Consider the following 115,343-nt stretch of genomic DNA (forward strand, 5'->3'; position numbering starts at 1 on the left):
TCAAATCAATATATACATTTTCAGCATCAGCATCTAAGGCATTCCATACCAACTCAGCGATTGCTTGTAATGCAGAAGATTTAGAAACCTTATCTAAATAATCTATCTGTACTTCTACATTAAATGATTTCTCTGCCATGTTAATCCCTTATTTTTTGTTAATGTTTTTAGCAGTTAAAAAATTAAATCAGCATAATAATTTCATCAGTACTTTAGATCACGTCAAATAATTAAGCCAGTATTTTTAGATAGCCATTCACAAAGCATAGTTTTTGACGATTGTTAGTCTGGAATTGATTCTTATTAGCTATAAACAATTGTTTTATCACTATTGAATTAGTGAGTTAAAAAGATATCACAACGTAGTTGTAAAATTAAAAGTATCTTTAACTTAGCGCGCAATGCTCTCCCCGCCACGCCTGCCCGCTTAAGGGGGCGCTTTTAATGCAGGTGCATGACCGACCTCAGGGCGCGCCAGTGCTGGCGCTGGCGGGGGGTTGAGTGTCGGTAAAACGCATGCAAAACCATGCACCTTATGCATGCATGGCTTTTATACGTAAAAATGGCGAGATTTTCGGTTTTTTTTTTACCGGGCTACTGCACGGCCAGTTCTGCACGGCGGCGGGTGTAATTCAGGTTCTGTGCGGGTGTGAATTTTTCACGATTATCATCGCGTGAAGCCGCGTCAGCCCTGAATCCGATGGCCGTTAAAATGTCATTATCCTGAACCGAATAATTGATTTTTTCACCGGCGGACAGCCAGAGCTGTAGCGCCTCGCGCAGATAATCGAGTGAGTGCTGCATAGCGCAGCGCTGAACGGCGGAATGTTGCCCGGAATAATTCATCAGTTCAGGGGCAAGGGCGGCGGCCAGCTCCGCGCCGTGCGCCTGCATAAAATCATTTAATCGGTCGCGGATGCTGATGCGCTGCGCCTCCTCATGCGAGCGGATGTAGCGACTGGCAGCCTGATTAATTTACCATTTTTTCACGTCAATAATTTCCCGCAGCGTTTGCAGGCTCCGGCCGCTGTGGCCGCCGCCGGCAAGCTGTTCGCGGTATGCCTGTTCGGCCTGCGTCAGTTCATCCCTGCGTTGCAGCCAGGTGGATTTATTTGCCTGACAGGCCTCAAAGGCTTCTGTAGCGTCAGTGTGGTCACGTATGTTTCTCCTGATGACTGGCCGTGCTTACGCACCGGCACGGTTAACGGTGGCCGCCGGTGCGGGTGCAGGGATGACCGGCTCTGTTGCCGGTGAACGAATAACACCGTCGATGGATTCAAGCGTGCGGAACGTGGCCGAGCACTCTATGTTCATGCACTGGTGATAGCGCTGTTTGACGTTATCGGACAGATACCGACTGGTGCGGGAATGCGCGCTGGTTTTGCAGAACGGACAGTGAAACACTGCTTACTCCTCCGCTTTTGTCTCGCCATTTTCAGCCAGCTTTCTGGCAAGCATCATCCTCTTCGCAGGGCTGCGTAACAGCTCCGTATCAACGTCAGTAATCTGCGGCCGGTGCATACCCGTCACGGAAAATACCGGCTCCTGATTCATATCGAAGCTGCCCTGACGACTTAGCGCATCGGCAGCTCGTCGATGGCCGCGGACTGCGGTGCGCTCTCCCCCTTCATTTCGAGAGCGCGAATGCGCAACAGGAAAGCGCGATCGAAAACACCGGAATCATCGGAATACGCATATGAAGGCTAACGGATACAGAAAGGTGCTCAGCCTGAAAATGTTCGGGCAGGGGCTGCCCATGATGCTGAAAGAGTACGGCCTGAATCATGAGAAGCGGAACATAAAGCAGGAGATACAGACCAACCCGTCACTGAAAGAAGAAAGCTACGACGACTGGCTGCCGACATGCGACGAGCCCGCAGCGACATAACCAACCTCAGACCAGCAACAGCCGTCTTTTTATCTCAGCTGAATATGATGAGTTCAAATAAATAAGAAAAGCCAGTAATTTACTCTTATCAACCGAAGAAAGTTTTGGCTATTATCGAGTCAGGATATGGAGGGATGGGATACTGTTATGGAAGAAGGTGGAATGGTCGTTGTTATGTCACCGGTACAGCTGGCGGCGGTGCTTTCAGATAAAAGCATTACAGAGGCGGAAACGCTGAGTAACCGACTGTTGGGGGGACTTGGCGTTTTACTCGGAGCGGTAGAAATGGCCGGTGCCACGGCACTATGTATCGCGCCAGAACCAACAGGACTAACGAAAGCGGGATGTGTGGTTGTTGGTGCACATAGTCTTGACGCTGTTCAAAGCGCAGCCAGACAGCTAATAACCGGTCGTGATACGCGCTCAGCCACCTGGCAAATTGCTGTAAGCGCGGCAAGAGAACTTGGTGCCGATGAAGACACCGCCCTCAATATCGGCATAACAGTTGATATAGCCGTTCCGCTTGGATTTGCAGCTGCTATTGGTGCCGTCCGTGTAGCTGCAATTAAAGCTGGTCGCATCAAATTGATCAAGCATGAATCAGTTACGGGTCTTAAACCCGGTGGCCATACACTCGCAAATCATGTCGGAAAAACTGACAGTGAGTTACTTGCCCGATTCGAGAAAAATAAGCGACTTGTTATGTCTTCAACGTTTAAAGACTTAAATGTTGCTGAAAATGTTATTTCGAGGGCGGTCTATCTTAACCGGGCAAATATCAAATCGTTACTCGGAGGTGGTAAAATTGGTGGACGCCTTACCATCAATTATCCTGCCGGTCAGGAGGTTGGGTATGGATTCACGCGAGGCAGCACACAGCGCATCAGCATGCGTGGAGTGAGGATTGTTATCGAATTGCAAGAATATAACGGAAAACCTTACTATATCCTTACAGCATTCCCGACCCCATAGGACAGGTGGATTATGCAAAGTTTCTATCATCTTGATCAGCTGATTCAGGGTTATTTCAATCAGGATCATGACCTCATAAATGAGGGAGAGGATACTATTGAAGGCACTGTTGAACTCTATAAAAAAACAGCTCCCGACTGGATGTTAAAAGAGTTAGCCGAAGAGGTCGATTCTTTCCTTGTGCTTTACGGAGACAGGCTGGATGAGGAGTTCAAAAGCCGGTATGGATTTGATTTTTCACCTGAGTTGTGGGATTCAACCCCATTCAATTTCCTGACGACTGTGCGCAAACTTGCCCTTTCTTCGAAGTAGCTACAGGCAGACAAACCCGCAGCGACTTAACCGACCTCAGACCGGCAACAGCCGGTCTTTTTCTTTCTAAACATAGCTAAGGGTGAACAGAGTGAACAGTTAAATGCGAAAAACCTTTTTCTTGATGTGATCCATTCAAAAAACAGGTTTCTTCACCGGTCCCGGCCTGACAGCACCACACTGTAAAAGTACGTTTTCTCCCCCCTTCCCATAAAGCACGTAACCCATTGATATAAAACCTTTAATACCTCATATATTTCCGTTTCCTTTTGTTTTGTCGAACGATCTGTGAACAACACCAAAACATTAACAACAAGGAAACAATAATATAACCACAGAGGTGACCTTATGCTCAATAAAGAACGGCATTATGCAATTTTGACCTGGCTTAACAGGTACGAACGGGCGACGGTGAATCAGCTTGCGAAAGTATTTAACGTCACCAGGGAAACGATTCGCAGCGACCTGAACTTATTAGCGCAGGAAGGCGGCATTGAGCGATGCCACGGTGGGGCAATTATCAAACGCCGTATTTTTCATACCCAATCAGTCAATAATTTAGATAGCAATATCATTCATTTTTTTGACTCCGCGCAGTCAAGAAAAACGATCAAATCCCGACATAAAGGGCGAAAGATGAAAGGTAAAGTCTGTATTCTGGGTTCATTCAACGTTGATATTATTGCTAATGTCGATCGTTTCCCGCAAAGCGGAGAATCTATTTTCTCCGAAAATACCATTATTGGACCCGGCGGCAAAGGCGCCAATCAGGCGCTGGCCGTAAGCAAATGCAATGTTAAAACCCATTTTGTCGGTAAGGTGGGTAACGATCAGTTTAGTCAGATGGCCTTTGAACATCTTTCATCTTCTGCTATCGACAGCTTCACGCTTTATCAGGATAAAGATCAGAAAACCGGCACCGCGCTTATTTATGTTTGTCAAAGTGATGGTGAAAATATGATTGCCATCAGCCCTGGGGCCAATCGGTCCATTACAGCCGATGAAGTTGAAGCGATTACCCCTGAAGTGAAAAACGCAGATATTTTTTTAACCCAGCTGGAAAATAATCTACCCGCTACCTTTCGGGCCATTGAAATTGCCCGCCGTAACGGGATTAAGGTGGTTTTGAACCCTGCCCCCTGGTCATCTGATGTGGTTAGCTGCCTGAAGAACGTGGACTTTCTGACCCCAAACGAGACTGAGGCCTCATTGCTGTCCGGCATTCATATCGTGGACCTTGCCAGCGCGAAGGAAGCCGCCAGAGCCATTAAAGCGAAAGGGGTAGGTCACGTCATCATCACCATGGGAGCGAAAGGCGCGCTTATTTATGACGGTGAGCAATTTATTCATATCCCGGCGCTGAAAGCCGTATGTGTGGATACCACCGGTGCTGGCGATGCCTTCAACGGCGCATTCGCCGCCGCGATGGCGAAAGGGGAATCCATTATTCAGGCAGCAAAATTTGCCTGTGCTTTCGCCTCTTTGGCCGTCGAAAAAGAAGGCGCATCAAATATGCCTGAATATAAAGATGTCCTGACCCGCCTCGCGCAATATAACGATAAAAACATTCTCACCGAGAAAATTTAACGCACGCATATTTCTGCAAACACAGATTATATTCACGACAACCATTTCAGTAATGGGAGTATGTCCGATGAAAGCCCTGACAGAATCTAAACCCGGCGGCGCGATACCGCAGGTAAATAACATGCCTCACCAGCAAACACTATCCCGCATGGCACGTTGCCGCCAGACGTTACGCCGGTGGTGGCCGTTCTACGTGATGGCCCTGCCTGGAGTTATCTATTTTTTTATCTGGCACTATTTACCCATTTGGGAAACCAAAATTGCGTTTGAGCAGTACCGTATTATCCCGCCGAATATCTGGGTCGGGATGCAGTATTTTGCCACGCTGATGTCATCCCCTGTTTTCTGGCAGGTGATACAGAACACCGTGATTATCGGCGCAATGAAGCTGATTTTTATTTTTCCGGTTCCCATTATCGTGGCGCTCTTGCTCAATGAAGTGCGCTCATCCGGTTACCGTAAATTTGTCCAGTCGGTGATTTATCTGCCGCATTATCTTTCCTGGGTGGTGATCGCCAGTATCGCGATTGCCACGCTCTCGCCGGTTGATGGCGCGGTTAACGACATCATTAAATCGATGGGCTACGATCCGATCCCCTTTATGACCGACAGCGGCTCTATCCGCTGGGTACTGGTGTTCACTGAAATGTGGCGCAGCGCGGGCTGGGACTCATTACTTTACATCGCGGCGATCCTCGCCATCGATCCACAGCTGTATGAAGCGGCGGAAATGGATGGTGCCGGGCGCTGGCGCAAAATCTGGCACATCACCCTGCCCGCTATCACCCCGACTATCGCCACACTGTTTATCCTCAACGTCGGGCTGTTCCTGAGCCAGGGTTTTGATCAGGTCTTCAACATGACCAACGACGTGGTGAACGGTCAGATAGACATCATCGACACCTACGTCTACCGCATGGGCCTGCGCACCGGGGAGTTCTCGCTGGCGACCGCCGCAGGGTTATTCAAAGGCGTGATCGGCATGGTCCTTATCGTGCTGGCACATAACGTTTCAAAACGCCTGACGGGTAAAGGAGTCTGGTAATGCGCATCTCATCACGAAGCACCCCTTTTGAGCGCATCGAATACGTGCTCATTCTCTCGGTACTGATGCTGCTGGTTGTCGTGACGCTACAACCGATCCTCAACCTGGTGGCGATATCCTTCTCCAGCCCGGCAAACGTGCCCGGCATGAGCGGCCTGGAAATTATTCCGCAGGGCTTTTCTCTGGACGTCTGGAAGCTGCTGCTGACCAACGAAGCCGTGCTGCGCGGGTTTGGCAATGCAATGCTGATTACCGTGGTGGGCACCATCATCAACGTAGTTTTCACCGTGCTGCTGGCCTGGGCGCTGGCGCAAAAACGCCTGCCGGGACGCCGCTGGCTGTTTATGTTTGTCCTGTTCACCATCGTCTTTGAGCCGGGCATCATCCCCGATTTTCTGGTGATGAAAAAGCTGGGGCTACTGAACAGCTACTGGTCCGTCATCCTGTATCGCGCCGTCTTCGCCTGGTACCTGATTATTCTGGTTCGCCTGTTCGAAGAGATCCCGGAGGAGCTGCTGGAAGCCGCGGAACTCGATGGCGCGAACCCGTTCCAGACGCTGTGGTACGTCATTATGCCGGTCGCCAAATCGTCCATTGCCATGATCACGTTATTTTACATGGTGCTGCACTGGAACGAGTTTTTCCGCGCCATGGTGTACCTCAACGACCCGGACAAATGGCCGTTGCAGGTGGTGCTGCGTCAGTTTGTCGTCGAGGGCGATAAGCTGGCGATGGTAGGCGTCGAAAGCATGTCGAACTACACCGATGCCAGCCAGATCAGCATTAAGGCGCTGAAAGCCGGGATGATCACCTTAACCATCGCCCCGCTGATTGCCATCTACCCGATTATTTTGCGCTTCTTCACCAAAGGGACCATGTCCGGCGCGGTGAAGGGTTAACAGGAGCGATGACGATGAAATTATTCACAGCAATCGCCTGCGGCCTGCTGTTATGCCAGGCCGTCTGGGCCGAGCCGGTCACTATCCGGATTGTGGAAAAAGATCTGCTGACCACCAACCGCGAAGATGTCGCGCATATTCAGTGAATCGAGCAGGCGCTGGCACGCCAGGGACACGATATCCACATTGAGATCGTCAACCTGTCGTCTTCCGGCTACTCCGACGTGCTGAACGTGATGCTGCTCTCCGCCACCATCCCTGACCTGATCTATTTCAACGGAAGCGACCAGAAGATGGTTGAACAGGGCATTCTTGAAGACTGGCGTCCGTGGATTGCGCAAACCCGCTATCTGAAAGAGGCGCTGTGGCCGCACAACCGGCTTCGCCTGCAAAACCATCCGACCCTGCTGTATGTCTTTCCCCTGCGCGCGCGCCAGCCGGTGATCCGTGAGGACTGGTTACAGAAGAGCGGATTCAGCGCATCACCCAAAACGCTGGCGGAGTACGTCACGCTGTTCAATGCGATCCACGCCGGCGACTACAACGGCGACGGTAAGACGGATAGCTGGGGGATCACCTCCGAGAAAGACCTGCGCGATCTCGACGGTTTTATGAACCCGGCGTTTGGCATTCACGCCACCTGGCTCAAGGACGACCAGGGCAAGCTGATCAACGCCCAGATAAGCCCGCAGGAGCGGAGCAAGCTGGAGTTCTACCATTCTCTGTATCAGAAAGGACTGCTCTCCTCCCAGTACATCACCACCAATTGGGAGCTAAAAGAAGATGAGTTTTATACCGGCAAGGTTGGCGTGGTATCCGTCTCATCGCCAGGCAACGTCGGCGTGTACCAGGAAAAGATGCGTCAGATCCATCCTGACGCCACCCTCACCCTGCTCGACCCACCCGAAGGCCCGGCAGGTAAAGGGCTGGCGGCGACAGATGTTTCCATGGAAACGCGCGGCTTTGCCATGTCCTCGCTCTCGAAACATAAAAAGGAAGTGATGATCCTGCTCGATTTTCTGGCAAGCCCGGAAGGGCAAATGATGGAGCAGATGGGCTTCGAGAACACGCACTACGTTCGTAAGGGCAACACGATAAACGTGACGCCAAAAATTAATGCCTGGTATCCGCGGTTTATCCAGGCCGCCAACTGGAAGCCGCCGGTGGAGTGGCGGACGCCCGCGATGCTGCGCTATATCGACAATTCACAACGTTATTTTACGGCGGATAACGCCTTTATCTTCCCGGCGTCGTTTGCCGCCGCCATCGACTCAACCAGCAGTATTTATAACCAGTGGGCGTACCAGTTTGTCTCTGGCAAAGCGTCATTTGATCAGTGGGATCAGTATGTCAGCGCCTGGAAAGCCGCAGGTGGAAACGCCATGACCGAATATGCAGAGGAAAAATTAAAATGACCGTTACTCAAGCCGCTGATTTATCGTTCACGTCCCGCATTCTGGGCATGCTGTATGGCGTGGCGTTCGGTGATGCCTTAGGCGGACCGGTTGAGAAACTCTCCGCCCGGCAAATCGCGGAGAAATATGGCCGCGTCACCTCCATCCACCAGCGCTGGCACCGGATGGACGAGCCGTCCGCACGGCGCAACAACCGCGTACGCGGCAACGGTATCATCACCGACGATACGCTGATGACACTCTGCCTGATGGAAGTTTACAGCGAGCTGGGCCGTCACGTTGATGCGTGGGATATGGGGGAGTCTTTTGTGCGGAAGATTGCCTGGGAACCGCGCTGGGTGCCGGAACTGGATCGGGAAGCGCTGGTTATTGAGCGCCTGTTTTATCCGGAAAAATGGATCTTCCATCGTCTGCAACTGGCCGCCTGCGATCCGCGCCAGGGCGGCGTGGGCAATATGGTGAACTGCGGCGCAGCCATGTATGCCGCCCCCATCGGAGCTATTAATGCCTGCAACCCTGAGGCAGCTTACCAGGAAGCCATTAATTTCACCCAGGGGCATCAGCAGAGCTATGGGCTGGAGGCCGCCGGGGTCTTCGCCGCCTGCGTTGCAGCGGCATTTATTCCTGGCATCACCATTGAGGCTATCACCAACATCGCATTGAAACTGGCTAAAGACGGCACCCGCCAGGCCATCGCGGCAACGCTTGAGGTCGCGCATCGCTACCGTGGAACCGCATGGGATTATCAACAGGTCGTTGACGCCCTGCACGATGCGCTTTTGCCCTTCTCACCGATGGGAGATGACCTGATGCACGGCCCGGAAAAAGCGGGCGTCCCGACCATGGCCTACCAGCCCTCGCGCCTGATGTCGATTGAGGAACTGCCAATGGCGCTGGCCTTCTGCCTGCTGCGCGAAGGCGAGTTTCGCGGGGCGGTGGAAGACGCCATCAATTCAGGCCGTGATACCGACTCTATCGGGGTGATGAGCGGCGCGATTTTAGGCGCGCTGCACGGGGAAGCCATTGTCGAACCTGAGGTGCTGGCGGGTATTGATAGCGCCAACCGCCTGGATCTGCGTACGGCCGCGCTGCGCTTCAGCGAATCAGCACAAAGCATTATCCAGCAGGATCTCGCTGCGGCGGCGCTTTACCGCCAGCACGTCATGCCATTATTGCAGCCAGGCCACACCGCCGGGCGAGGAGAGTAACATGAGCCAAATCGTTTTAAATAATCTCGGCAAATCCTACGGCAACGTCAGCATCATTAAAGGGATCTCGCTGAGCATTCACGAAGGCGAATTTATTGTACTGGTCGGCCCGTCCGGGTGTGGGAAATCCACCCTGCTGCGCATGATTGCGGGTCTGGAAGACATCACCTCCGGCGAACTGCTGATGCACGGCGAGGTGGTCAACACTCTGCCCGCCAAAAAACGCGATATCGCCATGGTGTTCCAGAGCTATGCGCTCTATCCACACATGAAGGTGCGGGACAACATGAGTTTTGCCCTGAAGCTTGCCAGCGTCTCAAAAGCGGAACGGATGGCGCGCGTGGAAGAGGCAGCGGAAATCCTCGGCCTGACGCATCTGCTCGATCGCCTCCCGCGGGATCTTTCCGGCGGCCAGCGTCAGCGCGTGGCGATGGGACGCGCGCTGGTGCGTGACCCGAAGGCCTTTTTGTTTGATGAACCGCTCTCCAACCTGGACGCCAAACTGCGCCATAAAATGCGCGGCGAAATTCGTAAGATCCACCAGCGGATGGGGCGCACCACCATCTACGTGACGCACGATCAGACGGAAGCGATGACCATGGCGGACAGGATTGTTGTGCTGAATGCCGGACATATTGAGCAGGTCGGCACCCCGGAAGAGCTGTACCGTAACCCGGATAACCTGTTTGTCGCGGGCTTTATCGGCACGCCGGAAATTAACACCCTTAAAGGCGTGATTCAGCACGGCGAGATTGTGCTCAACAACGGCTACCGCTTCCCCTGCCCCCTCCGCTCACATATTGAAGGGATGGAGATCATCTGCGCCACCCGACCGCACTATATCCGGCTCGGCGAGTCAGGGATGCCTGCGGAAATCGTGCTGATAGAAATGACCGGGGAAGGACAGGAGATCCGGGTGCGTATCAACGATCAGGAGCTGATCGTAGTGTCCCATGAAAAGCTGGATATTAACGTGGGTCAGAAGGTCTTCCTCACCGTAGACGCGGAAAAAATGTTCTTGTTTGATGCCCAGACCGGTAAGCGCCTGCGGTCATAGAATGCTTAATCAATCCCTCCTGCAATCGCAGGGGGATTTTATAATGGCGGTGGGTATATATCAGGCTAGGCCAGGCTAGTTTCCAGCATCGAATCCACCATATCCATCTCTTCACGGCTGAGCAGCATTTCGATATTGACCAGGATGATCATTCTGTTTTCCATCACGCCAAGCCCAAGAAGATAGCGGCTTGATAGCATGGACGCGAAGTCCGGCGTCGGTTTAATCTGATCCATGTCCATCGACAGCACGTCAACCACACCGTCTACCACGATTCCTACAACGCGATTATTGAGGTTAAGGATGATCACCACCGTACTGTCATCCTGCTGAACGTCAGGGAGACTGAAGCGCACGCGAAGGTCAACTATTGGCACTATCACACCGCGCAGGTTGGTCACGCCGGTGATAAAACCTGGCGCGTTCGGGATACGAGTAACGCTATCGCATCCACGTATCTCTTGTACCTTCAGAATGTCGATCCCATATTCTTCGTTACCGAGACGAAAAACCAGATACTCCTGCGCAATGGCGTCCGCGCCCGCAGGCTTTGTCGTTGTTTGGGTCATGCTGTTACTCCTTGCTTGCCGAACGTCGGCCTGACATGGTTTTCCTTTTGTCCGTTCATCGTCGACAGTTCAACCACGTCGAGGATTAGCGCAACGCTGCCATCACCGAGAATGGTCGCGGCTGAAACGCCCGGTACTTTGCGATAGTTCTGTTCGAGGTTTTTTACCACAACCTGTTGCTGACCAATGAGCTGATCGACCCACAGGGCGTAGCGGCATCCAGCGCTTTGGACGATCACCACAATGCCATCTTCAGGTGCGGTCTCGCCGGGCACCGATAGGCGCTGACGCAGCATCACCAGCGGAAGATATTCGCCACGAATTTGCAGCAGGCGTTCCTCCCCGACGAAGCGGCAGAGCATATCCTCGCCGGGCCTCAGCGATTCCATTACCGCGCCGAGCGGCAGAACATAGATCTCCTGTCCAACTTTCACCAGCATGCCATCAAGGATTGCCAGCGTCAGCGGCAGAATAATGCGTATCGTCGTGCCTTCTCCCGGCTTTGAAAGGACTTCGACATGGCCGCCCATGGCCATAATGTTACGACGGACCACGTCCATACCCACGCCGCGCCCGGAAACATCCGTCACGCTTTCTGCGGTGGAAAATCCCGCGGCGAAAATCAGCATCCATACGTCCTCATCGCTGAGGGTGTCGCTGATATTCATTCCCTGGGAGCGGGCTTTCGCGAGGATTTTCTCCCGGTTCAGTCCGGCACCATCATCAGTCACCTCAATGATGATATTGCCGCCATGATGTTCCGCCGAGAGGATAAGATTGCCCACTACCGACTTCCCCTTACGGGCACGTTCTTCTTTCTGCTCAATGCCGTGATCGAGACTGTTACGCACCAGATGAGTCAGTGGGTCGATAATGCGTTCGATCAGGCTCTTATCCAGCTCGGCCGAGCCGCCACGAAGAGTTAGCTCTACCTCTTTGTTCAGGCGTGAACCCAGATCGTGCACCAGCCGCGGGAAGCGGCTAAAAACATAATCCATTGGCATCATTCGAATTGACATGACTGATGACTGAAGCTCGCGTGTATTACGCTCCATTTGCGCCACGCAGCTGGAGAGCATATCGTAGCTTGCTGGATCAAGTTTTTTGGAAAGCTGAGATAGCATCGCCTGGGTGATGATGAGCTCACCCACCTGGTTAATGATCTGATCGACTTTACTGACCGCCACACGGATGCTGCCCGATTCCTGACTATTACTACGGGCTGGCACCGGCGCGGCAGGTCGTGAAGGCGGTTCTGAATGGTCCGCGACTACAGAAGCTTTGTCCGTAACAGGAGAAGTCACTTCAACCGACGCTGGTTGAACGACATGCTCGATAAGTATTTGCGACTCTTCAAGCACAAAACACAGCACCGCGGAGATATCGTCGGCAGAGGCGCTCGTGCGCAGCTGAACCACCATGCCATCATCAGCCTTCTCCGTAGCGACAATCTCTCCCATGTGGGATAACTCTTCCTGAAGCATTGCCCGCTCGCTTTCAGGAATTTTCTTCAACGTCACGCAGAGTAAAGGCTCACCATCAGCTGCCCCCTGCTGCGTCGCGGCTTTGTCTTGCAACTCGACTGCCGTCTGGGCATGTTTGTCTTCCAGAGCAATCTTGCGCAGGGCTTCACAAATATAGCGATAACTCGCTTCATCAGGTTCCTGCGAAGACTGATAGGCTTCCAGTTGCGCTTGCATAATGTCTTTACATTCCAGAAATAGATTAACGGTCGTTCGGTTAAGCGAGCGTTCTCCGGCTCGCACCTGGTCAAACAGGTTCTCAAGTAAATGCGTGGTCTCTTGCAGGGCATTAAAGCCAAAAGTCCCTGCCCCGCCTTTCAAAGAATGCGCTGCGCGAAAAATGGCATTTACCTGTTCAGGATTCGGCGATGCGGCATCAATCTCCAGCAAATGCTTCTCCATCTCGGCCAGCAGTTCTTCCGCTTCGGTAAAAAAGATCTCGGTGAAATCATTCATGTCCATCGCTATACCCCCTTACCTCCTGCTGCGTAGTGTTGTTCAGGACGTTTTCTGGGCGATGCATGCGCGTGTCTTCCAGACGGATATCCTGTTCTTTGGTTTTACTTAATACCAAAATGCTAATACGGCGATTCGCCGGACTTGAGGGATCACTGTTTTCTAAAGGCATACGGCTTCCCGTGCCGATCACGCGAAGAAAACGCTCATCGTCAAGACCTGCTTTAACCAGCACGCGGCGCGCGGCGTTGGCGCGTCCGGAAGAAAGTTCCCAGTTACTGTATCCGGAGGTGCCGCCCGCATAGGGAAGCGAGTCGGTATGGCCGGTGAGACTGATTTTATTGGGCAACTCCTGCAACAGCGGCACAAGCGCCTGCAAAATGCCGTTCATATAGGATTCCGGCAGCTCGCTGCCTACTCTAAACATCGGGCGATCCTGGCTGTCGGTGATCTGAATGAGCAGCCCGTCGTTGGTAAGACGCAGCATAATGTTGGATTTAAAGTTATTGAGCCGGGGATCGGTTTCGATCATCTGCTGCAATTTATCTCTGGCCTGTTTCAGGCTCTCCATCCAGCGCTGCCGCTCGCTCTGTACCCGCTTATGATTCGCCACTTCTCCGTCCTGCTTCATCAGATCGTCACCGCCGCCGGGGATGATGCTGTCGCTCAGGCTGGTTTTGTCGCCATTGGCCATAGATGGCTTAAGCGGCATGCGGAAGTAATCGGCGATCATCTCCCGCTGCACCGTGCTGGACTGAGAAATCAGCCACATTACCAGGAAGAACGCCATCATCGCGGTCATAAAATCGGCGTAGGCGATTTTCCACGTACCACCGTGATGAGCATGCTTTTTCTTCTTTCGCTTACGCGAAATGATTATCGGGGAATCGTTTTTCATGCCGTGGCATCCGCAGACTTAGACTTGAGGCTGGCGCTGGATTTCACTTCCCGCACATGCTCTTCAAGCTCCTCAAAGGAAGGCCGTTCGCTGGTAAAAATGGTTTTTCGGCCAAACTCCACGGCAATTTGTGGCGCATAGCCGTTTAGACTGGAGAGCAGCGTGACTTTTATACACTGAAGGATTTTGACCTGATCGGAACTCATCTGACGCAGCAGGGTTGCGAGCGGTAATACAAACCCGTAGGCAATCAAAATTCCGAGGAACGTGCCCACCAGCGCGTGGCCAATCAGCATTCCGAGCTCAGCTGCGGGTCGGTCCGCGGCACCGAGCGCGTTCACTACCCCCATGACGGCAGCCACAATACCAAAGGCCGGAAAGGCATCGCCGACGGTATTCAGACTGTGGGCCGGAACCTCAAGCTCCTCTTCGCAGGTTTCAATTTCCTCATCCATTAACGCTTCGATTTCATGCGAGTTCATACTTCCGCCAATCATCAGGCGGAAGTAATCGAGGATAAAGTTGCTTAACATCGGATCGCTCATCAGACGAGGATAAGCGCTGAAAATTTCGCTGCCCGCCGGATCTTCAATGTCTTTCTCAAGTGACATGAGTCCCTGAACACGACTTTTTGACAACAGCAAAAACATAAGCGCCATCAGGTCCATATAAACCGTTTTGTTGTAGCGTTTCCCCACGAACAGCTTCACGATAGCTTTACCCGTCGCCTTAAGGGATTTCATGTTATTACCAACAATAAAAGCGCCGACCCCGGCACCGCCGATAATTAACAATTCCAAAGGCTGGAACAGCGCGAGCAGATTACCACCAGACAGTACGAACCCACCAAATACGGTAGCAATAACAACAAGATAGCCAAAGATAACTAACACACTCTCTCCTTTTTACTCGCTGACCGATGTCGAGTGCCGTGGCATCGAATAAAACGCCATCCTGTGCATTGCCATCGAACATCCGTCAGGCTGTCATAATTTCCGGCGTGGCATAATTGCCTGCGATTCCGCTGAGGTTGACCTGCGATTTCTTAAATGCCCGCGAAGGAGGGCTACACAAACTACAGGTGAACGGGTTTTTGATGAATTCCGTCGTGACCACAAAACCACCGGAACAAACGCTACAGGCCTTACGGGAAATAATACCGCAGTCGATAAAGCGTAATAATGTCCAGGCACGCGTTAGCCCCAGGACAGGTTTATCGTCGCAGCAAGAACCACACTGCTCCAGATAAAGACGGTAGGTTTTCATCAATATTTCAATAGGACGCCCGCCCCCAGTTTTCTGAAGATAAAGGTAAATGTTATAGAACATGGAAGAGTGAATATTCTGCTCCCATGACATGAACCAGTCTTCAGAAAAAGGGAGCATCCCTTTTGGAGGCGGACAGCCGCGTAACTCTTTATACAAGCGCAGTAAACGCCGACGACTTAAAGAAGTTTCAGATTCCAGAACCTGCATTCTTGCCCCAAGGTTAATTAACCCCATGGCAATATTTACCTCTTCAATTTCTTGCAATAAACTTTTCTCGCACATTTTATGCCTCTCCCGTCACAGCAGCATCGGACTCGCTTAATGAATTAAGTAAGTTTGTCGATAAAATGATGCCGGTATGAATTTGCTGAAGAGCTTCAATACGCGAATCTTTCGTCAAATTTTCGATGACCACTTCGTCATCGACGCGTAAACGACAAATCAACTGATTGGTCGCAGCCAGTTTCATCAACTGTGGTAAAGACAACTCTTTTAAATTATCAATCGTGCCTTCGGATAAGCCGAGACGAAAACTGGCAGCAAACTTGTCCTGTCTGATCAGCTGCTGTGCCAGTAATAAATAAGAAAGATTAATATCGTGAATGTTTTGCAGATACTCGTCAAAATTGGACACAAAAAGCTCCCACTGTTTTTCAACCACAAACAAGGCTAAATAGTTAAGGCAAAATGTTTACCCGGTCGATGCAGAGAGTCTTTTGGCATTGATAATCGCTGAATTCAGTCAAGCTGATTCAATAAATTATCGAAAAGCTTTTCAATGCCAAAGGATGGCTACATCACAAATCTGACGAAATCATATTCATTAAGAATTTTCCTAGCAAGCTTTAAGAAAACAACGCGCACCAAAAAATTATCATAACTAAATGATTTACTTATAAAAACACGCATTGTTAAACATTCTTAATTATCACGCAACGTAATTAACTTTACTTAGGAAATATTGTTAATCTTGTTAATGTTATCGCTATGTTATTCTTTCCTTAACCGATCCATTCTGCTTCGTAAACGTTTTATCGCTAAACTGTGCAACTGGCTAACGCGCGTTTCTGTAACGCCCAAAATTAATCCAATCTCTTTCATGTTTAGATCCTGCTGATAATAAAACTGCAATATCTGCTGTTCACGCCTGGGGATCATTCGGATATGCTCAGCAATGTTGGCTATCAAATTTTCCTGAATGGCCTCATTTAACGGATTAAGCTGTGCATTTTCGCCGTCATTACTCTCCCAACTGTCAGAATAGTTTTCCTGAAGCTCATCAATAGAGTACATCTGGCTGCTATTATTATCAGCCAGCATTTGCTGAAATTCCTTTAGCGAAACGCCCATCCGTTCAGCAATATCAGCTTCGGTCGCTTCTCCCCCCTTTTCCTGTTCGATCTGCTGAATAAGTGACACAATTTCCCGCGAATGCGATCGCACGCGCCGTGGAACCCAATCACTTTCCCGAAGCTCATCCATTAATGCCCATTTCACACGCTGTGAGATCCAGGCATTAAGGGCCACCCCTTTTTTAGGGTCAAAGCTATCAATGGCACTCAAAAAACCCATGGAGCCCGCCTGAATGAGATCGTCTAATTCGACATTGGCAGGCAGTCTCTTATGCAAACGCAGCGCTTCTTGCCTGACGATAAAATGGTATTTTGACCACAATGCCGTTTTATTCTCCAGCCCTTCAGCTGTGTATATACCGTCCACGCATTTCTTCCACCTAATCTTCACATTCTCAATTATCAGTTGAAACCACATAATCAAAAAGTGCGATAAGCTTTTATAAAAATGCGCATTCTGTTAATTTAATCATCGCGCTGCCTGACAGGAATAATTGGCGGCACTATTGACGCCAATTATTCTCTTTCCGCAGATGTCAGAACGTTTCCCACTGCGCATTATCATTTTCAACGTGACGCAACGTCATTTTTTCCGACGCGGGCGTATGACGTTTTTCAACTTTTTCATCTCGCAGGGTAAACTGGGCAACAAGCTGCTCAAGCTCGTCCGACTGAGATTCCAGTTTGCCTGCCGCCATGGCCGCTTCTTCCACCATCGCCGCGTTCTGCTGAGTCACCAGATCCATCTCGTTCACGGCCTGCGAAATCTGATTGATACCCGCACTTTGCTCGTCAGAGGCCGAACTGATTTCGCCCATAATCTGCGTCACCTCAGCAACCGAAGTCACGATGTCCTGCATGACGCCGCTCGCCTGGCTTACCTGGCGCGAACCTGTATCAATATTGTTAACGCTGGTATTAATCAGCTGATTAATCTCTTTCGCTGCATCGGCGCTGCGCTTGGCGAGGTTACGCACTTCTTCCGCAACTACCGCAAAGCCACGCCCCTGCTCTCCCGCTCGAGCGGCTTCAACCGCTGCGTTCAAGGCCAGAATGTTGGTCTGATTGGCGATACTGTCGATGACGCCGTTAATATCAGCAATCTGACGGGAGCTTTCGGTAATCTGCGCCATGATAGCTTCCAGGTTTACCATCACCTCACCGCCATTTTGGGCATTCATGCTTGCCCCTTCTGCCAGACTGCGCGCCGCATGTGCGTTATCCGCATTCTGGCGTACGGTGGTTTTAATTTGCTCCATGCTGGCAGCCGTCTCCTGAAGGGCCGCAGCCTGTTCTTCGGTACGGGAGGAAAGGTCGCTGTTGCCCTGAGCAATCTCCTGGGCGTTAGAATGGATATTCACTACCCCTTCACGGATACCGGTAATGGTGTTGGTCAGGGAGACACGCATCTTCTCAAGCTCCCTGAGCATTTTGCCAATTTCGTTATCAGCGCCAGTCTCTATGGCATGACTCAGATCGCCTGCCGCTACGCGCTGAAGCATCTCAACGGTAGTTTCCATCCGGCGCACCAGCGCAATACGCAACCAGTAACGAACGGCTAACAATACGCAAATCGCGATAGCCATCATCACCACGCTTACCCAAATCATCATCTTGTAGCTGCTTTCAGCTACTGATACATATTCGTACCCCCGGTCAGATGAGATTTCTGAATACTTCTCAATTTTTTGACGCAGCTCGGTACGCAGTTCCATATCACCGTTCATCGAGCCCGGGTATCCTTCCGGTCGCTCAAGATAGCCGAGCTTGGTTTGGACGGTGTTATAAACCAGGTCAAATTTGGCGCGAAGCTCCTCAGCAGCCCTTGTCTCTGCCAGGCTGTTGAATTTCACCTGCGCGAAAGCATCCATCTCCTTGCGCGCCTCTTTCAGCAGGTTGTGGGTATGTTTGATCATCTCTGGCGACAGCGGTTTATGCAGCGACGTCTGAAGCATCATCCCGTTCGTATTCGCCACCACCGAGTTAATGTTATATGCGGCGTTAGTCATGTAGGCGTTGCTGTCATTAACGTCCACAACGCGTTTAAAATTTTTATTAATCGTCACCGAGTTATAAACGGAAAAAGCCGTAACGCCAAACAGCATGCAAGAGATCATGCCGATAATCAGGCTGATTACGGTATAGATTTTAAGTTTATTTAACATAGGTCCTCATAAGCCGCACATAAATATGCGGCTAAAACTTTCAGAAATAAGATGGAAAGATAATGTTATTTATTAAATAAATTCATTTTTTGCATTGACTGAAATACCATCATGGATGCGTTCAGTGCAAATTCTGACATTTTAGAATCCATAATGAGCGAGGTCATCGTGCTATAGTCAGCGCCAATGGCCGTCTGAACCTTGGTTATGGTGTCGTTGATCATGACGTCGCCACTCATATCAAGCGCGTCCAGTTGCTGAAGGTTGGTCCCCAGTTCCGCCTGCGCCTTACCCAGACGATCGATGCCGCCGGAAACCGCTTCGCTGGCGGCGCTCAACGCAGCATTCAGCGCATCACGGTCGATGGGATCGCGAGAAAGTTCTTCTACCGCTTTATCAAGAACAGAGAATATATCCCCGAAAACATCGCTGCCCAGGTGGCCCGTCTGCATATCCGTACCATCGGCAACGGTTTGTCGACGAGCGGTATCACCGCCGACATAGTTACCCGCATCGTCAAACGGCGCCGTATCGCTTTTAAATCCGCCAAAAATATAGCGCCCGCTCCCGTCGCGATTATTCGCGAGATCCATCAGATTGCCGCGAATACCTTTAATCTCTGCACCCAGCGCCCGACGATCTTCATCAGAGTAGCTTTCCGTTTTCGCCGCTACGATTTTTTCGGTGAGGGTGGTGGTCAGCAAATTGCCCACACCGTTCAGGATATTATCTTCATGCTCAAGTGAACTCCGCACCGTTGAACGTACGTTGCTGTAAAGCTCAAGCTTCGCCAGTGCGTCCTGATAATTTACCGCATCGGTAGCGGACTTTGGATCATCCGAGGCTCGCAGCAACGATTTTCCAGCAGAGAGTTGAAGATAAATATTATTATTATCACTCACGCGCTTTGACATGCTCTCGGCGCTCTGTTTAAACATATACAGCGTACTTAATCGCATCGGATAGCTCCTTATTTAATCGAAAGCAGCGAATCAAACATGGTGGTTGCGGTCTGTAGAATTTGCGCATTGGCCTGGTAATATTGAATAAACATCTGCATATTGACGGTTTCTTCGTTCATATCCACACCTGAAAGCGCCTGCTTTGCATCATATTTAGTTTGCAGGTCGATCTCAGCCGAGGAAATGCCCGATTTTACCGCCCGCGCGTTAGAACCAATGGTCCCCACCAGGCTTGAATAAGCCTCCGTCAGCGTGCTGCCGCCAATCAGTTTCTCATTCTGGATCTTAAGCATCTCTTCCAGATTAAGATTATTTCCCACCCCGCCCCCGGAGGCATCCGCTGCGGCAAAATCCTGTGCGCTGTTGATCGCGCGGCCAATACCCTCCGCAGCCCCAGCCATAGGATTAAAGGAAAAACTGTCCCCGGCGCTTGCGGTCACACCGGAGAGATCAATCTCAATGCCGTCAAACTCTAGCGTGGCGGAACCGGCCGGCACCTGCTTCACCAGGCGTCCGTCCTCCCCCATTACGTTCCAGTTTGTTCCATCAAAGTCGATGCTGTAATTTTCAGATTTTACGTTGGTGTAGTCCGTCACGCTGATAGCGTCGAGCGTTCCCCCACCGGCATTGCCTGCATTTGCCACCGCCTTCATAGGTGGCAGAGAGAAAAGATCGCCCCCCGGCACACCCGCTGGCGTCTCACCCAAACGGTGCTGCTCGTTCATGCGGCTCGCCATCATAAAGGCGATCTGGTTTAGCTCGTTTTTAGCGATCTCAAGATCTTCGCTGCGGAACTTAAACAACCCGGCCAGGCGGCCTTTGGTAATGCTCGCTTCGTTAACTGGCGTGGTAGTGCCGTTGCTATCAACGTAAGAGACAACGATTCTGTCAGGATCGCTTTCAGACGCTGTGGCCTGTAGCTTGCTGGCGTTTTCGCCAAAGACAAGGGGGCGACCATCCTGAAGCGTTACGTCGACGCGGCCAGATACGCTATTCTCGGTTACATCAATACCGATCTGCTCACTCAGTTTTTCCAGTAATGCATCACGTTGATCCAGCAGGTCCGCAGGCGGCGTACCGTTCTGCGCCTGTACGCGTTCCAGCTGTTTATTCACTTCTGCCAGCTGGTCGCTGATGCTATTAATTTCTTTAACGCTGGTTTCGATATTGGTGTTGGTGCTCTTTTCCAGCGCGGTGAGGCGCTTGCCGCTGTCATTGAAGCGCTGGGTCAATACGCCGAGTGAGCTGAATACTGCGGAACGGGCCGGGCCGTCATCTGGGGTTGCGCTCAGCGTCGCCATCGACTTGAACAGGTTATTGATGGAGACAGAGACGTTGTCGGATTCATCGCCCAACATATTATCAATGTCGCTCAATTGCTCCATGCGGCCGTTAAGCGAGGCCCAGTTTGAGACGGAGCCGCGTAGCTGCTTGTTGGCAAAAGCATCGTAAGCGCGATCGACGCCAGTTACCGTCGCACCGTAGCCATAAAATCCGTTTCCCGTGGTCATGCCACCGAGCTCACCAATCACAAGGCTGCGGCGGCTATAGGTATCGCTCATGCCATTGGTCAGGTTGCTGCCTACCACACTAAGAGCGGATTGCGCTACGCTAAGGCCACTTTTCGCGAGACTAAAGAGGTTGTTCATAAGGCACCTGGATATTCCGTTATTTCCAGCCCGATATTCGGGCAGGGTCAAAATTATTGCTCTGCTTTATTCATCGGTGATTGCGAATTTATCTAAAAACTTTTTTAAAATATTTTCGCGAGGTCGTTTTTATAGGCTTCTACACCCTGCTTAATATCACCTTTTACTTTCTGAATAATGGTGATCAGTTTTTTCGCATAGGCAGGATCGGTTGCGTATCCCCCCGCCTGAAGCGCTTTGGCCGCCTGCTCCGGCGAACGGGAATGCGCAACGCCCGCATAGCGCGGGTTCTTAGTGAGTAGCTTCGTATAATCGGCGAGCGCATGTTCATAGGAATCGTAAACGCGAAACGAGGCCTTTATCTTTTGCTTCACGCCGTTGATGTATTCGGTGGTCATCACCTCTGTGGTCTTGCCTTGCCAGTCACCTCCGGCCTTAATACCGAACAGGTTATGGCTGGGGCGGCCGTCAGCGGTGGGGATTTCACGCTGCCCCCATCCTGACTCCAGCGCCGCCTGCGCGAGGATCAGTTGCGGATGAACCCCGCTCTGCCTGGCGGCGATCTGTGCTGGACGCAGCAGACGAGAAATAAAGGATTGAGCCCCCTGCGCTACTTTGCCGAAGGAGACCGACCCAGACGGCGCCAGCGGACCGGTGGCGGATCTGACGGAGGAGGAAAGTCCCGGCAAATTAAGCGGACCGCTGCCGGGCGTCGACACCGATGGGCTATCGATCTCCCCGCCTGACTGGCGCACAATCATATCCGCAAACCCAAGCTGTCCGCTCCCGGCAATATTTTGCGCCACCTGCTGGTCGTGCATCGCGGTAAACATATCGGTGGACTGGCTGTGCATGAGGTCATCTTTGATGGTGGCATCGCGCATGCTCTTCATCATCATCTGCACGAAGATCCCCTCCATCTGCTGCGCCGCCGCCCTGAGCGCCCCGGGTTCAGCGCGGCGTGCATCGCGCTTTAGCGCGTCGAGAGAGCGAACGTCAAAGGCTGGCTTATCCAGACGATCGAAAGCATTCATCACTCCACCTCCAGCTTCGCACGCAGGCAGCCTGCATTTTTCATTGACTGCAAAATGGACATCAGCTCATTTGGCGTCGCGCCAAGCGTATTGAGTGCCCTGATCACCGCGTTCAGATCCGTGCTGCTGCGCACGCTTTGCAGCGAGCCGCCGCGGTCGCGTACTGAGATATCGGTTTGTGGCACCACGACGGTCTGCCCTCCCCCGAGGGGAGTATCCGGCTGGCTCACAACATTATTCTGTGTAACCTCTACCGTCAGCGATCCATAAGCTACGGCACAGGCATCGAGGGAAACATGGCGGTTCATCACCACGGCGCCGGTACGAGAGTTAACAATGACCTTCGCATCCTGTATCCCCACCCGCAGCGGAATATCCTGGATATTGGCGAGGAAACGCACCCGGGAAGGACCATCCGGCGGTGCAAACAAACGTACAGTACGGGCATCTTCAGGGATTGCCGCCCCACCACTATAGCGACGATTAATCTCGTCGCTGATCTGCTGCGCCAGCGAGAAATCTGACTCGTTAAGCTGTAGGCGCAGCGTGTTTTGCGTGGCGAAGTCATTTGGGACTTCGCGTTCAACCGTCGCCCCACCGCTAATGCGACCGCCGTTAAGCTGGTTAACCTGCACGCGACTGCCGCCAGCCTGCGCGCCAGCCCCGGAGATCAGCACATTGCCCTGCGCCATCGCGTAGATCTGGTTGTCCGCCCCTTTAAGTGGCGTCATCAGCAGCGTACCGCCACGCAGGCTCTTCGCATTCCCCAGAGAAGAGACCACGATGTCGATCTTATCCCCTGAGCGGGCGAACGGCGGCAGTTCGGCCGTCACCATCACCGCGGCAATATTTTTCAGCTGCATGTTGGTGCCCGCCGGTACGGTGATCCCAAGCTGGGACAACATATTATTGAGGCTCTGGCCCGTAAACGGCGCCTGCATCGTCTGGTCGCCCGTGCCATCAAGCCCTACCACCAGCCCGTAGCCCATAAGCGAGTTGGAGCGCACCCCCTGCACCGTGGCCAGATCGCGAATTCGCTCGGCCTGCGCCGGCGTGTACAGCATCGGAATGCTGAGCAGCAGGCCGAGAAATAACAGAATGGATTTTGTATTCATCGTCGTATCAAAAAGGAGAAAGGTTCAGGAACAGGCGTTGCAGCCAGCCCATCGTCTGCGCTTCGTTGATGTAGCCGTTGCCGACATACTCAATGCGCGCATCCGCCACCTGAGTTGAGGGCACGGTGTTGGCCCCGCTGATGGTGCGAGGGTTCACCACACCCGAGAAGCGTATAAACTCGGTCCCCTGGTTTATGGCTATCTGCTTCTCACCGACCACCTGTAAATTGCCGTTCGGCAGGAGTTTATTTACCGTCACCGTGATGGTGCCGGTAAAGGTGTTGCGCGCTGCCGCCCCGCCCTTGCCGGAGAAGTCGCTTTTGCCCTCCGCGTTAAAGTCAGCTTTGCCGTTACCCAGCCAGCTGTTCGAGCTGCCCGGCATGGCCAGTAATCCCATTCCGGCCGATCCATTACGGTTGGCACTGGCGGAGGAGCTCTTGCTGGCGCTAACGTTTTCCTGAAGCAGGATCGTCAACGTGTCGCCCACGCTGCGCGGCTTGCGGTCTTCAAACATCGGCTGATAGCCATAGTTCATGGCCTGTCCTGCCTGGAACAGCGAGCCGCCGGTTGTGACCGGTGCCATCGGTAATGGTTCTGCCGACGTTGGTCCGTCCACGAGCGGTTTTTGCAAAATATGCGCGCAGCCGCTTAGCAGCAGCACGCCCGCCAGCAGTGCAGGACGCGATAGCCCTGTTGGACTGTATGTAAAAAGTGTTTTCATTTACGTGTCGATAAACCATCTATCCGCCCGAGCCTGCGCCCGGAGCGGTAAGAGAGAGGAAATTAAAGCTGGGTAAGCCTCTGCAACATCTGATCGGATGCAGAAACGGCCTTACTGTTGATCTCGTAGGCGCGCTGGACCTGGATCATATTGACCAGCTCCTCAGCCACGTTGACGTTAGACGTCTCAATGTACTTCTGCTTGAGCGTACCCGCATCTTCAAGGCCCGGATTCAGTTCATTCGGTGCGCCGGAGGATTGCGTTTCACGATAGAGGTTGCCGCCAATGCTTTCGAGACCGGCATCGTTGACAAAGGTCGCCAGGGTCAACTGCCCCACCTGCTGCGGCTGAGCCTGACCCGGGAGCGTCACGCTGACGATACCATCAGGGCTTATCTGCATCTCTTTGGCGTCCTGCGGTACTACGACGCCCGGCAGAATGGGATGGCCTTCTGCGTTTACCAACTGACCGTTTTCATTTTTATCGAAATGTCCGTCACGGGTGTACGCGGTGCTGCCGTCGGGCAACTGCACCTGGAAGAAGCCTTTGCCTTCGATAGCGACATCGGTATCGTTGCCGGTCATGTTCAGGCCGCCCTGAGTATGCACGCGCTGGGTAGAGACCGGACGCACGCCGGTACCCAGCTGGAGGCCGCTTGGCAGCGTTGTCTGTTCGGAAGCCTGTGCACCGGGCTGGCGCATGGTTTGATAAAGCAAATCCTGGAACACCGCTCGCTGGCGCTTAAAGCCGTTGGTATTGACGTTCGCCAGGTTGTTTGAAATCACGTCCATATTGGTCTGCTGTGCTTCCAGACCGGTTTTTGCGATCCATAATGACCGAATCATCTGTACTCCTTGCGCGGGTTAGCCCACGCTTAATAGCTGGTTGGCCTTTTGCGCGTTTTCATCCGCGGTGCGGATCACCTTCATGTTCATCTCGAAGCTGCGTGCGGTGGCGATCATCTCCGTCATGGCCTTCACCGGGCTCACGTTACTTCCCTCAAGGGATTCAGGACTCAGACGCATGGCGTCATCCTGGGGCAACGCATTGCCCGCCGCCGGGCGAAACAGCCCATCGTCGCCGTGGATCAGGGTGCTCATGGGAGCATTAACCATTTTCAGTCTTCCGACCGGCACGACGGCCGTTGGCTCATCACCCGCGCCAAGTGCAGAGACGGTACCGTCCTCCGCAATGGTGATCTGCGAATGGGGAGGAACCACCAGCGGTGCGCCATCGCCCATCAGCGGCTTCCCGCCAACCTGCAATGCGCCGTCCCGATCGATCTCAATGCCGCCGTTACGGGTGTACCCTTCACTACCGTCTGGCAAGGCTACCGCCAGCCAGCCGTTCTGCGGAAGTGCAACGTCGAGACTGCGTCCGGTGTGGGTAATCGGTCCCATGGTGTCGTCGTTATACGGCGTCGATTCCGCTACCAGCGCGCGAGTTTTCAGGGTCTGCCCCTCAACCGGCACAGCGCGAAACGCGGCCAGTTGAGCACGAAAGCCCGCCGTGGCGCTGTTAGCCATATTGTTCGACGTCACGGCCTGGCGGTTGAGCGCCGCGTTGGCAGCACTCAATGCGGTATATATTGCGCGATCCATCCGCCGCCCTTATCGCAGGTTAACCAGCGTCTGGAGTAGCTCAGACTGGGTTTTGATGGTTTGCGAATTCGACTGGTAGTTACGCTGGTAGACAATCATATTGACCATCTCCTGACCCAGATCGACGTTAGACTGCTCAAGCATATTCCCGTTAATCGTACCGAAGCTGCCGGAGCCGGAAGTACCAAGGAAAGGCTGGCCGGACTGCGGCGTTTCGCTCCAGACGTTATTACCTTCAGCCGCCAGCCCACCGCTGTTGGCGAAATCAGCCAGTACGATTTGTGCCACGGTCTGGCGCTGACCGTTACTGTAGGTCGCGACCACTTCTCCGCTGTCGCCAATAACAAAGCTCTGATATTTACCCGGGGCCTGACCGTCGATGGTGTCAACTTTCACGAGGCTATCGGTGGCCCGGCGGGTCAAGCTGGAAAGATCCATGTCGATACTCAGCGGCGCGGAGCCATTAAACGCGGCCCCGTTAATGGTCATTTTGGTACTGGCCATCGCCGCCGTGTCCATATTGCCGTTGCTATCGAACTTTAAATCCAGGGAGGTCACATCAGGCGTGCCGGGCGCGGTTTCATCGCGCGCGTAAGCTTTCCACTCGCCTGCCGCGGTCTGCACGAAGTAGACCTTTACGGTGTGTTTATTGCCCAGCGTGTCGGTCGCCTCAATCTGGCTCTGGTAGTTGTAGGTTTTCGGATCGCTATAATCGAACGAGTCGGTGATGATGGTGGTGTCATCTGACTTCAGGTTACCCGTAAGGGATCCGGCGGTGGACGCCGCGGGGGGCATGTCTTCCGTCGGTATACGAATGGGTCCTACCGGTGCGCCAGGGGCGATTGTCGGCGGCGTACCGGTCGCCTGGTAGCCGGTCAGGTACAATCCATTGGTGCTGTTGATGATATTGCCGTTCTGATCCTGCTTAAACTGGCCGTTACGTCCGTAATAGACGGCGCCACCTTCGCTCACCATGCGGAAAAATCCTTTTCCCTGTAAGCCCATATCCAGCGAGCTATTGCCCGCCGTGAGGCCACCGTCGCCGAAGTTCTGGGTCACGCCCGCAACCTGAACCCCGAGACCCGTCGTTCCGGCGAAGATGTCGGCGAAGGCCACGGAGCCTGCTTTAAAACCTGCTGTTTGGGAGTTGGCGATATTGTTTCCAACCACGTCCAGCGCTTTGGCGGCTGCATTTAGGCCGCTAAGACCTTGTGAAAAGCTCATATTGAAGTTCCAGAGAGTAAATTATTCGCTATTTTTGGATAACAACCACTTCGCCCATGGTGATGGAGTCATGATTGAGCAGGTGCAGTACCGCGCCGTAGGCCGTCATCGTGACGCCAGACACCTGCTCCTGAATCAGGCCGGATATTTCCGGGTTATCGCCTTCCGGATTTTTCGCCTCAAAGGAGAGCGTGTATTCCCTGTCCTGAGGCGGCCCCGGCTCCGGCTGGAAGTTTTCCAGATCGTCGAGGGTGTAAGTCTTCACACCGGATTTCACGTCCTTCAGCTGCGCCGTATAGGCATTGCCTTCATCATCCGTCAGCGTGACGGTGACCGTTTCTGCATCCCCCGATAACAGGAAACTAAAGCTGTCTGATGGCTTCTCCTCCCCGTCCAGTGGCTGCGTGGCGTCACCAAAGGCGACTTTCGGATCGCCCTTGATCAGTACCCCACGGCCAACCCAGGAGGCGGCGCTCATACTGCCCAACTGCGCCATAAGCGCCTGAACGTTGCCGACAGATGCGTTGAGTTTTTCCACTCCCGCGGCGGTATTGAACTGTGCCAGCTGGGAGGTCAGCTGGTTGTTATCCATCGGGTTAGTCGGGTCCTGGTTTTGCATCTGTGCAACCAGCAGCTTCATAAACTGCTCGGAGAGGTCGGCTGCACTGCTGCCCGTGCCGTAGGTGCTGGTATTGCCGCTGGTGTCGTTTACCGTTGAAACTGTCATATCCTGCCTTACTGACCGAGGGTTAAGGTTTTCTGCATCAGGGCCCTGGCGGAGTTCATCACCTCCACATTTGCCTGATAACTGCGTGAGGCGGAAATGGTATTGACCATCTCATTGACCACGTTGACGTTAGGCATGCGTACATATCCCTGTTCGTCCGCCAGCGGATTACCGGGCTCATAGACCAGGCGATCGGGCGCTGTACTTTCCACTACGTCGCTGACTCTGACGCCGCCGATGCCCTGGCCGGCAGAGGTGTCCGCTTCAAACATGACCTGACGGGCGCGGTAAGGCTGTCCGTCCGGTCCGGCAACGCTGTCTGCGTTCGCCATATTGCTGGCACTCACGTTGAGACGTTTTGACTGCGCGGCCATCGCCGAGCCTGAAATATCAAATACGCTAAATAACGACATTTATTTACCCCTGACTGACTACCGTCATCATTTTCTTAATATCTGCACCGAGGAATGTCAGGCTCGATTGATATTTCATGGCGTTATCCGCGAAATTAACTCGCTCGCGGTCCATATCCACGGTGTTACCATCAGCACTTGGTTGATCCGGTACGCGATATAGCAACTGAGCATCATCAAAAGGCATTTTTTTACCCTGCATATGCTTGCTGGACGTTAAAGCCATTGTGACAGGCCCTGATGCAGGTTTATTCCCTAACGCATTTTTAAGTTGCTGAGAAAAATCAATATCTCGCGCCTGATAGCCTGGCGTATCGGCATTCGCAATATTCGATGCCAGGACTTCCTGCCGACGCGAGAGCAGACCTAACGCTTGCTGTTGGAAGCGAAACGCATCGTCAAGTTTATTCATCATGCACTCTGGCCTCTGCCTTGCTTTATATAAACCGCGATAGTGTAGACAGCGCTGATGAAATATCACACTGCAAAGACCTGACAGAAATAGGCGCTATTAGCGAAATTAAGATAGATATTTAAAACATGCGGAACTGATTCATGAAAACGGCAGCAGAAGTGTCATTATTTAACGCAATAAAAGCGTTTCTATCACGTATATAATTTAGTCAGAATAAGCATACCCGTTTACTTTACTGGTTTTACAATAAGGCAACAAGATGAAGCTTCCATTATTACGCGTAACGCTGGTAACGCTCCTTTTCGCGAGCCCGCTGTATGCCAGCGTGCCATCCGCGACAACGGCGAAACTTCGATTAGTGCAGAAACTGGAGGCGCTGGTTAAGCTCACGGAAAATCCAGGCAATATCGTTCGTACCGTTACGCTGCTGGCCTCGCCCGGACAGCTATCAGCGGTGTGCGAAAATCCTGACCTGAGCCTGGCCGGGCATGATGACCGCCTCACCGGCAAACGCACCGCAGTGGCGCGCTGCGGCATGCGTAAGTTCTATCTGCCGTTTAGCATTAGCGCCCAGGGAACCTTCTGGGTCGCCAGTCATAGTCTGAAGGGCGGGGAAATTGTGCAGCAGGGCGATATTTCTCCCATGACCGGCAGCATAGACGATTTGCCCGTTGGGTTAATGTTTGAGGCGAGGGACATTGTCGGCCAACGCCTTTTGCGCCCCCTTTCCGCGGGCAAACCGGTGCTGCAAAACCAGCTGCGCCAGCAGTGGCGTCTTCGCGCCGGGCAGACGGTAGAGCTGGTCATGTCGGGACCGGGTTTCTTTATCCGCAGCCAGGGCAAAGCGCTAAACAACGCTGCGGTTGACGATACGCTGCGCGTGAAAACTACGGGTGGACGTAACGTTACGGGAAAAGTGGGTCGTGACGGAGCCGTGACAATTTTTTTAGAACAATAATTTTAGTTTTTTCGTGTATTTCCGAAGACTAGTGTATAGGCAAGAGCAGTAACCATTACTGGCGAGGATAAACATGAGCATCGAAAGCACCCAACCCACCGCACCGATTGGCAATCTGGCTGGCGGACAGGAACTGCGTACACGCGGCACTACTCAGGAAAATAGTGTCGCGACGGGCGAAGCGCGCGGAAACAAAACCGAAGTGACCCTGAGCGCGCTGACAAAAAAAATTCAGACCGATGACAGCCGTGACGTGGATTATGCACGGGTGGATAAAATCCGTGCCGCAATGGCCTCCGGGGAACTCACTATCGAGCCAGAGAAAATTGCTCAGGCGCTGGTGCGACACATTTTTGAGTATTAATAACGGCAGGATTTTTTAACATTATGGATAAGCTGTACCCGATACTGACGCAAATGAAAACGTCCCTGGACGAGCTGGAAGCCATCATGATTGAAGAGGTCAATCAGCTCAGCCGCGTACAAATAAATCCCGTTTCGCTACAGGTATTATCGGATAATAAAAGCCAATTGCTTTCGTCGATTCAGTACTATGATGAAATGCGTCTCCAGCAGGAACAGCTTTCCGCCCTTCAGGCGCCCTATCACCATAACAGCAGGCTGTTCACCAGCTGGAAGCTGATCAGAGAACGGGTGCAAAGCACCAAAACGCTGAACGCGCAGGTCGAAACGCTTCTGCAAAACCATATGAAGAAGAATCAATATATGCAGAAGGTGGTAGACCGCGTGGGTCACGCCAACACGCTCTACGGCCCCGCCGGGGAATCCAGCCAGGCACCTGCGGGTCGTAAATACAATATCAGCATCTGATTCGCCTCTTGCTTACCCGTAACCGAGCTCGCCCATGGCGGGCTTTTTTTACGCGCTAACGTCATCTTGCAGAGGGATTGAGGCGGGACACGCTCCCGCCTTCAGGGGCGGGAGCGTCAGACAGTGTGGTATGCCTGGGCAGACGCGTTTGATTTAAGTAGAGCAGAAATGTTATTGCTGAGATGACCTAGCCGGACAGACATCCGCTGGCGCAGACGTTCGTCCTGGGCAAGAAGCTGCGCAAGCTGTGCGCGGGCGTCTTCAGCAAGCGGCGAGAGATCGAACTCACAGAGCGCCTGCATACCCCGGGCGTAGGCTGCAACCTCTTCGGTAAAGCACTCCCACGCCTCCTCGTCTGCTAACTGCTGTAGACGTTCGTTACTCTGCAACATCAGGGTGATTTGCCGCGTGAGTTTATCAGCCATGCTTCACCTGACGCGCCTGTGGGTCGATGGCTTTCCACGTCTCGGCCATATCCACCATCAGTGAGATAAGATGCGGGAGCATTTCCCCGGACTTATTAAGGTTCGCTTCCAGCAGAGAGCGCGAAATATACTCGTACAGTCGCTCCAGATCGGCGGCAATCTGTCCTCCAACCTCATGGTTAAGCCCGGCGCGCAGGCCATTATCAATAATGTTGATTGCACGGGAGATCATCTCACCCCGGCGAGCGATGTTTCCAGACTGGAAGTAGATCTCGGCGCGACGCATGGCATTGATTGCTCCGTCGTAGAGCAAAACGATGAGCTGGTGCGGGGTGGCGCCAGCAATCTGGCTGTCCAGAGAGACGGAGGAATAGGCGCTGTTGCCCGTTTTGGTGTACATCTTCGGTTCCTGCCGGGCAGTTGGCCTGCCCGGATGCGTTAAGTTTAACCCATGATCCCAAGCAGCGCGGACTGAAGCTGCTGGCTCGTACTGTTCATTTGCGTCAGGGCCTGGTCGAGACGCTGGAATTCCTTACGGCTGCGGTCAAGGCTGTCCTGAATGCGTTCCTGCATGCGGGCAATCTGTTTTTCAACGCGGGTATTTTGTTCCTTTACCCCCTTGAGAGCGGTAGAGATCGCCCCTTCAACCTTCGGGATCGAATCGTTATCGCCCAGATAGGTGGTGAACACCTCCTCCATGCGATCCTTGATCCCGCCCGTTGAGCCGGTGCCTAAAAACAGAGCTTCCACTTCCTTTGGATTTTTCTTCAGCGCTTCGTCGAGCTTTTTATTGTCGATGGTGAGTGTGCCCAGGGTCCCGGTACGCTCCTCGCCGGGTTTGGTTTCGTTGAACTTCACCTCAATACCGAGCGCACCCAGAGATTTGTACAGATCGTCGGCATCGCCATAGCTCCCGGCGACAGCGGACTTCATCTGGCTGGTCAAACGGCGCAGGGTACCGTCACCGAAAAGCGCGCCGTTTGACGCATTGGCCTGCGGCAGTTCATCGCCGGTCGTCTTTTCCGGTTCGTTGTATGCACTGGCGCTGGATGCCGCGCTAAGATAGGCGTTATAGACATTCACAAACTCTTCAATCAGGCTTTTAACCTTAGAGGTATCGGCGGTGATCGACAGTGTTTCTGATTTCAGTTTTGATGCGTCGTCAGGATCTTTTTCTGAGACCTCGCGCAGATCGAGGGTGATCCCGTCAATGGCGTCAGAAATGGTATTGGAGCTGCGTTCAATCTTCGTACCATCAACGTAGACAATGGCATTCTGCGCCGGCGTAATCTCCCGGGCATTATCTGCCCCCGGCGTGACTGCCGGGTCGTAATCCAGCACTTTTGCCAGCTTACTGTCGCCGCTTACGCTGATGCTAATTTCGCCGTCTTCGCCGGTCTTTTTCGACGTCACGACCAGCTGATATTTGCCATCTTCGGCAGGCATTACCGTCGCGGTAACATCGCCATTTTTAGCATTAATTTTTTTAGCAATCTGTACCAGAGAGGTTTCATCATCTTTCAGCTCCACCTCCATCGGCTTGCCTTTGCCTGCGGTGATGGTCACCGTACGCGGACCGGCGCCGTCACCCAGCTGGGTGTCGTTCGCATTTTGCGGTGCCGTCCCCACTTTATTGGCTTTTGCTAACTGCTCAACCTGGACCGAGTAACTATTCGGGATCGCTCCCTTACCTGCCGTTGCGTTAAATGCCTTGTTGGTGCCAATGCTGACCCCGTTGAACCCTTCATCCTCCAGTTTTTTCAGCGCCGTTTTCACCGCATCCAGACTGCTGGAGATTTTACCCCAGGAGGAAGTTTGTCCTTCATAATTGCTCTGCTTCTGCAAATAGGGGTTTAATTTTTTATTCTCAGCTACCTGGAGCTGCGAAATCATACTTTCAATATCTAACCCGGAGCCGCCGAGGCCTGACATAGAGAACGAAGCCATGATTTGTATTCCTGTTACAGTGAAGATAGATATAGCGATATCATCGGGGTTTCGGCCATAAAGTTTAATTTTTTACAGTTCAGGCGACAACGAAACCACCACATTAATACACTCTTACACGCTTATCAGGCTATTGACTGTGGTAATCGGGAGAATTGCCATCACTTGTGAATGCTTTTCCTGGAATATAAAAAATTATGAAAAAATAATTTAGTCATTTCTTTTTCATCCGATTAATTCAGTATGCGCAACAGACATCGCATATTTAACTGGCGAATGCCGTCGTTACTTTATTTAAAAGGATATTGATATGGCCCAGGTCATTAATACTAACGCATTGAGCTTGATGGCTCAGAACAACCTGAACAAATCTCAGACTTCTCTGGGTACTGCAATTCAGCGTCTCTCTTCCGGTCTGCGTATCAACAGTGCGAAAGACGATGCAGCAGGTATGGCGATCTCTAACCGCTTCACCTCTTCTATCCGCGGCCTGACCCAGGCAGCACGTAACGCCAACGATGGTATCTCCCTGGCGCAGACCACCGAGGGCGCGCTGGAAGAAGTAACCGAGAACTTACAGCGTATCCGTGAACTGACCGTTCAGGCAAAAAACGGTACTAACTCCTCTGACGACCGTGACTCCATTAAAAAAGAGATCTCTGCACGTCTGGACGAAATCAAACGTATTTCTGAAACCACCAACTTCAACGGCGTTAACGTTCTCGATGGCTCCAAAGATAAACTGACCATCCAGATTGGCGACAAAGATGGCCAGACCATCGACATCGATCTGAAGAAACTGGACATCGACTCTCTGGGTCTGGACGGCTTCACTGCTGCATTCGATAAAATTGCCGGCTCTGCGGGCGCCACCAGCCAGTACACCAAGGCAGCCACTGCGAAAGCAGCGGGCGACGATACGGGTATCAGCACAGCTGCCGGTAACTGGAAAGTTGACGCAGCTGACATCACCGCAATTGAAACGGCAGTGGGCGCAGCAGCAGGCGACGTCGAGCTGTACGTAGCTGATGGTGAAGCTTTCGCTTACGATAAAACTGCCGACAAAATGTTTAAACTGGACACCTCTGCCATCACCTTCAAGGATGATGGTGCTGGCAATGCGATCATTGACGGTGCTGTACCTGCTGGCGCCGTAACGGAAGTCAACGCGCTGGATGCCGATATCCTGTTGAACGGTCCATCTACGCTGAGCGATGCCACTAAGCTGAAAGAAGGCGCGACCTTCAAAGCTCAGGATGGTTCTGAAGTGACGCTGGATCAGGCTAAACTGGACGAGATCTCCAACGCGGCCTTTGGCGCTGACGCTGCTGACAGCAACATGCAGCTGTTCTCCGTGAAAGACGGTGCAAACACCAAATACTTCGCGCAGAGCACCGACGCAAGCGGTAACACCGTGGTGAAAGAGCTGACCTTCGCAGATAACGCAACTGCCCCTACCGTCGCGGATGCAGGCGCAGCGAACTCAGCGTTCATCAACACCGCCGCTAACGCTGCCGCAGCCGACGACCTGCTGGGTAACCTGGATGCAGCCCTGACCGAAGTGACTAACTTCCAGGCTGACCTGGGTGCGATTCAGAACCGTTTCAGCTCTATCATCGCGAACCTGAACACCACTGTTATCAACACCACCGAAGCCCGCTCCCGTATCCAGGATGCTGACTTCTCCGTGGAAGTGTCCGCAATGAGCCGTTCTAACATCCTGCAACAGGCCGGCGTATCCGTTCTGAGCCAGGCTAACCAGGTACCTCAGAACGTTCTGAGCCTGCTGCGCTAATCCCGAAAAGCCTCAACATTTTACGCGTATTTATTGCGCGTTAGCCCTCCCTGTCGGAGGGCTTTTTTCGTTTTGAACCTCGCTAATCGTCCTCAATCCTTCTCCCCTGCCCTGACCGTCTGTCAGGCAAGTCACAACCAACCAAAAACATTACAAATAATATGGTTAAAAAGGTCTCGCAAAACAATATAAAAACGCGTTTATCCTATTTGGAGACAATCGGTAATCGACCATAAATAGCATGCGTAAAGGGCCATTGAATACGAAATGAAAGAACGAACGCATCTCGTTTATTTATTATGAACGCAACCTTCCGCTAAACAGCTCATCTCAACATTGTTTAAATGATATGACCAGTGAGATAAAATTAACCAACTCATTTATAGCGACTGCCGATATTTAATGTTAAAATCGTTTTCGCTGCACAGCGTGCAAAAGGAGAAATTCCCTCCTGTTACTTATACATTTTTAAGCGTTTAGCTTATCTAACTTGAGCAGTCAGCAAATGCCCGTCAGTCATTGCCCTTCACGTACTAAGCCTCAGAAAAATAGGAATATAAGCGTCACCCCACTGCTATCGTGCCGCCAGGTTCAGCGAGAGGAATCACCGCATGCGCATCAAAATGGGAGGGCATTTACTTTATTTATCACACAAATACGCCAACCGAGGCCTGGCCATTTTTAACATCGGCATTAATAACATTAATATCGTTGAAATTTACCTTTAGCGATCCGCGAATAGTTGCGATATAAGCCTTAGGTAGCCCGAAATTGTTGCGCATTGTTAACGAAAAGACTTTACCCAATTAACATAAATACCCATTCAATTCACCTTATCTTTCATTACGAAGTATCAAGATATTATGGTCAATTACATTGCGATTGGATCGTTAGTGACGCTGGATTTACACACGAGGTTACTAACACGAACGCGCGACGGCGAGTGCGTGACGCTGCCTGCCAGCGCCTGCCTCTGCCTTGCCGCCCTGGTGGAAGCGCAGGGACAAATTTTGTCTCAGGAACAGTTAATGGATATCGGCTGGCGTAGCGCTGGCGTTGAGGTCACGGATAATAGCGTGCGCGTTATGGTGAACAAGCTTCGACGAGCGCTGGCCTCGCTAGAGTTGCAGGATGCTATTGCGCTGGTTGCCGTAACGCGAAGCGGCTATCGCCTGATTATTCGTGAAGAGAGCCCGCCGGAACCCTCGGCTGAAAGCGTTGAGATCCTCCCCCCACCACAGCCGCCTGAAAGGCCGGTGGAGGCTACGCCTTCTCCCCCCTCCGCTACGCCAGCACCGCGTCGAAAAAGGCTTTTGCGAAGCGCTGCGTTCGCGGTCTGCGGCATGCTGATCGGTATTCTTATTGCCTTGTCCGTCAAAAATGCGTTTGTCCCCAGCCCGCAGAGCATCGAGTTTATCCTCTGGCAGGGAGAAGGGATCCCCCCCGGCCATATCGTGATGGTGCAAAAAAACCGAATAAGCCAAACAGAACTTATCCAGGCAACGCTGCACACCTATAGCGAATATGTGCTGGAAAGACGCGTCCATTACAGACCGGGTAAAATTTTATACATCACTACCGGCACAGGAAAGATAGATAAATATCAGGCAGTTATTGCCTGTCAAAAACCCATTCAGGAGCAAAAGAATGACTGTGAATCGTTCTATTTTCATCTTTATTAAACGCCCGCAGATCCTCTTTGCTGGCGGCCTGATGACAGGTTTAGCGTTAACAATCGGGTACACGATCGCCACGTCGCCGCTGAAACAGACGTGCTTTGCCCCAGCCTCGTTTTACACTATCAAGGACGAAAACAACGTGACGCTGGCGCGAGGAATTTATCGCTCATACCGCGATGGACTTCATGAGGGACACACGACCTATATCGGTAACATCCGCCATTTTCAGGACGGAAAACGCGTAGGGCAAGCTTCACCCGTACAGCGCAGCGTGAATTATACCATGTCCTTCTCCGGCAACCTGCTGCATCTGACGATGCTTAGCCACGCCCGTCGGCTGGGCGATCAAAGCAACGAAAAAGAGGTGACGGATTATATTTTTCCGCAGCTTAAGAGCGGCGAAACCTCCACCAGTTCCCTCTATTTGCTGGAAAACAGCATCCTGGCATCGGGAACGGAGACGGTAGTACGGATAGCCTGCACGAATTAAGCCCTCAAACCAGCGCCTGTAGTAACCCGCTCAGGATCTCGAAGCCGTGGCTCATAAGACGTTCAAAAAATGGAGCCAGCGTTTCGTCGATGAGCAACAGTGCCAGCATGCCAAAGGTCAGCGTGAGCGGGAACCCTACTACAAAGATCGAGAGCTGCGGGGTAAGTCGGTTTAGCAGCGCAAGCACCATGTTTATGCTCAGCAGCAGGGCTATCACCGGGAGGCCCAGGATCAGTCCCTGACTGAAGATGAGTCCGGCATGATTAACGAGGTAAAACATCCCCCCAGCATGCAGCGGTTCTGAGTTAATGGGGAGAGCCTCGAATGTCTCTGCAAGCAGCGAAAGCAACCACAGATGGCCGTTAAACACCAGAAAGAGCAGCATCGCCAGCATGTTTAGCAGGCGAGCGATCACCGGGCTGTTACCGCTGCCCGGGTCGAAGAAGGTGGCAAACGAGAGTCCCATCTGCATCCCAATGATCTCGCCCGCCAGGCGAACGGCGGCAAACAGCAGTTGCATCGTCAGCCCCATCGCGGCGCCGATGAGCACCTGCTTAGCCATCGTCCAGACGCCCGCCCAGGAGTAAAGTCCTATATCCGCGTCAGAAACCAGCCCGCCCAGCAGCAGCGCGAGGGTTAAGGCCAATGCCGCACGCAGGCGGGCGCTTATCGCTTTTTCGCTAAAGACTGGCGCAACATGCAGAAGCGCCGAGATACGCACCATGACCAGAAAGTAATGGCTTATCAGGGCGTAAAGCTGCTCAAGGGGAAGATTAAAAATCATTAGCCGATGGCGTAAGGAATGCTGGCGAACAACATGCGCGTGTATTCAATAAAGATTTTCATCATCCACGGACCGAGCAGTACGCCGACACCCACGATCATCAGGATTTTAGGGATAAAGGTCATGGTCATTTCGTTCACCTGCGTCGCGGCCTGAAGAATACTGATAATCAGACCGGTTGCCAGCGCGACCAGCAACAGCGGCCCCGCAATCATTAGCCCAACCTTGATAGCTTCCATGCCCAATACCATGACGCTTTCGGGGGTCATATCAGGCTCCTATGAGTAAAAGCTTTGTGCAAGCGAACCGACCAGCAGCTGCCAGCCATCCACGAGTACGAACAGCATCAGCTTAAAAGGCAGCGCAATTGTCGCTGGCGGAACCATCATCATCCCCAGCGCCATCAGAATGCTGGCCACCACCAAATCAATAATCAAAAACGGAATAAAGATGGTAAAACCAATCTGGAAGGCGGTTTTCAGCTCGCTGGTGACGAAGGAAGGCACCAGAATACTCAACGGCACGTCCTCCGGGCCGGTAAGGGTCGGCGTTTTAGCAATGCGGGCAAACATCGCCAGATCGGCTTCACGCGTCTGCTCAAGCATAAAGGCCCGCAGCGGTTTTACGCCTTCCTTCAGGGCCGTTTCCATGGTGATTTTATTGGCCTGCAACGGCTGCCATGCCTGTTCATAGATCTGGTTGAGCACTGGCGACATCACGAAAAAGGTCAAAAACAGGGCCAGTCCCACTAATACCTGATTTGGCGGTGCGGTCGGCGTACCAAGCGCGTTGCGCATCAATCCCAGCACGATAACGATACGCGTAAAGCCAGTCATCATCAGCAGTACCGCAGGGATGAACGTGAATCCACTGAGCAACAATAGCGTCTGGATGGGTAGCGTCCAGCCAGCGCTCCCCGGCGAACTGGCCAGCGTAATGTCGCCGTTAGCGGCGAGCGCAGAGGCGACGGGCAGCAGCAGACCAACCCCCGTCGCAGCACGGGCAATCAACAGACGGTTCATTTTTGCTCACCACCCGAACGGTATTTATGAAGAAAGTTATCCAGCATGGCGGGGAAAGCCGCTGAAGGAGTCGCCTGCTCAGGCACCTCTGGCCTAACCTGTACGGTAAGACAGCTAATGTGGGTTGGGGTAACACCCAGCACCAGACGCTGTTCGCCCACGTCAACCACCACCAGCCGTTCGCGCGAGCCGAGAGGTTTACTTGCCACCAGCGATACCGCAGCCTGGCTTTCGCGGGTGCAACGCGCCAACCCGCTGCGGCGAGCGATCCACGCCAGCAGTACCATCAGCATAATAATGAGCATGAGCGTACCGATAACCGATAGCGCGATTGCGCCGCCAGAGAGCACGTTCGTGCTCCCTGCGGCAAAAGGAGGTTGTGCTGCGTTCATTAGCGGCTCAGGCGATGCATTCGCTCGGATGGGGTAATGATATCGGTAATACGAATCCCGAATTTATCGGACACGACCACCACTTCGCCCTGGGCAATAAGGTAACCATTGATCAGAATATCAAGCGGCTCACCCGCCAGACCGTCAAGCGAAACCACCGAGCCCTGGCTTAAGCGCAGCAGCTCCTTGATAGTCATTTTTGTGCGGCCCAGCTCAACGGTCATTTTGACAGGGATATCCAGAATCAGGTTCATCTCTTCAGAAAACTGAGGAACCGCCGTTTGCTCTGTACTTCCCGCAGCGTTCTGCTCGTTCAGCGCCTCACCCCAAAGATTGTCCATAGACTTATCTTCAGATCCCGACGAGTTATTCATGTCGCTCATGGGGAAATCACTCCTTATTGAAAGATTTTAATGCTGGCTGATTCATCCGATCGACCTTCAGAGCATATTGATTATTTACAGAGCCATATTTCGCGGTAAATACCGGCACGCTGCCGACGTTCGCTTCTATAAACTCCTGCTTATCCAGTGGGATAATGTCGCCTTTTTTCATCTTCATGACGTTTGACAACCGCGTGTTGATGTCGGCAAATTGCGCCACCAGCTCCAGCTCGGTTTCACGCATCTGGCTTGCCAGCATGCTGCGCCACTCAGAATCCTCATGGCGCGAATTATCCATTGGCGGATTGCTTAACAGTTCACGCAGAGGCTCTATCGTGCTGAAGGGAATACAAATATTGAACTCCCCGCGATGCGAGCCGATTTCCACGGAGAAAGGCGTGGTGACAACAACATCGTTTGGTGAAGAGGTAATATTGGTAAATTTCACCTGTATCTCTGAACGGATGTATTCCGTCTTAATTTTATAAATAGAGCCCCAGGCAAACTCATACGCCTCGCGTGCCATTGTCAGCATACGGTGGATCACCCGCTGCTCGGTTGGGGTAAATTCCCGCCCGTCTGCCTTCGTCGGGAAACGCCCGTCTCCGCCGAACAGGTTATCCACGGCCATAAATACCAGACCGGAGGAGAATGCCATCAGCGCGGTCCCACGCAGGGGATTAAGGTGCAGCAGGTTCAGGTTAGTTGGCACCGGTAAATTGCGGGCAAACTCATGATACGGCTGGATCTTTATATTTCCCGCCGTAATATCTGAACTGCGGCGCAGCAGGTTAAATAGCCCCATCCTGAACTGACGGGCAAAGCGTTCGTTAATAATTTCCAGAGAATGAAGCCGCTCGCGAATCACGCGTCGCTGAGTATTTGGATCGTAAGGTTTTATCCCCGCATCTCCCATGCTTCCATGGAGGTCATCGGGACTCTCCGTATCAGCATTGAGCAGGCGATCGATCTCATCCTGTGATAAAAAACTATCAGCCATTGTGTTTACCGCAGAATAAATTCATTAATCAAAACGTCAGTGACGTTAATCTTTTTGTTGAACGCCAGCGGTTTTTTAAGCTCATTATTGATGTTGCTAATCAGCTGGCGTTTACCTTCATCCGTTGAGAGCGTTTCATACGTTTGCTGAGAAAGCAGCATAAACAATCGGCTGCGATATTCCGGCAGGAATTTCTCAAGCACCTGTACGGACGACGTATCGCCAAGTCGTACGGACAGACCAATGTAGAGCACGCGATCCGACTCGTGCTGCGTCGGGGTCAGGCTAACGGTAAAGGTATTCATCGACACGTATAACGGTTCAACTTGCTGTACCGCCGGGGCTTCGTGCTCACTTCTCGAATTGTTGTCCGTCTGCACGTGTGCATATTTCATCGACCAGAACAGATAGCCTGAAAAACCGCAGGCTGCGAGGGCAATCAGAAACATTAGTATTAACAGAAGCGAGCGCGACCCTCCGCGAGCCGCAGCATTTTTATTTTTGTTACCCATTACGTAAACCCAATAAAATAAGAGAGGCAGCAACCTGCCCCTCGATAAATACGGCGGACATTGTAGTCCATTTAATCAGCAGAATAATCAGGAGATAAAATTTCATTCCTGTCGGCAATTCAGCAATTCAGCAATTCAGCAATTCAGCAATTCAGCAATTCAGGCAAAAGTGTTAATGCCGTATATATTTCCTTGCGTCGATGTTAATAATTCCGCCACAGTGTCTTCATCCACGAACACGTTATCTGCGCCTTGAGCGGTATGCTGCTCTCCGGAAGGATGACGTCCCTGCTCGCCACCGCCAGTATGTGGTCGATCGGGGCTCACGCTCGCCTGGCCCAACTGAAGCCCGGTTTCCGCTAAAGCCGCCCGCAGGTGCGGTAGAGCAGTCTCCATCATCTGCCGCACCTGGGCATGTTCGCTGACGATATGGATCTGCGCCTGGTCCTGCTGCACGCGCAAAGAGATATGCAATGAGCCCAGCTCCTGAGGATGCAGGCGGATCTCCGCATTGTGCAAATTGTCGCGGCTGAACAGGGCAATATGTTGGCTCACCGACTGTTTCCATTCGGGCGACTCCAGCGGATAACGGACGTTGACCACCTGCTGTGAGACAGGCTGACTGACCAGTCGCGCCGTTGATGGCTCCATCACGACGCTCTGAACCGTGGGATCGCACGTAGCGTGCTGCGATGCGTCTCCCTGATGAGCCGTTAAGCCTGGCATCACGGCGCTGGCGTCCGGGGCTTTCCCCCCTAACGCCTGTGCCTGCATCTGGAGAGGGGTATCTTCGCGTCGGGCGGGCTTCAGCTTAATATCGTCAACAGGGATCGTTAAAGGCGCCTTTTCGCCAGCGACCTCTTCACGTGGCAGACTCGCATCAGCAAGGGTCGCAGCCTCTGTAGCGCCCCTCGCCTGGCGGGTGACTATCTGCTGAAGCTGCCATTGCGGGCTTTCATCACCGGGAGAGGCGCTGATTCTGACCTCCGCCAGCGTGTCGTCACTCTCCCCCGGCTCAGCTACCGGCGGCAAAACCGGCTGCGGGAGAGGGTATCCTTCATGACTCAACAGCTGCGCCGGAACGTCCAGCCCAGGTAACAACAGTCCCATCTGCGCCAACCTGTCGTCGAGCGTGAGAGCAAAATCCTCGCCGATGAGTTTTCCTTTGCCTGCTCTCGTCGGCGCTCCGCCGGACAGCAGAGCCGTAATATCAATATTCATAGCCTTTCTCTTTTCTGTCCGGCACGCTGGGCGAATTCGTCCATCATTTTTTGCTCCTGGCGGCTCTGTGCCATAGCCAGTGCCGCTTCGCGGCGATCGATGAGCGTCTCAAACGCATTAAGGCGCTGCTTTTTCTGTAGCCACTTCTCTTTGACCCGATCCACGGCTTGTTCGCAGGTGGAAACATGTGATTCGTGCTGCTTCACCACCTGGTTAAGTGACAAAATGAAAGACTGTTGATTAACCAGATCCGCCATCGACATACCGCTGCCCAGCAGGCCCTGACGCAAAGATTGCTGGTACTCGCGCTCATAGTGCTGAAGCTGTTCATGCTGGGCCACGGCTGCCATAAGCGTCTGCTGGACGCTGCCGAGGGCGCGAGTGGTCTCCGTAAGCTTTTCCTGAGCCATATCACGCAGCATGACCATTGGATTATTCACTTTCACGTTTTATCCCGCCTGTTCATCGATGTCAGGGAAAAGTTGGCTCAGTGCGGCAATAGCCTCGTCGTAACCGCTCCGCTCGTGTATTGCCTGATGCAGGAAGGCTTCCAGCGCAGGATACTGGTCTATCGCTCTGTCGAGCAGCGGATCGCTGCCCTTCACGTAAGCGCCTACGCTGACCAGATCCCGGTTACGCTGGTAGGTCGACAACAGCTGCTTAAAACGCTGAACCTTGCGGTACTGGACATGCGGAATTAGCTCCGTCATCGCGCGGCTAATAGAGGCTTCAATATCAATAGCAGGATAATGGCCCGCCTCAGCCAGGCGACGAGAAAGCACGATATGGCCATCGAGGATCGCGCGCGCCGAATCGGCGATCGGATCCTGCTGATCGTCCCCTTCGGTCAGAACCGTATAAAAGGCGGTTATCGATCCGCCGCCGCGCATACCGTTACCCGCACGCTCTACCAGTGCGGGCAGACGCGCGAAGACGGACGGTGGATAACCTTTCGTTGCCGGCGGTTCACCGATAGCCAGCGCCACTTCACGCTGCGCCATGGCATAGCGCGTAAGAGAGTCCATTATCAGCAGGACATTCATCCCACGATCGCGGTAATCCTCAGCAATTCGGGTGGCGTAAACCGCACCCTGCATACGCAGGATCGGTGAGACGTCAGCAGGTGCGGCGATCACGACCGCGCGTGATAGCCCCTCTTCGCCAAGAATGTTCTCGATAAAATCTTTTACTTCACGTCCGCGCTCGCCAATCAGCCCGACGACGATGACGTCGGCGGTGGTGAAACGAGCCATCATGCCGAGCAGCACCGACTTACCGACGCCCGAGCCGGCAAAAAGGCCCATACGCTGTCCCCTGCCAACCGTCAGCAGGCCATTTATTGCCCTCACGCCCACATCGAGCACGGACTTGATGGGATCGCGGTGAAGCGGGTTAAACGAGGGGGTAAACAGGCCGGCTACGGGTTTTCCCGCCGGTGGACTACCATCCAGGGGGCGGCCCTGAGCGTCAAGCACGCGCCCCAGCAGGTGTAACCCCACCGGCAGCTGTTTACCCGCTCCCTTATCGGCCTCTGGCGCGTACACGCGCGCGCCGGGAAGAATACCGTCAACATGTTCAAGCGGCATAAGATAGAGCGTCTGACCGTTAAACCCGACCACCTCACACTCGACCGGTAAAATAGCCTGTCCGGTCTGACGTTCAACAATGCACAACGCGCCTATCGGCAGCTTCAGGCCTACGGCCTCCATCACCAGCCCGGTAGCACGCGTCAGCTTGCCGTACTGACGAAAGCGTGGGAGCTCTCCGAGCTTCTCTTCCACCCGATCCATGACCGAGAGCCAGTTTTTTAACTGCTGGCTCATTGGGACAATTCCTCTCGGGCGAGCTGACAGAGAGACTGCCAGCGCGTTTCCATGGTGGCGTCATACTCCACGTCCGGCGTGACCACACGACATCCCCCTGCGGCCAATTGGGGATCGCTTTGTAAGGACCACCCCATTGAGGAGAGCGTCTCACCGATCGCCTGGGAGACCATGGGCAGATCCTGCGGGTTCACATGCAGTTCTGTCGGGCCGTTGAGCAGGGTATCCTGCTTCATTAACTGGCGGATCTGCGCAAGCAGAGCATGGTTATCCGCCACGCTCAGGGTGCCATACAGCTGCTGTACCGCCGTCAGCGCCAGCTGAACCAGACGTCCGGGAATAAGGCTATCGAGATTCGAAAGCGCAAGCTTGCACTGCGTCACCCATTCTCCAGCCTGGAGCAGTAAAGCCTGCCGTTCGTCACGGGCCTGTTCCAGCCCCTGCGCCAGACCCGCCTCACGCCCCTCCTTCAGCCCGGCCTCATAGCCTTCGCGACGGCCTTCCTCTTTTCCTTGCGCCAATCCCTGAGCAATACCCTGCTGCTCAGCCTGCTTACGCAGGCGTGCCAGCTCGGCCTTAAACTGCGCGTCAGAATGGCCGGTATCCTGCGTCTGCAACGGTACTTCAACCGTTTCGTTTAACAGATCCTCAGGCTGCCAGCTGCGCCACTGAGCGGCGCTATTGGCATCAAACGTAGGCATCGTCGCTGCCTCCAATGATGATTTCCCCTGTCTCCGCAAGGCGACGAACGATGTTCAGAATAGTCTTCTGCTCGGCTTCCACCTGTGACAAACGCACCGGGCCGCGCGATGCCAGATCTTCGGTCATCAGATCCGACTGACGGCGCGACATGTTACGGAAGAATTTGGCCCGCAGCGCTTCGTCTGCTCCTTTGAGGGCGATGATAAGGGTTTCACTTTCCACCTCCTGCAACAGACGCTGGATGCTGCGATCCTCGACATCCACCAGGTTTTCGAACAAGAACATTTCGTCGATAATTTTCTGTGCCAGCTCACTGTCGAAATCGCGAACCGCCTCAATGGCGGCCTCTTCCTGCTGGGATTTCATCAGGTTTAAAATCTCCGCAGCCGGGCGCACCCCACCCATTTTGCTGCGCTTAAGATTCTGACCGTGGAGCAGGCCGTTGAGTACCTCCGTCAGTTCCTGCAACGCGGCGGGCTGAACCCCGCCGAAGGTGGCGATACGCAGCATAATGTCGTTACGTTCACGATCGTCGAATTTGCTCAGGACGTCCGCCGCCTGGTTACGCTTTAAGTGGACCAGGATCGTGGCGATAATTTGCGGGTGTTCTTCACGAATCAGATCGAATACCGCCAGCGGATCCATAAAGTTGAGCGTTTCGATCCCGTTTCCACCCTGGTGGGTATCCAGCAAATCCTCAAGCAGCGTTGACGCACGCTCTTCACCCAGCGCCTTGACCAGCACGCTGCGCAGATACTCGTTCGTGTTAAGGCTCAGCGCGGCATACTCGCTTGAGTCATTTTTAAAGTCGCGCAGCACGGAGGCCATTTGATCGTGGGTAAACCCCGCCATGTTGACCATAGAACTGCTGATGGTCTTCACCTCATGCGCGTTTAGGTGCTTAAAGACTTCGGCGGCCAGGACGTCGCCCAGCGTCAACATAACGATGGCGCTTTTCTCTGCGGCATTCATGATTTGAGCTCCTGATTCATCCACTGACGAATAACCAGCGCAATAACCCGCGGCTCTTGTTCCGCCAGTTCGCGCAGCTGCTGACTGTTAAGTTCCGTATCCACACGCTGCTGAGCGCGGTCACGCGCATCCTTTTCGGACGCTTTCTTGCGGGCGGCCAGCTCTTCCTGACGCGCCTCTTTTTCCATTTCCATGCGGCGCAGGCTGGTTTCCTGATGGCGGATCCAGGCCGGATGAACAAGCTTACGCCACATAACCCAGGCGATAATCGCAATAACCAGATAACGCGCAATCGCCATCATCAACTGATAAAACTTATCCTGTTTCCAGAATGGCGGGAGTTCCTCTTCCTCAACCCCGTTAAACGGCGAGTTCAAAATATTGACGCTATCGCCGCGTGAGGCCGTATAGCCGACAGCCTCTTTAACCAGAGCATTAATACGGTTCAGTTCAGCCTCACTCAGCGGACCCGGCTTGCCCTCAGCGCCTTGCGGCAGATGGTTTATCACCACCGCGACTGAAAGACGATCGATGCGCCCCATGGCATTTTTAATGTGGGTTAGCGTGCGATCGACCTCAAAATTGGTGGTCTCATCGTTGTGATTGTTGTAGGGCTGTGAGCGGTCATTTCCGGTACCAGCGGTACTGGTTTGAGCGGCAGGCTTGTCAAGCGGCTGCGTAAGTGGCGCAGTGGCAGGCGCTGGCGGCTGATTCGTCAGCGCGCCCGGTACGCCGCCATTGCCGCGTCCGTTACCCTGCTCGGACTGGCTCGTCTGGCGGCTTCGAATCACCATTTTTTGCGGATCGGCGTTGGGCTGATACTGCTCCTGCGTCTGCTCCTGCTGGGTAAAATCAATCTGCGCCGTGACCTGGGCGCGAATATTTTTGCTGCCCACCAGCGGCGCCAGTATTCGCTGGATGCGCTGCTGGTAATCACTTTCGATCTCACTGGTGTACTTCAGCTGTGACGTTTGCAGGCCGCGCAAACCACTTTGGGTGAGCAGCTCACCCCGCTGATCGACGATAGTGACATTTTCTGCCGTCAGCCCCGTCACGGCGCTGGAAATCAGATGGGTAATGGCAATGACCTGTCCTTCATCCAGGGTACGCCCCTGAATCAGGTTGACGGTAACGGAAGCCGTTGGCTGTTTTTGCTCACGCACAAACATCGTCTGCTTGGGTGTGGCAAGATGAACGCGCGCCGATCTGATCGGCCCCAGGTTTTCAATAGTACGCGCCAGCTCTCCCTCAAGCGCCCGCTGATAATTAACCTGTTCGCTAAACTGGCTAATACCAAACTTTTCCTTATCCAGCAGTTCAAACCCTACGGAGCCGCCTTTTGGCAACCCCTGTTGGGCCAGCTTCATACGCACTTCATGGACCTGCCCTTCAGGAACCAGAATAGCGCCACCCGGCGCGTCGATGCGGTAAGGGACATTCATCTGCGACAGCTGGGCAACAATGGCCCCACCGTCTTCATCACTGATATTGCTAAACAACACGCGATAGCCTGGCTCTTTTGCCCAGAACATAAGCGCAATTAATACCGATACGGCAGCCGCGGCGCAAATGACCAGCGATAGCTTCGGGCTGGCGCGAAGCCATGACAGAGCCGATTTAATTCGGTCAGCCGGATTATTCGTTAAATCATTTAATGTGGCACTCATGCCGTGATCCTGTAAGAAATAGCACGCACAATAATGCGCGTCAGCGCCTGTGATATCGCAGGGCTGATAACGACGATTTCAAATTAAGAGAAATTTTCAGGCGGGCATTATCGTCTGAAAGGCCGATTTTTTAAGGATAAATAAGCTTAAAGTAATGTTCGCTTATTGGATTTTATGGCCATTTTGCCTACGTGTTAAACTATCAACGTTTAAAAGATATGTAATAAATGTGTGCTTTTCCCTTATTAATTCAGGAAGTCAACAATGTCAGCAACTTTAATGCGTGGCGTACTCGATCAAATTAACACTCAGTCACAGCAAATAGCCGGCATGAGCCGAAACCAGCCTGCCGCGCTGAAAAACACGCCGTCGTTCTCTGACATTTTATTCAACAGTATCAATGAAATTAATGAAACTCAGGTTAACGCGAAAGAAATGACGCAGCAGTGGATGTCTGGCAGTAGCGATATTGGATTAAATGACGTAATGCTGGCAATGCAGAAGTCCTCAATTTCTTTTAGCTTCGGTGTGCAAGCGCGCAATAAAATGCTCAGTGCCTACCAGGAAATCATGAATACCCCGGTATAAGGCCTCGCCCTGTCTATGAGTGAATTTAAAGACATTCCCGTGCGCTTATCGCCAAATAAGCTTACGTTATCCGATTCTGAATTACAGCGTATTGGGCAACTGATCTATCGCCGCGCCGGGATTGTAGTCAACGCACAAAAACGAGAGATGATTTTTAATCGTTTATCACGGCGGCTACGGGCGCTGGGGATTGACACATTTCTTGAGTACATCAGCATTCTGGAATCCCACAGCGAGCATCCGGAATGGCAGAACTTTGTCAACGCGCTGACAACCAATCTGACCTCTTTCTTTCGCGAAACCTACCACTTCCCGGTGCTCGCAGAACACGCCCGTCAGCGGCCCAACGGCTACCGCGTCTGGTGTACCGCCGCTTCCACCGGGGAAGAACCTTGCTCCATCGCCATGACGCTGGACGAGACTCTGGGGAGCGCGACGGGAGGGCCACGCGTCTGGGCCTCTGACATCGATACCGAGGTGCTGGCCAAAGCGGAGGCAGGGGTATACCGCATGTCCGACCTACACTCGCTGACCCTGGTGCAAAAACGCCACTATTTTTTGCGCGGCTCGGGTGAGAACAGCGATCGGGTGAAGGTAAAGCCAGAACTGCTGGCCGCTATTCACTATCAGCGGCTCAACTTGCTGGACAACAGCTGGCCGCTGCCCGGACCGTTTGACGCCATCTTTTGCCGCAACGTGATGATCTATTTCGATGCGCCGACACAGAAGCGTCTGCTTGAGCGCTTTGCCCGCATGCTGAAGCCAGACGGCCTGCTGTTTGTTGGTCACTCTGAACATTTTAATCATCCGCACATTCCACTCAGGCTTCGCGGCCAGTCGGTGTATGAACTTACGGAGGCCTTACGGTGAAACGGATACGGGTGCTGACAGTTGATGATTCTGCGCTCATGCGCAACATCCTGAGCGCAGTGATCAATCAACAGCCAGATATGGAGATGGTCGGCACCGCGCCAGACCCGCTGATCGCACGCGAGATGATTAAGCAGTTGAACCCCGACGTGCTGACGCTGGATATCGACATGCCGAAAATGGATGGGCTGGAGTTTCTCTCCCGTTTGATGCGCCTTCGTCCAATGCCGGTGGTGATGATCTCCTCGATGACCACCCGAGGCTCGAAGGCGACAATGGCCGCGCTGGAACACGGCGCCGTCGATTTTCTGGCCAAACCCGATCAGCGTATCGCCGGAAATCTGGAACTGTGGGGTGTGCAGGTCGCAGAGAAGATCCGCATTGCCGCGAAGGCAAAACTGGGACGTCAGGCTGAAGTGGCCTCGCCGATACTGCGGGGCATTACCGTGGATCCACAAAGCATTGTGGCGATTGGCTCCTCGACCGGCGGGACGGAGGCGCTGCGCCAGGTATTAACGCCGCTGCCAGCCAGCGTCCCCGGTATCGTCATCGCCCAGCATATGCCTGCCGGATTTACCCGCTCCTTCGCCCAGCGTCTTGATTCACTTTGCCAGATAAAGGTGCATGAAGCGGATGACGGCGATCCGGTACTTCCGGGTACGGCATTGATCGCCCCCGGCGACAAGCATATGGAGATCGTCCGTCACGGAAAAGGGTACGCCGTCAGGCTGACCGACGCGCCCCCCGTCAACCGTCATCGCCCGTCGGTAGACGTTCTCTTTAACTCCGTTGCACAGCTGGTGGGCGCACATGCCAGCGCCGCCATCCTTACCGGAATGGGAGCCGACGGCGCACGTGGGTTGCTGGCGTTGCGCGAGTCGGGCGCGTTTACCCTCGCTCAGAGCGAAGCGAGCTGCGTGGTGTTCGGTATGCCTCGCGAAGCGATTGCCCTTGGCGCTGCCCGAGAAATCGTCGATCTCAATAAAATTAGCCAGCGTCTGCTGGAAAGTTTCAGCCATAAACCACGACGTTCAGGAGAGAACACACATGTCGGATAAAAACCTGCGTTTTTTGGTGGTGGACGATTTTGCCACCATGAGACGTATCGTACGTAACCTGCTTCAGGATCTGGGCTATTCAAATATTGAAGAGGCGGAAGATGGCCAGGACGCGCTGAACAAGCTGCGCGCCGGTGAGTTTGATTTCGTTGTGAGCGACTGGAATATGCCCAACCTTGATGGCCTTGAGCTGCTGAAAACCATTCGCCTCGACCCGGCGATGTCAAAGCTGCCGGTACTGATGGTTACTGCGGAAGCAAAGCGCGAAAACATTATCGCCGCCGCGCAGGCGGGTGCCAACGGTTACATCGTTAAACCGTTTACTGCCGCCACGCTGGAAGAAAAGCTTGGCAAAATTTTTGAAAAACTCGGGTGAATACTATGACCACTCAGCCTGGCGAGATCGCGGAACCGCCAAAGGATCTCTTTTTGCGTATCGGTCAATTAACCCGGCTGCTGCGCGACAGTATGGCAAATCTTGGCCTGGAGCAGGCCATTAAAGAAGTCGCGGACGCGTTCCCCAACACGCGCGACCGTCTCAACTACGTTGTTGGCAAAACGTCTCAGGCCGCCGATCGCGCGCTGACGGCCGTCGAGGTGGCACGACCGCTCCAGGAAAGATTAGGTGAAAATGCCGGTAAGCTTACTGAACGGTGGGACGCCTGGTTTGAAGAGCCACAGCCGCTTGGCGAGGCGCGAGAACTGGTGAAAGAGACACGTACCTTTCTGCTGGACGTGCCGGCCACCGCTCAGCAAACCAACCAACAGCTCACCGAAATAATGATGGCGCAAGACTTCCAGGATCTCACCGGCCAGGTGCTGCAAAGCCTGATGCAGGTGATTCAGACCGTCGAAACCGAGCTGATCAGCGTGCTGGTTGAAAACATGCGCGAACGTGACGCGGGTATCGAACAGAGCGGTGACGCCCATCTCAAGAACGGCCCGCAGATTGATACCAGCGTCGCCGGGATTGTCGCCTCTCAGGAACAGGTGGATGACCTGCTGGAGTCGCTGGGCTTTTGATGACCCCAGGCCAACACTATGTCTGAAGAGAGCGAGAGCGACAAAACAGAAGACCCCACACCCCACCGAAAACAGAAAGCGCGGGAGGAAGGTCAGGTTCCGCGTTCGCGCGAGCTGACCACCCTTGCCATGCTTCTGGTGGGCTGGGGGCTTATCGTCGGCGCAGGTAGCCATCTGGCGACGCAGCTTGAATCTATTCTGCACAACGGGCTGACCTTTGATCGACTGCTGATCCGCGACCCGCAGAATATGTTACATCGTGCAGCCTCGCTGTTGAGCATGGCTTTTCTCGCCATTCTGCCCTTCGCCGGCGGGCTGTACGTGACCGCAATAACGGCACCGTCGATTATCGGCGGCCTGAACGCAAGCAGTAAGGCGCTAAAGGTTAATCTTAAAAAACTTAATCCCGTCACCGGTATCAAGCGTCTTTTCTCTGCCCAAATGGTATCAGAGATGATCAAAAGCATCCTCAAGGTGCTGTTGGCCGCCACGGGGGGAGGACTGTTTTTACTGCTCAATAAAAGCAGGTTCATCAATCTAATGTATGAACCGTTGGGCGGCGCGCTAAACGACATCAGCAACCTGCTGATTGGCTGCATGCTGTACGTGATTTTGTCACTGATCCCCATGGTGGCCTTCGACGTGATTTATCAGCTCTGGAGCAACTTTAAGAAGCTGAGAATGAGCCGCCAGGAGATAAAGGATGAATTTAAAAACCAGGAAGGTGACCCGCACATTAAGGGTCGCGTCAGGCAGATTCAGCGCCAGATGGCACAAAGCCGCATGATGGCCGAGGTGCCCACCGCCGATGTGGTCGTCAACAACCCGACCCACTATTCCGTGGCGCTGAAGTACCAGGAAGGCACCATGGGCGCACCGATCGTCGTCGCAAGCGGCAGTGGACTTATTGCCCTGCGCATCCGCGAGATGGCTGAAGAAAATCGGGTTCCGATGCTGGAAGCGCCACCGCTGGCGCGTGCGCTTTACCGGCACTGCGAGCCGGGTCAGCCGGTGCCCGGTGAATTATATAACGCTGTTGCCGAAGTCCTGGCCTGGGTATATAGCCTGCGCCGGTGGCGTAAAGGCTTTGGCTTGCGCCCAACAGAACCTAAAGATTTGCCGGTTCCCCCGGCGCTCGATTTTGCACAAGAGAGTAAAGAGTAATGGCTAATATCGCCACCAAATTACGTTTGCCCGGCATCAAGGAGACCCAGTGGCAGGTACTGGCCGGTCCAGTCCTGATCATGACGATCCTTGCGATGATGATCCTGCCGCTGCCAACCTTCGTGTTGGACTTGCTGTTTACCTTTAATATTGTACTGGCGATCATGATCCTTCTGGTCGCCATGTTTACCCAGAATACGCTGGAGTTTTCCGCCTTCCCGACGGTACTGCTCTTCTCAACGCTGCTTCGCCTGGCGCTAAACGTCGCCTCAACGCGCGTTATCCTGATGCACGGCCATAACGGCGCTGACGCCGCGGGCCAGGTCATCGAAGCGTTCGGCCACTTCCTGGTAGGCGGCAACTTTGCCATCGGCATTGTCGTTTTTATCATATTGATAATTATAAACTTTATGGTCATCACCAAGGGGGCCGGGCGTATTGCAGAAGTGGGCGCCCGCTTTACCCTTGACGGTATGCCCGGTAAACAAATGGCAATCGATGCCGACCTGAACGCCGGTCTGATCGGCGAGGAGGAGGCCAAACGCCGTCGAAAAGAGGTGACTCAGGAGGCAGATTTTTACGGCTCCATGGACGGTGCGAGCAAATTTGTGCGTGGCGATGCCATCGCAGGCCTGCTGATCATGGCAATAAACATTATCGGTGGCCTGATTATCGGCGTAATGCAGCATGATATGACCCTCAGCGCAGCGGGAGAAGCCTACACGCTGTTGACCATCGGTGATGGCCTGGTTGCGCAGATCCCTGGTCTTGTGATCTCCACCGCGGCAGGTGTCGTTGTAACGCGTGTGGTCAACGAGCAGGACGTAGGCGAGCAGATGGTCGGCCAGCTGTTTACCTCGCCTCGCGTGCTTGCCCTCTCTGCGGCCGTAATTGGTTTGCTGGGGCTAATCCCAGGCATGCCCAATCTGGTCTTTTTACTCTTTACCTCCTCACTATTAGGGATTGCATGGTGGTTGCGGGGCCAGGAAGGTAAGGCGAAAAAAACGGGCGCCGCCCCCTCCGCCCCTACCCGAGCTGAAGCCGACGTGGCGCAGGTTAATGAAGCGACATGGTCTGACGTGCAGATGGAAGATGTACTGGGGCTGGAGGTTGGCTATCGACTGATCCCTATGGTCGATCATGAACAGCAGGGCCAGCTGTTAACCCGCGTACGGGGTATTCGTAAGAAGTTCGCGCAGCAGATGGGCTTTCTGCCGCCAGCAGTTCACATTCGCGATAATCTCGACCTGCCGCCGACTCACTATCGTATTCTGCTAAAAGGGGTGACGATTGGTAAAGGCGAGGTCCAGCCCGATCGCTGGATGGCGATCGATCCAGGCTGTGCAGAGGGAGAAGTGCCCGGTACGCCCTGTAAAGAACCAACCTTTGGACTTCCCGCTCTATGGATCGATGAAGTCCATCGCGAGCTGGCGCAGACGCTGGGCTATACCGTAGTCGATCCGTGTTCCGTCGTCGCTACGCACCTGAACCACCTTATCAGCACCCACACGGACGAACTTTTCGGTCGCCAGGAGGCGCAGCAGCTGCTTGACCAGCTCACCAAACAGTCGCCGAAGCTGATAGAGGATTTGATCCCGGGGGTAATCAGCCTGACCACGCTGCACAAAGTACTGCAAAATCTGCTCTCCGAGCGCGTGCCGATCCGCGATATGCGGACCATCATCGACACGCTGGCTGAGTATGCCACTCCTCAGTCTGACGCTGACGAGCTGACGGCCCGCGTGCGCGCTCGCCTCTCCCGGGCGATTACGCAGCAGTGGTTCCCTGGCGACGACGATATCCAAATAATCGGCCTTGATATGTCACTTGAGCAGTTGCTGGTACAGGCAACCCAGAGCGGAAGCGCTATCGAGCCGGGAATTGCCGAGAATTTAATGAAACAGACCGAGCAGGCGTTGCAGCATCAGGAAGCGCTGGGTGCGCCGCCGGTTCTGCTGGTGAACCCGGCGCTGCGTTTGATGCTGTCCCGCTATCTTCGTCGCATCTTCCCTCAGCTTGCAGTGCTCTCCAGCCAGGAGATAAACACTCAGCGCAACGTGAGAATGACGTATCTCATTGGAGGTAAATCGTGATAAGAGCCGCCTTGCTTGTTCTGCTGCTTGCGCCACCGGCGTTTGCTGCGGACGGTTCATGGAGCAGCCATAGTTTTGGCGGCACGCTGTCGCGCGGCAAGCAGGTACTGAAAAGTCGTCCAGTTCAGCCCGCCGCGCCCCTTCCGAAAGGGGTTACGCCGACGCATCTGCTGTGGAAGATTACACCGGACGGCCCCACGCCGCCGGGCTTTCGCATTCGCGTCTGTAACAACCTGCGCTGTCTGATGCTCAGGGAACTGGCGGGCGAAATCCCGTTGCCAGCGGGTTTCCCGGCCGCGGGCCCCTTTCGCTTTGAGTATCAGTCGGTAGCGCGCGGCGAAATGACGCCGCCGCTGACAATACTGAAAAATGAAATCACAATAAGGTATCGCGGCAAGGGGCCATCGGCGCCTTAAGAGAGGTTCTGACAAACGGTACCGCTCTGGCGATATCCTGCCTTAAACCTCAGCACCTCATTTATCCCGCCCAGCGCCCCCTCACACGCCAGCGCCAGCGTCATCAGCATCGTCTCATCCTCCTGCGCCGATAACATCTCCATCCCTACCGGCAGCCCGATACGGCTTACGCCACAGGGCAACGTAATGGCAGGCAGGCCGCTGATGGCGGCCAGTTCCGGCGCGCAGCCTGGCGGCATCTTCGCCATACTTTCTGGTAATCGTTGTACGGTGGGATACACAAATCCGTCGATGCGCTGCACCTCCGCCACCTGGCAAAGGTTCTGCCGCAACAGGCGCTGAAAGCGACGCCCCGCCAGCCAGAGCGGGGTTTTCAGCGTGTTACTCGCCAGCATCTGACGTAGAAACGGCGCAAACTCTGGCAGGAAAGCGCCGGAGTCCACAATGCTTGTCAGTCCGGAGGGAGCGCCAGGCTGTTTGCTAAGCCAGTCGTCAATCGCCACGCGAAATTCATACAGACTGAGGCAGGTGGCCTGCCTCACCTCTTCAAGGAGGGGGAGTGAAACCTCCACCAGCGTCGCTCCGGCACGGCGCAACGTGTGCAGCGCCGACTGCCAGACCTCCAGCTGTACCTCATCCTCTCCCTGTAACGCGGTCACCACGCCAAAGCGAACGCCTTTCAGCGAACGCACAGGAAGCGCAACCGGCGGCAGGCCATGGATCACCGCATGCAGCAAGGCGGCATCCTCAACGCTATGTACCATTGGCCCAACGGTATCTTTGCTGGGCGAGAGCGGCGCCACGCCGTCCAGCTGTGAACGGCGAAAGGCAGGCCGTAGCCCCACCAGCCCGGTATAGCTACAGGGAATGCGGATAGAGCCGCCGGTATCGGTACCCAATGCGCCATCCGCCATTCCAGCCGCCACCGCCGCGGCGCATCCTCCGCTGGAACCTCCGGCGGTGAGTGTCGGGCAAAGTGGATTCGCCACATCACCCCCCAGCGAGCTACGCGAGCGCACATCGAACGCGAACTCGGACATATTGGCCCTGGCAAGAATAATCGCCCCCGCTCTGCGCAATCGCTGCACGACCCGAGCATCCGCTGTCGCGTTAAGTGAGGCCAGCGCACGGCAGCCAAGGGTGATCGGCATCGGCGCGCAGGCAATATTATCTTTGACGATCAGCGGCACGCCGTGCAGGGGGCCGATCGGCTCTCCACGCCGACGCTGCTGCTGATGCTGTTCCGCCTGAGACATGGCGTCAGGGTTAACCCCGAGGATCGCGTTGAGCGCCCGGTGCTGCTGTATGACGTCGAGACGGCGGGCAATTTCCTCCGGACAGTCGTCTGGCAGTATCAGGCGCTTCATAGTCTCAGGCTCCCCGTGCTGAAAACCGGGCAGAAGGCTGCCCGGGATACGTTTTAGTCCCGCATGCCGGTAGTAATGGCATCAATGTCCTGCGGACGCAGACGAATTTCCGCCGCCCGTCGGTGCCCCTGCATCCCCTCGGTACGGCTCTGGCGGATCGCCGGTTCTGCGATTGCCGGGATACCCTGCTCGTCAATCCACTGATGGGTACAGATTTTGACGTATGCCCCTACCCACAGACCGCCGGTATAGCGTGCCGCCGCCATCGTCGGTAACGTATGGTTGGTGCCGCAGCATTTATCGGAGAACACCACGCTGGCGTTCTGACCAATAAACAGCGAGCCATAGTTGCGGATCTTCGCTGCCGTCGCGTGCGGATCGCGGGTATGCACCTGCAAATGCTCCGTCGCCATATGGTCAGCAAACGCAATCAGCTGCGCTTCATCTTCGCAGAGCACAATTTCACCCTGCCGACGCCACGCCTCGCCCGCCGTGGCGGCCGTTGGCAGAGTCGCAAGCTGACGCTCAACCTCCGCCAGGGTACGCTCAGCGATATCCCGGCTGGTTGTCGCCAGCCCGACGCGGGTATGAATATCGTGCTCTGCCTGCGCCAGCATATCGGCGGCCAGAATGCGCGGATCGGCGCTGTCGTCGGCGATAGTGAAAATCTCGCTCGGCCCGGCGAGGGCATCAATGCCGACTCGACCAAACACCTGGCGTTTCGCTTCGTTAACGAAGGCGTTGCCTGGCCCAACGATTTTGTCCACCGACGGAATGCTCTCCGTTCCCCAGGCCATAGCCGCAATGGCCTGCGCGCCGCCAACTTTGAAAATGCGGTGCGCGCCCGCCAGATGGCAAACGGCAATCATCGCCGGATGGGCGCCCGGGGGCAGACAGGCGATAATCTGTTCACAGCCCGCCACCGTCGCAGGAACAATCGACATCACGGGTGCGGAGAGAATCGGATACCGCCCGCCCGGCACGTAGCAGCCCACCGTCTGCACCGGGATGATCCGGTGACCGAGATGCACGCCAGGCAGCGTCTCTACCTCCAGCGGCAGCATGGTCGCCAGCTGCGCCTGCGCAAAACGACGCACCTGATTAATGGCAAACTCACTGTCGCGGCGCGTCTGGGCATCCATCCCCTCCAGTGCTTCGGCAATCTCCTGCTCGCTCACCTCAAACTGCGCCGGTACGACATGATCAAACTGCTGCGAAAAGGCTCTTAGCGCTGTATCGCCCTCGGTTTTCACGCGCTCGATAATGGCGCTGACCTTCTCCGTCAGGGAACGATCGGCCTGCGCATCCTGCCCCTGCGGGCGCTTAATCCAGCTCACCTGATTTAACATTTACGCGTCCTCCATCTGGCCGAGTTTGATCTGCGCCAGCAGCGCCAGATGGTCATAAACCACCCACTCATCAACAATTTTTCCGTTGACGATGTGGTAGTGCGACATGCCCATCACGAACAGTCGTTCTCCGGTCGGCTTGCCGAGTTCACCGTAACCCAGGTGATGTCCTTCGATAATCCAGCGTACGGCCACTTTGACGCCGCCTTCATCGCACGGGTTGGAACAAATATGCTGCGGCAGCCACGCGCCGTCAGGGATCATCCCCACCAGCGCCAGCGTCTGATGGGTTACCGCCGCGGTGCCGTACAGCTCTTTCATCAGCGGACCGTGCCACTGTACGTTAGGCGCATACACTTCTTTGATCTTGCCAAACATCCGGCGGTTGTAGATCTCATGCAGCCAGCGCAGGCACTGCTCCTCCGTATCGGTGTGCGCAATGGAAACATCGCACTCCATCTCCGGCGGATATTGCCCCAGCATGCGGCCGTTTTCGCCGATGTCCATCACGCGGAAGCCTTTATCGAACTGCTCCTTTGCCATATTAAATGCGATTTGATCGGTATTCAGGCCAAGCTGTTTCATCAGTGACATATTGTCGCTGACTACCCACTCCCGATAAATTTTATTCTCGTGGATCATGCAATCCGCCACGGTACGCGTCACAAACGTACGGTTCGTCGGTTTGCCTAAATGGCTGTACTGTGTATGCCGCCCGCTTCCCGTCACCAGGTGAGAGGTATAAAAACCGTCAACATCATTTCCGTTCCAGATCACCTGGGTTGCCATTCCGCGCCGTTCCGGGAAGGCAATTAAGCGTTGCAGCGTATCCTGCACCACCTGTTCGCGGTTATAGAGTGTCCCCAGCGCGTTATACAGCACGCAGTTATGGGTATAGTGAGAATAAATTAAGCCAACATCGCGCTCGTCCCATATTTTATGGGTGCAGCGAACGATATAATCGACAATATCGGTATAGCAGTCATCAAAGCCGCGTAATGATTGCACGCGCGGTCTTTTTTCCGGTACCAGATCGACAAAATCACGACGCTCCACCTGTAATACAGGTTCCTCTTTCAGCGATTTCACGCTGCTTTTTTCGGGTACGGCTGGTGCTTTATTTGTTGCTTCGGTGGAAGACATATAAACTCCTGCTCTGTTTTCAGACAATAAGAACCCGCACCCGTAAGTGAGGGTGAATTAAACACGGTTATTTTTTGCAGCCGGAATAAGGGGGCTGCCGCCCCATTAATTAAATATTTGCGACCAAATCGCTAATTCATCGATCCCCAGATATTCACGGAAAATTAAACCATCACGTAATTCAAGCTGGCTGATACCGGTAATTGATATGGGTTTACGGGTCGGCGCACCAAATTTGCCGTAACCGTCATGCCAGGTTAACAACGACCAGCGCAATGAAAGTCGAATCGGCTCATTAGGATCTTTACGCACAATCAGGTGATGAAGCTGCGTTTCGCTGTCGGCAAATGAAGCGCGATAGCCGGAAAGCTGTGCGCCAATTTCCTGTTCGCCGGTGCAGAGGCAGTGCCCCGGCGCGTACAGCGTCGCCGCCGGGTGATAGAGACCGGGCACCACGCCGCTGTTACCGCCCGCCCACATCGTTAAGTAGCGCTCAACGACCCCGGCCAGCGCCCCTTCAACGTCGTCGCCCTCAGGCCCACCCGCCCAGCGGGCGTCAAGCGTCTCAGCAGACACAGATTCCAGCCCAAGCTGCTGGCGCATGGTCGCCAGGTTAAAAGCAAAGTCGCGGACATCCAGCCCCAGTTGCGCCACAATCGCGGCACGATCCTGAAGCAGCCACTCCTGGCGTACGGCACCATCAACACAGATGCGATCGGCCCAGGTGCGGACCCAGACATTTTTCCCGGTCGGCGGGCCAAAAAATCCCTCCCCCTGGTGCTGAATGCGGGCTACGGTACGCTGCGCCGCATAGTACTCGTCCCCCGGGTTCTGGCTGCACAGAATATCCTCCGTCAGCACCGCTCGCTGCGGGAAGCTGTGCATCGCCTCAAGCGTCAGGCGCATAAACTGGGAAAGCTCATGCAGCTGTTTTTCGGGGGTAGTGAAAACCACCGGCGTGGCGTAAAAATCTGCCAGCTGGCCGATATCTTTCTGCTCCCACACCACGTGCGTCAGCGTCAAAATGAACTGCTGGATAGAGTCGAATTGAGGGCTGAAGCCCCGCAATCTGGTCATGTGCGCTCCTTAGACTGGAATAGCGTTAAACCATTGGTTTCGATAACGCCGCTGCGTGGGCGACGCGCCGAGTGGCGTATCACCAGCGTACCGGGCACCGTAATCTGTTCAGGCTCTATGGTTCCGCTGTCAATTTGCTTCATTAACAGTTCCACCGTGGCATCCACCATCGCGCCGACCGGCTGCGACGCCGAGGTCAACGCATAAGAGGGCCAGCCGGAAGGGCCGATGTCGTCATACCCGACAACGGAGACCTCCTCCGGAATGCGCAAACCAAACTCATAGCGCGCCACATCCATTACCGTGACGGCCATATGATCGTTGGCGACAAAGACCGCATCCGGCGCTGGCGACGTCGAAAACAGGGTATAGGCTGCCCGGGTGGTTTGCTGAGCGTCGTAATTCCCGTGCACCACCCGGACATCGGTGATGCCATGTTCTTCCAGCGTGGAAATGAACCCGCGCTGGCGGGCGATATTGACCGGGGAATCGGCCACGCCGCCCACGTAGGCAAAACGCTTGTGCTCCCCCGCCAGCAGAAACTCGGCAATCTGCCGCGCGGCCGCTTCGTTATTACTGTTGACGCTGGAGGCCATGCCACTCTCTTCGCTGCGGTTAAAGAGCACTACCGGGATCCCGGCGGCAAGGCACTCCTCGGATAACTCCAGCGACAGCGTCACCGAGGCCAGCACAATGCCATCCACCCGGTACTGCATAATCTGGTCAAAAATACGGTCTACGTTACCTTCCCGGTCGCCAACGAACAGCAGCAGGTGATAGTTCAGCGTATCCAGCTTTTGCGCCAGCGCCTCCAGCACCTGCGAGTAAAAGGGGTTATCAAAGTAAGAAATGACGACACCGATAATGCGCGAACGAGCCGTGTTGAGCGAACGGGCGATCGCATTCGGGCGATAGCCCAGCTCGCGCGCTGCCTTCAGCACTTTTTCACGCGTTGCCGGTGAAATGCTGGCCCCCGGCGTGAACGTTCGCGAAACCGCAGATTGCGATACCCCCGCCAGCTGAGCGACCTGTTGGGATGTGACTGCTGCAAAAGTCTTACGTTTCATTACCCCTGATTCCTTATCAACGTCCTGCCCATTTGCGCGTGCTTCAAACGCCTCAGCAAGTGGGTGTTTTTTATACTTACACCACCTTTGCATGCGTATGCAACACAAAAAATTAAAATTCTCACAACAAGATCGAGATCACTTTACAAATGTGAAACCTTTTCGTAACTTCAAATCTTGAATACGTATGCAAAGAGTTTTCATACCGTCAATGGTACCGGAGAGAACAGGAGTCGCCCAAAGGATTGAACCGGTAAACGTCGTCCCTGACTGGTTATAACCCATTAATTCTTAAGAGGTTCAAAACCATGTTTCAAGCACTGTTACGCCGTCGGGAAGCCCGGCTCTTTTTCATCATCAGCATCCTGTTCTTTATCTGCATTCATAGCATTGATGCATTCCTGGCCCCCATGATGATCAACCAGGGCATTGAGCCACAGATCATGGGCATCATCATGGGCGCGTCCGGTCTGGCAACCCTTCTGATACGCTTCCCGTTAGGCATTATTTCCGACGTGGTTAAAAGCCGCAGGATCTTCATCCAGATTGGCCTGCTGCTGCCAATTATCGCCTGGCCGATTGCCTGGCTTGAACCCAACGCCATTACGCTGTATCTGGCGAAAGCGGCAGACGGTGTCACGGCGGCGACCTGGGTGCTGTACAACATCCTGTTCATGCGTTACTTCGGTCGCAACGAAGCGCCTGCCGCCGTCGCGCTGCTGGCGCTGGCAGGGCCCATCGGCGTGTTTCTCGGTAACTGTATTGGCGCGGTGCTGATTCACTATTTCGCCAATAACATCGCCTTTTTTGTCTCCTGCATCTCCGCCCTGGTGGCGTTATTCCTGACGACCCGCATTCAGGACGTGCACGACCCGGTTCAGGCCCCCACGCTTAAAGCCTGCATTACCGGCGCGCGCCAGCAGCTGGCCGACCGTTCCGTCTGGCTGATTGGCATCCTGGCGACCGTCGTCATTCTGGTGCCCTTCGCCACCCGCGACACGCTGACGCCGGTCTATGCCGAGCAGCTTGGCGCCCGGGCAGGGATCCTCGCGCTGCTGGGTAACATTCACCTTCTTTTTTACGGGCTGGCCATCGCCCTGTGCAGCTCGGTGTTTTATCAGCGCCTTGGGCTGGTAAAAACCGCCGTGCTCGGCATCGTTTTACAGGTGATCTCCACTTTCGGCATTCCCTTTACCAGCAATATCTATGTGATTTACCTGTGGCAGGCGCTGGCGGGGTTCTCGTTCGGTATGGCCTTTGCCGCATTCATGTCGCTCAGCGTAGTGAATACCTCGTCTGATGAACAATCCACGCGAATGGGACTATTCCAGACCATTTATTCCTGCGGCATGTTTGTCGGGCCGGTAATGATGGGCGTAATGATGCAACATATTAACCTGTCGTCCGGTTATATATTGATTGCCGCCCTTTCCGTTGTGGCCGCTATTGCCACGCCGCTGTCCGCTCGATGGGTATATGCCCGTAAAACGCAAACCTCAGCCCAATTATTAAAAAACGGTGCGTACGCTGCCGCGCCGGATCAATAACCCTTTCTGAAGTAAACACCCTTTCCCGGCTCGCCGGGAGGACAACTGACATCTGAAAAAGGTAAGGAGAAGCGAGTGTCCTGGAAATTAAAAACCGGTAAATCTACCGAAGAGCGCCAGCAAGCCAACCAGCAAATAAGAGAAACGGTTGAACAAATACTTGCGGATATTGAAAAACGCGGAAATAAAGCCATTCGCGAATTATCCATTAAATTCGATCGTTATGACCGTCAGGATTATCGTCTGACGTCCGCGGAGATTGACCGCTGCATAAAACAGTTAAGCCGCCAGGATATTCAGGATATTGAATTTGCCCAACAGCAGGTGGCGAATTTTGCCCGCGCGCAGAAAGAATGTCTGCGGGACCTGGAAATTGAAACGCGTCCCGGGGTGATCCTCGGACATAAAAATATTCCGATTAACGCCGTAGGATGTTACGTGCCTGGCGGAAAATATCCCCTGCTCGCCTCCGCGCACATGTCGATCATCACTGCCAGCGTGGCGGGGTGTTCAAGAATCATCAGCTGTGCCCCACCGTTTAACGGTCAGCCCGCCCCGGCGATTGTCGCGGCGCAAAAAATGGCTGGCGCAACGGAAATCTATGCCCTTGGCGGCATTCAGGCGATAGGCGCCATGGCGCTGGGCACGGACTCGCTGGCACCGGTCGACATGCTGGTCGGGCCCGGTAACGCCTTCGTCGCGGAGGCCAAACGCCAGCTGTTCGGCCGGGTAGGTATCGATCTGTTTGCCGGTCCGACGGAAACGCTGGTGATTGCCGATGACACTGTTGACGCGGAAATGTGCGCCACGGATCTGCTGGGCCAGGCCGAACACGGCGTCACCACCCCTGCCATCCTGCTGACGAACTCGCTTCAACTTGCCAAAGAGACGCTCAGCGAAGTGGAACGGCTGCTGGAAAAGCTCCCTACCGCCGACATTGCCCGCCAGTCGTGGCAGGACTACGGGGAAATCATCGTCTGCGACAGCCACGAAGAGATGCTGCTGGAGGCAGATCGTATCGCTTCCGAACATGTTCAGGTGATGACCGACCGGGACGACTGGTTCCTGGCTAACCTGACCAATTACGGCGCGCTGTTCCTTGGACCGCGTACTAACGTGGCCTACGGCGATAAGGTGATCGGCACCAACCACACCCTGCCCACGCAGAAAGCCGCACGTTATACCGGCGGCCTGTGGGTGGGCAAGTTCATGAAAACCTGCACCTTCCAGAAAGTCCTCAGCGACGAAGCCACCGCCGAAATCGGCAGCTATTGTTCCCGTCTGTCGCTGCTGGAAGGGTTCGCCGGACATGCCGAACAGGCCAATATTCGCGTGCGCCGTTATGGCCAGACGGAAGTTCCCTACGCCACACCGGCCCCGGTCAGGGAAAAGGTGTAAGCCATGACGCTTTTGCAAACGCCCTCTTTCACCCTGCACGGCAAACGCGCGCTGGTGACCGGCGGGTCAAGAGGGATTGGCTTCGCCGCCGCCGTCGCCCTCGCACAGGCGGGAGCAGAGGTATGGATCGCCGCCCGGGGCCGCGAGGCGCTGGCGCATGCCACAGGTCTGGCAGCGGAACACAGTCTCGCATTTCACCCGCTGGAACTGGATATTACCGACACTCAGGAGGTGGCGCGTGTGCTGGCGACGTTGCCCACGCCCGACATTCTGGTGAACAGTGCCGGGCTGGCCCGCCACCAGCCGTTTCTTGAGGTGAACGAGGAAAATTTCGATGCGGTGATGGCGCTTAACCTGCGCGCCACCTTTTTTATCAGCCAGCATGTGGCGCGCAGAATGCGGGCGGACGGTAAGGGGGGATCGATTATTCACATCTCATCGCAAATGGGACACGTTGGTGGCCCCGAGCGTAGCGTGTACTGTGCCTCCAAATTCGCGCTTGAAGGGTTAACCCGAACGATGGCGCTGGAGCTGGGCGATGCGGGGATCCGTGTCAATACGCTGTGCCCGACCTTCATTGAAACCGACCTGACGCGTTCGTCGCTCGCCGACCCGGCATTTCGCCGCTATGTGCTGGACAACATCAAACTGCGCCGGCCAGGCAGGCTGGAGGACATTATGGGGCCGGTGGTGTTCCTCGCCTCTGAGGCCGCCGGGCTGATCACCGACAGCGCCCTGATGGTTGACGGCGGCTGGACGGCTACGTGAGGGATGCAATGGAATATCCGCTACTAGACAATACCGATCTGCCGCTGGTGCTGCTTGGCGGCACGCTCTGTAACGCCCGGCTCTGGCAGCCCGTCATTGAACGGCTGAACGTCTCAGCGGTGCTGTGCATCACGCTGACGGGCGCAGAGTCCGCGCCGCAGGCGTCACGGCGGTTATTAAAGGTTCTGCCGCCGCACTTTCTGCTGGCAGGCTTTTCGCTCGGCGCGATTGTCGCGCTGCAAATGGCCGCCGACGCGCCAGAAAGAGTGAACGGGCTGACGCTGATTTCCGTTAATCCGTTGCCCGTTGCGCCAGACACCCTTGCTTCACGCCGGGAAGCGGTACACACCGCACAGGCGCGGGGCCTGGCCGACTGGCTGGTCTCGTCGCTGTGGCAGAGCTATGTCGCCCCGTCACGTCTGTCCGATCGGATCCTGCAAGAGACTATTTGCCGAATGGCGCAAGAGTGCGGCATTGAGACCTTTGCGGAGCAAACGGAAATGGCCATTCACCGGCAGGACAACCGGGCTGCGTTTAACGCCCTCTCCTGCCCCACATTACTTCTAAACGGCGCGCAGGACGTTATCTGCACGCCCCATCATCATCAGCTACTGGCAGCAGGCAACGCGAACGTGACCGGGCATACGGTGGAGGCTGGCGGGCATTTTATTCCGCTGGAAACCCCGGATGAGATCGCGCCGCTGCTGCGTCAGTGGATAACGGAGTGCATACAGTGCGCAAAAACAGTTTAAAGACCGCATTTCTGGAAAATACCCCGATCGTTAACGGCTGGCTGGCGATCCCGTCCGGGTATAGCGCGGAAATTATGGGCCATCAGGGTTACGACGCCGTCACCGTCGATTTGCAGCACGGCATGATTGATTTTGCCAGCGCGTTGTCGATGCTACAGGCGCTATCGAGCACGCCTGCCGTGCCGCTGGTGAGGGTGGCAGATAACGATCCGGCGCAAATCATGCGCGTATTAGACGCCGGCGCGTATGGCGTAATCTGTCCAATGATCTCCAGCGCGGAACAGGCTCGCCGTTTTGTCGCTGCCTGTCGCTATCCACCGCTGGGTGTTCGCTCCTTTGGTCCGGCCAGAGGTCTACTCTACGGCGGCAGTGATTATCCACAGCACGCTAACGACGAGATCCTGACGCTGGCAATGATCGAAACCCGCGAAGGGCTGGCGGATCTTGACGCCATCCTTGATACCGAAGGACTGGACGGTGTGTTTATTGGCCCCAACGATCTCTCGCTGACGCTGACCGGCAGCGCCAGCGCCGAATCCCAACATCCCGAAATGCTTGCTGCTATTGAGCGGGTGATTCACTGCTGCCGCCAGCAGCAGAAGATTGCCGGTATTTTCTGCACTTCCGGCGCGGCCGCCGCAGCGCGTATTGCGCAGGGTTTCCAGTTTGTTACCCCAGCAAACGACGTTATGCAGCTGGGTCGCGCCTCACGTGAAGCAATTGCTCTCGCCCGCGGCAACGCCATCCCTACCACCGGTGCATCCGGTTATTAAAAGGAGAAATGATGAAAACTATCCATCTTAGCCAGAGCCAGGCACGAACACGGTTAATCGCCCCCGACGATATGGTTTCCTGCAATCTTGCTTTTATTGATTGCAAGCTGCCCGGTTCGCATCTCAAACAAAACTATTCCTTCATCGGCCCGGGTGTAACTCAGTCCAGCGAGCAGATTGTTAATATCCCCGAGCCGCACGGCTTTAACATTGGCGCGGCGGCTATGCCGAAAGGGGTAACCAATAACCTGCATCTGCATTTCACCGCAGAAGTGTTCCTGATCCATGAAGGGACATGGCGTTTTCGCTGGGGCGCCAACGGCGAGCATGAAGCTGAATTTAGCGCGCCCACCATCCTCTCAATACCGACCTGGATCTTCCGCGGTTTCACCAACGTCAGTAAAGAAGATACCTGCGGCATGGTATTTACCGTGCTCGGCGGGGACAACACGGGCGGCATCATCTGGCACCCGTCAGTGCTGGCGGCCGCCAGCGAGTACGGTATGTATCTCAGCAAGGATAATATGCTGATTGCGCAGGAGGCAGGTGAGCCAACGCCCGATCCCGCCACGCTGCTGACGCCGCTGTCAGAGGAATATATTGCCGGTCTGCGTGACTACAGCGTTGAGGAGATGCGCCAGCGTGCGGTAACCGGCGATGATCGCTGCTGGTCAGCGCAGGGACTGCTGGACTCGGTGCTGCCGGGACACGGCGGCGAAATTGCGCCGGTTATCGGTTTCGGCATTTCACAGGATCGGGATTCCGCTCCCGCTATCCTGAGCCCGCACGGTTTTTCCGTCGAATGGCTGCGGCTTGCTGACGACCACATTGTCGGTCGCCATCTCTGCCCGGATATTCAGGTGATCATGGTCTTTAAAGGCCAGCTGGAGGTGACCTGGAACGAGGCGGGTAAGGAAGTCAGCATTATCGCCCCGGAACGTTCGGTGATCTCCATTCCGGCAAACAGCTGGCGCCGCTACCGCGCGGTTGATGGCAATGTGGAGTTTATTCTGACGACCCGGGGCGATCAGCGTAAGCGCCTGTACTGGGACGAAGCGATCCTGCACCAGGCGAGAGAACACAATCGCTGTCTCGATCCTGATGGCTACGTGGCGGATGCCGACATCCTGCCAGCCACGGCCCGTCGGGCCGGAGAAAAAGTAGAAAAAGTGCCAGCAGCCAACTGATTTTTACGGCTAAGTGGCGCAAAATAGGGGGGCAGGGATCGCCTGCACCATCATCAATAATGATGCACATAAAACGGATTGCATGATAAACATGGATGGAAAATCAAATGTACAGACCCATAGTCGTTATCCTCTTTATTCTTCTGACGCTCGCCGCACTGATTGAAATGGGGATTATCTCTTTCGGCTAAACCTCCCCCCTCAGAAAGGCCACATTTGCGGCCTTTTTATTTATGAAATATGTGAAGTCGACAGTTTATTTTTATGCGTAGCAGAATACAAACCCGAACCGAAAATATATTTTATTAATGCGATTCTTTGAAATATATCATACAGCAGATGATTTACGCTAACTTAAATAATAATTAAGCAGCCATTAATACTCTCTGAAATTATAAATAAAACCCGTGTATTCAGTATTATCCCCCTCTCATTTCTTCCACTACCCAATCCCGACCGCCTGTACGCCAACGCCTCTGTGGCGCGGCCCGCATAGCCAACAAAATATATTCGCGCTATCAATTAATTTCCTCTGCAATCACAGTGCAGGGTTTACAGACACTTAATTTGCACATTCAGATATTTATAGCTATATCATTTTTACAGCAAAATAAATAATACCTGCACAAATAATAAGGTTTATAAATTACGAAAATATAAATAAATAACAGTTACTCATGTAAATAATTAGCTTCGCCCTGATGTTGCCACGTTGATTGCTGGCGGGTCTCGGTCGCTCTAAAGAAAGCAACGGTAAATACTGTTTTATTCACAGTATTTTCGCCGGGAGCGCCCTCATCCCTTCAGAAAATATGGCCACGTCTGACACGCCGTAAACAATAACTCTGCTGGAGTAATAACTGTATGAGCCAAATATCTGTTATATCGAAACTAACTGGCGTGGAAACGACCACGGAGGGAACACAGGTAACACTCGGCCATTCGTCTATTGTTAAACTTAACGTGGATCGCGCCGATATCTCAGGTTACTCCCGCAGCGGAAACGATCTGGTGATTACCCTCCACTCGGGCGAAGTGATTACCCTTAAGAATTTCTACATCACCGACGCGCAGGGCGTGAGCCAGCTGGTGCTTGAGGAGAGCGACGGTGCGCTGTGGTGGATTGAAGATCCAACCGGTGCCGCCACCTATGAATCCATCGCCTCCACGGACGCCCTACTGGCGGCGTCAGGGAGTGATACCGGCGGCGCCGCAGCGTGGCCCTGGGTGCTGGGTGGCCTGGCCGTCGCAGGTGGGATTGCCATTGCGGCAGGAACCGGCGGTGGAGGTGGCGGGGATGACGATAACAACAGCCCGAATCCCGGCAATCCGGGAAATCCTTCCGAGCCAGATACCACGCCTCCGGATGCCCCCACCAATCTACAGGTCTCACCTGACGGCAAAACCGTCACCGGTACCGCTGAGCCGGGCAGCACGATTACCCTGAAAGATGCCGATGGCAACACCATCGGAACGGGCAAGGCGGGTAGCGACGGGAAATTTACGATTGATCTCGGTACGCCACTCACCAACGGGGAACAGATCACCGCCACCGCCACCGATCCGTCCGGCAATACCAGCCAGGGCGGTCAGGTTACGGCACCGGATCTCACCGCGCCGGATGCCCCGGCCAATCTGGAGGTCTCTCCTGACGGCAAAACCGTCACCGGTACCGCTGAGCCGGGCAGCACCGTTACCCTGAAAGATGCCGATGGCAACACCATCGGAACGGGCAAAGCGGGCAGCGACGGGAAATTTACGATTGATCTCGGTACGCCGCTTACCAACGGAGAACAGATCACCGCTACCGCCACCGATCCGTCCGGCAATACCAGCCCGGGCGTTCAGGTCACGGCACCGGATTTAACCGCGCCGGATGCACCCGAGATTGTCACCGTCAATGATAACGTGGGCGCCGAAACAGGCCCGCTGAGCAACGGACAACGCACGGACGATGCGCGTCCGACGTTCAGCGGCATCAGTGAAGCCGGCACCGTCATTACCTTCTATGACAACGGGAAACCGATTGGCACCGCCACAGCCGATGCCACCGGGAAATGGAGCTTTACCCCGTCGACCAACCTGTCTGAAGGCAACCACGCCATTACCACCACCGCGACCGATGCCGCAGGCAATACCAGCCCGGCGTCCACGGCGGTAACCTTCGTGGTCGATACCGTCGCGCCTGGCGCGCCAGCGATCGTCAGCATCACCGATGATGTTGCGCCTGGCACCGGCACGCTCGGGAGTGGAAGCAGCACCAACGACCCGCGGCCACAGCTCACTGGCACGGCGGAAGCGGGCTCGACGGTCACCATCTATGATAACGGCATTGCCATTGGCACAGCGGTTGTGGGCAGTAACGGAAGCTGGAGCTTTACGCCGTCGGTGAATCTGAGCGAAGGCAGCCACCAGCTTACCGTGCGCGCCACCGACGTCGCCGGTAACACTGGCCCGGCCTCGCCGGTCTTTACCGTCACGGTAGATGTCACCGCGCCGCAAACGCCTTCCGGATTTATCATTAACGACGACACGGGCGTACTGAAAGGGGCGATCGGTGCCGGGCAGTTTACCGATGCCTCAGAGCCGCGCCTGACGGGCAGAGGCGAACCGGGCAGCACGATCACGGTTTACGATAACGGCGTTGTTATCGGCACCACCACCGTTCTGCCGAACGGTACCTGGAGCATCACGCCGACGAGTCCACTGGCAGAAGGCGCACACTCGATTACCCTGCGGGAAACTGATGCGGCAGGCAACCAGAGCGGTCTGTCTCAGCCGATCAACTTTACCGTCGATCTTACGCCGCCAGACATGCCGGTTGCGACGCTCAACTCCGCAGGCACCCAGATCACCGGTACCGCCGAGCCGGGCAGTAAAATCGTCATCACCAACAATGCCGGGCTGCAAATCGGGACCGCCACTGCCGACAGCAACGGCAACTATGTCGTCGACCTGAGCCCTGCGCAGACCAACGGCGAGATTATCTCCGTGGTCGCCTCCGATGCCGCAGGCAACCAGAGCTTACCGGCGCTGGTTAACGCAGCGGATATCACCCCGCCTGCCGCACCGGGCAACCTGGTGGTGGCGGAAGACGGGGCCAGCGTCAGCGGAACCGCCGAGCCAAACAGCACGATTATCATTAAAGCGCCGGACGGTACGATCATCGGCCAGGCCACCGCCGGCCCGGACGGCACCTTTACCATCCCGATTTCGCCAGCCCAGACCAACGGCGAAGCCCTTGAAGTGACGGCCACCGACGGCAGCGGCAACACCAGCCCGTCTGGCTTTGCCGACGCGCCAGACAGCACCCCACCGCTGGCGCCGGAAAACGTGGTGATCTCTGCCGACGGCACCACCGTAACCGGTACAGCCGAGCCGGGCAGTACCGTCACCATTCGTGAAAATGGCGTGAAGGTCGGGGAAGCGGTCGCCGACGATCAGGGGAATTTCAGCGTAGATCTGATCCCGCCGAAAGCCAACGGCGAAGCCCTGACCGCCGATGCCACTGATACCGCCGGAAACACCGGTCCGACCGCGCCGTTTGACGCGCCGGACATCACCGCGGCACAAATCCCGGTCATCACGGGCGTGGTGGATGATGCCCCCGGCGTCACCGGTCCTGTCAGCCAGAACGGTCTCACCAACGACAGCACGCCAACCATCAACGGAACGGGCGAGCCTGGCACCACCATCACCCTTTACAGCGGTACTACCGAAATTGGCACCGCAGTCGTGTCGGCGAACGGTCAGTGGTCCATCACGCTGGAAACCGCGCTACCGGACGGCGGGCACGTACTGACGGCGACGGCGGTTGACGCCAACAATAACCTCAGCGGGACATCGAACACCTGGAGCATCACGGTGGATACCGCCGCCCCAGGCGCGCCGGCCATTACGCAGGTCATTGATGACGTACCGGGCCGCACGGGTGCGCTCGACACCAATGAAACCACCAACGACACGCTCCCGACGCTGAACGGTACCGGCGAGCCGGGCTCAACCGTGACGATCCGTCTGGACGGACAGGATATTGGTACTGCCGTTGTCAACAGCGGTGGCGCATGGACCTTCACGCCCACCACCCCATTAGTGAACGGGCAGCATACGTTCACCGTCGTCGCGAGCGATGCGGCGGGCAACGCCAGCGCACCATCAGCTGGCTTTACCTTTACCGTCGATACGACTCCGCCACCGGCGGCCACCATTGACATCGTTTCCGATAACGTGGGGCCCGTGCAGCTTCCGCTTAACAGCGGGGACACCACCGACGACACGCTGCCGCAGTTGCAGGGAACCGCACCGGACGGCACCACCATCACGATCTATGACGGAACCACCCTGCTCGGCACGGCGGTGCTCGACGGCAGCGGCGGCTGGAGCTTCACGCCAACCACGCCGCTGACGGACGGCCCGCACTCGCTGACGGTCCACGCAACGGATGAGGCGGGTAACACCACCATTTCGCCGCCGTTTGAACTGGCGATCGACACGACAGCGCCTGCAACGCCGGATATTCCTGAGATCACCGTCAACCCGGACGGCGGCACGCCGGGGACGGCCCTGAATCCTGGGGAGACCACCCGGGATACCACGCCAACCCTGAGCGGCTCGGGCACGCCGGGCGATACCGTCAACATTTACGATGGCGACACCAAAATTGGTGAAGCCGAGATCGATGGCGACGGTAACTGGAGCTGGACACCCACCACTCCGCTGCCTGACGGCACCTACGATCTCTCCCTGACGGTGACCAACCAGGACAGCGCCGGGAACGAAAGCGCCCCGTCCACGCCGGTGACCATTACCATTGATACCGACGCGCCTGCCCAGCCGGGAACCCCAACGGTGACAGACAGCGTAAGCCAGATCACCGGTCCCGTGCTGGATGGCGAATCCACCAACGATCCGCGTCCGGTCCTGAGCGGCACCGGTACGCCGAATGACGTCATTACCATCTATGACCAGGTGGGTACAGGCGAGCCGCAGGCCGTGGGCAGCGTTACGGTGGACGGTAACGGTAACTGGAGCTGGCGTCCTGAGAGCAACATTGGCGAAGGGACGCATGAATACACGGCGACCGCCACCGATGAAGCCGGGAATGAATCTGTGCCATCAGCCGGTATCACGATAACGGTCGATACCCTCGCCCCGGACACCCCTGTTATTAGCGACATCGCCGGCGCGCAGAACGGCGGGTCCACTAACGACACCACACCGACCCTGAGCGGAACCGGCACCACCGGCGAGACGGTGATCATCTACAACAACGGCGTGGAAGTGGATCGCGTTGAAGTCGTCAATGGCGGATGGTCCTATACCCTGCCGACGCAGACCGACGGCCCGCTGAATATCACCGTCGCCGCGGTGGACGATGCCGGTAACGTTAGCCCGGTAAGCCCGGTCTTTACGGTGGAGGTTGATACGCAGGTGCCAACCGTGCCGCAAATTGACGCCGTCTCTGACAGCCAACTGACCAACAGCGTGCTTTACACCCGCGACGGTACGCCAACCCTCACCGGGATTGGCGAGCCGGGTTCGAGCGTCACCGTCTCCGTTGATGGTGTCGCCTCGCCGGTGGTCGTGGAGGTTCAGCCGAACGGGACATGGTCCTGGACCGCCGACCCTGCGCTGACCGAGGGGCCGCATACCTTCTCAGTGGCCGCGAGTGACGCGGCGGGGAATACCTCCGCCAGCTCCGGCGATCTCAGCGTGACGGTGGATACCCTGCCGCCTGCAACGCCAACTAATATCACCATTGCCGCGGAGGGCACCCCGCTGACCGGTACGGCGGATGACGGAACCACGGTGACGGTTCGTGACGCCAACGGCAATGTCATCGGGACCGGGGTCGCGACGGGAGGCACCTTCTCCATTGCCCTCTCCCCGGCCCAGTTGGATGCCGCGACGCTGACGCTGATCGCCACGGACCCCGCAGGCAATGCCAGCCCGTCAACCACCTTTGACGTGCCGGACTCTCCGCTCGAGCTGCCTGCGGTACCGGTGATTACGGCGATCAACGATGACGTCGATCCCGTCACGGGCGACGTGAAAGATAAAACCACCAATGACGTCACGCCTACCCTTACCGGCACCGCCGATCCGGGCAGCGTGATCGCCATTTATCAGGATGGGGCGCTGGTTCCGCTGACGAACGTTGTTGCGGATGATAACGGCAACTGGAGCTACACGCCGCTGTTGCCGCTGACGGAAGGGCCACACACCTTTGCCGTGACCGCCACGAATACCACCACCGGCGAGACCAGCGGACAGTCGCCGATCGCGACCGTCACCGTCGACCTTACCGCCCCGACAGCGCCAGCCATCGGTGCGGTGACTGATGACGTAGGTCCGATCACCGGCCCAATCGCCGACGGGCAGAGCACCAACGACAACCGTCCTACCCTGACCGGGACAGGCACGGCCGGGGACACCATTACCGTGTACAATAACGGCGACCCGCTGGGCACCGTTGTTGTCGGTCCGACCGGCACCTGGAGCTACACGCCGCCTGCGCTGGACGACGGCAGCCACACCCTGACCGTGACCGCCACCGACCCGGCGGGCAATGAGAGCACCCCGTCGGCCGGGATCACCATTGTGGTCGACACCGTCTCCACCACGCCGGTGATTACCAGCGTGACGGATAACGCAGGCAATGCGGCAACGCCTGTCCCAAGCGGCGATCCAACCAACGACACCACGCCAACCCTGACCGGTACCGCCGAGCCGAACAGCGTCGTCGCCATTTTTGATGGCGCCACGCAGATTGGTACGGCGGCGGCAGACGGTACCGGCGCCTGGACATTTACCCCTGAAACCGCCCTCGGGGAAGGAACGCATGACTTTACCGTCAGAGCGACGGATCCGCAGGGCAACGTCAGCCAGCCGTCCGGCGTCTGGAGCATCAATATCGATCTGACGGCGCCACAGGTGCCGACGATCGATACGGTCAGCGACAACGTCCCGGGAGGCGTAACCGGCCCGCTTACCGCCGGGCAGGTCACCAATGACACCACGCCAACCCTGAGCGGCACCGGCCAGGCGGGTACCACCATTCACGTTCTGAATAACGGCGTGGAGATTGGTACCACTACGGTCGACGGCAACGGTAACTGGTCCTTTACGCCGGATCCGGTTCTGACTGACGGGACGTATAACCTGCGCGTCAACGCCAGCGATGATGTCGGAAACGTCTCTGCCAACTCGCCAGTGTTCGCCTTTACGGTGGATACCACTGGCCCTGCGGCCCCGGTGGTCACCACGGTGATAGACGATGTCAGCCCGGGAACGGGAATCATCGCCAGCAACGGTTCCACCAACGACACCCGTCCAACCTTCAACGGTACGGGGGAAGTGGGCGCAACGGTGCACGTTATTGTCGATGATGTGGAAATCGGCACGGCGGTCGTCAACGCCCAGGGTAACTGGACCTTCACGCCGACCACCGCGCTGGGTGAAGGGCCGCATACCATTACCTTCAACGCCACCGATGCCGCAGGCAATACCGGGGTCACCTCGCCACCGTTCAACCTGACGGTGGATACGTCGGTGCCCGACGCACCGGTCTTTACCCCTGCCACCGACAATGCCGGTCCCGTGCTGGGCCCGGTCGCCTCGGGACAAAGCACAGACGACACCACGCCAACGCTGAACGGCACCGCGGCAGCCAACGCGACCATCACCATCTATGAGAATGGTCAGCAGGTGGGCACCGCCGTGGCTAATGCCAACGGCGTATGGAGCTTCACCACCGGCACGCTGGCAAACGGCAGCCACACCTGGACCGCCACGGCAACCGATGCCGCGGGCAACGTCAGTCCTGCCTCACCAGGCTTTACGCTGGTTGTGGATACGACTGCGCCTGCCGCGCCGGTTATCACCCAGGCGATTGACGATGTTGGCACCATCACCGGGGCGATTGGCTCCGGCCAGACCACGAACGATCCTCTCCCGCGCCTGGTGGGGACCAGCGAGCCGCTGGCCACCGTGAATATCTACGAAGGCACTACGCTGGTGGGCACCGGTACTGCCGATGCTAACGGCAACTGGACCGTTGATATCACCGTGCCGCTGGGCACCGGGTCACACACCTTTACCGCAGAAGCAACGGATCAGGCGGGGAACACCGGCGCGCCGTCCGCCGACTTCAGCCTGACCATTGACACCACGCCGCCAGCGCTACCGGTGCTGACCAGCATCACCGACGACGTCGGTAATGCTGCGACGCCTGTCGCCAACGGCGGGTTAACCAACGATGCACGTCCAACGCTCACCGGTACGGCAGAAGCCGGCGCGACGGTAACCATCTATGACAATGGGGTACAGATTGGCACCGCGGTCGCCACCGGCGGCGCGTGGAGCTTTACGCCGTCCACCCCGCTGGCTGACGGGCCGCATAATCTGACCTTCTCCGCCACCGACGCCGTGGGCAACGCCAGCGCACAGACCGGGGGTTACACCATCAATGTGGATGCCACCGCCCCTGTCGCACCGGCAATCACCTCGATTGTGGATGATGTGGGAACCGTCACCGGCCCTGTCACCGGCACCAACCCAACCAACGACACCCGTCCGACCTTAAACGGTACGGCGGAAGCCAATGCCACCGTACGTATTTACGACGGCACGACGCTGGTGGGAACCGTCACTGCCGATGCCAACGGCAACTGGACGCTGCCGCAAACCAGCACCACGCTGACCGAAGGCGCGCATAACTTCACCGCCACCGCCACCGATGCCGCGGGCAATACCAGCGCGCCATCGCCGATTATCACGATCAACGTTGACCTGACGCCGCCACCAGCCCCAACCGGGCTGGCGGTGATCACCAACGGGACGCAGGTTACCGGTACGGCGGAAGCGGGAAGTACCGTCACCATTACCAGCAGCACCGGAACCGTGCTTGGAACGGCCGTCGCGGACGGCAGCGGAAACTTCAGCGCCACCCTCATCCCTCCACAGACCGGCGGGGAGTCACTGATTGTCTTTGCTACCGATAAGGCCGGTAACGCAGGTATCACCACCTCCGTGATTGCCCCAATCACCACGATCCCGAACGCGCCGGTTATCGCTAACATCGACGATAACGTTGGCACGGTGACGGGCAACCTGACCAACGGGAAAACCACCGATGACACCACGCCAACCCTGAGCGGCACGGCGCAGCCAAACGCGACTATCACCCTCTATAACAATGGGGTGCTGATGGGCACGGTCACCGCGAACGCCAGCGGCAACTGGAGCTTCACCACGCCGGTGCTGAGCGAAGGGGCGCATGCCTTCACCGCCACGGCGAGCAACGGCTCGGGCACCAGCCCGATTTCCACCTCGACCACCGTCATTGTCGATCTCACTGCGCCAACGGCCCCGACCGGGACCTTCAACGCAGACGGCAGTGTACTGACCGGTAGCGCCGAAGCGGGCAGTACCGTCACCATCCGTCTGGCGGATAGCTCAACGGTCACCGCCACGGCAGACAGCAACGGCTCCTGGAGCTACACCTTCCTCAATAAACAGACGGAAGGCCAGACGCTGCAAATCACCGCCACCGACGCGGCAGGCAACGTCTCGCTGCCCGGCTCAGCCCTTGCGCCGGTGGTGCCGCTCTCAGCCAGCACCAACGTTGAAGAGCTGGCGCTGACAACCACCGCAACGGTGACCAACTCGCAGTACAGCGACTATGGTTTCCTGCTGGTGGGCGCCGTAGGTAATGTGCTGACGCTGCTCGGCAACGACACCGCGCAGGTAGGTTTCACCGTCGGCAGCGGCGGCAGTGCGGATATTGCCGTGAACGCCAACGCCACGGGGGCCGTACTCTCCCTGCTCAATACCCTTGAGCTGGTGGTACAGCGCTTTGACGCCGCCAACAACACCTGGACCACCGTGGTCGACACCGGACAGCCGCAGTTCGCTGACCTGCTGACCCTCGGTGCGACGGGGGTGTCGCTGAACCTGACCGGCCTGGCGGATGGTCAGTATCGCGTCCTGAGCTACAACACTAACCTGCTGGCAACCGGCTCTTACACCAGCCTCGATGTGGCGGTGAAAGAGACCAGCGCAGGCACCGTGTCCGGCGAGACCAGCGTTGTCGGGAACGTCATCACCGACGTGGATCCAACCGCAGGCAGCGACAACGCCCCGGCGGGCACCACCGTCACCGCGGTCACCAACGCCCAGGGCACCACCACCAGCGTCACGGCTGACGGCACGGTGATTCAGGGGCAGTACGGCACGCTGACCATCAACCTGGACGGCAGCTATACCTATAACCTGACCAACACCAGCGCCGCCGTCATTGGCCGCACGGAGAACTTTACCTACACCATCACCCACAACGGCACCAGCGCCTCGGCAAATCTGGTTCTGTCGCTGGGCGAAGGCACCAGCAGCAGCGGTATCGTGGCCGTGGACGATACCGCCTCGCTGACCTTCGATACCACCGTGGAGGCGATTAACAACGGCACCTCGTCGCAGGGCGGCTTTACCCTGGTGGGGATCAACCTTGGCAATACGCTGGGGCTGAACCTGCTGGACGATCTGGCCAACCCGATCATCTATAACGTGGAAGAAGGCACCACCCGCACCATGACCGTTCAGGCGTCCGTGGGCGGCGTGGCGCTGGCCTCGGTGTTCGACCTCTACATCTATAAGTTCAACAATGCGACGCAGACCTTCGAGCAGATGCGCGTTGAACCCGGCTGGCTGCGCGCGCCGCTGCTGGGCGGCACCTCCTCGCAGCTGACGCTGAATCTGCCCGCCGGCGAGTACCTGTTCCTGCTCAATACGGCGGCGGGGATCACCGCGCTGACGGCCTACACGCTGAACGTCTTGCAGGATCATGTCTACAGCGTGGCAAGCGTGAGCGAGAGCACAACCGGGGATGTACTGGCGGATGATATTGCGCCAGCGGGTACCGTAGTCTCCGACGTTAACGGCGTGGCGGTGAACAGCAGCGGTCTGACGGAGATCACCGGCGAGTACGGTACGCTGCGGATCAACGCGGCCGGAGAGTACACCTACACCCTGAACAGCGGGGTCGGGGCGGACCATATCAGCACGCCGGATACCTTCGTCTACACCATCACCGCGCCTGACGGCTCGAAAGACACGGCATCGCTGAACATCACCCCAACCGCGCGCCCAATGGATGCGGTAAACGATGTCAGCACCGCGATGGACGTCACGTCGGTTCACCATACGTCAACCTATACGGATACCTCCGTCGGCACCGCCAGCTGGACTACCGCCCTGTTGGGGTCAACGCAGGGCAGCGGAAGCGGGACCTTCGTGGTGGATGCAAACACCGCGCTGCATAACGCCTCGCTGCACTTTGACGTGGCCTCGCTGCTGGCACTGGGCGGGCTGACGGTGAACTGGTCAATCACTGACGGGACGAATGTGATTCGCAGCGGCTCCTTCAGCGGAGGCTCACTGCTGGGCGGCAGCATCGACGTTCCGCTGACCGGGCTGGATCTCAACGCCGGGACCTATACGCTGAACTTTACCGGCAGCGTACCGGGGCTGAGCGTGGGGAACATCACCATTACCCCAAGCGTAAACGGCACGACCTACTCCCTGTCGCAATTCGACGCGACGGGCACCCACACCGTTGACGGCAATATCTTCGACGGCACCGGCTCCGCAGGGGCGATGGACCAGCTGCACTCGGTTGATACCCGCGTGAGCATTACCGGCTACGACGGCGTTACCACCACGCTGGATCCGTACACCGGCAGCACGATGTCAAACATCACGGGCCACTACGGGACGCTGGCGATTGCCGCTGACGGCAGTTACACCTATACCCTTAACCCGGGGATCTCGCTCTCTACCATTACCAGCAAGGAGGTCTTTAACTACACCCTGACCGACGCCAGCGGCACCACGGATACCGCGTCGCTGACCATTGACATGGCGCCGAAATTTGTCAGTTCGGAGCATAACGATGTGATTAGCGGCACGGCCTACGGCGACACGCTGATTTATCAGGTGTTGAACAATACGGCGGGTAACGCTACCGCAGGTAACAGCACGGGCGACCACTGGACGAACTTCTCCCTCACGCAGGGAGACAAGATCGACATTGGCGATCTGCTGGTGGGCTGGAACGGTAGTGCGTCGACGCTGGGGAACTATGTGTCTGTTTCACAAAGCGGTAACAATACTGTGATCTCCATCGACCGTGACGGCACGGGAGCCGCCTACACTAAATCTGCGCTCGTTACGCTGGACAACGTTCAGACCACCTACGACGAGCTTGTAAACCAGCAACACATCATTACCTGATAGCACCTGCAAGAAATGACCCGGGCGCGCACAGCGCCCGGGCATAAACAAAAAAGCAGTACTTTTTTATTAGGGACAAGACATGGGAAAGAAGATGCCTTACTGGTGGCTCTCGTGCTGCCTGATATCTGTGCCCGCTATCGCGGCAAACCCTGCGGCGATGATTAATACCGGACAATTAAGCGAAACGCAGGAACTCCCCTCTTTAAATGGTCGCGTGGCGCCCGTAGCCAGCAAAGCCGCCCCCGGCACGCTACAGCTGAATGAAGCGGTTAACCGCGCCGTGACCTGGCATCCGGCCATCAGTGAAGCCGTCGGCAAACTTTATCAGCAGAGCGAAAATGTGGACGTCGCCAAATCGAAATATTATCCGCAAATTAACGCCGGCATGGATAACGGCTATAGCCACGACGGTGACGATAATGGCTTTACCCCTTCGCTGGTGCTTTCTCTTTCGCAAATGCTTTACGACTTCGGCAAAGTCGCAAGCCAGGTACGCGCGGAAAACGCGGGCGTCGCCCAGCAGCAGGCCAACGTGCTGGTGAGCATCGACACCATCGCCCACGATACCGCCATCGCCATGGTGCAGGTGCAGACCTGGCAGCAGATGGTCGAGACCGCCAAAGAACAGCTGGATGCCCTGTCCTCCATCGGCACCCTGACGAAACAACGTAATGATGAAGGCGCAACGTCACTCTCTGACGTGGTGCAGACCGACGCCCGCATCGAAGGGGCGCGTGCGCAGCTGATGCAGTATCAGGCCAGCCTCGACAGCTCGCGCGCCACGCTGATGAGCCTGCTGGGCTGGGACAGCCTGAACGCGGTCAGCAATGACTTTCCGCAGAGCCTGGCCCGCAGCTGCGACATCGCCGAGCCGGACGATCGTCTGGTGCCCTCGGTATTAGCGGCCTGGGCGCAGGCCAACGTCGCGCAGGCTAATCTCGACTATGCCAACGCGCAAATGACCCCTACCGTTTCGCTGGAGCCGGAAGTTCGTCACTACCTGAACGACCGCTACGCCGGCAACGAAACGCGGGACCGCACCCAGTACTCCGCGTGGGTAAAAGTGCAGATGCCGCTCTATCAGGGCGGCGGCCTAACCGCCCGGCGTAACGCCGCCGGACACGCGGTGGAATCCGCCCAGTCCACCATCCAGCGCACCCGTCTTGAGGTGCGGCAAAAACTGCTGGAAGCGCGCAGCCAGGTGATGAGCCTGATGAGCACGCTTCAGATCCAGGGCCGTCAGGAAGCGCTCAGCGCCCGTACCCGCGAGCTGTATCAGCAGCAGTATCTCGATCTCGGTTCCCGCCCGCTGCTCGACGTGCTCAACGCCGAGCAGGAGGTGTATCAGGCGCGCTTTACCCAACAGCAAACCGCCGGACAGATGCATCAGCTTCAGCTCAACTGTCTGTACAACACCGGGCGCCTGCGTCACGCGTTCGATCTTGAAAACCGCACCATCCAGACCGTGGAGATCCAGCCATGAAGCAACGCGATATTCCGCAGGGTGAAAATATGACGGATGGGGCGCTGGAGCAGTGGGCGCAGGCGTTTGGCTATGTGGCGACGCGCTATCGCGTTGCCTGTTCGCCAGGCTCGCTGATCGCCGGCGCGCCGTGGCTGAAAGGCAAACCGATGGTGCCCGCGCTGACGCAGCTCGCCCGTGAAGCCGGGCTGACATTCCAGCTGCTGACGGCCGATCAGCACGCTATCAACAGCTGGCGTCTGCCGGTGGTGGTTGAGCTGAACGACGGTAAAATCGGCGTGATCGACAATTTCGACGGCGAGGATACGCTTGAGGTCAGCTTTTTCGACGACAGCACGCACACCAACCGCCTGTCGATGAGCGCGATGCTGCCTGCCATCCGCCACGTCATCGCCCTGCGTCCGCTGGCGGCGCTGAAGGACAGCCGCGTGGATGCCTATATCTCCAAATACCGCCCGGACTGGCTCTACCGGCTGGTGATGCGCGACCTTCGCCCTTACAGCTGGGTGATGCTGGCGGCACTGTTCATTAACGTGCTCTCCCTCTCGGGCATCGTCTTTTCCATGCAGGTGTATGACCGGGTGATCCCCGCCCAGTCCTATCCGACGCTCTATGTGCTGACCATCGGGGTGCTGATCGCCACGCTGTTTGGCTTTGTGCTGCGCGTGGCGCGCGGACACATTATGGATCTGCTGGGTAAACGCTCGGATCTGCGCGTCTCGGATCGGGTGTTCGGCCACGCGCTGCGGCTGCGCCACAGCGCCATTCCGCGATCCACCGGCAGCTTTATCTCCCAGCTGCGCGAGCTGGAGCAGATCCGCGAGATGGTCACCTCCTCCACCATCTCCACCATCGTCGATCTGCCGTTTTTTATCCTGTTTGTGATTGTGCTGGCGATCATCGCCCCGCAGCTGGCGTGGATCGCCCCGGTGGCGGCGGTGATCATGGTTCTGCCCGGCCTGCTGCTGCAAAAGAAGCTGGCGGAGCTGGCGAAGCAGTCGGCGCATGAATCGACCCTGCGCAACGCGGTGCTGGTGGAGAGCGTGCAGGGGCTGGAGGACATCAAGCTGATGCAGGCGGAGAACCGCTTTTTGCAGCAGTGGAACAGCTATATCCAGATCACCGCCGAATCCGGCCTGCGCACCCGCGAGCTGACGCAGAACCTGATCAGCTGGGGGATGACCATTCAGAGCCTGGTGTATGCCGGGGTGATCGTGGTGGGCGCGCCGATGGTGATCGACGGCACCTTAACCACCGGTTCAGTGGTGGCCGCCTCAATGCTCGCCTCACGGATGATCGCCCCGATGGCGACGCTGTGCGGCGTGCTGGCCCGCTGGCAGCAGGTAAAGGCGGCCAAAGAGGGGCTGGACAGCATTATGCAGCTGCCGACCGAGAATCAGCGCGAAGAGACGCCGATCCGTCAGGACGTGCTGCGCGGACATTACCTGTTCGAGCAGGCGCAGTTCCGCTATCACCCGGAAGATCCGCGCATGGCGCTGCGCATTAACCGTCTGGAGATCAAAGCGGGCGAGAAAGTGGCGATCCTCGGGCGCAACGGCGCGGGCAAATCAACCCTGTTGCAGGCGATGGCAGGCGGGATGGATCTGGCGGGCGGTGAACTGCGGCTCGACAACCTCAGCCTGCCGCATCTGGACGTGGCTGACGTGCGGCGAAACGTTGGCTTTATGACCCAGAACGCCCGGCTGTTTTACGGCACCCTGCGCGAGAACATCACGCTCGGCATGCCACGCGCCACCGATAAAGAGATCTTCGAGGTGCTGGAGATGTGCGGCGCGGCCAGCTTTGTGCAGAAGCTGCCGAAGGGGCTGGATTACCCGATTATGGAGAACGGCGTCGGGCTGTCCGGCGGGCAGCGGCAGTCTGTTCTGCTGGCGCGGATGCTGCTGCGCGATCCGAATATCGTGCTGATGGACGAACCGACCGCCTCTCTTGATGAACATACCGAGCGGGAATTTATTCAGCGCCTCGGGGCGTGGCTTGGCAACCGTACGCTGATTGTCGCGACCCACCGCGTGCCGGTGCTGGAGCTGGTGGAGCGCGTGGTGGTACTCAAAGATGGCATGCTGGTGATGGACGCGCCAAAAGCCCAGGCGCTGAACAACAGCCGTATGCAGCAACAGCAGCAGGCAACCGGACGGGAGTGGAAAAATGAAAATCAGTCAGCGTGACGTTGCCGCAGTAGAAGATCTGGATAACGCGCTCGACTCAGAAAGCGGTTATACCGGTGCCCGGCGCATTGTTTTCTTCTCCCTGCTGATGTTTGTGGTGCTTGGCGTCTGGGCGTGGTTCGGGGTGCTGGACGAAGTCTCAACCGGTACCGGGAAAGTGATCCCCAGCTCACGCGAGCAGGTTTTGCAGTCGCTGGATGGGGGCATCCTCACCGAGCTGAACGTGCACGAAGGGGATCAGGTGCAGGCCGGACAGGTGCTGGCGCGGCTGGATCCTACCCGCTCGGAATCCAACGTCGGCGAAAGCGCGGCGCGTTACCGCGCGTCGCTGGCCTCCAGCGCGCGTCTGTATGCCGAGGTGAACGATCTGCCGCTCAAATTCCCGCCGTCCCTGGCGAAATGGACCGACCTGACCGCCGCTGAAACGCGGCTCTACAACTCGCGCCGCGCCCAGCTTGAGGATACCCAGCGGGAGTTGCGCGCCGCGTTAGATCTCGCGAACAAAGAGCTGGCGATCACCCAGCGGCTGGTGAAAACCGGGGCCGCCAGCCACGTGGAAGTGCTGCGCCTGCAACGGCAGAAAAGCGACCTGGAGCTGAAGCTCACCGACGTGCGTTCCCAGTATTACGTGCAGGCCCGTGAAGCGCTGTCGAAGGCCAACGCCGAGGTGGATATGGTGTCAGCGATCCTGAAAGGCCGCGAGGATTCCGTTACTCGTCTGACGGTGAAGTCTCCGGTGCGCGGGATCGTGAAAAACATCAAAGTGACAACGATTGGCGGTGTGATCCCGCCCAACGGTGAGCTGATGGAAATTGTGCCGGTGGACGATCACCTGCTGATTGAAACCCGCCTCTCGCCGCGGGATATCGCCTTTATCCACCCTAATCAGGAGGCGCTGGTGAAAATCACCGCCTACGATTACGCGATTTACGGTGGGCTACACGGGGTGGTGGAGACCATTTCGCCGGACACTATTCAGGACGAAGCGAAGCCGGAGGTGTTCTATTACCGGGTGTTTATCCGTACCAGCCAGGATTATCTGGTGAATAAGGCGGGCAGGCACTTCTCGATCGTGCCGGGGATGATAGCGACGGTGGATATCAAGACCGGGGAGAAAACGGTGCTGGATTATATGATCAAACCGTTTAACCGGGCGAAGGAGGCGCTGAGGGAGCGGTAGTCAAACGCCGGGTGGCGGCTGCGCCTTACCCGGCCTACATTCTCGCAGGCCCGCGCAAGCGCAGCGCCGCCGGGCATTAATCCGCACGCAAGACGTTGAATCCGCCTCGAAGAATTAACCTTTAGTCATGCATCACACTTCCCTTCAGCCATGACCAGGGTAATATTACTCGCAGACAAAACGCACTTGCGCACAGTGCAGGAGTGCATTACTATCCACTCAGCTTCAAGGACTGGAGCTTACCAGCATTATGATTAATCATTTTCGGGATCAATGGCTTGAGGATTTTTTTCTCTACGGGAGATCGAGCAATGTTATTCCTTTGAATCTGGAAACAGCGCTTGCAAGAAAGCTCGACATCATCAATGCGGCCATGTCGCACCTGGATTTACGATCGCCACCGGGCAATATGTATGAAGCATTGAGTCCTCCGTTGAAGGGATATTCCTCTATCCGGGTAAACAGACAATACAGGCTTTTATTTCGCTGGTCAGAGGGAAAAGCAGACGATCTCTATCTCTCTCCACACAAGTACACGCAACACAAGTGAGGCATAACCTATGACACTTGAACAGGCACTCCGCAAACCCACCACGCCGGGCGAGGTGTTGCAGTATGAGTATCTTGAACCGCTCAATCTGAAAATCAACGATCTGGCAGAGATGCTAAATGTACACCGCAATACCGTAAGCGCGTTGGTCAATAACAATCGCAAACTTACTGCCGATATGGCGATCAAACTGGCAAAAGCCTTTAATACCACTATTGAATTTTGGCTGAACTTACAGCTAAACGTTGATATCTGGGAAGCGCAATCTAACTCCCGCACGCAGGAGGAGTTAAGCCGGATAAAAACCGTTGCGGAAGTCATGGCGAAGCGAAAATCCGGCAAGCCAGACGTTACCCTGCACGGGAACAGCGCATAACGGCATCTGCCATTATGCGCATCCTGTTACAGGGAAATTTTGAGGCGTCGAACCGCTTCTTTAAGCTGCTCATCCGTTGGGGTAACGAAAGACATGCGCAGCGTGGTATGGTCCGGCTCGTTGCAGTAGAAGAACTCACCCGGCACAAACACGACGCCGTTGCTCAACGTTTTTTCCAGCCATTTCGTCGTATTGATGCCGTTGTTCATTTTCGCCCACAGGAACATGCCGCCCTTTGGCTTGTGGAACGACATCACATCGCCCAGCTCCGCTTCCAGTTCCGTTGCAAAGGTCTGGTATTTCTGGCGATAGGCTTCGCGGATCATTTTAATCTGATTCGTCAGACGACCGGTTTTCAGATACTCGTACGTCATCAGCTGCGACAGCGTGCTGGTGTGCAGATCGGTGGTTTGCTTGAGGTTCACCACCGCGCGCTTCAGCCACTCCGGCACCAGCACCCAGCCCACGCGGGTGCCCGGCGCGAGGATTTTAGAGAAGGTGGAGGTGTACACCACGTTATCCTCATTGCCGATATCTTTGGCATGAGCAATCAGCGGGCGGAACGCTTCGTCGGTGTAGTTGATCTCGCTGTACGGGTCGTCTTCGATAATCACGAAGTCATAGCGCTTCGATAATTCCACCAGCTGTTTACGACGCGCTTCGGAGAGCGTCACGCCGCCCGGGTTACCAAAGGTTGGCACGATATAAACCGCTTTGATGGTTTTGGTGGCTACCAGTGCTTCAAGTTCATCCACTTTCATGCCGTCGCCGTCGGTGCCAACGGATTCAAAATTCGCCTGCGCCAGGCCAAAGACCTGCAACGCGGCGAGGTAGGTAGGCCGCTCCACGACGACCGTATCGCCCGGGTTAATTAACGCCCGCGCCAGCACGTCAAGCGATTGTTGCGAGCCGGAAGTAATGACCACGTCATCGGCTTTACAGGCGATGCCGCGACCTTCACAGATGCGTTGGATCTCTTCGCGCAGCCCCGGGACGCCTTCCGTCAGGCCATACTGGAACGCTTCGCCAAAATGCTGAGACAGCACGGCATCAGCAGCGATTTTTAAACCCTCATGATCGAACAGGTCCGGATTTGGAATACCGCCACCCAGCGAAATCACGCCTGCCATTTTGCTATGTTTTAATAATTCACGGATGGCAGAGGATTGCAGGCCCTGCGCGCTGCTGGCGAGTTTGTTTGCAGACATTCTTTACTTACCTTCTTTTTTTATATTGTGCCCAATCTTAGCAGAATATGGGCACTAAATTCCGTTAGCTTAGGCAGCGGCCGCAAATCCTGACGCCACAGTAAATGCACCGGCCTCGGCGCGGGCGTAAACGCTTCCAGAACCCGAACCAGCCTGCCGCTCGCCAGCTCTTCCGCCACCAGCACTTCCGGTTGCAGCAGGAGTCCCGCCCCGGCTCGCGCCGCCATGCGTAAGCCGTAGCCGTCATTGCATCGTAAGACGGCATCACGCTTCCAGCGCACTTCGCCTTCCACTCCCGGCAGCCGCCACTCGTTACGCGCCGTCCAGACCGTGTGCGACAGGCACAGGTGATCCACCAGATCGGCTGGCGTTTGCGGCGTACCGTGACGCGCCAGATAATCCGGCGCGGCGCAGATCACCATGTTGTAGGGACACAGGTATTTCGCCACCAGATCCTCATTACGGATCTCACCGATACGAATGGCCAGATCGACCCCTTCCTCTACCAGATCCACCATTCGGTTGGTGAGATCCAGTTCGATGCGCACTTCCGGGTAACGCTGCAAAAACGTGGCCGTCAGAGGCGCGATAATGCAGCCGCCAAACGAGGTAGGCGCCGTCACGCGCAGGGTGCCGGCGGGCGTGGCTCGCAGGCGCTCAACCGCGTTTTCAGCAATCGAGACCTGCTCCAGCACGCGCCTGGCCTCTTCGAAATAAACGCGTCCGGCATCCGTCAGGCTCTGGCGACGGGTGTTGCGCTCCAGCAGCCGCGTACCGAGCTGCGATTCCAGCTGCGCAATATACTTCCCGACCATTACCGCCGACATCTCCAGCCGGGCCGCCGCGCCGGTAAAGCTGCCGCTTTCCACCACCGCGATGAACGTCTCCATGCCGCGAAGCTTATCCATATTACGAACCTCTGGTTAGCAATCTTCTAACATCAGCCCAGTTTATCTGAATTTTTATTTATTAAAGAATGAAGGCTCACAACATAAGGAGTCTGCTATGAAAATCGTCATTATTGGTGCCAGCGGTACGGTCGGTCATGCTGTGACAGAAGAGCTAAGCCGTCGTCACGAGGTGATCCGCGTGGGTCGCACGCAGGGCGACCATCAGGTAGATATCACCTCGCAGGCGAGCGTGCAGGCGCTGTTCAAAAAGATCGGTCCGGTGGATGCGATTGTCTCCGCCAGCGGAGGGTTGCACTTCGGCCCGCTCTCAACCATGACCGATGGCGAGTTCAACCAGGGTTTGCAGGATAAGCTGCTGGGGCAGGTTCGTCTGGCGCTGACCGGCCAGCACTACCTGAACGAAGGTGGCTCGATTACGCTGATAAGCGGGATTGTGGCGCACGAGCCGATTGCCCAGGGCGTGAATGCCACCACGGTTAACGCCGCGCTGGAAGGGTTTGTGCGCGCCGCGGCCTGTGAACTGCCGCGCGGTATTCGCATTAACCTGATCAGCCCGACGGTGCTGACCGAATCCGCCGAAGCGTACGACGGCTTCTTCCCGGGCTTTGAAAGCGTTCCCGCCGCGACCGTTGCGCAGGCTTACCGCCGCAGCGTCGAAGGGGTGCAGAGCGGGCGGGTGTATAAAGTCGGTTATTAAGCCTTACGGGCGGCGATCAGCACCAGCATCGGGCGCTCTGCCTCTTCTGCCAGCGCGGGCCAGGCGTCAATTTGCGCCTGCGTTGGTCCCCACTCATTGACTTCGCTTATTGTTAATCCGGCCTTGATCAGCGCGTTAAGCGTGGTGCCCAGCGTACGGTGGTATTTAATCACCCCGTCTGCCAGCCAGTTGCTGACGCGCTGGCTTTCGTCCTGATAATGGTTCACGCCCCAGAACCGCTCGCCGCTGTTGTCCGTCAGCCAGCCCTGACGGGAGGCGCAGGTGTAAATCGGGTGCTCCATAGAGAAGACCAGGCAACCGCCGGGTTTAAGCGCGCGCTGAACGTGGGCAAATAATGTGTTCAGTTCCGGCAGATAGTGCAGCGCCAGCGAGCTGTAGACCAGATCGAGGCTGTTTTCGTTGAGCTTGAGAGACTCCAGATCGCTACGCTGATAGTGAATCTGTGGATCGGCGGTGAGCTCCACTGCGCGAGCGAGCATCTTTTCGGAGATATCCACGCCCGTGACGTCAGACGCGCCCAGCTCACGCGCCGCGCGGCAGAACCAGCCATAGCCGCAGCCGAGATCGATAACCGATTTGCCGGTTAAATCCGGCAGCATCGCCCTGAGCGCAGGCCACTCCGGCGCGCCGTCCAGCCCCTGCACCGAGCGCGGAAGCTGAGCGTAGCCTTCGAAAAACGCCGGATTGTCGTAGATGTTTTGTGCCATGGCAGATCCCTCTTTAAGAATGTGCATAGCAGTATACTGCATTGTCGGGTGGCGGCTTCGCCTTACCCGACCTACAAAATCTCCGAACCGTAGGCCGGGTAAGCGCAGCGCCACCCGGCACCACATTAGCCCACAGAGCCCCAGACCAGATTCCCCTTATGGAACGTCGCGGTACGCGGAGAGATGCGTGCCACGGCCTCGGCGGAACAGGAGGCATCCACCAGCACAAAGCTGGCGTCATCCTGCGCTTTCGGCCACGCGCGCTCACCTTTGTCGTTCAGCGGCAGTACGTCGCCGGTGGCAATGCCCAGCGCGCGCGAAAGCGTCTGCTCATTCGGGCGAATATAGAGCTGTGCATAGAGGTTGGCTTTCTCCAGCATGTCCCCCAGACCGTACGGCGACCAGTGGTCGATCACGCTGTCGGTACCGGTCATGACAAACACGCCTTTATCACGCAACTGCTTCAGCGGCATGTGCAGAGTGCCAATCGGCACGGTGGAGGCGATGGTCACCTGTTGTGCCGCCATGCGGGTGGCGATCTCATCCACCTCTTGCTCGTTAAGCGTCGCCAGGGCGAAGGCGTGGCTGATGGTCAGCTTCCCCTTCAGCGCCGGCGTTTTCTCCACGGTTTGTACCATGTAGTTCACCGCCGCCACGCCCGCCGGGCTGGTTTCATGCAGATGGATATCCACCCCTTTGTCATAATCCAGCGCAATCTGGAACATGGTGTCGAGGGATTTCTCCATCGCGCCGTCGACGTTGGTCGGGTCCAGCCCGCCCACGTAATGCGCCCCCGCCTGCATCGCCTCGCGCATCAGCTTTTCAGAATGAGACAGCAGCAGGCCGTGCTGCGGGAAGGCAACGATTTCGCAGTCAAAGCCTGCGCCCCGGCGCGCCAGTACCGCCTGCAAATTTTCCAGGTTTTTCAGGCCGGAAACCGGCTCTATGTTGCAGTGGCTGCGGGCGATGGTTGACCCTTTGGACTGGAGCAGGTCGATCAGCTTTTCGGCGCGTTCTTGCGTGTAGGGCTGTAACTCCGGCAGCAGCTTCTGCTCAAGGCGGATCATGTCCTGAATGGTGGTGCCCGCCGGACGGTTCAGGGAGCGCCACGGGCCGCCGTAGAAGGTTTTATCCAGGTGAATGTGCATGTCGCGCATCGCCGGGAGCATCAGCTTTTTGCCCGCGTCGAAGTGCGGCAGGGTCGCGTCCGCGTGGCTGTTGTTGTCGCGCAGGGCGACGATTTTCCCGTCTTTGATTTCCAGCGTTTTCAGCTCGGTGCGGGTACTTGTCGCCACGCTGCCGTCGAAGTTAAACCCGGCTTCCAGCAGCACGTTGTCGAGATAGTAATGTTTCGCGGTGATGTTCATCGGTTTACCCGTCTCGCAGGTTGCCTTTGCAGAATCGGCAGCATACGCGACGGAACCCGTGGCGCCAAACAGCGCGCAGGCGGTAACCATTTTGCCGCTCTGGCTGATAAACTCGCGGCGGCTTTTATTCTCACTCATCTTATCTTCCTTCATTAATAATGTGGGTACCCGTTTCACCGCGCAGCGCCGCGGGCAGGCAGTCCGGCGAGGTAATGATTACCCTCCTGCCGCCATGGCGTAAAAATTCCAGCGAGGCGACGATTTTCGGCAACATGCTGCCAGCCGGAAAATGCCCTTCTTCCATGTAGCGCGTCATCTGCGCCACGTTCACCGTGCTCAGCGCCTGCTGGTTTGGCTTGCCGAAGTGGATGCACACTTTCTCCACGCCGGTGGTGATCACCAGCACGTCGGCGCGGATCTCGCGCGCCAGCAGCGCGGTGGAGAGATCTTTATCTATCACCGCGTCCACGCTCTGGTAATCGCCCTGTTCACTGCGCACCACAGGAATGCCTCCGCCCCCCGCGCCGATCACCACAAATCCTTTCTGCGTCAGCGCCTTAATAGCGTCTGCCTCAACGATGCGTCGCGGCTGCGGTGAAGCCACCACGCGGCGATAGCCCCGGCCTGAATCCTCAACAAAATGCCAGTCCGGGTGCGCAAGTTGCAGTTCGTCGCGCTGCGCCTCGCTGAAGAACGCGCCGATGGGTTTCGTCGGGTGCGTAAAACCAGGATCGTTTTTATCCACCTCCACCTGGGTGACGACCGTGACCGCTTTTTGTTCCCCGCGCGCCGCCAGGCGGTTGTTGAGCGCCTGCTGGATCAGGTAGCCGATCCCGCCCTGGGTATCCGCCACGCAGTTTGCCAGCGGGGTCAGCGGCAGCCCTTCCCGCTCGTGGGCGATTTCGGCGCGGCGCAGATCCAGCCCCACCTGGGGGCCATTGCCGTGGGTGAGCACGATGTCATAGTCCGAGGCCAGCATTTCGAGCACCGACTCTGCCACCGCTTTGACCGCCTGCGCCTGATGCTCAATCGACTGGCTGGCGTTGTCTTTGATAATGCTGTTGCCGCCGATGGCGACGACCATAAGCTCTTTCATTTTGTTTCCTTTAGAAGGTGCGTTCTGGTGCCCTCATCCCGGCCCTCTCCCACAGGGAGAGGGGGATTAACAGAGGTATCCAGCACATGCTTCACCACAAACATCCCGCCCATCATCAGGTAGGCCGTGACGAACATCAGGGAACTGCCCTCGGCAAAGCCCACCACCGGCGCGTGGATCACCCCAAACAGCGCCAGCAGCGCTCCACCGGCCGCCGCGACGGCCCCACGCAGCGGTTTGTTGAGGATGGCGAAGATGGCGATACAGCCCCAGAGCATGCTGGCGAGCGGCGCGCCGTTGCCTAGATGCATCAGCCCTTCGTAGTAGATCCCCTTGCTGTGCAGCACGTCGGTGCCGATTTTCGCCGCGCTGGTCCCCGCCGCGCTCATCACGCTGTTCATCATGGTCAGCGCCCAGTTGGCGATCCACGGGAACAGGCAGATGAAGATGACGGGCACCTCCACTTTCGGGGTCTCCCTCACCACCTGGTTGGCGGTGACGACGCCGATAAACACCAGAATCGGCACGATGGCGGTCATCGGTATGATGGCGAGCATAAAGGCCCCCAGCCCGAACAGCGGCACGATGAACATGGTCACGCCGGACGCCAGGGTGTAGCCGATGCTGGCGCCCATCGCTTTCCAGCCAGGATGGCCGACGTAGACCGTGACCGGGAACGGATTGCCCATCAGGCAGCCGAGCATCGAGGCCAGACCGTTCGCCAGCATTACCTTGCGGGTCGGGTATTCATCCCCCGCCGCGTGGGCGCTTTCGATGTTCTCCAGGTCAAAGATGTAGTTCGCCAGCCCCAGCGGTACGGCGGACGCCAGATACGGCAGCGCGTGCGGCAGTCCCTGCATGAAGCTGTCCACGTGCACTTCTGGCGGGTTAAAGCCGAATGATGACATGGACGTTTTAATGGCATCCGGGCTTTGCAGGCCGGAGATCCACGCAAGCAGAGTACCGGCAATTAACAGCAGCAGGCCGGTCGGGATTTTGGCGAAAATCGGCTTTTTACCGAACCAGTTAATGAAGATCAGCAGCAGGACGATAAACGACACGGTCGGCGCTTCGAACGCCTGCAACATCGGGTTCATCGCCAGCAGCAGCAGGCCAAGACCGGACAGGCACGACAGCAGCACGGTACGCGGGATCATCTTGCGGATGGTTTCCCCCAGGAAGGAACCGCCCGCGAGGATCATCGCTTCCACAAAGCACCACACCAGGCCAATCTGAATCGCGAAATCCGCATCGCCGGTTTGCTGGTAAACCGGCATTAAGACCAGGAAGGTCACGGTAAAAATCGACGGCGCGCTCGGGCCGGACGGCAGCGCGGTGACGTCCGTTCGTCCGGTGGCGCGCGCCATTTGCAGGCCAAACCACGTATAGCAAAGACTCGCCACCAGCACCGCCAGCCCGAAGGCTGGCGCGATGCGTCCATAAACAATCTCCTTCGGGATGCCGACGACAAAAATGAGCAGCCCCATCATGGTCAGCAAATTGGTCAGGTTGTTGGTCATCAACCCGAAATAAGCTGCCCAGTCACCTCTTTTCCACTCCAGTTTCATGTTTTTCATGGATGCATACCTTATAGAACGTAGCGATCGCGGAAGGTTAACAGCGCCTTTTCAAAACAGCTAAACGGCGGGTGAACAATGCCCGCCCCAATCATGCCGATCCCGGCGTCCTTGTGGGCAATGGCGGTATTAATGACCGGCAGAATGCCGCTGCCTGCGACCTTCGTGATGTCGATGGCGGTCGGGATGCCCATAAACGACAGCAGCGGAATGGTGACGTTCGGGTTTTCGCCGAGGGTGATTTCGCGCATCTTGCGAGAAAAATCGATGGCTTCCTCCACCGTGCCGCCCACCAGCGCAACGATGGCCGGGGCCGTCGCCATTGCAAAGCCGCCGATGCCGTAGGTTTCGGTAATCGCGCTGTCGCCGATATCCAGCCCGGAGTCTTCCGGCTTATAGCCCGCGAACATCGGGCCGATCACCTGCTGCGCCGGGCCGGTAAACCACTGCCCCGGCAGGCCGGAAACGCGCAGGCCGAACTCGTAGCCGTTGCGCGCCATGGTGGTGACGACGGTGCTGTACTCAATGCCGTGGGCGGCATCCAGCGCGGCCTTACACATCGCCATCCACGTCGGACCGGAGAAGTAGTCGCTGCTGGCGACAAACTCGAACACTTCACGCTGCTGCGCCACCGGATAGCCCGCCTGGATCAGCCCCGGCGTCAGCGCCTGAATAAGCAGCGTGGTGCCCGCGTTGTTGCGGTTGTGGCACTCGTCGCCCATGTGCAGCGCCTGGGCCAGCATCAGGCGCAGGTCGATTTCGCCGATAATCTTCATCGCGTCGCGCAGCATCGGGCCGAGCACGTCGCGCATCCAGTTCAGGCGCTCGATCACGCTCTGGTCGTTAGCCCCCATGCGCAGGATCTTCGCCATCTGCTCGCTGAGGTTGGTGAAGGCGCGGTTGCCGTAAGTTTTGTTCTCAACGATGTGCATAAACATCGACGCGGAGGTGACGCCCGCCATCGAGCCCACGCAGTCATGCTCGTGGCAAGGCGAGAACGTAATATCTCCGTTGGCGGCGATCCTTGCCGCATCGTCCAGATCCGTCGCCAGCCCTTCAAACACCAGCGCGCCGGTAACCGCGCCTTTCATCGCCCCGCACATGTTTTCCCAGGTAACAGGCGGACCGGCGTGCAGAATGGTGGTGCGGGTCATGCCCGGCACCACGTTGATCGCCTGGTCATAGCCCACCAGCACCGGATGGGACTGAATAATCCGCTCAAGGGCGATTTGGTTAGCGGCGGCGATCTTCTCCGCCAGCGGTTTTTCCGCCAGCCGATCCAGCGCGTCCACCACCTGCATATTGCCCTGCCCCGGCGGCGTCCAGTCGAGCTGGGTCACGGGAACGTGCTGTTTTTTGAGGTCGTCGCTGAACATCGCGATGCCGACGTTAATGACGTTCAGCGGCTGGTTGAATAAGGTCGTCATTATGCTCTCTCCCCTTTGCAGACAAATTCGCGTGCCAGTAATCCGGTATTGGTGCTGCTGCTGGCCCAGATGACGCCTGCGTCAGTCAGCAGCTGGCACTGCTGCGCCAGCGACTGCGGATCCTGATCGGTGCCGAGCACGTAGCCGAGAATTTCCAGCGGACGGTTGTCGGCTTTCGCGATCGCCTGTGCCTCTTCGATCGCCTCGATCATCACCCCCACCGGATCGTCATGCGCGCCAAAGCCAAGCACGAAATCCATCACGATCACCCCCACCTGCGGATCGCGCGCCTCCTGTAGCAGGCGGCTGATGCGGTTGGTCGGGTCGATCATCGGGTGTGGCTTGCCGTTGGTGAAGTCGTCGTCACCGAAATCAAGGAAGGTGTGGGCCTGGCTGACGCTGATGTCTTTCAGACGCCTGGCCGGATCCGGCTGGATGTTGCTGTAAACATCGTCAAATTTCTCCAGCGCGGCAAACATCGCTTCGTCGCACAGGGTGCCGCCGCAGAACAGGCCGCGAATGTACTTCTGTTGCGGCGTCAGGCGGGCGCGTACCTCTTCGATCAGCGGCCAGTTGAGCGGATGTAAATCCAGGGTGTCTTTTTTAATGCCGGTAAGCAGCACCGCTTTCAGGGCCGCCTCTTTGGTGCCACGAGCAAACTGCAAACCGTCTTCATCGGCTGGCGGTTCGTTGCGGCCCAGGAAGCACACAACCACAGGCTTGCGGCAGGCGCGTGCCCGGGCCAGTACTTTCACAGCCACCGCGGGTGCAGGCGGTTTGGAGATGAGCGCTATCACCCGGGTCGCGTCGTCCGCCTCCAGCATGTCGATGGCATCGAGCATCATCAAGCCGCCGATCTTCTCGCTGAGATCGCGTCCGCCGGTGCCAATCAGCTGCGACACGCCGCCGCCGAACTCGTGAATGCGCACGCTCAGCTCCTGGCTGCCGGTGCCGGAGGCGCCAACGATGCCAATCTGCCCGCGACGCACCGCGTTGGCGAAGCACAGCCCCGCGCCGTTGATAATGGCGGTGCCGCAGTCTGGCCCCATCATCAGCAGACCCTTTTCATGCGCCAGCTGCTTCAGCGCCAGCTCGTCGTCGAGCGATACGTTATCGGAGAACAGCATCACGTTAAGATCGTTTTCCAGCGCCTGGCGCGCTTCCCGTGCGGCGAAGGTGCCGTTGACGGAAATCACCGCAAGGTTGCTGTCCGGACGATGGGTTTTGGCGCTGGCAATCGTCGCGTAGCGTGCTTCATGGGAGCCAGTGCGCTCTTTACGCGTGAATAACGCTTCAATGGCGGCCAGGGTTTCCTCATTCGCCGCGTCGCCTTTAATAACGATCATCAGGTCGCCGTTTTTCGCGTCCGCTAATTCCGGCGTTAATAGCCCGAGGTTTTTTAATACCCCTTTGTTCATTTCCGTCGCCATCGCCACAAACGCCTGCTCGACGCCCGGCAATTTATTGGCTTTGGTGGAAACCGACATTAAGGAAACCGAATCGAAATACGTATTCTTTTTTATGACGATTTTGGTTGGCATTATTTTCACCTGTTTAAGATAAAAGGGGGCCGCCGTCGTGCTAAATGCACGTCGGTAACAATGCGTTTATTGATTAACGGCCAGCCAGGGGAAGGCTGACCGAATGCACTATGCGCCTGCCGCCAGCAGCAGGTCTGCGATCGCGTTGAAGCCTTTTTCCCGCGCCAGCTCGAGCGGGGTTTTGCCGTATTTATCGGTCATGTGCGGGTTCGCGCCGTGATCGAGCAGCAGCTTCACAATTTCCTGCTGCCTTGCGCCGCCGTCGTTTAATACGATGGCCTCCAGCAGCGGCGTCCAGCCGACAAAATTGGTGTGGTTGACGTTGATGTCGGTTTTTTCCAGCAGCTCACGCACGATTTCAACGTGCCCTTTTTCACTGGCAGGGGTAATGCCCACGCCGCCAAAGCGCGTCAGACGATCGAGATCCGGATTTGCCGGAAGGACAATGCGCAGCAGGGTTAAATCATTGGTCAGGCAGCCGATCAGGAAGGGGTTAAAACAGGTCTGGTCCTGTTTATCAATATCCGCCCCGGCGGCAATTAAAAACTCCACACAGGCGTAATGCTTTTTCAGGCTGGCAATAATAATGGCGGTTCTTTTCTGGCGGTTGGTCGCGTTAATATCAACGCCTTTCTCCAGGCAGGCTTTTAGCGCGTCGATATTGCCCTCTTCTGCCGCCAGCAGAAATTCTGTAACCAGTGCAGTTGCAGACATATTCAGACTTCCTATGTTTCACTTCTGATGACCTGAGAATAGCAACAGCCTGGTCATAAAAGAATCCGCTTAAAAATGATTCATCGACACGCAATTCATTGTTGAGTTAAATTCAACAGTCCGGGAGAAATGTGCGTCTGTGCAACCTTTTTCTTATGTTTTACCGCTTTTACGCGCTTCAGGCTGCATTATCCTTATGGCTGAAAAAGCCTTACACAGCGCGGTTCTACGTAAAAATCCAGAACTGTGATCGACATCAACTATGATGTAACGCCGCTGTTAAAATATGTTCAAAACTGATGGTCACCAGGAGCCACAATATGAATTCCATCTTTACCGAAGAGAATTTGCTGGCCTTCACCACCGCGGCACGTTTTGGCAGTTTTAGCAAAGCGGCTGCCGAGCTGGGCGTGACCACCTCCGCCATCAGTTACACCATCAAACGCATGGAGACCGGACTGGACGTGGTGCTGTTTGTACGCAACACGCGCAGCATTGAGCTGACCGAATCCGGTTTTTATTTTTATCGTAAAGCGACCGACCTGCTGAATGACTTTCATGCCATCAAGCGCGGGATTGATACCATTTCTCAGGGCATTGAGACGCGGGTGCGCATCTGCATAAATCAGCTTTTGTATACGCCACGCCATACCGCGCGTTTGCTCCAGGTGCTGAAAAAACAGTTTCCCACCTGCCAGATCACAGTGACGACCGAGGTGTATAACGGCGTCTGGGATTCCATCATTAATAATCAGGCCAATATCGCCATTGGCGCGCCGGATACGCTGCTGGACGGCGGCGGAATTGATTACACCGAGATAGGGGCGATCCGCTGGGTATTTGCCATCGCGCCCACGCATCCGCTGGCGTTCGCCCCGGAGCCCATTTCCGAAAGTCAGCTGCGTCTGTATCCCAATATCATGGTCGAGGACACCGCGCATACCATCAACAAGAAGGTGGGCTGGCTGCTTCACGGTCAGGAGGCGATTCTGGTGCCGGACTTCAACACGAAATGCCAGTGTCAGATCCTGGGGGAAGGTATTGGCTTTTTACCGGAATATATGACGCGTGAGGCGGTGGAGGAAGGGCTGCTGGTAACGCGGCGGATCAATAATCCACGTCAGGATTCGCGCATGCTGCTCGCCACGCAGCATGCGGCGACCGGTCAGGTCACGCGCTGGATCAAACAGCAGTTTGGCCCGGAAGGCGTGCTGACCCGGATCTACAGTGACTTACTGTGGCGTACCTAGCTCTTCGTCTGAACCCAAAACGCGTGGATAAGACCGGGGAAGTAGCCCAGGATGGTCAGAAGGATATTCAGAATAAACGCCCAGCCCAGCCCCTTGCCAAGCAGCACGCCCAGCGGCGGGAGAATAATCGTAAAAACAACGCGCCAAAAACCCATAAAAAACTCCGTGCAAGCTAACCAATTGAAAATTATAAAAGACACTTCTCTAAGCGTAGCCAGTTTACGGTTAACTGCCATGCGTCTCTCGCGCTTTTACCTGCCTTTACCCTCTTTACACTGGCTTAAACCCCCGCCTTAAATGCTCTACTGTTCTGAAATTGACCGTAAGGAAACGCAATGTCTCTTCCTCTTATTTCGCCGCAGCAGGCAAACGCGCTGATTGCTGAAAGTGATGCCGTGGAACCGACGTACCTGATAAGGAGTATCTGAAGGATTAGGCTGTACCCCGCCCCCGGACGTGGGCTATGGTGAAGATCATGACAATGATGAGGAGGTGCTATGTTTTCTGTCGGTGATTATGTCCAACCGCGTCAGGGCGGTCCGAAACTGAAAGTGCTCGAAGTGAATGGTGAAAACATTGTGGCTGTGCAGGCCAGCAATGAGCAGGGCGAGAAATATCACCTGAAAGCGGCGGACGTGGTCCTGTACTCCGAAGACGGTGACTTTGGCGTCTGCTAAGTCAATAATCGGGCGGAATACACCGCCCGAATAATCATCAGATCAGGAAATCGTCCAGCGATTTACCGTTTGCCAGTGCGGTTGCAATTGGCTTTGGCGTACGCCCCTGGCCGGTCCAGGTTTTTTCTTCACCGTTCGCGTCAATAAAACGATATTTCGCCGCACGCGCTTTACGTTTTTTCGTCGGCTGACCCGCCTGCGCCAGATCACTGCCTAACAGATCGCTCGGAGAAATACCGTCAGCTTTCATCAGTTCCAGCAGAGCATTAATTTTATCCTGCTGTTCAGCGCGTTGACGCTCTAATTCAGCCTGCTCGCTGCGTTTTTCTTCAGTGACAATCCGGAATTTTTCCAGCACTTCTTCCAGAACATCCATGGATAATTCACGTGCCAGCGCCCGGAGGGTACGAATATTATTAAGATTCTGTAACGTTAAAGCCATAATAATGAAAAACCTTTCTTCGTGTGTATAACATAAATCAGACAACAGAATAATTGATTTTTGTTCTGATATCTACCCACCCTGACGTTTTGACATTATTGTAAATGTTTTAGAATATCCCGTTAATATAACCCCGAAATATATGTCTGTTTTAATGCGTAATATACCGCCCTTCCCCAGGCCAAAAACCCCTGTTTAAAACAGTTCAAAAAACCGCCTCCACTCTCCCACACAACAGAGGTTTCACACGCGCACTGATAAACTAATCCATTGATTTATTTTAATAAAATATGGACAAGGAGAGAAAATAACGAAGCGCGCAAAAAACGCACAACTTTAGAGAATTTTATGGCTAAAGCGCCAGTAAATAAAAATTAATCACTACTTGTTAGTTAAAAGCCAGAGAGATACGCTATACACTCATAACAAACCAACCTAAAGCACTAAAGGCCGCAGGTAAAACGCCACTTTTTTGTCCTGTTCGAGGAGTTCAGACATGTTCTCACCGCAGTCTCGCCTGCGCCATGCGGTAGCGGATACGTTCGCGATGGTCGTTTACTGTTCCGTCGTGAATATGCTGATTGAAATTTTCCTGTCGGGAATGTCCTTTGAGCAATCCCTCTCGTCGCGCCTGGTGGCCATTCCGGTGAATATCATGATTGCCTGGCCGTACGGCCTGTATCGCGATGCAGTGATGCGTTTAGCCCGGCGTATTAGCCCGGCGGGTTGGGTAAAAAACCTGGCGGACGTGCTGGCTTACGTAACGTTCCAGTCCCCTGTGTATGTGGTTATTTTGCTGACGGTGGGCGCAGACTGGCATCAAATCGCCGCTGCGGTAAGTTCAAATATCGTGGTATCCATGCTGATGGGTGCGGTGTACGGTTACTTTCTTGACTACTGCCGCCGCCTGTTTAAAGTCAGCCCTTATAGCCAGGCAAAAGCGTAAGGTAAGGCGACTGGCTCAGGCCAGTCGCAGAGTTATTGTACGTCGCCAAACAGCCCTTTCAGGAACCGCTCCAGCGCCATACGCGAGCTGAAACCGTGCGGAATACCATAATGTTCATGCGTCTCGCCGCCTAAATAGAGCGGAAATTGCTGATAATGATCGCAGGTTTTAATATCCGAGGCGGGCTCAGCAAATGACAGGCTTCTGTCTTTGAGTGTCGGGTGAATAATGAGAGCAGTACGCCCCATTCTTGCTTCACGGTTGACGTAAACATAATTCTCACCACGGCGATATCCGTACGCTTTTGATGTTACCTCATCCATGGTGAACCCTTCTTTTTCAAGAACGCGCGCCACCTCATCGGGTCGTAAATACATATCTTTTCCTCATTATCATTCCTGCCCGGCAACCTTACAGTATTCAGCATTAGCAGGGCTTTCAGAATATTCCATAAACTGCCCGATAAGCCGTGACTCGCTTCAGATATTACATTTCTGGACTAAACTAAACGGGAACACAAATTATGGAGGATCGTATGTTTAACAGACCGAACCGAAACGATATTAATGACGACACACAGGATATTCGTAACGATATCAGCCAATTAGCGGACACGCTGGAAGCCGTATTGAAATCCTGGGGCTCTGACGCGAAGGACGAAGCAGAAGCCGCGAAACGTAAGGCTCAGTCTCTGCTGCGTGAAACGCGGGCAAGGATGAATGGCCGCTCACGTACCACTCAGGCGGCCTGCGACATGGCCAGCTGCGCCACCACCTTCGTACGTGAAAAACCGCTTTGTACGCTGGGAACGATCGCGGCGGTCGGGATTTTTGTCGGCGCCCTGCTTAGCCTGCGTAAGTAAGCGCGCGTTCTCAGCCCCGGTCGCCTCAGGCGCCGGGGCTTTTCTTTGCCTGACAGCCTGAAAAACCCGCACAGCCCGCCCTGCCCCGCCAGGCTCATCATTGGGGCCTTATTAATCTTTATTTCCCATATCTTGTGTGGTTGAAACTTATCGCAACTACATCTAGTATTCCCTTTAGCAAGACACACACAACATGACGCGTTTACTCGCGCCGTTCTCTCATTCTAAATGGAAATACGAATCATGAGCATTATTATTTACACTCGTAACGATTGTGTTCAGTGCCACGCCACGAAACGGGCGATGGAGAGCCGCGGCGTGGCATTTGAGATGGTCAATATTGATCAGGTGCCCGACGCGGCAGACACCCTGCGGGCGCAGGGGTTTCGTCAGCTTCCGGTTGTCGTTGCCGGCGACACCAGCTGGTCTGGCTTCCGTCCGGACATGATCAACCGCCTTGCCGCTCAGGGCGTCAGTGCATGAGCACGCTGGTCTACTTTTCCAGCAGCTCGGAAAACACGCTTCGGTTTATGGAGCGTCTCGGGCTGCCCGCGATACGCATTCCGCTGAACGAGCGGGAGCGTATTCAGGTAGACGAACCCTACATTCTGGTGGTGCCCAGCTATGGCGGTGGCGGCACCGCAGGGGCTGTGCCTCGTCAGGTGATCCGCTTTCTGAACGATCCCCATAACCGGCAGCTGATTCGCGGCGTGATCGCCGCAGGCAATCGCAACTTCGGCGAGGCCTTTGCCCGCGCCGGGGATGTCATCTCTCAAAAATGCGGCGTGCCGTATCTCTATCGTTTTGAACTGATGGGGACACAGCAGGACGTAGAGAACGTGCGTAAAGGAGTGAACGAATTTTGGCAACGACAACCGCAGAACGCGTGATTCAGGCGACGCCGGATTACCACGCATTAAACGCCATGCTAAACCTCTATGACCGGGAGGGGCGCATTCAGTTTGGCAAAGATCATGAGGCGGTGGACGCCTTTTTTGCCGCTCACGTACGCCCGAACAGCGTCGTCTTTGGCAGCCAGCAGGAACGTCTCGACTGGCTGGTAAAAGAGGGTTATTACGAAGAGCGTGTCCTGACACGCTACGACCGCGCCTTCGTGGTGGCATTGTTTGAACGGGCGCACGCCAGCGGTTTTCGCTTCCAGACGTTTCTCGGCGCGTGGAAGTATTACACCAGCTACACCCTGAAAACCTTTGACGGCAAACGCTATTTAGAAAGCTTTGAAGATCGGGTGGTGATGGTGGTGCTGACGCTGGCGCAGGGCGATGAAGCGCTGGCCGAAAGACTCACGGAGGAGATCCTCTCCGGCCGCTTCCAGCCCGCCACGCCAACGTTCCTTAACTGCGGGAAAGCCCAGCGCGGCGAGCTGGTCTCCTGCTTCCTGTTGCGTATTGAAGACAATATGGAGTCGATTGGCCGTGCGGTGAATTCGGCGCTACAGCTTTCGAAACGCGGCGGCGGCGTGGCGTTTCTGCTTTCGAACCTGCGGGAAGCGGGCGCGCCGATTAAGCGCATCGAAAACCAGTCTTCCGGCGTCATCCCGGTGATGAAGATGCTGGAAGATGCCTTCTCATACGCCAACCAGCTTGGCGCACGTCAGGGCGCGGGCGCGGTTTATCTGCACGCGCACCACCCGGACATTCTGCGTTTTCTCGATACCAAACGTGAAAACGCCGACGAAAAGATCCGCATCAAAACCCTGTCGCTTGGCGTGGTGATCCCGGATATCACGTTTAAGCTGGCTAAAGAGAATGCCGACATGGCGCTCTTCTCACCGTATGACGTTGAGCGGATTTACGGCAAAGCCTTTGGCGACGTGGCGATAAGCGAGCTGTACGACGAGCTGGTGGCCGACGATCGCATTCGCAAAAAAACCATCAACGCCCGCGATTTCTTCCAGACGCTGGCTGAAATTCAGTTTGAGTCCGGCTATCCGTACATCATGTACGAGGACACGGTGAACCGCGCTAACCCGATTGCCGGGCGCATCAACATGAGCAATCTGTGCTCGGAGATTTTGCAGGTCAACAGCGCGTCCAGCTACGACGAAAACCTCGACTACGCGGACGTGGGCAAGGATATCTCCTGTAACCTCGGGTCGCTGAATATTGCCCATACCATGGATTCACCCGATTTTGGCCGCACGGTAGAGACCGCCATTCGCGGGCTGACGGCGGTATCGGACATGAGCCACATCCGCAGCGTACCGTCCATTGAGGCGGGCAACGCCGCGTCGCATGCCATCGGCCTTGGGCAGATGAACCTGCACGGCTATCTGGCGCGGGAGGGCATCGCCTACGGTAGCCCGGAAGGGCTGGATTTCACCAACCTTTATTTCTACACCATCACCTGGCATGCGCTGCATACCTCGATGATGCTGGCGCGCGAACGCCACCAGCGGTTCGCAGGCTTTGAGCAGTCCCGCTACGCCAGCGGAGAGTATTTCAGCCAGTATCTGGAAGGCGACTGGCAGCCGAAAACCGAAAAAGTACGCGCGCTGTTTGCCCGCGCTGGCATCACCCTGCCGACGCGTGAGATGTGGCAACAGCTGCGTGAAGAGGTGATGCGCTACGGCATTTATAACCAGAACCTTCAGGCGGTGCCGCCAACCGGCTCCATTTCCTATATCAATCACGCCACGTCGAGCATCCACCCCATCGTGTCGAAGATTGAAATCCGTAAGGAAGGCAAAACCGGGCGTGTCTACTACCCTGCCCCGTTTATGACCAACGAGAATCTGGCGCTGTACCAGGACGCCTATGAGATTGGCCCGGAAAAGATCATTGATACCTACGCCGAGGCGACTAAACATGTGGATCAGGGGCTGTCGCTGACGCTCTTCTTCCCGGACACCGCCACCACGCGGGATATCAACAAAGCGCAGATCTACGCCTGGAAGAAAGGCATCAAAACGCTGTACTACATTCGCCTGCGCCAGCTCGCGCTGGAAGGCACCGAAATTGAAGGCTGCGTGTCCTGCGCGCTGTAAGGAGAAAGGATGAAACTGTCACGCGTAAGTGCCGTTAACTGGAACAAAATTCAGGATGATAAAGACCTGGAGGTCTGGAACCGCCTGACCAGCAACTTCTGGCTGCCGGAAAAGGTCCCGCTCTCCAACGATATTCCGGCCTGGCAAACCCTGAGCCATGCCGAGCAGCAGCTGACAATCCGCGTCTTTACCGGCCTGACGCTGCTGGACACCATTCAGAATACCGTGGGTGCGCCCGCGCTGATGAGCGACGCGCTGACCCCGCACGAAGAGGCGGTAATGTCGAATATCAGCTTTATGGAGGCGGTCCATGCCCGCTCCTACAGCTCGATTTTCTCCACCCTGTGCCAGACCAGAGACGTGGACGCGGCCTACGCCTGGAGTGAAGAGAGCGCGTCATTGCAGCGCAAGGCAGATCTGGTGCTGGAATATTACCGGGCCGACGAGCCGCTGAAGAAGAAGATCGCCAGCGTGTTCCTGGAATCTTTCCTCTTCTATTCCGGCTTCTGGCTGCCTATGTACTGGTCGAGCCGGGGCAAGCTCACCAACACCGCCGATTTGATTCGCCTCATCATCCGCGATGAAGCGGTACACGGGTATTACATCGGCTATAAGTATCAGAAAGGGCTGGAGAAAGTCAGCGCGGAAAAACGCGAGGAACTCAAAGGTTTTGCCCTCGATTTACTGATGGATCTGTATGACAACGAGCTGAGCTATACCGAAGAGCTGTACGCCGGAACGGGCTGGGAAGAGGACGTAAAAGCCTTCCTCTGCTATAACGCCAACAAGGCGCTGATGAACCTGGGCTACGAAGCGTTATTCCCACCAGAAATGGCGGAGGTGAACCCGGCGATCCTCGCGGCGCTGTCGCCCAACGCCGATGAAAACCACGACTTCTTTTCCGGGTCCGGCTCGTCGTACGTGATGGGTAAAGCGGTGGAGACGCAAGACGAGGACTGGGATTTTTAATGAATGAATTAACGTTCATTAATTAACTCTGCATTTCATTATTTCCAGCCGAATATTCCACTACGTACTACACTGTAATTTCCCCGTCATATTCGCCTGAATCACACCGATTCAGGCGAAATTCTCCCATGCCACAGCAAAAAATTGAGAAAAATTCAAACCGCCCTCAGCCCTTTATTCATGGGAAATTCAGCCGTTTCGCTTGCAACAAAATTCCGGCCTCAGGCCGGACCAGGGTTGTCTCAGATTCTGAGTATGTTAGGGTAATGCCAGTTAACTATTTACCATGGTAATCATATCGACATAAACAAATAACAGGACACTCTCTATTGCATGGCAATTAAATTAGAAGTGAAAAATCTTTATAAAGTATTTGGCGAGCACCCGCAGCGTGCTTTCAAATATATTGAGAAAGGCCTTTCGAAAGAGCAAATTCTGGAAAAAACCGGGCTATCGCTTGGCGTTAAAGACGCCAGTCTGGCCATTGAAGAAGGCGAGATTTTTGTCATCATGGGATTATCCGGTTCGGGTAAATCCACTATGGTTCGCCTTCTCAATCGCCTGATTGAACCCACCCGCGGACAGGTGCTGATAGACGGCGTGGATATCGCCAGAATATCAGACGCAGATCTCCGTGAGGTGCGCAGAAAGAAAATTGCGATGGTGTTTCAGTCATTTGCACTGATGCCGCACATGACGGTACTCGATAATACCGCCTTTGGCATGGAATTAGCCGGTACGCCCGCTCAGGAACGTCAGGAAAAAGCCCTTGATGCACTGCGTCAGGTCGGGCTGGAAAATTATGCTCATGCGTATCCGGATGAACTTTCCGGCGGCATGCGCCAGCGCGTAGGATTAGCCCGCGCATTAGCCATTAATCCGGACATTTTATTAATGGACGAAGCCTTCTCTGCGCTCGATCCCTTAATTCGCACCGAGATGCAGGATGAGCTGGTAAAATTACAGGCCAAACATCAGCGCACCATTGTTTTTATTTCTCACGATCTGGATGAAGCCATGCGTATTGGCGACCGTATCGCCATTATGCAAAATGGTGAAGTGGTGCAGGTCGGCACACCGGATGAAATTCTCAATAATCCGGCGAATGATTATGTGCGCACCTTCTTCCGCGGCGTGGATATTAGCCACGTATTCAGTGCGAAAGATATTGCCCGTCGAACACCAAACGGCATTATTCGTAAAACGCCAGGTTTTGGCCCGCGCTCCGCGCTGAAGCTGTTGCAGGACGAAGACCGTGAATACGGTTATCTGGTTGAACGCGGCAATAAATTTGTCGGCGTGGTCTCCATTGACTCTCTGAAAACCGCCCTGAGCGAAAACCAGGGAATCGATGCGGCGTTGATTGACGCTCCGCTTGCCGTGGACGCCGAAACGCCGCTCAGCGAGTTGCTCTCTCACGTGGGTCAGGCGCCGTGCGCCGTGCCGGTCGTCGGTGAAGAACAACAGTACGTTGGCATCATCTCAAAACGGATGCTGCTACAGGCTTTAGATCGCGAGGGGACAAACAATGGCTGATCAATCAAACCCATGGGGCACCACTGAAGCAGCGGACAGCGCGGCGCAATCTGCCGATGCGTGGGGGTCGACGCCTGCGCCTGCCGATGGCGGCGGCGCGGCTGACTGGCTCAACAGCGCACCAGCGCCTGCCCCAGAGCATTTCAATATTATGGATCCGTTCCACAAGACGCTGATCCCGCTGGATAGCTGGGTAACGGAGGGGATCGACTGGGTCGTTACCCACTTCCGTCCGGTGTTCCAGGGGATCCGCATCCCGGTGGATTACATCCTGAACGGCTTCCAGCAGCTGATGCTGGGCATGCCCGCGCCGGTGGCGATTATCCTGTTCTCGCTGATCGCATGGCAGTTCGGCAGCGCGGGTATGGGGATCGCCACGCTCATCTCCCTGATTGCCATCGGCGCGATTGGCGCGTGGTCTCAGGCGATGATCACCCTGGCGCTGGTGCTGACCGCCCTGCTGTTTTGCGTGGTGATCGGCCTGCCGATGGGGATCTGGCTGGCGCGCAGCCCCCGGGCCGCGAAGATTATCCGCCCGCTGCTGGATGCGATGCAGACCACGCCAGCGTTCGTTTACCTGGTGCCTATCGTGATGCTGTTCGGCATCGGTAACGTACCGGGGGTGGTCGTGACCATTATCTTCGCCCTGCCACCGATTATTCGCCTGACCATTCTGGGCATTAACCAGGTGCCTGCGGATCTGATAGAGGCATCGCGCTCGTTCGGCGCCAGCCCGCGTCAGATGCTGTTTAAGGTTCAGCTTCCGCTGGCGATGCCGACCATTATGGCAGGTGTTAACCAGACGCTGATGCTGGCGCTGTCGATGGTGGTGATCGCCTCGATGATTGCCGTTGGCGGGTTAGGTCAGATGGTACTGCGCGGCATTGGCCGTCTCGATATGGGGCTGGCGACCGTCGGCGGCGTCGGGATTGTGATCCTCGCCATCATTCTTGACCGCCTGACCCAGGCTGTCGGTCGTGATTCACGTAGTCGCGGCAACCGTCGCTGGTACACCACCGGCCCTGTCGGGTTACTCACCCGCCCATTTACAAAATAAGGAACAACGATGCGACATAACGTACTTTTTGCCACAGCGTTTGCGACCCTTGTCTCCACCAGCGCAGTTGCCGCTGACCTGCCGGGCAAAGGCATTACCGTGCAGCCGGTGCAGAGCACCATTTCGGAAGAGTCCTTCCAGACCCAGATTGTCAGCCGTGCGCTGGAGAAACTGGGCTATACGGTGAATACCGCCAGCGAAGTGGATTACAACGTGGGCTATACCTCCATTGCCTCCGGTGACGCCACCTTTACCGCCGTGAACTGGCAGCCGCTGCACGACGACATGTATGCCGCCGCAGGCGGTGACAAGAAATTCTACCGCGAAGGCACCTTTGTGACCGGCGCTGCGCAGGGATATCTGATCGACAAGAAAACCGCCGATAAGTATCACATCACCAATATTGAACAGCTGAAAGATCCGAAGATTGCAAAACTGTTTGATACCAACGGTGACGGTAAAGCCGACATGATGGGCTGTTCGCCGGGCTGGGGCTGTGAAGCGGTGATTAACCACCAGAACAAAGCCTTCGATCTGGCGAAGACCGTCGACGTGAGCCACGGCAATTACTCTGCGATGATGGCCGACACCATCGCCCGCTTTAAAGAAGGCAAGCCGGTGATTTACTACACCTGGACGCCGTACTGGGTGAGCGACGTGCTGAAGCCGGGCAAAGACGTGGTTTGGTTGCAGGTGCCCTTCTCCTCCCTGCCGGGCGAGCAGAAAGATATCGACACCAAACTGCCAAACGGCATGAACTATGGCTTCCCGGTGAACACCATGCATATCGTGGCGAACAAAGCCTGGGCCGAGAAAAACCCGGCGGCGGCGAAGCTGTTCTCGGTGATGAAACTGCCGCTGGCAGACATTAACGCCCAGAACGCGATGATGCACGCGGGTAAATCATCCGAAGCTGATATCAAAGGCCACGTGGATGGCTGGATCAAAGCCCACCAGCAGCAGTTCGATGGCTGGGTGAAAGAGGCGCTTGAGGCGCAGAAGTAAAGTACTTTCCCCTCACCCTAACCCTCTCCCCAAAGGGGAGAGGGGACTTTATACACCCTCTCCCCTTTGGGGAGAGGGCCGGGGTGAGGGGATCAAACCACACCCAACCTTAACCGCACAATCCACCACGTAACAATTCCCCAACATTCACCATCATTGGTTATTATGTTTCCGGAAAAATAATCACTTAACTCACGATTCCTGAAACTAATGACAAAAACAACTCAAGGGCTTAGCCCCGCACTCATCCTTTTAATGTCCGTGGCAACGGGTCTGGCCGTCGCCAGCAACTATTACGCACAACCACTGCTCGACACCATCGCACGCGCCTTCGATCTTTCAGCCAGCTCCGCCGGGTTTATTGTCACCGCCGCACAGCTCGGCTATGCGGCCGGGCTGCTGTTCCTGGTGCCATTAGGCGATATGTTTGAGCGCCGGATGCTTATCGTCTCCATGACACTGCTGGCGGCGGGCGGGATGTTGATCACCGCCAGCAGCCAGTCGTTAACGATGATGATTATCGGCACCGCGCTGACGGGGCTGTTCTCGGTGGTGGCGCAAATTCTGGTTCCCCTCGCCGCGACGCTGGCTTCCCCGGAAAAACGCGGCAAAGTGGTCGGCACTATCATGAGCGGCCTGCTGCTGGGCATCCTGCTGGCGCGAACCGTTGCCGGGCTGCTGGCGAGCCTCGGCGGCTGGCGCACCGTTTACTGGGTGGCGAGCGTGCTGATGGTTATCATGGCGCTGGCTCTGTGGCGCGGCCTGCCAAGGGTGAAGCAGGAAAATCACCTGAACTATCCGCAGCTCCTCGCCTCCGTTTTCAGCCTCTTCACCCGGGATAAACTCCTGCGCACGCGCGCCGTTATGGGGTGTCTCACCTTCGCTAACTTCAGCATCTTATGGACGTCGATGGCGTTTCTGCTCGCCGCACCGCCGTTTAACTACTCAGAAGGCGTGATTGGCCTGTTCGGGCTGGCAGGCGCGGCTGGCGCACTGGGCGCGCGCCCGGCGGGTGGGCTGGCCGACAAAGGCAAATCTCATATGACCACCTCCGCAGGGCTGGTTTTACTCCTGCTCTCCTGGGCGGCCATCTGGTACGGACACGTCTCTGTGCTGGCGCTGATTGTCGGTATTCTGGTGCTCGACCTCACCGTGCAGGGTGTACATATCACCAACCAGACCGTGATTTACCGCGTGAAGCCGGATGCCCGTAACCGTCTGACGGCCGGGTACATGACCAGCTACTTTATCGGCGGCGCGGCGGGCTCGCTCATCTCAGCCTCCGCCTGGCAGCATGCGGGCTGGACGGGCGTGTGCGCCATCGGCGCCATCGTCGCGGCGATAAATCTGCTGGTATGGTGGCGCGGCTATCACCGTCAGGAAGCAATTCACTAAGTTTTACATTGCTTTGGGCCCCCTGGGGTGTAAAGGGGGCCTGCATCTGTTAAGGTAACGGTAATCATTTATCCCAGAAATTTTACTGTGGGTGACATATTTACTACCGGCATGAATAGTTCAGACCCCTGTCCTCACATCCCCTCTTTCGCGGGTACACACCCCACGCTCTCTGTGCTCACCGGGTCACGGATTTACCCGGCGCTTTCTGATGGTGACATACGTTTGGCGGATATAACCGCACAAATAATTCATTTACATTATTTGTCACTGTCGTTACTATATCGGCTGTAATTAATGAGGTTATGCCCAAAATGGATAGTTCGTTTACGCCCATTGAACAAATGCTTAAGTTCCGCGCCAGTCGTCATGAGGACTTCCCGTATCAGGAAATCCTGCTGACCCGCCTGTGCATGCACATGCAGGGTAAGCTGCTGGAAAATCGTAACAAGATGCTGAAAGCGCAGGGGATTAACGAGACGTTGTTTATGGCGTTGATTACGCTGGAGTCTCAGGAAAATCACAGCATTCAGCCGTCGGAACTGAGCTGCGCGCTGGGGTCATCCCGAACCAATGCGACCCGTATCGCGGATGAACTGGAAAAGCGCGGCTGGATTGAACGCCGTGAAAGCGATAACGATCGCCGCTGCCTGCATCTGCAACTGACTGAAAAAGGTCACGAATTCTTGCGCGAAGTGCTGCCACCGCAGCACAACTGCCTGCACCAGCTCTGGTCTGCCCTCAGCACCGCCGAGCGCGACCAGCTTGAGCACATCACTCGCAAGCTGCTCACCCGTCTGGATCAGATGGATGAAGACGGCGTCATCCTTGAGGCGCTGCGCTAACGCGACGATCCGCTCAACATTCCAGATTGCTAAAAAGAAAAACTGACAGGCCAGCACGTGAAACTGCTGGCCTTTCTGACAACAGGTCGGCTCAGCCGATGTGAAAATAAAAAGATCGTGGAGAACAACAATGAGCGCAAATGCGGAGAACACCCTCCCGCAGCAACCGGCCAACAAAAAGGGCAAACGTAAGAGCGCCCTTATTCTGCTGACCTTGCTCTTTATTATTATTGCCGTGGCATATGGGATCTATTGGTTTTTAGTCTTGCGTCATGTTGAACAGACAGACGATGCATACGTGGCAGGGAATCAGGTTCAAATCATGGCGCAGGTGTCAGGCAGCGTGACGAAAGTCTGGGCTGATAACACCGACTTTGTGAAAAAAGGCGATGTGCTGGTCACGCTCGATCCGACCGACGCCCAACAGGCGTTTGAAAAAGCACAAACGGCGCTGGCCTCCAGCGTTCGCCAGACCCGCCAGCTGATGATCAACAGCAAGCAGCTTCAGGCCAATATCGACGTGCAGAAAACGGCCCTGGCTCAGGCGCAGAGCGACCTCAATCGTCGTGTTCCTCTCGGCACCGCCAACCTGATTGGCCGTGAAGAGTTGCAGCACGCCCGCGACGCGGTGGCCAGCGCACAGGCGCAGCTGGACGTGGCGATCCAACAGTACAACGCTAATCAGGCGATGGTGCTGGGTACCTCTCTGGAAAACCAGCCGGCGGTGAAACAGGCGGCGACCGAAGTGCGTAACGCATGGCTTGCCCTGCAACGTACCAAAATCGTCAGCCCGATGACCGGCTACGTTTCCCGTCGTTCCGTACAGCCAGGGGCGCAGATTGGCACCACCACGCCGCTGATGGCGGTCGTTCCGGCGAACAATCTGTGGGTCGATGCGAACTTCAAAGAGACCCAGCTGGCGCATATGCGTATCGGCCAGACCGCGACCGTGGTCAGCGATATTTACGGCGATGACGTCAAGTACACCGGGAAAGTGGTCGGTCTGGACATGGGGACCGGCAGCGCGTTCAGCCTGCTGCCTGCACAGAACGCCACCGGCAACTGGATCAAAGTGGTACAGCGCTTGCCTGTGCGTATCGAGCTGGATCCTAAGCAGCTGGCAGACCATCCGCTGCGAATTGGCCTTTCCACGCTGGTGACGGTCGATACCGCCAACCGCGACGGTCAGATCCTCGCAAGCCAGGTGCGCAGTACGCCAGCTTATGAAAGTAACGCCCGTGAAATTAGCCTCGATCCGGTCAATAAGCTGATCGATGACATCGTGAAGGCAAACGCCGGTTAAGCCGAAGGTGAGCGTTATGCAACAGCAAAAGCCGCAAAAACCGCTGGAGGGGGCGCAGCTGGTCATTATGACCATTGCGCTGTCGCTGGCGACATTCATGCAGGTGCTGGACTCCACCATCGCAAACGTGGCGATCCCTACGATCGCCGGGAACCTTGGCTCATCGCTGAGCCAGGGGACCTGGGTCATTACCTCGTTCGGGGTGGCGAACGCCATCTCCATTCCCATCACCGGCTGGCTGGCGAAGCGCGTCGGTGAAGTGAAGCTGTTCCTCTGGTCGACGATCCTGTTCGTGCTGGCCTCCTGGGCCTGCGGCATGTCCAGCAGCCTGACGATGCTGATTTTCTTCCGCGTCATCCAGGGGATTGTCGCCGGGCCGTTGATTCCGCTGTCGCAGAGTTTGCTGCTGAACAACTATCCGCCCGCCAAGCGCTCCATCGCGCTCGCGCTGTGGTCGATGACGGTGATCGTCGCCCCAATTTGCGGGCCAATCCTCGGCGGCTATATCAGCGATAACTATCACTGGGGCTGGATCTTCTTCATCAACGTGCCCATCGGTGCGCTGGTGGTGCTGATGACGCTACAGTCTCTGCGTGGTCGCGAAACGCGGACCGAACAGCGGCGGATCGACGGCATCGGGCTGGCACTGCTGGTTGTCGGCATCGGCAGCCTGCAAATCATGCTCGACCGCGGCAAAGAGCTGGACTGGTTTGCCTCTACGGAAATCATTGTGCTGACGGTGGTCGCCGTGGTGGCCATCAGCTTCCTGATTGTCTGGGAGCTGACGGACGATAATCCGATAGTCGACCTCTCGCTGTTTAAATCGCGAAACTTCACCATCGGCTGCCTGTGTATCAGCCTCGCCTATATGCTCTACTTCGGCGCGATTGTTCTGCTGCCGCAGCTGTTGCAGGAGGTGTACGGCTATACCGCAACCTGGGCGGGGCTGGCCTCCGCGCCGGTGGGGTTAATTCCGGTTCTGCTGTCGCCGATTATTGGCCGTTTCGCCCATAAGCTCGACATGCGCAGGCTGGTGACGTTCAGCTTCATCATGTACGCCGTGTGCTTCTACTGGCGCGCGTATACGTTTGAACCGGGAATGGACTTTGGCGCCTCCGCGTGGCCGCAGTTTATTCAGGGCTTCGCCGTAGCGTGCTTCTTTATGCCGCTGACCACCATTACGCTTTCCGGCTTACCGCCTGAGCGGATGGCGGCGGCATCGAGCCTGTCGAACTTCACCCGTACGCTGGCGGGCTCCATCGGGACTTCGATCACCACCACGCTGTGGACCAACCGGGAATCGATGCACCATGCTCAACTCACCGAAGCGGTGAACCCGTTCAACCCTAACGCTCAGCAGATGTATAGCCAGCTTGAGGGGATGGGGATGACGGAGCAGCAGGCGTCCGGCTGGCTTGCCCAGCAGATCACCAACCAGGGGCTGATTATCTCGGCAAACGAGATTTTCTGGATATCGGCGGGGATCTTCATCGTCCTGCTGGGGCTGGTGTGGTTTGCCAAACCACCGTTTGGGGCCGGTAGCGGGGGCGGTGGGGCGCACTAGCCCTGTGCACGGGTTGCCGGGTGGCGGCTACGCCTTACCCGGCCTACGATCGTAGGCCCGGTAAGCGCAGCGCCACCGGGCAACAATCGCCCCCCTTGTCCAAAACGCGACAGCGATTGTCAGTTCCGATAAAGCAGCGCGCCTGAAATCGATTCACGATAGTGAAAAGACAACAGGAGCGCACCATGCTGAACACACCCGCCGACAAATACCAGCCTTACCCCACCCTTTCGTTGCCCGACCGCCGCTGGCCGGAGCAGATTATCACCCGCGCCCCGCGCTGGCTCTCGACCGACTTACGCGACGGTAACCAGGCGCTGGCCGAGCCGATGGACAGCGCGCGCAAGCTGCAATTCTGGGATCTTCTGCTGAGCTGCGGGTTTAAAGAAATCGAAGTCGCCTTCCCGTCCGCCTCGCAGACGGACTTCAATTTTGTGCGTCAGCTGATTGAGGAGAACCGCATCCCGGATGACGTCACCATTCAGGTGTTAACGCAGGCGCGGGACGATCTTATCCGTCGCACTTTCGACTCCCTGCGCGGCGCGAAGCAGGCCACCGTTCACCTGTATAACGCCACCGCCCCGCTGTTCCGCCGTCTGGTATTCGGCATGGAGAAAGCGCAAATCGTCGAGCTGGCGACGCGCGCGACGCGCCTGATTCGTCAGCTGTGTGAAGAGAACCCTGACACCCGCTGGCAGTACGAGTACTCCCCGGAAACCTTCTGCTTTACCGAACCGGAGTTTGCGCTGGAGATTTGTGAAGCCGTGGCGGAGATCTGGCAGCCGTGCGCGGCGCGTCCGATGATCCTCAACCTCCCTGCTACCGTCGAAGTGAGCACGCCGAACGTCTATGCCGACCAGATCGAGTATTTCTGCCGCCACTTCAGCCGCCGCAGTGACGTCTGTATCAGCGTGCACCCGCATAACGATCGCGGTACCGGCGTCGCCAGCGCAGAGCTGGCCGTCATGGCCGGGGCTGACCGCGTGGAGGGCTGCCTGTTTGGTAACGGTGAACGCACGGGCAACGTCTGCCTGGTGACGCTGGCGATGAACCTCTACAGCCAGGGCATTAGCCCGAATCTGGATTTCAGTGATATGAATCGGGTGGTTGAAACGGTAGAAACCTGCAACCAGCTGCCCGTCCATCCGCGCCATCCGTGGGCGGGTCGTCTGGCTTACACCGCCTTCTCCGGCTCGCACCAGGATGCCATCAAGAAAGGTTTCGATGCCCGTAAGCCTGGCGAACGCTGGGAGATGCCCTATCTGCCCGTCGACCCGCAGGATATTGGCTGTACCTATGAAGCGGTGATCCGCGTGAACAGCCAGTCAGGAAAAAGCGGAAGCGCCTGGCTTATTGAGCAAAACCACGGCCTGAAATTGCCTCGCGCCCTGCAACAGGATTTTAGCCAGCACGTGCAGCAGGAAACGGATAACCATGGAAAAGAGATGACGCAGAATGCGCTCTGGCAGCTGTTCCGCGCCCGCTACGGCCTGGTGGCGAGCCCGCCATTAGCGCTGCAATCGTACCGCAGCGACAGCCAGCAGGACGGCCAGCTGCGGCTGACGGCAAGCGTCGCCACGCAAGGGGGCACCCGCCATCTGGAAGGCCAGGGAAACGGTTTGCTCTCCGCCGCCGCTCACGGCTTAAGCCGCTGGATCAACGCACCGTTTGTGATCAAGGATTATCACGAACATACGTTAGGCGAACGCAGCGACAGCCGCTCGGTGGCCTATATCCGCTGCCTGTTCCAGGATGGGACCAGCCGCTGGGGCGTGGGCATCGACAGCGACGTGGCACGCGCGTCGATTCAGGCGCTTTTAAACGCGGTCAGTCGTTCCTGAAGTAATCGCTGGGTGAGAGACCCATTACCCGGCGAAACATTGCCGTAAAGGCGCTGTGGCTGCCATACCCCAGATCCAGCGCCACGCGTAATACCGGCTGGCCCTGTGCCAGCCGCACTAAGGCTTCCAGCAGTCGCGCCCTTCTCACCCACTCGCCGTAGCTCAGGCCTGTCTGCTGCTGAAAATGGCGGTTCAGCGTGCGTTCGCTCATCCCCACAATACCTGCGGCCTGGGCGCTGCTCCAGCTTTCTCCCGGGGCCATTCGAATCTTCTGGCAGAGGTGGCGCAGCGCTTCGCTTTCCGGCTCGGGCAGGTGAAACGGCAGTACCGGCATGAGGCGAATTTCATCGAGGATCAGCTCATAAACACGTTCATCGCGGCTTCCGGGTGCGTAAGATTCAGGAAGCGTAAGGGAGGTCAGGATCAGCTCGCGCAGCAGGGGCGAGATCTGCACGATCTGGCAGGTCGCCGGAAGATCGGCGCGCGCCAGCGGGTCGATAAACAGCGTGCGGGCAGCAACGTTGCCGGTGATGCGCAAGGCGTGCTGCGTACCCGCAGGTAGCCAGACGCCGCGACCGGGCGGCACCACC

The 115,343-nt window shown here is 56.0% G+C and carries 107 protein-coding genes and 3 pseudogenes (2 of these 110 only partly in view); 53 read left to right on the forward strand and 57 right to left on the reverse strand.

What is annotated here, in order from left to right:
- The 4 genes and pseudogenes from RS584_RS17545 to RS584_RS17560 form a co-directional block, all read right to left on the reverse strand.
- On the reverse strand, positions 1 to 139 hold the 5' end (the start) of the coding sequence (locus RS584_RS17545) for an ATP-binding protein (protein WP_086626570.1). It extends 1,847 nt beyond the left edge of the window; 139 of the gene's 1,986 nt are visible here — the first part of the coding sequence; its start codon is at positions 137 to 139; the stop codon falls past the left edge of the window.
- Between the two features lie 455 nt (positions 140 to 594).
- Positions 595 to 1,157: pseudogene (locus RS584_RS17550) on the reverse strand (phage polarity suppression protein).
- Positions 1,158 to 1,185: 28 nt separating this feature from the next.
- Positions 1,186 to 1,404, reverse strand: coding sequence for an ogr/Delta-like zinc finger family protein (locus RS584_RS17555; RefSeq protein ID WP_032634242.1), 219 nt, complete (start codon positions 1,402 to 1,404; stop codon positions 1,186 to 1,188).
- Between the two features lie 3 nt (positions 1,405 to 1,407).
- Positions 1,408 to 1,664 (reverse strand): annotated as a pseudogene (locus tag RS584_RS17560) (capsid protein); the annotation flags it as partial.
- A gap of 32 nt (positions 1,665 to 1,696) precedes the next feature.
- Here RS584_RS17560 and RS584_RS17565 point away from each other — a divergent pair.
- The 10 genes and pseudogenes from RS584_RS17565 to RS584_RS17610 form a co-directional block, all read left to right on the forward strand.
- Positions 1,697 to 1,888 (forward strand): annotated as a pseudogene (locus RS584_RS17565) (primase-like DNA-binding domain-containing protein); the annotation flags it as partial.
- Positions 1,889 to 2,014: 126 nt separating this feature from the next.
- Complete coding sequence (locus tag RS584_RS17570; protein ID WP_315748388.1) at positions 2,015 to 2,860, forward strand: RNase A-like domain-containing protein; 846 nt, start codon at positions 2,015 to 2,017, stop codon at positions 2,858 to 2,860.
- Between the two features lie 12 nt (positions 2,861 to 2,872).
- A complete protein-coding gene (locus RS584_RS17575; RefSeq protein WP_033487527.1) occupies positions 2,873 to 3,172 on the forward strand; it encodes a contact-dependent growth inhibition system immunity protein in 300 nt (99 codons plus the stop codon).
- A gap of 348 nt (positions 3,173 to 3,520) precedes the next feature.
- Positions 3,521 to 4,759, forward strand: a complete 1,239-nt coding sequence (gene rbsK, locus RS584_RS17580; RefSeq protein WP_032649197.1) for a ribokinase — start codon at positions 3,521 to 3,523, stop codon at positions 4,757 to 4,759.
- 121 nt (positions 4,760 to 4,880) lie between these two features.
- Complete coding sequence (locus tag RS584_RS17585) at positions 4,881 to 5,804, forward strand: ABC transporter permease (RefSeq protein ID WP_223230137.1); 924 nt, start codon at positions 4,881 to 4,883, stop codon at positions 5,802 to 5,804.
- Positions 5,804 to 6,703 carry a carbohydrate ABC transporter permease gene (locus tag RS584_RS17590; RefSeq protein WP_017692842.1) on the forward strand — a complete coding sequence of 300 codons (900 nt, stop codon included), beginning with the start codon at positions 5,804 to 5,806 and terminating at the stop codon, positions 6,701 to 6,703. Before RS584_RS17585 ends, RS584_RS17590 begins: the two co-directional genes overlap by 1 nt.
- Positions 6,704 to 6,717: 14 nt before the next feature.
- A complete protein-coding gene (locus RS584_RS17595) occupies positions 6,718 to 6,849 on the forward strand; it encodes a hypothetical protein (RefSeq protein ID WP_315748389.1) in 132 nt (43 codons plus the stop codon).
- Positions 6,850 to 6,927: 78 nt separating this feature from the next.
- Positions 6,928 to 8,118 (forward strand): extracellular solute-binding protein, encoded by a 1,191-nt coding sequence (locus tag RS584_RS17600; protein ID WP_410493094.1) that lies wholly within the window; start codon positions 6,928 to 6,930, stop codon positions 8,116 to 8,118.
- Positions 8,115 to 9,326 (forward strand): ADP-ribosylglycohydrolase family protein, encoded by a 1,212-nt coding sequence (locus RS584_RS17605; RefSeq protein ID WP_033487530.1) that lies wholly within the window; start codon positions 8,115 to 8,117, stop codon positions 9,324 to 9,326. Before RS584_RS17600 ends, RS584_RS17605 begins: the two co-directional genes overlap by 4 nt.
- A gap of 1 nt (position 9,327) precedes the next feature.
- Positions 9,328 to 10,383, forward strand: coding sequence for an ABC transporter ATP-binding protein (locus RS584_RS17610; protein ID WP_015571586.1), 1,056 nt, complete (start codon positions 9,328 to 9,330; stop codon positions 10,381 to 10,383).
- A gap of 65 nt (positions 10,384 to 10,448) precedes the next feature.
- On the opposite strand, the gene RS584_RS17615 is transcribed toward RS584_RS17610, so the two are convergent.
- From RS584_RS17615 to flgB, 19 genes are all read right to left on the reverse strand, one after another.
- A complete protein-coding gene (locus RS584_RS17615; RefSeq protein ID WP_015571587.1) occupies positions 10,449 to 10,952 on the reverse strand; it encodes a chemotaxis protein CheW in 504 nt (167 codons plus the stop codon).
- A complete protein-coding gene (gene cheA / locus RS584_RS17620; RefSeq protein WP_032649208.1) occupies positions 10,949 to 12,937 on the reverse strand; it encodes a chemotaxis protein CheA in 1,989 nt (662 codons plus the stop codon). The genes RS584_RS17615 and cheA overlap by 4 nt, the downstream gene beginning before the upstream one ends.
- Positions 12,924 to 13,829: a flagellar motor protein MotB gene (gene motB, locus RS584_RS17625; RefSeq protein ID WP_017692838.1), complete on the reverse strand. Its 906-nt coding sequence runs from the start codon at positions 13,827 to 13,829 to the stop codon at positions 12,924 to 12,926. Before motB ends, cheA begins: the two co-directional genes overlap by 14 nt.
- Positions 13,826 to 14,722 carry a flagellar motor stator protein MotA gene (motA, locus tag RS584_RS17630; RefSeq protein WP_017692837.1) on the reverse strand — a complete coding sequence of 299 codons (897 nt, stop codon included), beginning with the start codon at positions 14,720 to 14,722 and terminating at the stop codon, positions 13,826 to 13,828. Before motA ends, motB begins: the two co-directional genes overlap by 4 nt.
- 85 nt (positions 14,723 to 14,807) lie before the next feature.
- Complete coding sequence (gene flhC / locus RS584_RS17635) at positions 14,808 to 15,380, reverse strand: flagellar transcriptional regulator FlhC (protein ID WP_015571589.1); 573 nt, start codon at positions 15,378 to 15,380, stop codon at positions 14,808 to 14,810.
- Position 15,381: 1 nt separating this feature from the next.
- Positions 15,382 to 15,732, reverse strand: coding sequence for a flagellar transcriptional regulator FlhD (flhD, locus tag RS584_RS17640; protein WP_023295279.1), 351 nt, complete (start codon positions 15,730 to 15,732; stop codon positions 15,382 to 15,384).
- A 356-nt stretch (positions 15,733 to 16,088) separates the two neighbouring features.
- The gene (gene fliA / locus RS584_RS17645) at positions 16,089 to 16,817 is read right to left on the reverse strand and encodes an RNA polymerase sigma factor FliA (protein WP_045333292.1); all 729 of its coding nucleotides are present in this window, start codon (positions 16,815 to 16,817) and stop codon (positions 16,089 to 16,091) included.
- Between the two features lie 169 nt (positions 16,818 to 16,986).
- Positions 16,987 to 18,615: a methyl-accepting chemotaxis protein gene (locus RS584_RS17650; protein WP_315748390.1), complete on the reverse strand. Its 1,629-nt coding sequence runs from the start codon at positions 18,613 to 18,615 to the stop codon at positions 16,987 to 16,989.
- A gap of 65 nt (positions 18,616 to 18,680) precedes the next feature.
- On the reverse strand, positions 18,681 to 19,574 hold the full coding sequence (gene flgL, locus RS584_RS17655) for a flagellar hook-associated protein FlgL (RefSeq protein ID WP_017692833.1): 894 nt from the start codon (positions 19,572 to 19,574) through the stop codon (positions 18,681 to 18,683).
- An 11-nt stretch (positions 19,575 to 19,585) separates the two neighbouring features.
- The gene (gene flgK, locus RS584_RS17660) at positions 19,586 to 21,226 is read right to left on the reverse strand and encodes a flagellar hook-associated protein FlgK (RefSeq protein WP_017692832.1); all 1,641 of its coding nucleotides are present in this window, start codon (positions 21,224 to 21,226) and stop codon (positions 19,586 to 19,588) included.
- Positions 21,227 to 21,330: 104 nt separating this feature from the next.
- The gene (gene flgJ, locus RS584_RS17665) at positions 21,331 to 22,260 is read right to left on the reverse strand and encodes a flagellar assembly peptidoglycan hydrolase FlgJ (protein WP_315748391.1); all 930 of its coding nucleotides are present in this window, start codon (positions 22,258 to 22,260) and stop codon (positions 21,331 to 21,333) included.
- Positions 22,260 to 23,324, reverse strand: coding sequence for a flagellar basal body P-ring protein FlgI (locus RS584_RS17670; RefSeq protein ID WP_045324746.1), 1,065 nt, complete (start codon positions 23,322 to 23,324; stop codon positions 22,260 to 22,262). Before RS584_RS17670 ends, flgJ begins: the two co-directional genes overlap by 1 nt.
- 58 nt (positions 23,325 to 23,382) lie before the next feature.
- Positions 23,383 to 24,096, reverse strand: coding sequence for a flagellar basal body L-ring protein FlgH (locus RS584_RS17675; protein ID WP_315748392.1), 714 nt, complete (start codon positions 24,094 to 24,096; stop codon positions 23,383 to 23,385).
- Positions 24,097 to 24,158: 62 nt separating this feature from the next.
- Positions 24,159 to 24,941 (reverse strand): flagellar basal-body rod protein FlgG, encoded by a 783-nt coding sequence (flgG, locus tag RS584_RS17680; protein WP_015571595.1) that lies wholly within the window; start codon positions 24,939 to 24,941, stop codon positions 24,159 to 24,161.
- 18 nt (positions 24,942 to 24,959) lie between these two features.
- Positions 24,960 to 25,697, reverse strand: coding sequence for a flagellar basal body rod protein FlgF (locus RS584_RS17685; protein WP_015571596.1), 738 nt, complete (start codon positions 25,695 to 25,697; stop codon positions 24,960 to 24,962).
- A 9-nt stretch (positions 25,698 to 25,706) separates the two neighbouring features.
- Positions 25,707 to 26,921, reverse strand: a complete 1,215-nt coding sequence (gene flgE, locus RS584_RS17690; protein ID WP_015571597.1) for a flagellar hook protein FlgE — start codon at positions 26,919 to 26,921, stop codon at positions 25,707 to 25,709.
- Between the two features lie 28 nt (positions 26,922 to 26,949).
- Positions 26,950 to 27,648 (reverse strand): flagellar hook assembly protein FlgD, encoded by a 699-nt coding sequence (locus tag RS584_RS17695; RefSeq protein ID WP_315748393.1) that lies wholly within the window; start codon positions 27,646 to 27,648, stop codon positions 26,950 to 26,952.
- A gap of 8 nt (positions 27,649 to 27,656) precedes the next feature.
- A complete protein-coding gene (flgC, locus tag RS584_RS17700) occupies positions 27,657 to 28,061 on the reverse strand; it encodes a flagellar basal body rod protein FlgC (RefSeq protein ID WP_015571599.1) in 405 nt (134 codons plus the stop codon).
- Between the two features lie 4 nt (positions 28,062 to 28,065).
- Positions 28,066 to 28,476 carry a flagellar basal body rod protein FlgB gene (gene flgB / locus RS584_RS17705; protein WP_015571600.1) on the reverse strand — a complete coding sequence of 137 codons (411 nt, stop codon included), beginning with the start codon at positions 28,474 to 28,476 and terminating at the stop codon, positions 28,066 to 28,068.
- 259 nt (positions 28,477 to 28,735) lie between these two features.
- On the opposite strand from flgB, the gene flgA reads away from it, so the two are divergent.
- The 3 genes from flgA to RS584_RS17720 all read left to right on the forward strand — a co-directional run bounded on the left by flgA (position 28,736) and on the right by RS584_RS17720 (position 30,265).
- On the forward strand, positions 28,736 to 29,434 hold the full coding sequence (flgA, locus tag RS584_RS17710; protein ID WP_109937852.1) for a flagellar basal body P-ring formation chaperone FlgA: 699 nt from the start codon (positions 28,736 to 28,738) through the stop codon (positions 29,432 to 29,434).
- A gap of 73 nt (positions 29,435 to 29,507) precedes the next feature.
- Positions 29,508 to 29,798, forward strand: a complete 291-nt coding sequence (flgM, locus tag RS584_RS17715; protein ID WP_017692828.1) for a flagellar biosynthesis anti-sigma factor FlgM — start codon at positions 29,508 to 29,510, stop codon at positions 29,796 to 29,798.
- Between the two features lie 23 nt (positions 29,799 to 29,821).
- Complete coding sequence (locus RS584_RS17720; RefSeq protein WP_063137295.1) at positions 29,822 to 30,265, forward strand: flagella synthesis protein FlgN; 444 nt, start codon at positions 29,822 to 29,824, stop codon at positions 30,263 to 30,265.
- Positions 30,266 to 30,381: 116 nt separating this feature from the next.
- Here RS584_RS17720 and fliT read toward each other — a convergent pair whose 3' ends face one another.
- Genes fliT through fliD form a run of 3 tightly spaced genes read right to left on the reverse strand, consistent with a single transcriptional unit; the run spans position 30,382 to position 32,637 of the window.
- On the reverse strand, positions 30,382 to 30,690 hold the full coding sequence (gene fliT / locus RS584_RS17725; RefSeq protein ID WP_315748394.1) for a flagellar protein FliT: 309 nt from the start codon (positions 30,688 to 30,690) through the stop codon (positions 30,382 to 30,384).
- The gene (gene fliS / locus RS584_RS17730; protein WP_017692827.1) at positions 30,683 to 31,090 is read right to left on the reverse strand and encodes a flagellar export chaperone FliS; all 408 of its coding nucleotides are present in this window, start codon (positions 31,088 to 31,090) and stop codon (positions 30,683 to 30,685) included. Before fliS ends, fliT begins: the two co-directional genes overlap by 8 nt.
- Before the next feature lie 44 nt (positions 31,091 to 31,134).
- Entirely contained in the window at positions 31,135 to 32,637 is a 1,503-nt protein-coding gene (fliD, locus tag RS584_RS17735; RefSeq protein WP_045341452.1) for a flagellar filament capping protein FliD, read from the reverse strand.
- Between the two features lie 310 nt (positions 32,638 to 32,947).
- Here fliD and RS584_RS17740 point away from each other — a divergent pair, with 310 nt between their 5' ends.
- The 3 genes from RS584_RS17740 to RS584_RS17750 all read left to right on the forward strand — a co-directional run bounded on the left by RS584_RS17740 (position 32,948) and on the right by RS584_RS17750 (position 36,601).
- On the forward strand, positions 32,948 to 34,432 hold the full coding sequence (locus tag RS584_RS17740; protein ID WP_045333977.1) for a flagellin: 1,485 nt from the start codon (positions 32,948 to 32,950) through the stop codon (positions 34,430 to 34,432).
- An 863-nt stretch (positions 34,433 to 35,295) separates the two neighbouring features.
- A complete protein-coding gene (locus tag RS584_RS17745; RefSeq protein ID WP_315748395.1) occupies positions 35,296 to 36,114 on the forward strand; it encodes a winged helix-turn-helix domain-containing protein in 819 nt (272 codons plus the stop codon).
- Positions 36,080 to 36,601, forward strand: a complete 522-nt coding sequence (locus RS584_RS17750; protein ID WP_048974273.1) for a hypothetical protein — start codon at positions 36,080 to 36,082, stop codon at positions 36,599 to 36,601. Before RS584_RS17745 ends, RS584_RS17750 begins: the two co-directional genes overlap by 35 nt.
- 4 nt (positions 36,602 to 36,605) lie before the next feature.
- Here the strand turns inward: RS584_RS17750 and fliR are convergent, their stop codons facing one another.
- The 13 genes from fliR to fliF all read right to left on the reverse strand — a co-directional run bounded on the left by fliR (position 36,606) and on the right by fliF (position 47,079).
- On the reverse strand, positions 36,606 to 37,385 hold the full coding sequence (fliR, locus tag RS584_RS17755) for a flagellar biosynthetic protein FliR (RefSeq protein WP_017692823.1): 780 nt from the start codon (positions 37,383 to 37,385) through the stop codon (positions 36,606 to 36,608).
- Positions 37,385 to 37,654, reverse strand: a complete 270-nt coding sequence (gene fliQ / locus RS584_RS17760; RefSeq protein WP_017692822.1) for a flagellar biosynthesis protein FliQ — start codon at positions 37,652 to 37,654, stop codon at positions 37,385 to 37,387. The genes fliR and fliQ overlap by 1 nt, the downstream gene beginning before the upstream one ends.
- A 9-nt stretch (positions 37,655 to 37,663) precedes the next feature.
- A complete protein-coding gene (gene fliP / locus RS584_RS17765; RefSeq protein ID WP_015571610.1) occupies positions 37,664 to 38,407 on the reverse strand; it encodes a flagellar type III secretion system pore protein FliP in 744 nt (247 codons plus the stop codon).
- Positions 38,404 to 38,799, reverse strand: a complete 396-nt coding sequence (gene fliO / locus RS584_RS17770; RefSeq protein WP_045328321.1) for a flagellar biosynthetic protein FliO — start codon at positions 38,797 to 38,799, stop codon at positions 38,404 to 38,406. Before fliO ends, fliP begins: the two co-directional genes overlap by 4 nt.
- Positions 38,799 to 39,182 carry a flagellar motor switch protein FliN gene (gene fliN, locus RS584_RS17775; protein ID WP_015571612.1) on the reverse strand — a complete coding sequence of 128 codons (384 nt, stop codon included), beginning with the start codon at positions 39,180 to 39,182 and terminating at the stop codon, positions 38,799 to 38,801. The genes fliO and fliN overlap by 1 nt, the downstream gene beginning before the upstream one ends.
- 7 nt (positions 39,183 to 39,189) lie before the next feature.
- Complete coding sequence (gene fliM / locus RS584_RS17780; protein ID WP_015571613.1) at positions 39,190 to 40,182, reverse strand: flagellar motor switch protein FliM; 993 nt, start codon at positions 40,180 to 40,182, stop codon at positions 39,190 to 39,192.
- 5 nt (positions 40,183 to 40,187) lie between these two features.
- The gene (locus RS584_RS17785; RefSeq protein ID WP_015571614.1) at positions 40,188 to 40,631 is read right to left on the reverse strand and encodes a flagellar basal body-associated FliL family protein; all 444 of its coding nucleotides are present in this window, start codon (positions 40,629 to 40,631) and stop codon (positions 40,188 to 40,190) included.
- Positions 40,632 to 40,853: 222 nt separating this feature from the next.
- Positions 40,854 to 41,915 carry a flagellar hook-length control protein FliK gene (locus RS584_RS17790; protein WP_315748396.1) on the reverse strand — a complete coding sequence of 354 codons (1,062 nt, stop codon included), beginning with the start codon at positions 41,913 to 41,915 and terminating at the stop codon, positions 40,854 to 40,856.
- A complete protein-coding gene (gene fliJ, locus RS584_RS17795; RefSeq protein WP_015571617.1) occupies positions 41,912 to 42,343 on the reverse strand; it encodes a flagellar export protein FliJ in 432 nt (143 codons plus the stop codon). Before fliJ ends, RS584_RS17790 begins: the two co-directional genes overlap by 4 nt.
- 21 nt (positions 42,344 to 42,364) lie before the next feature.
- Positions 42,365 to 43,738 carry a flagellar protein export ATPase FliI gene (fliI, locus tag RS584_RS17800; protein WP_315748397.1) on the reverse strand — a complete coding sequence of 458 codons (1,374 nt, stop codon included), beginning with the start codon at positions 43,736 to 43,738 and terminating at the stop codon, positions 42,365 to 42,367.
- Positions 43,735 to 44,439 (reverse strand): flagellar assembly protein FliH, encoded by a 705-nt coding sequence (locus tag RS584_RS17805; protein ID WP_017692817.1) that lies wholly within the window; start codon positions 44,437 to 44,439, stop codon positions 43,735 to 43,737. Before RS584_RS17805 ends, fliI begins: the two co-directional genes overlap by 4 nt.
- Complete coding sequence (fliG, locus tag RS584_RS17810) at positions 44,426 to 45,412, reverse strand: flagellar motor switch protein FliG (protein WP_015571619.1); 987 nt, start codon at positions 45,410 to 45,412, stop codon at positions 44,426 to 44,428. Before fliG ends, RS584_RS17805 begins: the two co-directional genes overlap by 14 nt.
- Entirely contained in the window at positions 45,409 to 47,079 is a 1,671-nt protein-coding gene (gene fliF / locus RS584_RS17815) for a flagellar basal-body MS-ring/collar protein FliF (protein ID WP_045333244.1), read from the reverse strand. Before fliF ends, fliG begins: the two co-directional genes overlap by 4 nt.
- A 264-nt stretch (positions 47,080 to 47,343) precedes the next feature.
- Between fliF and fliE the strand changes: the two genes are divergently transcribed.
- Genes fliE through RS584_RS17855 form a run of 8 tightly spaced genes read left to right on the forward strand, consistent with a single transcriptional unit; the run spans position 47,344 to position 54,291 of the window.
- The gene (fliE, locus tag RS584_RS17820; protein ID WP_020480519.1) at positions 47,344 to 47,667 is read left to right on the forward strand and encodes a flagellar hook-basal body complex protein FliE; all 324 of its coding nucleotides are present in this window, start codon (positions 47,344 to 47,346) and stop codon (positions 47,665 to 47,667) included.
- 15 nt (positions 47,668 to 47,682) lie between these two features.
- On the forward strand, positions 47,683 to 48,537 hold the full coding sequence (locus RS584_RS17825) for a CheR family methyltransferase (RefSeq protein WP_015571622.1): 855 nt from the start codon (positions 47,683 to 47,685) through the stop codon (positions 48,535 to 48,537).
- Positions 48,534 to 49,595, forward strand: a complete 1,062-nt coding sequence (locus RS584_RS17830; RefSeq protein ID WP_017692814.1) for a chemotaxis response regulator protein-glutamate methylesterase — start codon at positions 48,534 to 48,536, stop codon at positions 49,593 to 49,595. Before RS584_RS17825 ends, RS584_RS17830 begins: the two co-directional genes overlap by 4 nt.
- The gene (gene cheY / locus RS584_RS17835; RefSeq protein WP_015571623.1) at positions 49,585 to 49,971 is read left to right on the forward strand and encodes a chemotaxis response regulator CheY; all 387 of its coding nucleotides are present in this window, start codon (positions 49,585 to 49,587) and stop codon (positions 49,969 to 49,971) included. Before RS584_RS17830 ends, cheY begins: the two co-directional genes overlap by 11 nt.
- Before the next feature lie 5 nt (positions 49,972 to 49,976).
- Positions 49,977 to 50,618 carry a protein phosphatase CheZ gene (gene cheZ / locus RS584_RS17840; RefSeq protein WP_048974280.1) on the forward strand — a complete coding sequence of 214 codons (642 nt, stop codon included), beginning with the start codon at positions 49,977 to 49,979 and terminating at the stop codon, positions 50,616 to 50,618.
- 18 nt (positions 50,619 to 50,636) lie between these two features.
- Positions 50,637 to 51,782 carry a flagellar biosynthesis protein FlhB gene (gene flhB, locus RS584_RS17845; RefSeq protein ID WP_015571625.1) on the forward strand — a complete coding sequence of 382 codons (1,146 nt, stop codon included), beginning with the start codon at positions 50,637 to 50,639 and terminating at the stop codon, positions 51,780 to 51,782.
- A complete protein-coding gene (gene flhA / locus RS584_RS17850; protein WP_015571626.1) occupies positions 51,782 to 53,875 on the forward strand; it encodes a flagellar biosynthesis protein FlhA in 2,094 nt (697 codons plus the stop codon). Before flhB ends, flhA begins: the two co-directional genes overlap by 1 nt.
- The gene (locus RS584_RS17855) at positions 53,872 to 54,291 is read left to right on the forward strand and encodes a flagellar protein FlhE (protein ID WP_023304283.1); all 420 of its coding nucleotides are present in this window, start codon (positions 53,872 to 53,874) and stop codon (positions 54,289 to 54,291) included. Before flhA ends, RS584_RS17855 begins: the two co-directional genes overlap by 4 nt.
- Here the strand turns inward: RS584_RS17855 and RS584_RS17860 are convergent.
- The 5 genes from RS584_RS17860 to RS584_RS17880 all read right to left on the reverse strand — a co-directional run bounded on the left by RS584_RS17860 (position 54,288) and on the right by RS584_RS17880 (position 60,294).
- Positions 54,288 to 55,658, reverse strand: coding sequence for an amidase (locus tag RS584_RS17860; protein ID WP_315748398.1), 1,371 nt, complete (start codon positions 55,656 to 55,658; stop codon positions 54,288 to 54,290). The two genes, RS584_RS17855 and RS584_RS17860, sit on opposite strands and share 4 nt — an antisense overlap.
- 53 nt (positions 55,659 to 55,711) lie before the next feature.
- Positions 55,712 to 57,007, reverse strand: a complete 1,296-nt coding sequence (gene hisD, locus RS584_RS17865) for a histidinol dehydrogenase (RefSeq protein WP_017692810.1) — start codon at positions 57,005 to 57,007, stop codon at positions 55,712 to 55,714.
- Positions 57,008 to 58,150, reverse strand: coding sequence for an ester cyclase (locus tag RS584_RS17870; protein WP_033487538.1), 1,143 nt, complete (start codon positions 58,148 to 58,150; stop codon positions 57,008 to 57,010). It abuts the gene before it with no gap.
- A gap of 105 nt (positions 58,151 to 58,255) precedes the next feature.
- Positions 58,256 to 59,227 carry a nuclear transport factor 2 family protein gene (locus RS584_RS17875; protein ID WP_015571630.1) on the reverse strand — a complete coding sequence of 324 codons (972 nt, stop codon included), beginning with the start codon at positions 59,225 to 59,227 and terminating at the stop codon, positions 58,256 to 58,258.
- Positions 59,224 to 60,294 (reverse strand): LacI family DNA-binding transcriptional regulator, encoded by a 1,071-nt coding sequence (locus RS584_RS17880; RefSeq protein WP_003862277.1) that lies wholly within the window; start codon positions 60,292 to 60,294, stop codon positions 59,224 to 59,226. The genes RS584_RS17875 and RS584_RS17880 overlap by 4 nt, the downstream gene beginning before the upstream one ends.
- Positions 60,295 to 60,602: 308 nt before the next feature.
- Here RS584_RS17880 and RS584_RS17885 point away from each other — a divergent pair, with 308 nt between their 5' ends.
- From RS584_RS17885 to RS584_RS17940, 12 genes are all read left to right on the forward strand, one after another.
- Positions 60,603 to 61,841, forward strand: a complete 1,239-nt coding sequence (locus RS584_RS17885; protein ID WP_023295299.1) for an MFS transporter — start codon at positions 60,603 to 60,605, stop codon at positions 61,839 to 61,841.
- 75 nt (positions 61,842 to 61,916) lie between these two features.
- Positions 61,917 to 63,239: a histidinol dehydrogenase gene (gene hisD / locus RS584_RS17890; protein ID WP_017692807.1), complete on the forward strand. Its 1,323-nt coding sequence runs from the start codon at positions 61,917 to 61,919 to the stop codon at positions 63,237 to 63,239.
- A gap of 3 nt (positions 63,240 to 63,242) precedes the next feature.
- Entirely contained in the window at positions 63,243 to 64,007 is a 765-nt protein-coding gene (locus RS584_RS17895; RefSeq protein WP_315748399.1) for an SDR family NAD(P)-dependent oxidoreductase, read from the forward strand.
- Positions 64,008 to 64,015: 8 nt separating this feature from the next.
- The gene (locus RS584_RS17900) at positions 64,016 to 64,759 is read left to right on the forward strand and encodes an alpha/beta hydrolase (RefSeq protein WP_315748400.1); all 744 of its coding nucleotides are present in this window, start codon (positions 64,016 to 64,018) and stop codon (positions 64,757 to 64,759) included.
- Entirely contained in the window at positions 64,741 to 65,532 is a 792-nt protein-coding gene (locus RS584_RS17905; protein ID WP_023295301.1) for an HpcH/HpaI aldolase family protein, read from the forward strand. Before RS584_RS17900 ends, RS584_RS17905 begins: the two co-directional genes overlap by 19 nt.
- An 11-nt stretch (positions 65,533 to 65,543) precedes the next feature.
- Positions 65,544 to 66,719 carry a hypothetical protein gene (locus tag RS584_RS17910; protein ID WP_047729520.1) on the forward strand — a complete coding sequence of 392 codons (1,176 nt, stop codon included), beginning with the start codon at positions 65,544 to 65,546 and terminating at the stop codon, positions 66,717 to 66,719.
- Between the two features lie 864 nt (positions 66,720 to 67,583).
- Positions 67,584 to 79,007: a BapA/Bap/LapF family large adhesin gene (locus RS584_RS17915; RefSeq protein WP_315748401.1), complete on the forward strand. Its 11,424-nt coding sequence runs from the start codon at positions 67,584 to 67,586 to the stop codon at positions 79,005 to 79,007.
- An 82-nt stretch (positions 79,008 to 79,089) separates the two neighbouring features.
- A complete protein-coding gene (locus tag RS584_RS17920) occupies positions 79,090 to 80,493 on the forward strand; it encodes a TolC family outer membrane protein (protein ID WP_315748402.1) in 1,404 nt (467 codons plus the stop codon).
- Positions 80,490 to 82,682 (forward strand): type I secretion system permease/ATPase, encoded by a 2,193-nt coding sequence (locus RS584_RS17925; RefSeq protein WP_315748403.1) that lies wholly within the window; start codon positions 80,490 to 80,492, stop codon positions 82,680 to 82,682. The genes RS584_RS17920 and RS584_RS17925 overlap by 4 nt, the downstream gene beginning before the upstream one ends.
- Complete coding sequence (locus RS584_RS17930) at positions 82,663 to 83,862, forward strand: HlyD family efflux transporter periplasmic adaptor subunit (protein ID WP_017382757.1); 1,200 nt, start codon at positions 82,663 to 82,665, stop codon at positions 83,860 to 83,862. The genes RS584_RS17925 and RS584_RS17930 overlap by 20 nt, the downstream gene beginning before the upstream one ends.
- A gap of 250 nt (positions 83,863 to 84,112) precedes the next feature.
- Positions 84,113 to 84,412, forward strand: a complete 300-nt coding sequence (locus tag RS584_RS17935) for a type II toxin-antitoxin system RelE/ParE family toxin (RefSeq protein ID WP_315748404.1) — start codon at positions 84,113 to 84,115, stop codon at positions 84,410 to 84,412.
- A 10-nt stretch (positions 84,413 to 84,422) separates the two neighbouring features.
- Positions 84,423 to 84,788, forward strand: coding sequence for a HigA family addiction module antitoxin (locus RS584_RS17940; RefSeq protein WP_032669343.1), 366 nt, complete (start codon positions 84,423 to 84,425; stop codon positions 84,786 to 84,788).
- A gap of 26 nt (positions 84,789 to 84,814) precedes the next feature.
- Here the strand turns inward: RS584_RS17940 and RS584_RS17945 are convergent, their stop codons facing one another.
- A complete protein-coding gene (locus RS584_RS17945; protein WP_315748405.1) occupies positions 84,815 to 85,996 on the reverse strand; it encodes a PLP-dependent aminotransferase family protein in 1,182 nt (393 codons plus the stop codon).
- Between the two features lie 20 nt (positions 85,997 to 86,016).
- A complete protein-coding gene (locus RS584_RS17950; protein ID WP_315748406.1) occupies positions 86,017 to 86,904 on the reverse strand; it encodes a LysR family transcriptional regulator in 888 nt (295 codons plus the stop codon).
- A 97-nt stretch (positions 86,905 to 87,001) separates the two neighbouring features.
- Between RS584_RS17950 and RS584_RS17955 the strand changes: the two genes are divergently transcribed.
- Positions 87,002 to 87,604: a short chain dehydrogenase gene (locus RS584_RS17955; RefSeq protein WP_032654728.1), complete on the forward strand. Its 603-nt coding sequence runs from the start codon at positions 87,002 to 87,004 to the stop codon at positions 87,602 to 87,604.
- On the opposite strand, the gene RS584_RS17960 is transcribed toward RS584_RS17955, so the two are convergent.
- The 7 genes from RS584_RS17960 to RS584_RS17990 all read right to left on the reverse strand — a co-directional run bounded on the left by RS584_RS17960 (position 87,601) and on the right by RS584_RS17990 (position 96,054).
- Positions 87,601 to 88,332 carry a class I SAM-dependent methyltransferase gene (locus RS584_RS17960; protein WP_017382760.1) on the reverse strand — a complete coding sequence of 244 codons (732 nt, stop codon included), beginning with the start codon at positions 88,330 to 88,332 and terminating at the stop codon, positions 87,601 to 87,603. The genes RS584_RS17955 and RS584_RS17960 overlap by 4 nt on opposite strands.
- Positions 88,333 to 88,457: 125 nt before the next feature.
- Positions 88,458 to 89,837 carry an amidohydrolase family protein gene (locus RS584_RS17965; RefSeq protein ID WP_045141884.1) on the reverse strand — a complete coding sequence of 460 codons (1,380 nt, stop codon included), beginning with the start codon at positions 89,835 to 89,837 and terminating at the stop codon, positions 88,458 to 88,460.
- A gap of 1 nt (position 89,838) precedes the next feature.
- Positions 89,839 to 90,795, reverse strand: coding sequence for a carbamate kinase family protein (locus RS584_RS17970; RefSeq protein WP_063138610.1), 957 nt, complete (start codon positions 90,793 to 90,795; stop codon positions 89,839 to 89,841).
- Positions 90,792 to 92,372 (reverse strand): hypothetical protein, encoded by a 1,581-nt coding sequence (locus RS584_RS17975; RefSeq protein ID WP_017382763.1) that lies wholly within the window; start codon positions 92,370 to 92,372, stop codon positions 90,792 to 90,794. Before RS584_RS17975 ends, RS584_RS17970 begins: the two co-directional genes overlap by 4 nt.
- Positions 92,373 to 92,383: 11 nt before the next feature.
- Positions 92,384 to 93,799: a DUF1116 domain-containing protein gene (locus RS584_RS17980; protein WP_315748407.1), complete on the reverse strand. Its 1,416-nt coding sequence runs from the start codon at positions 93,797 to 93,799 to the stop codon at positions 92,384 to 92,386.
- Positions 93,799 to 95,340, reverse strand: coding sequence for an acyl-CoA synthetase FdrA (gene fdrA / locus RS584_RS17985; protein ID WP_193042556.1), 1,542 nt, complete (start codon positions 95,338 to 95,340; stop codon positions 93,799 to 93,801). Before fdrA ends, RS584_RS17980 begins: the two co-directional genes overlap by 1 nt.
- A gap of 108 nt (positions 95,341 to 95,448) precedes the next feature.
- Complete coding sequence (locus tag RS584_RS17990; protein WP_193042555.1) at positions 95,449 to 96,054, reverse strand: ankyrin repeat domain-containing protein; 606 nt, start codon at positions 96,052 to 96,054, stop codon at positions 95,449 to 95,451.
- A gap of 320 nt (positions 96,055 to 96,374) precedes the next feature.
- Here RS584_RS17990 and RS584_RS17995 point away from each other — a divergent pair, with 320 nt between their 5' ends.
- A complete protein-coding gene (locus tag RS584_RS17995) occupies positions 96,375 to 97,304 on the forward strand; it encodes a LysR substrate-binding domain-containing protein (RefSeq protein ID WP_023295311.1) in 930 nt (309 codons plus the stop codon).
- Here the strand turns inward: RS584_RS17995 and RS584_RS18000 are convergent.
- Positions 97,301 to 97,459 carry a YqaE/Pmp3 family membrane protein gene (locus tag RS584_RS18000; protein ID WP_003862203.1) on the reverse strand — a complete coding sequence of 53 codons (159 nt, stop codon included), beginning with the start codon at positions 97,457 to 97,459 and terminating at the stop codon, positions 97,301 to 97,303. The two genes, RS584_RS17995 and RS584_RS18000, sit on opposite strands and share 4 nt — an antisense overlap.
- A gap of 342 nt (positions 97,460 to 97,801) precedes the next feature.
- Here RS584_RS18000 and RS584_RS18005 point away from each other — a divergent pair, with 342 nt between their 5' ends.
- The gene (locus RS584_RS18005) at positions 97,802 to 97,981 is read left to right on the forward strand and encodes a hypothetical protein (RefSeq protein ID WP_015571651.1); all 180 of its coding nucleotides are present in this window, start codon (positions 97,802 to 97,804) and stop codon (positions 97,979 to 97,981) included.
- A 37-nt stretch (positions 97,982 to 98,018) separates the two neighbouring features.
- Here the strand turns inward: RS584_RS18005 and stpA are convergent, their stop codons facing one another.
- Positions 98,019 to 98,423 carry a DNA-binding protein StpA gene (stpA, locus tag RS584_RS18010; protein WP_022651717.1) on the reverse strand — a complete coding sequence of 135 codons (405 nt, stop codon included), beginning with the start codon at positions 98,421 to 98,423 and terminating at the stop codon, positions 98,019 to 98,021.
- A gap of 496 nt (positions 98,424 to 98,919) precedes the next feature.
- Here stpA and alaE point away from each other — a divergent pair, with 496 nt between their 5' ends.
- Positions 98,920 to 99,369, forward strand: a complete 450-nt coding sequence (gene alaE, locus RS584_RS18015; protein WP_015571653.1) for an L-alanine exporter AlaE — start codon at positions 98,920 to 98,922, stop codon at positions 99,367 to 99,369.
- 32 nt (positions 99,370 to 99,401) lie between these two features.
- Here alaE and RS584_RS18020 read toward each other — a convergent pair whose 3' ends face one another.
- Positions 99,402 to 99,746: a DUF2002 family protein gene (locus RS584_RS18020; RefSeq protein ID WP_006811693.1), complete on the reverse strand. Its 345-nt coding sequence runs from the start codon at positions 99,744 to 99,746 to the stop codon at positions 99,402 to 99,404.
- Positions 99,747 to 99,904: 158 nt separating this feature from the next.
- Between RS584_RS18020 and RS584_RS18025 the strand changes: the two genes are divergently transcribed.
- From RS584_RS18025 to leuA, 13 genes are all read left to right on the forward strand, one after another.
- Entirely contained in the window at positions 99,905 to 100,231 is a 327-nt protein-coding gene (locus RS584_RS18025; RefSeq protein WP_315748408.1) for a DUF883 domain-containing protein, read from the forward strand.
- 243 nt (positions 100,232 to 100,474) lie between these two features.
- Positions 100,475 to 100,714, forward strand: a complete 240-nt coding sequence (gene nrdH / locus RS584_RS18030) for a glutaredoxin-like protein NrdH (protein ID WP_017382770.1) — start codon at positions 100,475 to 100,477, stop codon at positions 100,712 to 100,714.
- Positions 100,711 to 101,121, forward strand: a complete 411-nt coding sequence (gene nrdI, locus RS584_RS18035; protein WP_015571656.1) for a class Ib ribonucleoside-diphosphate reductase assembly flavoprotein NrdI — start codon at positions 100,711 to 100,713, stop codon at positions 101,119 to 101,121. Before nrdH ends, nrdI begins: the two co-directional genes overlap by 4 nt.
- Positions 101,094 to 103,238, forward strand: coding sequence for a class 1b ribonucleoside-diphosphate reductase subunit alpha (gene nrdE, locus RS584_RS18040; protein ID WP_315748409.1), 2,145 nt, complete (start codon positions 101,094 to 101,096; stop codon positions 103,236 to 103,238). The genes nrdI and nrdE overlap by 28 nt, the downstream gene beginning before the upstream one ends.
- 9 nt (positions 103,239 to 103,247) lie before the next feature.
- Entirely contained in the window at positions 103,248 to 104,207 is a 960-nt protein-coding gene (gene nrdF, locus RS584_RS18045) for a class 1b ribonucleoside-diphosphate reductase subunit beta (RefSeq protein ID WP_017382773.1), read from the forward strand.
- Positions 104,208 to 104,540: 333 nt separating this feature from the next.
- Positions 104,541 to 105,743, forward strand: coding sequence for a glycine betaine/L-proline ABC transporter ATP-binding protein ProV (proV, locus tag RS584_RS18050; RefSeq protein ID WP_023295312.1), 1,203 nt, complete (start codon positions 104,541 to 104,543; stop codon positions 105,741 to 105,743).
- The gene (proW, locus tag RS584_RS18055; RefSeq protein ID WP_015571659.1) at positions 105,736 to 106,800 is read left to right on the forward strand and encodes a glycine betaine/L-proline ABC transporter permease ProW; all 1,065 of its coding nucleotides are present in this window, start codon (positions 105,736 to 105,738) and stop codon (positions 106,798 to 106,800) included. Before proV ends, proW begins: the two co-directional genes overlap by 8 nt.
- Before the next feature lie 9 nt (positions 106,801 to 106,809).
- Positions 106,810 to 107,805 carry a glycine betaine/L-proline ABC transporter substrate-binding protein ProX gene (gene proX, locus RS584_RS18060; protein ID WP_017382774.1) on the forward strand — a complete coding sequence of 332 codons (996 nt, stop codon included), beginning with the start codon at positions 106,810 to 106,812 and terminating at the stop codon, positions 107,803 to 107,805.
- Positions 107,806 to 108,015: 210 nt separating this feature from the next.
- A complete protein-coding gene (locus RS584_RS18065; protein WP_315748410.1) occupies positions 108,016 to 109,200 on the forward strand; it encodes an MFS transporter in 1,185 nt (394 codons plus the stop codon).
- Between the two features lie 314 nt (positions 109,201 to 109,514).
- Complete coding sequence (emrR, locus tag RS584_RS18070) at positions 109,515 to 110,045, forward strand: multidrug efflux transporter EmrAB transcriptional repressor EmrR (protein ID WP_017694792.1); 531 nt, start codon at positions 109,515 to 109,517, stop codon at positions 110,043 to 110,045.
- A 130-nt stretch (positions 110,046 to 110,175) separates the two neighbouring features.
- The gene (emrA, locus tag RS584_RS18075; protein ID WP_315748411.1) at positions 110,176 to 111,348 is read left to right on the forward strand and encodes a multidrug efflux MFS transporter periplasmic adaptor subunit EmrA; all 1,173 of its coding nucleotides are present in this window, start codon (positions 110,176 to 110,178) and stop codon (positions 111,346 to 111,348) included.
- Positions 111,349 to 111,364: 16 nt separating this feature from the next.
- Positions 111,365 to 112,912 carry a multidrug efflux MFS transporter permease subunit EmrB gene (emrB, locus tag RS584_RS18080; RefSeq protein ID WP_006811709.1) on the forward strand — a complete coding sequence of 516 codons (1,548 nt, stop codon included), beginning with the start codon at positions 111,365 to 111,367 and terminating at the stop codon, positions 112,910 to 112,912.
- Positions 112,913 to 113,097: 185 nt separating this feature from the next.
- Complete coding sequence (gene leuA / locus RS584_RS18085) at positions 113,098 to 114,753, forward strand: 2-isopropylmalate synthase (protein WP_315748412.1); 1,656 nt, start codon at positions 113,098 to 113,100, stop codon at positions 114,751 to 114,753.
- Here leuA and RS584_RS18090 read toward each other — a convergent pair.
- Positions 114,740 to 115,343 carry the 3' portion of a helix-turn-helix transcriptional regulator gene (locus RS584_RS18090; protein ID WP_315748413.1) on the reverse strand. Its footprint extends 161 nt past the window's final position, so the window shows 604 of its 765 coding nt (coding positions 162-765); its start codon lies off the right edge, out of view; the stop codon is at positions 114,740 to 114,742. The two genes, leuA and RS584_RS18090, sit on opposite strands and share 14 nt — an antisense overlap.

Origin of the sequence: Enterobacter sp. DTU_2021_1002640_1_SI_PRY_ASU_LCPMC_013 (genome assembly GCF_032389435.1) — a bacterium.
Lineage (GTDB): Bacteria > Pseudomonadota > Gammaproteobacteria > Enterobacterales > Enterobacteriaceae > Enterobacter > Enterobacter hormaechei_C.

Bases quoted from the DNA above. Each gene is read 5' to 3' on its own strand.
- RS584_RS17570 (WP_315748388.1), top strand. From the start codon at position 2,015: ATGGAGGGATGGGATACTGTTATGGAAGAAGGTGGAATGGTCGTTGTT.
- RS584_RS17575 (WP_033487527.1), top strand. From the start codon at position 2,873: ATGCAAAGTTTCTATCATCTTGATCAGCTGATTCAGGGTTATTTCAAT.
- rbsK (WP_032649197.1), top strand. From the start codon at position 3,521: ATGCTCAATAAAGAACGGCATTATGCAATTTTGACCTGGCTTAACAGG.
- RS584_RS17585 (WP_223230137.1), top strand. From the start codon at position 4,881: ATGCCTCACCAGCAAACACTATCCCGCATGGCACGTTGCCGCCAGACG.
- RS584_RS17590 (WP_017692842.1), top strand. From the start codon at position 5,804: ATGCGCATCTCATCACGAAGCACCCCTTTTGAGCGCATCGAATACGTG.
- RS584_RS17595 (WP_315748389.1), top strand. From the start codon at position 6,718: ATGAAATTATTCACAGCAATCGCCTGCGGCCTGCTGTTATGCCAGGCC.
- RS584_RS17605 (WP_033487530.1), top strand. From the start codon at position 8,115: ATGACCGTTACTCAAGCCGCTGATTTATCGTTCACGTCCCGCATTCTG.
- RS584_RS17610 (WP_015571586.1), top strand. From the start codon at position 9,328: ATGAGCCAAATCGTTTTAAATAATCTCGGCAAATCCTACGGCAACGTC.
- RS584_RS17615 (WP_015571587.1), bottom strand. From the start codon at position 10,952: ATGACCCAAACAACGACAAAGCCTGCGGGCGCGGACGCCATTGCGCAG.
- cheA (WP_032649208.1), bottom strand. From the start codon at position 12,937: ATGGACATGAATGATTTCACCGAGATCTTTTTTACCGAAGCGGAAGAA.
- motB (WP_017692838.1), bottom strand. From the start codon at position 13,829: ATGAAAAACGATTCCCCGATAATCATTTCGCGTAAGCGAAAGAAGAAA.
- flhC (WP_015571589.1), bottom strand. From the start codon at position 15,380: ATGTGCGAGAAAAGTTTATTGCAAGAAATTGAAGAGGTAAATATTGCC.
- RS584_RS17650 (WP_315748390.1), bottom strand. From the start codon at position 18,615: ATGTTAAATAAACTTAAAATCTATACCGTAATCAGCCTGATTATCGGC.
- flgL (WP_017692833.1), bottom strand. From the start codon at position 19,574: ATGCGATTAAGTACGCTGTATATGTTTAAACAGAGCGCCGAGAGCATG.
- flgK (WP_017692832.1), bottom strand. From the start codon at position 21,226: ATGAACAACCTCTTTAGTCTCGCGAAAAGTGGCCTTAGCGTAGCGCAA.
- flgJ (WP_315748391.1), bottom strand. From the start codon at position 22,260: ATGAATGCTTTCGATCGTCTGGATAAGCCAGCCTTTGACGTTCGCTCT.
- RS584_RS17670 (WP_045324746.1), bottom strand. From the start codon at position 23,324: ATGCTGTACACGCCGGCGCAGGCCGAGCGAATTCGCGATCTGGCCACG.
- RS584_RS17675 (WP_315748392.1), bottom strand. From the start codon at position 24,096: ATGAAAACACTTTTTACATACAGTCCAACAGGGCTATCGCGTCCTGCA.
- flgG (WP_015571595.1), bottom strand. From the start codon at position 24,941: ATGATTCGGTCATTATGGATCGCAAAAACCGGTCTGGAAGCACAGCAG.
- RS584_RS17685 (WP_015571596.1), bottom strand. From the start codon at position 25,697: ATGGATCGCGCAATATATACCGCATTGAGTGCTGCCAACGCGGCGCTC.
- flgE (WP_015571597.1), bottom strand. From the start codon at position 26,921: ATGAGCTTTTCACAAGGTCTTAGCGGCCTAAATGCAGCCGCCAAAGCG.
- RS584_RS17695 (WP_315748393.1), bottom strand. From the start codon at position 27,648: ATGACAGTTTCAACGGTAAACGACACCAGCGGCAATACCAGCACCTAC.
- flgC (WP_015571599.1), bottom strand. From the start codon at position 28,061: ATGTCGTTATTTAGCGTATTTGATATTTCAGGCTCGGCGATGGCCGCG.
- flgB (WP_015571600.1), bottom strand. From the start codon at position 28,476: ATGATGAATAAACTTGACGATGCGTTTCGCTTCCAACAGCAAGCGTTA.
- flgA (WP_109937852.1), top strand. From the start codon at position 28,736: ATGAAGCTTCCATTATTACGCGTAACGCTGGTAACGCTCCTTTTCGCG.
- flgM (WP_017692828.1), top strand. From the start codon at position 29,508: ATGAGCATCGAAAGCACCCAACCCACCGCACCGATTGGCAATCTGGCT.
- RS584_RS17720 (WP_063137295.1), top strand. From the start codon at position 29,822: ATGGATAAGCTGTACCCGATACTGACGCAAATGAAAACGTCCCTGGAC.
- fliT (WP_315748394.1), bottom strand. From the start codon at position 30,690: ATGGCTGATAAACTCACGCGGCAAATCACCCTGATGTTGCAGAGTAAC.
- fliS (WP_017692827.1), bottom strand. From the start codon at position 31,090: ATGTACACCAAAACGGGCAACAGCGCCTATTCCTCCGTCTCTCTGGAC.
- fliD (WP_045341452.1), bottom strand. From the start codon at position 32,637: ATGGCTTCGTTCTCTATGTCAGGCCTCGGCGGCTCCGGGTTAGATATT.
- RS584_RS17740 (WP_045333977.1), top strand. From the start codon at position 32,948: ATGGCCCAGGTCATTAATACTAACGCATTGAGCTTGATGGCTCAGAAC.
- RS584_RS17745 (WP_315748395.1), top strand. From the start codon at position 35,296: ATGGTCAATTACATTGCGATTGGATCGTTAGTGACGCTGGATTTACAC.
- RS584_RS17750 (WP_048974273.1), top strand. From the start codon at position 36,080: ATGACTGTGAATCGTTCTATTTTCATCTTTATTAAACGCCCGCAGATC.
- fliR (WP_017692823.1), bottom strand. From the start codon at position 37,385: ATGATTTTTAATCTTCCCCTTGAGCAGCTTTACGCCCTGATAAGCCAT.
- fliQ (WP_017692822.1), bottom strand. From the start codon at position 37,654: ATGACCCCCGAAAGCGTCATGGTATTGGGCATGGAAGCTATCAAGGTT.
- fliP (WP_015571610.1), bottom strand. From the start codon at position 38,407: ATGAACCGTCTGTTGATTGCCCGTGCTGCGACGGGGGTTGGTCTGCTG.
- fliO (WP_045328321.1), bottom strand. From the start codon at position 38,799: ATGAACGCAGCACAACCTCCTTTTGCCGCAGGGAGCACGAACGTGCTC.
- fliN (WP_015571612.1), bottom strand. From the start codon at position 39,182: ATGAGCGACATGAATAACTCGTCGGGATCTGAAGATAAGTCTATGGAC.
- fliM (WP_015571613.1), bottom strand. From the start codon at position 40,182: ATGGCTGATAGTTTTTTATCACAGGATGAGATCGATCGCCTGCTCAAT.
- RS584_RS17785 (WP_015571614.1), bottom strand. From the start codon at position 40,631: ATGTTTCTGATTGCCCTCGCAGCCTGCGGTTTTTCAGGCTATCTGTTC.
- RS584_RS17790 (WP_315748396.1), bottom strand. From the start codon at position 41,915: ATGAATATTGATATTACGGCTCTGCTGTCCGGCGGAGCGCCGACGAGA.
- fliJ (WP_015571617.1), bottom strand. From the start codon at position 42,343: ATGGTCATGCTGCGTGATATGGCTCAGGAAAAGCTTACGGAGACCACT.
- fliI (WP_315748397.1), bottom strand. From the start codon at position 43,738: ATGAGCCAGCAGTTAAAAAACTGGCTCTCGGTCATGGATCGGGTGGAA.
- RS584_RS17805 (WP_017692817.1), bottom strand. From the start codon at position 44,439: ATGCCTACGTTTGATGCCAATAGCGCCGCTCAGTGGCGCAGCTGGCAG.
- fliG (WP_015571619.1), bottom strand. From the start codon at position 45,412: ATGAATGCCGCAGAGAAAAGCGCCATCGTTATGTTGACGCTGGGCGAC.
- fliF (WP_045333244.1), bottom strand. From the start codon at position 47,079: ATGAGTGCCACATTAAATGATTTAACGAATAATCCGGCTGACCGAATT.
- fliE (WP_020480519.1), top strand. From the start codon at position 47,344: ATGTCAGCAACTTTAATGCGTGGCGTACTCGATCAAATTAACACTCAG.
- RS584_RS17825 (WP_015571622.1), top strand. From the start codon at position 47,683: ATGAGTGAATTTAAAGACATTCCCGTGCGCTTATCGCCAAATAAGCTT.
- cheY (WP_015571623.1), top strand. From the start codon at position 49,585: ATGTCGGATAAAAACCTGCGTTTTTTGGTGGTGGACGATTTTGCCACC.
- cheZ (WP_048974280.1), top strand. From the start codon at position 49,977: ATGACCACTCAGCCTGGCGAGATCGCGGAACCGCCAAAGGATCTCTTT.
- flhB (WP_015571625.1), top strand. From the start codon at position 50,637: ATGTCTGAAGAGAGCGAGAGCGACAAAACAGAAGACCCCACACCCCAC.
- flhA (WP_015571626.1), top strand. From the start codon at position 51,782: ATGGCTAATATCGCCACCAAATTACGTTTGCCCGGCATCAAGGAGACC.
- RS584_RS17860 (WP_315748398.1), bottom strand. From the start codon at position 55,658: ATGAAGCGCCTGATACTGCCAGACGACTGTCCGGAGGAAATTGCCCGC.
- hisD (WP_017692810.1), bottom strand. From the start codon at position 57,007: ATGTTAAATCAGGTGAGCTGGATTAAGCGCCCGCAGGGGCAGGATGCG.
- RS584_RS17870 (WP_033487538.1), bottom strand. From the start codon at position 58,150: ATGTCTTCCACCGAAGCAACAAATAAAGCACCAGCCGTACCCGAAAAA.
- RS584_RS17875 (WP_015571630.1), bottom strand. From the start codon at position 59,227: ATGACCAGATTGCGGGGCTTCAGCCCTCAATTCGACTCTATCCAGCAG.
- RS584_RS17880 (WP_003862277.1), bottom strand. From the start codon at position 60,294: ATGAAACGTAAGACTTTTGCAGCAGTCACATCCCAACAGGTCGCTCAG.
- RS584_RS17885 (WP_023295299.1), top strand. From the start codon at position 60,603: ATGTTTCAAGCACTGTTACGCCGTCGGGAAGCCCGGCTCTTTTTCATC.
- RS584_RS17895 (WP_315748399.1), top strand. From the start codon at position 63,243: ATGACGCTTTTGCAAACGCCCTCTTTCACCCTGCACGGCAAACGCGCG.
- RS584_RS17900 (WP_315748400.1), top strand. From the start codon at position 64,016: ATGGAATATCCGCTACTAGACAATACCGATCTGCCGCTGGTGCTGCTT.
- RS584_RS17910 (WP_047729520.1), top strand. From the start codon at position 65,544: ATGAAAACTATCCATCTTAGCCAGAGCCAGGCACGAACACGGTTAATC.
- RS584_RS17915 (WP_315748401.1), top strand. From the start codon at position 67,584: ATGAGCCAAATATCTGTTATATCGAAACTAACTGGCGTGGAAACGACC.
- RS584_RS17920 (WP_315748402.1), top strand. From the start codon at position 79,090: ATGGGAAAGAAGATGCCTTACTGGTGGCTCTCGTGCTGCCTGATATCT.
- RS584_RS17925 (WP_315748403.1), top strand. From the start codon at position 80,490: ATGAAGCAACGCGATATTCCGCAGGGTGAAAATATGACGGATGGGGCG.
- RS584_RS17930 (WP_017382757.1), top strand. From the start codon at position 82,663: ATGAAAATCAGTCAGCGTGACGTTGCCGCAGTAGAAGATCTGGATAAC.
- RS584_RS17935 (WP_315748404.1), top strand. From the start codon at position 84,113: ATGATTAATCATTTTCGGGATCAATGGCTTGAGGATTTTTTTCTCTAC.
- RS584_RS17940 (WP_032669343.1), top strand. From the start codon at position 84,423: ATGACACTTGAACAGGCACTCCGCAAACCCACCACGCCGGGCGAGGTG.
- RS584_RS17945 (WP_315748405.1), bottom strand. From the start codon at position 85,996: ATGTCTGCAAACAAACTCGCCAGCAGCGCGCAGGGCCTGCAATCCTCT.
- RS584_RS17950 (WP_315748406.1), bottom strand. From the start codon at position 86,904: ATGGATAAGCTTCGCGGCATGGAGACGTTCATCGCGGTGGTGGAAAGC.
- RS584_RS17955 (WP_032654728.1), top strand. From the start codon at position 87,002: ATGAAAATCGTCATTATTGGTGCCAGCGGTACGGTCGGTCATGCTGTG.
- RS584_RS17960 (WP_017382760.1), bottom strand. From the start codon at position 88,332: ATGGCACAAAACATCTACGACAATCCGGCGTTTTTCGAAGGCTACGCT.
- RS584_RS17965 (WP_045141884.1), bottom strand. From the start codon at position 89,837: ATGAGTGAGAATAAAAGCCGCCGCGAGTTTATCAGCCAGAGCGGCAAA.
- RS584_RS17970 (WP_063138610.1), bottom strand. From the start codon at position 90,795: ATGAAAGAGCTTATGGTCGTCGCCATCGGCGGCAACAGCATTATCAAA.
- RS584_RS17975 (WP_017382763.1), bottom strand. From the start codon at position 92,372: ATGAAAAACATGAAACTGGAGTGGAAAAGAGGTGACTGGGCAGCTTAT.
- RS584_RS17980 (WP_315748407.1), bottom strand. From the start codon at position 93,799: ATGACGACCTTATTCAACCAGCCGCTGAACGTCATTAACGTCGGCATC.
- fdrA (WP_193042556.1), bottom strand. From the start codon at position 95,340: ATGCCAACCAAAATCGTCATAAAAAAGAATACGTATTTCGATTCGGTT.
- RS584_RS17990 (WP_193042555.1), bottom strand. From the start codon at position 96,054: ATGTCTGCAACTGCACTGGTTACAGAATTTCTGCTGGCGGCAGAAGAG.
- RS584_RS17995 (WP_023295311.1), top strand. From the start codon at position 96,375: ATGAATTCCATCTTTACCGAAGAGAATTTGCTGGCCTTCACCACCGCG.
- RS584_RS18000 (WP_003862203.1), bottom strand. From the start codon at position 97,459: ATGGGTTTTTGGCGCGTTGTTTTTACGATTATTCTCCCGCCGCTGGGC.
- RS584_RS18005 (WP_015571651.1), top strand. From the start codon at position 97,802: ATGTTTTCTGTCGGTGATTATGTCCAACCGCGTCAGGGCGGTCCGAAA.
- stpA (WP_022651717.1), bottom strand. From the start codon at position 98,423: ATGGCTTTAACGTTACAGAATCTTAATAATATTCGTACCCTCCGGGCG.
- alaE (WP_015571653.1), top strand. From the start codon at position 98,920: ATGTTCTCACCGCAGTCTCGCCTGCGCCATGCGGTAGCGGATACGTTC.
- RS584_RS18020 (WP_006811693.1), bottom strand. From the start codon at position 99,746: ATGTATTTACGACCCGATGAGGTGGCGCGCGTTCTTGAAAAAGAAGGG.
- RS584_RS18025 (WP_315748408.1), top strand. From the start codon at position 99,905: ATGTTTAACAGACCGAACCGAAACGATATTAATGACGACACACAGGAT.
- nrdH (WP_017382770.1), top strand. From the start codon at position 100,475: ATGAGCATTATTATTTACACTCGTAACGATTGTGTTCAGTGCCACGCC.
- nrdI (WP_015571656.1), top strand. From the start codon at position 100,711: ATGAGCACGCTGGTCTACTTTTCCAGCAGCTCGGAAAACACGCTTCGG.
- nrdF (WP_017382773.1), top strand. From the start codon at position 103,248: ATGAAACTGTCACGCGTAAGTGCCGTTAACTGGAACAAAATTCAGGAT.
- proV (WP_023295312.1), top strand. From the start codon at position 104,541: ATGGCAATTAAATTAGAAGTGAAAAATCTTTATAAAGTATTTGGCGAG.
- proW (WP_015571659.1), top strand. From the start codon at position 105,736: ATGGCTGATCAATCAAACCCATGGGGCACCACTGAAGCAGCGGACAGC.
- proX (WP_017382774.1), top strand. From the start codon at position 106,810: ATGCGACATAACGTACTTTTTGCCACAGCGTTTGCGACCCTTGTCTCC.
- RS584_RS18065 (WP_315748410.1), top strand. From the start codon at position 108,016: ATGACAAAAACAACTCAAGGGCTTAGCCCCGCACTCATCCTTTTAATG.
- emrR (WP_017694792.1), top strand. From the start codon at position 109,515: ATGGATAGTTCGTTTACGCCCATTGAACAAATGCTTAAGTTCCGCGCC.
- emrA (WP_315748411.1), top strand. From the start codon at position 110,176: ATGAGCGCAAATGCGGAGAACACCCTCCCGCAGCAACCGGCCAACAAA.
- emrB (WP_006811709.1), top strand. From the start codon at position 111,365: ATGCAACAGCAAAAGCCGCAAAAACCGCTGGAGGGGGCGCAGCTGGTC.
- leuA (WP_315748412.1), top strand. From the start codon at position 113,098: ATGCTGAACACACCCGCCGACAAATACCAGCCTTACCCCACCCTTTCG.